The 112,221-nt window shown below is 73.6% G+C and carries 101 protein-coding genes and 1 other RNA gene (1 of these 102 only partly in view); 62 read left to right on the top strand and 40 right to left on the bottom strand.

Annotation, left to right across the window (positions count from 1 at the left end):
- The 4 genes from ACT3TZ_RS04725 to ACT3TZ_RS04710 form a co-directional block, all read right to left on the bottom strand.
- On the bottom strand, positions 1-665 hold the 5' portion of the coding sequence (locus tag ACT3TZ_RS04725) for a Maf family protein (protein WP_444582237.1). Its footprint begins 55 nt before the window's first position; 665 of the gene's 720 nt are visible here — the first part of the coding sequence; it begins with the start codon at positions 663-665; the stop codon falls past the left edge of the window.
- A 153-nt stretch (positions 666-818) separates the two neighbouring features.
- Complete coding sequence (locus ACT3TZ_RS04720) at positions 819-2,576, bottom strand: DUF885 domain-containing protein (protein WP_444582236.1); 1,758 nt, start codon at positions 2,574-2,576, stop codon at positions 819-821.
- 53 nt (positions 2,577-2,629) lie between these two features.
- Entirely contained in the window at positions 2,630-2,920 is a 291-nt protein-coding gene (locus ACT3TZ_RS04715) for an acyl-CoA carboxylase epsilon subunit (RefSeq protein WP_444582235.1), read from the bottom strand.
- Positions 2,917-4,506, bottom strand: coding sequence for an acyl-CoA carboxylase subunit beta (locus ACT3TZ_RS04710; RefSeq protein ID WP_444582234.1), 1,590 nt, complete (start codon positions 4,504-4,506; stop codon positions 2,917-2,919). The genes ACT3TZ_RS04715 and ACT3TZ_RS04710 overlap by 4 nt, the downstream gene beginning before the upstream one ends.
- Positions 4,507-4,621: 115 nt before the next feature.
- Between ACT3TZ_RS04710 and ACT3TZ_RS04705 the strand changes: the two genes are divergently transcribed.
- The 13 genes from ACT3TZ_RS04705 to ACT3TZ_RS04645 all read left to right on the top strand — a co-directional run bounded on the left by ACT3TZ_RS04705 (position 4,622) and on the right by ACT3TZ_RS04645 (position 20,526).
- Positions 4,622-5,455, top strand: coding sequence for a biotin--[acetyl-CoA-carboxylase] ligase (locus tag ACT3TZ_RS04705; protein WP_444582233.1), 834 nt, complete (start codon positions 4,622-4,624; stop codon positions 5,453-5,455).
- A complete protein-coding gene (locus tag ACT3TZ_RS04700; protein ID WP_444582232.1) occupies positions 5,452-6,702 on the top strand; it encodes an adenylate/guanylate cyclase domain-containing protein in 1,251 nt (416 codons plus the stop codon). Before ACT3TZ_RS04705 ends, ACT3TZ_RS04700 begins: the two co-directional genes overlap by 4 nt.
- 60 nt (positions 6,703-6,762) lie before the next feature.
- The gene (locus ACT3TZ_RS04695) at positions 6,763-7,467 is read left to right on the top strand and encodes a response regulator transcription factor (protein ID WP_444582231.1); all 705 of its coding nucleotides are present in this window, start codon (positions 6,763-6,765) and stop codon (positions 7,465-7,467) included.
- Positions 7,468-7,470: 3 nt separating this feature from the next.
- Entirely contained in the window at positions 7,471-8,886 is a 1,416-nt protein-coding gene (locus ACT3TZ_RS04690) for an ATP-binding protein (protein ID WP_444582230.1), read from the top strand.
- A gap of 56 nt (positions 8,887-8,942) precedes the next feature.
- Positions 8,943-10,085 (top strand): 5-(carboxyamino)imidazole ribonucleotide synthase, encoded by a 1,143-nt coding sequence (locus ACT3TZ_RS04685; RefSeq protein WP_444582290.1) that lies wholly within the window; start codon positions 8,943-8,945, stop codon positions 10,083-10,085.
- Positions 10,086-10,398: 313 nt separating this feature from the next.
- Entirely contained in the window at positions 10,399-10,878 is a 480-nt protein-coding gene (gene purE / locus ACT3TZ_RS04680) for a 5-(carboxyamino)imidazole ribonucleotide mutase (RefSeq protein ID WP_444582289.1), read from the top strand.
- Positions 10,879-10,907: 29 nt separating this feature from the next.
- Positions 10,908-11,648 (top strand): acyltransferase, encoded by a 741-nt coding sequence (locus tag ACT3TZ_RS04675; protein ID WP_444582229.1) that lies wholly within the window; start codon positions 10,908-10,910, stop codon positions 11,646-11,648.
- Positions 11,645-12,748: a DegT/DnrJ/EryC1/StrS family aminotransferase gene (locus ACT3TZ_RS04670; RefSeq protein ID WP_444582228.1), complete on the top strand. Its 1,104-nt coding sequence runs from the start codon at positions 11,645-11,647 to the stop codon at positions 12,746-12,748. The genes ACT3TZ_RS04675 and ACT3TZ_RS04670 overlap by 4 nt, the downstream gene beginning before the upstream one ends.
- The gene (locus ACT3TZ_RS04665) at positions 12,745-13,827 is read left to right on the top strand and encodes a Gfo/Idh/MocA family protein (protein WP_444582227.1); all 1,083 of its coding nucleotides are present in this window, start codon (positions 12,745-12,747) and stop codon (positions 13,825-13,827) included. The genes ACT3TZ_RS04670 and ACT3TZ_RS04665 overlap by 4 nt, the downstream gene beginning before the upstream one ends.
- Positions 13,824-15,320: a glycosyltransferase gene (locus ACT3TZ_RS04660; RefSeq protein ID WP_444582226.1), complete on the top strand. Its 1,497-nt coding sequence runs from the start codon at positions 13,824-13,826 to the stop codon at positions 15,318-15,320. The genes ACT3TZ_RS04665 and ACT3TZ_RS04660 overlap by 4 nt, the downstream gene beginning before the upstream one ends.
- Positions 15,321-15,339: 19 nt before the next feature.
- On the top strand, positions 15,340-17,364 hold the full coding sequence (locus tag ACT3TZ_RS04655; protein ID WP_444582225.1) for a DUF6541 family protein: 2,025 nt from the start codon (positions 15,340-15,342) through the stop codon (positions 17,362-17,364).
- A gap of 121 nt (positions 17,365-17,485) precedes the next feature.
- Positions 17,486-19,378, top strand: coding sequence for an ABC transporter ATP-binding protein (locus ACT3TZ_RS04650; protein ID WP_444582224.1), 1,893 nt, complete (start codon positions 17,486-17,488; stop codon positions 19,376-19,378).
- Entirely contained in the window at positions 19,375-20,526 is a 1,152-nt protein-coding gene (locus tag ACT3TZ_RS04645) for a glycosyltransferase family 1 protein (protein WP_444582223.1), read from the top strand. The genes ACT3TZ_RS04650 and ACT3TZ_RS04645 overlap by 4 nt, the downstream gene beginning before the upstream one ends.
- A 111-nt stretch (positions 20,527-20,637) precedes the next feature.
- Here the strand turns inward: ACT3TZ_RS04645 and ACT3TZ_RS04640 are convergent, their stop codons facing one another.
- Genes ACT3TZ_RS04640 through ACT3TZ_RS04630 form a run of 3 tightly spaced genes read right to left on the bottom strand, consistent with a single transcriptional unit; the run spans position 20,638 to position 24,301 of the window.
- The gene (locus tag ACT3TZ_RS04640; protein ID WP_444582222.1) at positions 20,638-21,783 is read right to left on the bottom strand and encodes a glycosyltransferase; all 1,146 of its coding nucleotides are present in this window, start codon (positions 21,781-21,783) and stop codon (positions 20,638-20,640) included.
- The gene (locus ACT3TZ_RS04635) at positions 21,780-22,886 is read right to left on the bottom strand and encodes a glycosyltransferase (protein ID WP_444582221.1); all 1,107 of its coding nucleotides are present in this window, start codon (positions 22,884-22,886) and stop codon (positions 21,780-21,782) included. Before ACT3TZ_RS04635 ends, ACT3TZ_RS04640 begins: the two co-directional genes overlap by 4 nt.
- On the bottom strand, positions 22,883-24,301 hold the full coding sequence (locus ACT3TZ_RS04630) for a glycosyltransferase (RefSeq protein WP_444582220.1): 1,419 nt from the start codon (positions 24,299-24,301) through the stop codon (positions 22,883-22,885). Before ACT3TZ_RS04630 ends, ACT3TZ_RS04635 begins: the two co-directional genes overlap by 4 nt.
- A 117-nt stretch (positions 24,302-24,418) precedes the next feature.
- Here ACT3TZ_RS04630 and wecB point away from each other — a divergent pair, with 117 nt between their 5' ends.
- Together wecB and ACT3TZ_RS04620 are read left to right on the top strand one after the other, a co-directional pair.
- Entirely contained in the window at positions 24,419-25,501 is a 1,083-nt protein-coding gene (wecB, locus tag ACT3TZ_RS04625; RefSeq protein WP_444582219.1) for a non-hydrolyzing UDP-N-acetylglucosamine 2-epimerase, read from the top strand.
- Positions 25,498-26,667 (top strand): glycosyltransferase, encoded by a 1,170-nt coding sequence (locus ACT3TZ_RS04620; RefSeq protein WP_444582218.1) that lies wholly within the window; start codon positions 25,498-25,500, stop codon positions 26,665-26,667. Before wecB ends, ACT3TZ_RS04620 begins: the two co-directional genes overlap by 4 nt.
- A gap of 37 nt (positions 26,668-26,704) precedes the next feature.
- Here the strand turns inward: ACT3TZ_RS04620 and ACT3TZ_RS04615 are convergent, their stop codons facing one another.
- The 3 genes from ACT3TZ_RS04615 to ACT3TZ_RS04605 are packed head-to-tail and all read right to left on the bottom strand — an operon-like array spanning position 26,705 to position 30,518.
- Positions 26,705-28,657 (bottom strand): DUF6541 family protein, encoded by a 1,953-nt coding sequence (locus ACT3TZ_RS04615; RefSeq protein ID WP_444582217.1) that lies wholly within the window; start codon positions 28,655-28,657, stop codon positions 26,705-26,707.
- Positions 28,654-29,190 carry a DUF2304 domain-containing protein gene (locus ACT3TZ_RS04610; protein ID WP_444582216.1) on the bottom strand — a complete coding sequence of 179 codons (537 nt, stop codon included), beginning with the start codon at positions 29,188-29,190 and terminating at the stop codon, positions 28,654-28,656. Before ACT3TZ_RS04610 ends, ACT3TZ_RS04615 begins: the two co-directional genes overlap by 4 nt.
- A gap of 5 nt (positions 29,191-29,195) precedes the next feature.
- Positions 29,196-30,518, bottom strand: a complete 1,323-nt coding sequence (locus ACT3TZ_RS04605; protein ID WP_444582215.1) for a nucleotide sugar dehydrogenase — start codon at positions 30,516-30,518, stop codon at positions 29,196-29,198.
- A 159-nt stretch (positions 30,519-30,677) separates the two neighbouring features.
- Here ACT3TZ_RS04605 and ACT3TZ_RS04600 point away from each other — a divergent pair, with 159 nt between their 5' ends.
- Positions 30,678-31,361, top strand: a complete 684-nt coding sequence (locus tag ACT3TZ_RS04600; protein ID WP_444582214.1) for a glycosyltransferase family 2 protein — start codon at positions 30,678-30,680, stop codon at positions 31,359-31,361.
- A 19-nt stretch (positions 31,362-31,380) separates the two neighbouring features.
- Here the strand turns inward: ACT3TZ_RS04600 and ACT3TZ_RS04595 are convergent, their stop codons facing one another.
- The gene (locus tag ACT3TZ_RS04595; RefSeq protein WP_444582213.1) at positions 31,381-32,478 is read right to left on the bottom strand and encodes an LCP family protein; all 1,098 of its coding nucleotides are present in this window, start codon (positions 32,476-32,478) and stop codon (positions 31,381-31,383) included.
- A 429-nt stretch (positions 32,479-32,907) separates the two neighbouring features.
- On the opposite strand from ACT3TZ_RS04595, the gene ACT3TZ_RS04590 reads away from it, so the two are divergent.
- The 6 genes from ACT3TZ_RS04590 (at position 32,908) to ACT3TZ_RS04565 (ending at position 39,896) form a co-directional block, all read left to right on the top strand.
- Entirely contained in the window at positions 32,908-33,906 is a 999-nt protein-coding gene (locus tag ACT3TZ_RS04590) for a glycosyltransferase (protein WP_444582212.1), read from the top strand.
- Entirely contained in the window at positions 33,903-34,787 is an 885-nt protein-coding gene (locus ACT3TZ_RS04585) for a glycosyltransferase (RefSeq protein WP_444582211.1), read from the top strand. Before ACT3TZ_RS04590 ends, ACT3TZ_RS04585 begins: the two co-directional genes overlap by 4 nt.
- A gap of 105 nt (positions 34,788-34,892) precedes the next feature.
- A complete protein-coding gene (gene glf / locus ACT3TZ_RS04580) occupies positions 34,893-36,050 on the top strand; it encodes a UDP-galactopyranose mutase (RefSeq protein WP_444582210.1) in 1,158 nt (385 codons plus the stop codon).
- Between the two features lie 8 nt (positions 36,051-36,058).
- Entirely contained in the window at positions 36,059-38,173 is a 2,115-nt protein-coding gene (locus ACT3TZ_RS04575) for a glycosyltransferase (protein ID WP_444582209.1), read from the top strand.
- Positions 38,170-39,123: an ABC transporter permease gene (locus tag ACT3TZ_RS04570; protein WP_444582208.1), complete on the top strand. Its 954-nt coding sequence runs from the start codon at positions 38,170-38,172 to the stop codon at positions 39,121-39,123. The genes ACT3TZ_RS04575 and ACT3TZ_RS04570 overlap by 4 nt, the downstream gene beginning before the upstream one ends.
- A 59-nt stretch (positions 39,124-39,182) precedes the next feature.
- Positions 39,183-39,896, top strand: a complete 714-nt coding sequence (locus ACT3TZ_RS04565; RefSeq protein ID WP_444582288.1) for an ABC transporter ATP-binding protein — start codon at positions 39,183-39,185, stop codon at positions 39,894-39,896.
- 114 nt (positions 39,897-40,010) lie between these two features.
- Here the strand turns inward: ACT3TZ_RS04565 and ACT3TZ_RS04560 are convergent, their stop codons facing one another.
- Both ACT3TZ_RS04560 and ACT3TZ_RS04555 read right to left on the bottom strand, forming a co-directional pair.
- Positions 40,011-40,688: a TIGR03089 family protein gene (locus ACT3TZ_RS04560; protein ID WP_444582207.1), complete on the bottom strand. Its 678-nt coding sequence runs from the start codon at positions 40,686-40,688 to the stop codon at positions 40,011-40,013.
- Positions 40,685-41,839: a coenzyme F420-0:L-glutamate ligase gene (locus ACT3TZ_RS04555; RefSeq protein WP_444582206.1), complete on the bottom strand. Its 1,155-nt coding sequence runs from the start codon at positions 41,837-41,839 to the stop codon at positions 40,685-40,687. Before ACT3TZ_RS04555 ends, ACT3TZ_RS04560 begins: the two co-directional genes overlap by 4 nt.
- A gap of 267 nt (positions 41,840-42,106) precedes the next feature.
- Here ACT3TZ_RS04555 and ACT3TZ_RS04550 point away from each other — a divergent pair, with 267 nt between their 5' ends.
- The 3 genes from ACT3TZ_RS04550 to ACT3TZ_RS04540 are packed head-to-tail and all read left to right on the top strand — an operon-like array spanning position 42,107 to position 47,347.
- A complete protein-coding gene (locus ACT3TZ_RS04550) occupies positions 42,107-42,409 on the top strand; it encodes a WhiB family transcriptional regulator (protein ID WP_444582205.1) in 303 nt (100 codons plus the stop codon).
- A gap of 31 nt (positions 42,410-42,440) precedes the next feature.
- Positions 42,441-45,782 (top strand): hypothetical protein, encoded by a 3,342-nt coding sequence (locus ACT3TZ_RS04545; RefSeq protein WP_444582204.1) that lies wholly within the window; start codon positions 42,441-42,443, stop codon positions 45,780-45,782.
- Positions 45,779-47,347 carry a DUF5719 family protein gene (locus ACT3TZ_RS04540; protein WP_444582203.1) on the top strand — a complete coding sequence of 523 codons (1,569 nt, stop codon included), beginning with the start codon at positions 45,779-45,781 and terminating at the stop codon, positions 47,345-47,347. Before ACT3TZ_RS04545 ends, ACT3TZ_RS04540 begins: the two co-directional genes overlap by 4 nt.
- 12 nt (positions 47,348-47,359) lie before the next feature.
- Here ACT3TZ_RS04540 and ACT3TZ_RS04535 read toward each other — a convergent pair whose 3' ends face one another.
- Complete coding sequence (locus ACT3TZ_RS04535) at positions 47,360-47,839, bottom strand: metallopeptidase family protein (RefSeq protein ID WP_444582202.1); 480 nt, start codon at positions 47,837-47,839, stop codon at positions 47,360-47,362.
- A gap of 42 nt (positions 47,840-47,881) precedes the next feature.
- Here ACT3TZ_RS04535 and ACT3TZ_RS04530 point away from each other — a divergent pair, with 42 nt between their 5' ends.
- Together ACT3TZ_RS04530 and ACT3TZ_RS04525 are read left to right on the top strand one after the other, a co-directional pair.
- Positions 47,882-48,277, top strand: coding sequence for a DUF3499 domain-containing protein (locus ACT3TZ_RS04530; RefSeq protein ID WP_444582201.1), 396 nt, complete (start codon positions 47,882-47,884; stop codon positions 48,275-48,277).
- The gene (locus ACT3TZ_RS04525) at positions 48,270-49,946 is read left to right on the top strand and encodes a Trm112 family protein (RefSeq protein WP_444582200.1); all 1,677 of its coding nucleotides are present in this window, start codon (positions 48,270-48,272) and stop codon (positions 49,944-49,946) included. Before ACT3TZ_RS04530 ends, ACT3TZ_RS04525 begins: the two co-directional genes overlap by 8 nt.
- A gap of 19 nt (positions 49,947-49,965) precedes the next feature.
- On the opposite strand, the gene ACT3TZ_RS04520 is transcribed toward ACT3TZ_RS04525, so the two are convergent.
- Complete coding sequence (locus tag ACT3TZ_RS04520; protein ID WP_444582199.1) at positions 49,966-50,808, bottom strand: RDD family protein; 843 nt, start codon at positions 50,806-50,808, stop codon at positions 49,966-49,968.
- Between the two features lie 120 nt (positions 50,809-50,928).
- Between ACT3TZ_RS04520 and ACT3TZ_RS04515 the strand changes: the two genes are divergently transcribed.
- Positions 50,929-51,924: a stage II sporulation protein M gene (locus ACT3TZ_RS04515; RefSeq protein WP_444582198.1), complete on the top strand. Its 996-nt coding sequence runs from the start codon at positions 50,929-50,931 to the stop codon at positions 51,922-51,924.
- A gap of 64 nt (positions 51,925-51,988) precedes the next feature.
- Here the strand turns inward: ACT3TZ_RS04515 and ACT3TZ_RS04510 are convergent, their stop codons facing one another.
- The 5 genes from ACT3TZ_RS04510 to ACT3TZ_RS04490 are packed head-to-tail and all read right to left on the bottom strand — an operon-like array spanning position 51,989 to position 57,379.
- Entirely contained in the window at positions 51,989-53,290 is a 1,302-nt protein-coding gene (locus tag ACT3TZ_RS04510; protein WP_444582197.1) for a DUF58 domain-containing protein, read from the bottom strand.
- An 8-nt stretch (positions 53,291-53,298) separates the two neighbouring features.
- The gene (locus ACT3TZ_RS04505; RefSeq protein ID WP_444582196.1) at positions 53,299-54,309 is read right to left on the bottom strand and encodes an AAA family ATPase; all 1,011 of its coding nucleotides are present in this window, start codon (positions 54,307-54,309) and stop codon (positions 53,299-53,301) included.
- The gene (locus ACT3TZ_RS04500) at positions 54,306-55,607 is read right to left on the bottom strand and encodes a DUF4350 domain-containing protein (protein WP_444582195.1); all 1,302 of its coding nucleotides are present in this window, start codon (positions 55,605-55,607) and stop codon (positions 54,306-54,308) included. The genes ACT3TZ_RS04505 and ACT3TZ_RS04500 overlap by 4 nt, the downstream gene beginning before the upstream one ends.
- Positions 55,604-56,233 (bottom strand): DUF4129 domain-containing protein, encoded by a 630-nt coding sequence (locus ACT3TZ_RS04495; protein ID WP_444582194.1) that lies wholly within the window; start codon positions 56,231-56,233, stop codon positions 55,604-55,606. The genes ACT3TZ_RS04500 and ACT3TZ_RS04495 overlap by 4 nt, the downstream gene beginning before the upstream one ends.
- 3 nt (positions 56,234-56,236) lie before the next feature.
- On the bottom strand, positions 56,237-57,379 hold the full coding sequence (locus ACT3TZ_RS04490; protein ID WP_444582193.1) for a glycerophosphoryl diester phosphodiesterase membrane domain-containing protein: 1,143 nt from the start codon (positions 57,377-57,379) through the stop codon (positions 56,237-56,239).
- A 155-nt stretch (positions 57,380-57,534) separates the two neighbouring features.
- Between ACT3TZ_RS04490 and mtrA the strand changes: the two genes are divergently transcribed.
- From mtrA to secA, 7 genes are all read left to right on the top strand, one after another.
- Complete coding sequence (gene mtrA / locus ACT3TZ_RS04485) at positions 57,535-58,221, top strand: MtrAB system response regulator MtrA (RefSeq protein WP_444582192.1); 687 nt, start codon at positions 57,535-57,537, stop codon at positions 58,219-58,221.
- Complete coding sequence (mtrB, locus tag ACT3TZ_RS04480) at positions 58,218-59,999, top strand: MtrAB system histidine kinase MtrB (protein WP_444582191.1); 1,782 nt, start codon at positions 58,218-58,220, stop codon at positions 59,997-59,999. Before mtrA ends, mtrB begins: the two co-directional genes overlap by 4 nt.
- Positions 59,980-61,689 (top strand): LpqB family beta-propeller domain-containing protein, encoded by a 1,710-nt coding sequence (locus tag ACT3TZ_RS04475; protein WP_444582190.1) that lies wholly within the window; start codon positions 59,980-59,982, stop codon positions 61,687-61,689. The genes mtrB and ACT3TZ_RS04475 overlap by 20 nt, the downstream gene beginning before the upstream one ends.
- 142 nt (positions 61,690-61,831) lie before the next feature.
- Complete coding sequence (locus ACT3TZ_RS04470) at positions 61,832-62,617, top strand: ComF family protein (protein ID WP_444582189.1); 786 nt, start codon at positions 61,832-61,834, stop codon at positions 62,615-62,617.
- A gap of 148 nt (positions 62,618-62,765) precedes the next feature.
- Positions 62,766-63,440, top strand: coding sequence for a ribosome hibernation-promoting factor, HPF/YfiA family (hpf, locus tag ACT3TZ_RS04465; RefSeq protein ID WP_444582188.1), 675 nt, complete (start codon positions 62,766-62,768; stop codon positions 63,438-63,440).
- Positions 63,441-63,621: 181 nt separating this feature from the next.
- Positions 63,622-64,917: a winged helix-turn-helix domain-containing protein gene (locus ACT3TZ_RS04460; RefSeq protein ID WP_444582187.1), complete on the top strand. Its 1,296-nt coding sequence runs from the start codon at positions 63,622-63,624 to the stop codon at positions 64,915-64,917.
- A 137-nt stretch (positions 64,918-65,054) separates the two neighbouring features.
- On the top strand, positions 65,055-67,907 hold the full coding sequence (gene secA / locus ACT3TZ_RS04455; protein ID WP_444582186.1) for a preprotein translocase subunit SecA: 2,853 nt from the start codon (positions 65,055-65,057) through the stop codon (positions 67,905-67,907).
- Positions 67,908-68,053: 146 nt separating this feature from the next.
- Here the strand turns inward: secA and ACT3TZ_RS04450 are convergent, their stop codons facing one another.
- Both ACT3TZ_RS04450 and ACT3TZ_RS04445 read right to left on the bottom strand, forming a co-directional pair.
- A complete protein-coding gene (locus ACT3TZ_RS04450) occupies positions 68,054-68,473 on the bottom strand; it encodes an Rv3235 family protein (protein ID WP_444582185.1) in 420 nt (139 codons plus the stop codon).
- Complete coding sequence (locus ACT3TZ_RS04445; protein WP_444582184.1) at positions 68,470-69,807, bottom strand: LysM peptidoglycan-binding domain-containing protein; 1,338 nt, start codon at positions 69,805-69,807, stop codon at positions 68,470-68,472. The genes ACT3TZ_RS04450 and ACT3TZ_RS04445 overlap by 4 nt, the downstream gene beginning before the upstream one ends.
- Positions 69,808-69,955: 148 nt before the next feature.
- Between ACT3TZ_RS04445 and ACT3TZ_RS04440 the strand changes: the two genes are divergently transcribed.
- Positions 69,956-70,513 carry a hypothetical protein gene (locus ACT3TZ_RS04440; protein ID WP_444582183.1) on the top strand — a complete coding sequence of 186 codons (558 nt, stop codon included), beginning with the start codon at positions 69,956-69,958 and terminating at the stop codon, positions 70,511-70,513.
- Positions 70,514-70,549: 36 nt separating this feature from the next.
- On the opposite strand, the gene ACT3TZ_RS04435 is transcribed toward ACT3TZ_RS04440, so the two are convergent.
- Positions 70,550-70,798 carry a helix-turn-helix domain-containing protein gene (locus tag ACT3TZ_RS04435; RefSeq protein ID WP_444582182.1) on the bottom strand — a complete coding sequence of 83 codons (249 nt, stop codon included), beginning with the start codon at positions 70,796-70,798 and terminating at the stop codon, positions 70,550-70,552.
- 221 nt (positions 70,799-71,019) lie between these two features.
- Between ACT3TZ_RS04435 and ACT3TZ_RS04430 the strand changes: the two genes are divergently transcribed.
- The 3 genes from ACT3TZ_RS04430 to ACT3TZ_RS04420 are packed head-to-tail and all read left to right on the top strand — an operon-like array spanning position 71,020 to position 73,407.
- On the top strand, positions 71,020-71,661 hold the full coding sequence (locus ACT3TZ_RS04430; RefSeq protein WP_444582181.1) for an SAF domain-containing protein: 642 nt from the start codon (positions 71,020-71,022) through the stop codon (positions 71,659-71,661).
- The gene (locus tag ACT3TZ_RS04425) at positions 71,658-72,872 is read left to right on the top strand and encodes an AAA family ATPase (RefSeq protein WP_444582180.1); all 1,215 of its coding nucleotides are present in this window, start codon (positions 71,658-71,660) and stop codon (positions 72,870-72,872) included. Before ACT3TZ_RS04430 ends, ACT3TZ_RS04425 begins: the two co-directional genes overlap by 4 nt.
- 46 nt (positions 72,873-72,918) lie before the next feature.
- Positions 72,919-73,407 carry a DUF6912 family protein gene (locus ACT3TZ_RS04420; protein WP_444582179.1) on the top strand — a complete coding sequence of 163 codons (489 nt, stop codon included), beginning with the start codon at positions 72,919-72,921 and terminating at the stop codon, positions 73,405-73,407.
- Here ACT3TZ_RS04420 and ACT3TZ_RS04415 read toward each other — a convergent pair.
- Positions 73,383-73,883: a DUF2505 domain-containing protein gene (locus ACT3TZ_RS04415; protein ID WP_444582178.1), complete on the bottom strand. Its 501-nt coding sequence runs from the start codon at positions 73,881-73,883 to the stop codon at positions 73,383-73,385. The two genes, ACT3TZ_RS04420 and ACT3TZ_RS04415, sit on opposite strands and share 25 nt — an antisense overlap.
- A 108-nt stretch (positions 73,884-73,991) precedes the next feature.
- On the opposite strand from ACT3TZ_RS04415, the gene ACT3TZ_RS04410 reads away from it, so the two are divergent.
- Positions 73,992-75,479, top strand: coding sequence for a sensor histidine kinase (locus ACT3TZ_RS04410; protein ID WP_444582177.1), 1,488 nt, complete (start codon positions 73,992-73,994; stop codon positions 75,477-75,479).
- Positions 75,480-75,576: 97 nt separating this feature from the next.
- Here ACT3TZ_RS04410 and ACT3TZ_RS04405 read toward each other — a convergent pair whose 3' ends face one another.
- Positions 75,577-75,825 (bottom strand): WhiB family transcriptional regulator, encoded by a 249-nt coding sequence (locus tag ACT3TZ_RS04405; protein WP_444582176.1) that lies wholly within the window; start codon positions 75,823-75,825, stop codon positions 75,577-75,579.
- Between the two features lie 326 nt (positions 75,826-76,151).
- Here ACT3TZ_RS04405 and ACT3TZ_RS04400 point away from each other — a divergent pair, with 326 nt between their 5' ends.
- The gene (locus tag ACT3TZ_RS04400) at positions 76,152-76,562 is read left to right on the top strand and encodes a hypothetical protein (protein WP_444582175.1); all 411 of its coding nucleotides are present in this window, start codon (positions 76,152-76,154) and stop codon (positions 76,560-76,562) included.
- A 54-nt stretch (positions 76,563-76,616) separates the two neighbouring features.
- Here ACT3TZ_RS04400 and ACT3TZ_RS04395 read toward each other — a convergent pair whose 3' ends face one another.
- The 6 genes from ACT3TZ_RS04395 to ACT3TZ_RS04370 all read right to left on the bottom strand — a co-directional run bounded on the left by ACT3TZ_RS04395 (position 76,617) and on the right by ACT3TZ_RS04370 (position 84,220).
- Positions 76,617-79,136 carry an FtsX-like permease family protein gene (locus ACT3TZ_RS04395; protein ID WP_444582174.1) on the bottom strand — a complete coding sequence of 840 codons (2,520 nt, stop codon included), beginning with the start codon at positions 79,134-79,136 and terminating at the stop codon, positions 76,617-76,619.
- The gene (locus ACT3TZ_RS04390) at positions 79,133-79,972 is read right to left on the bottom strand and encodes an ABC transporter ATP-binding protein (RefSeq protein WP_444582173.1); all 840 of its coding nucleotides are present in this window, start codon (positions 79,970-79,972) and stop codon (positions 79,133-79,135) included. Before ACT3TZ_RS04390 ends, ACT3TZ_RS04395 begins: the two co-directional genes overlap by 4 nt.
- A 199-nt stretch (positions 79,973-80,171) precedes the next feature.
- The gene (locus ACT3TZ_RS04385) at positions 80,172-80,870 is read right to left on the bottom strand and encodes a response regulator (RefSeq protein WP_444582172.1); all 699 of its coding nucleotides are present in this window, start codon (positions 80,868-80,870) and stop codon (positions 80,172-80,174) included.
- Positions 80,867-82,171 carry a sensor histidine kinase gene (locus tag ACT3TZ_RS04380; protein ID WP_444582171.1) on the bottom strand — a complete coding sequence of 435 codons (1,305 nt, stop codon included), beginning with the start codon at positions 82,169-82,171 and terminating at the stop codon, positions 80,867-80,869. Before ACT3TZ_RS04380 ends, ACT3TZ_RS04385 begins: the two co-directional genes overlap by 4 nt.
- Before the next feature lie 136 nt (positions 82,172-82,307).
- Positions 82,308-83,069 carry an SOS response-associated peptidase gene (locus tag ACT3TZ_RS04375; RefSeq protein ID WP_444582170.1) on the bottom strand — a complete coding sequence of 254 codons (762 nt, stop codon included), beginning with the start codon at positions 83,067-83,069 and terminating at the stop codon, positions 82,308-82,310.
- A gap of 5 nt (positions 83,070-83,074) precedes the next feature.
- Entirely contained in the window at positions 83,075-84,220 is a 1,146-nt protein-coding gene (locus tag ACT3TZ_RS04370) for a YihY/virulence factor BrkB family protein (protein WP_444582169.1), read from the bottom strand.
- Between the two features lie 242 nt (positions 84,221-84,462).
- Here ACT3TZ_RS04370 and ACT3TZ_RS04365 point away from each other — a divergent pair, with 242 nt between their 5' ends.
- On the top strand, positions 84,463-84,753 hold the full coding sequence (locus ACT3TZ_RS04365; protein ID WP_444582168.1) for a hypothetical protein: 291 nt from the start codon (positions 84,463-84,465) through the stop codon (positions 84,751-84,753).
- Positions 84,754-84,804: 51 nt separating this feature from the next.
- Here ACT3TZ_RS04365 and ACT3TZ_RS04360 read toward each other — a convergent pair whose 3' ends face one another.
- Positions 84,805-86,046: an amidohydrolase family protein gene (locus tag ACT3TZ_RS04360; protein WP_444582167.1), complete on the bottom strand. Its 1,242-nt coding sequence runs from the start codon at positions 86,044-86,046 to the stop codon at positions 84,805-84,807.
- 237 nt (positions 86,047-86,283) lie between these two features.
- On the opposite strand from ACT3TZ_RS04360, the gene ACT3TZ_RS04355 reads away from it, so the two are divergent.
- From ACT3TZ_RS04355 to ACT3TZ_RS04345, 3 genes are read left to right on the top strand one after another with little or no spacing between them, the layout of a single operon-like run.
- Positions 86,284-87,873, top strand: a complete 1,590-nt coding sequence (locus tag ACT3TZ_RS04355; RefSeq protein ID WP_444582166.1) for an MFS transporter — start codon at positions 86,284-86,286, stop codon at positions 87,871-87,873.
- Entirely contained in the window at positions 87,870-89,183 is a 1,314-nt protein-coding gene (locus ACT3TZ_RS04350; protein ID WP_444582165.1) for an FAD-dependent oxidoreductase, read from the top strand. Before ACT3TZ_RS04355 ends, ACT3TZ_RS04350 begins: the two co-directional genes overlap by 4 nt.
- Before the next feature lies 1 nt (position 89,184).
- Positions 89,185-89,937: an alpha/beta fold hydrolase gene (locus ACT3TZ_RS04345; RefSeq protein WP_444582164.1), complete on the top strand. Its 753-nt coding sequence runs from the start codon at positions 89,185-89,187 to the stop codon at positions 89,935-89,937.
- On the opposite strand, the gene ACT3TZ_RS04340 is transcribed toward ACT3TZ_RS04345, so the two are convergent.
- Positions 89,895-90,518 (bottom strand): TetR/AcrR family transcriptional regulator, encoded by a 624-nt coding sequence (locus tag ACT3TZ_RS04340; RefSeq protein ID WP_444582163.1) that lies wholly within the window; start codon positions 90,516-90,518, stop codon positions 89,895-89,897. The two genes, ACT3TZ_RS04345 and ACT3TZ_RS04340, sit on opposite strands and share 43 nt — an antisense overlap.
- A 221-nt stretch (positions 90,519-90,739) precedes the next feature.
- Here ACT3TZ_RS04340 and ACT3TZ_RS04335 point away from each other — a divergent pair, with 221 nt between their 5' ends.
- The 12 genes from ACT3TZ_RS04335 to smpB all read left to right on the top strand — a co-directional run bounded on the left by ACT3TZ_RS04335 (position 90,740) and on the right by smpB (position 101,474).
- Positions 90,740-91,963, top strand: coding sequence for a CpaF family protein (locus tag ACT3TZ_RS04335; RefSeq protein ID WP_444582162.1), 1,224 nt, complete (start codon positions 90,740-90,742; stop codon positions 91,961-91,963).
- Positions 91,960-92,832: a type II secretion system F family protein gene (locus ACT3TZ_RS04330; protein WP_444582161.1), complete on the top strand. Its 873-nt coding sequence runs from the start codon at positions 91,960-91,962 to the stop codon at positions 92,830-92,832. Before ACT3TZ_RS04335 ends, ACT3TZ_RS04330 begins: the two co-directional genes overlap by 4 nt.
- Positions 92,829-93,773, top strand: a complete 945-nt coding sequence (locus tag ACT3TZ_RS04325) for a type II secretion system F family protein (RefSeq protein ID WP_444582160.1) — start codon at positions 92,829-92,831, stop codon at positions 93,771-93,773. The genes ACT3TZ_RS04330 and ACT3TZ_RS04325 overlap by 4 nt, the downstream gene beginning before the upstream one ends.
- A 75-nt stretch (positions 93,774-93,848) precedes the next feature.
- Positions 93,849-94,094, top strand: a complete 246-nt coding sequence (locus ACT3TZ_RS04320; protein ID WP_444582159.1) for a hypothetical protein — start codon at positions 93,849-93,851, stop codon at positions 94,092-94,094.
- Positions 94,091-94,495: a TadE/TadG family type IV pilus assembly protein gene (locus ACT3TZ_RS04315; protein ID WP_444582158.1), complete on the top strand. Its 405-nt coding sequence runs from the start codon at positions 94,091-94,093 to the stop codon at positions 94,493-94,495. The genes ACT3TZ_RS04320 and ACT3TZ_RS04315 overlap by 4 nt, the downstream gene beginning before the upstream one ends.
- Entirely contained in the window at positions 94,492-95,019 is a 528-nt protein-coding gene (locus tag ACT3TZ_RS04310; protein WP_444582157.1) for a hypothetical protein, read from the top strand. The genes ACT3TZ_RS04315 and ACT3TZ_RS04310 overlap by 4 nt, the downstream gene beginning before the upstream one ends.
- The gene (locus ACT3TZ_RS04305; RefSeq protein WP_444582156.1) at positions 95,016-95,615 is read left to right on the top strand and encodes a pilus assembly protein TadG-related protein; all 600 of its coding nucleotides are present in this window, start codon (positions 95,016-95,018) and stop codon (positions 95,613-95,615) included. The genes ACT3TZ_RS04310 and ACT3TZ_RS04305 overlap by 4 nt, the downstream gene beginning before the upstream one ends.
- A 91-nt stretch (positions 95,616-95,706) precedes the next feature.
- Positions 95,707-96,828: a peptide chain release factor 2 gene (prfB, locus tag ACT3TZ_RS04300; RefSeq protein ID WP_444582155.1), complete on the top strand. Its 1,122-nt coding sequence runs from the start codon at positions 95,707-95,709 to the stop codon at positions 96,826-96,828.
- A 217-nt stretch (positions 96,829-97,045) separates the two neighbouring features.
- Positions 97,046-98,521, top strand: a complete 1,476-nt coding sequence (ftsE, locus tag ACT3TZ_RS04295) for a cell division ATP-binding protein FtsE (protein WP_444582154.1) — start codon at positions 97,046-97,048, stop codon at positions 98,519-98,521.
- Positions 98,518-99,435 (top strand): permease-like cell division protein FtsX, encoded by a 918-nt coding sequence (ftsX, locus tag ACT3TZ_RS04290; protein WP_444582153.1) that lies wholly within the window; start codon positions 98,518-98,520, stop codon positions 99,433-99,435. The genes ftsE and ftsX overlap by 4 nt, the downstream gene beginning before the upstream one ends.
- 3 nt (positions 99,436-99,438) lie before the next feature.
- Positions 99,439-100,803, top strand: coding sequence for a murein hydrolase activator EnvC family protein (locus ACT3TZ_RS04285; RefSeq protein ID WP_444582152.1), 1,365 nt, complete (start codon positions 99,439-99,441; stop codon positions 100,801-100,803).
- A gap of 161 nt (positions 100,804-100,964) precedes the next feature.
- On the top strand, positions 100,965-101,474 hold the full coding sequence (smpB, locus tag ACT3TZ_RS04280) for an SsrA-binding protein SmpB (RefSeq protein WP_444582151.1): 510 nt from the start codon (positions 100,965-100,967) through the stop codon (positions 101,472-101,474).
- A 27-nt stretch (positions 101,475-101,501) separates the two neighbouring features.
- Here smpB and ACT3TZ_RS04275 read toward each other — a convergent pair whose 3' ends face one another.
- The gene (locus tag ACT3TZ_RS04275) at positions 101,502-102,077 is read right to left on the bottom strand and encodes a hypothetical protein (RefSeq protein ID WP_444582150.1); all 576 of its coding nucleotides are present in this window, start codon (positions 102,075-102,077) and stop codon (positions 101,502-101,504) included.
- A gap of 303 nt (positions 102,078-102,380) precedes the next feature.
- Between ACT3TZ_RS04275 and ssrA the strand changes: the two genes are divergently transcribed.
- Positions 102,381-102,752: a transfer-messenger RNA gene (gene ssrA / locus ACT3TZ_RS04270) on the top strand.
- A gap of 24 nt (positions 102,753-102,776) precedes the next feature.
- Here ssrA and ACT3TZ_RS04265 read toward each other — a convergent pair.
- Both ACT3TZ_RS04265 and ACT3TZ_RS04260 read right to left on the bottom strand, forming a co-directional pair.
- A complete protein-coding gene (locus ACT3TZ_RS04265; RefSeq protein ID WP_444582149.1) occupies positions 102,777-102,974 on the bottom strand; it encodes a hypothetical protein in 198 nt (65 codons plus the stop codon).
- A complete protein-coding gene (locus tag ACT3TZ_RS04260) occupies positions 102,971-103,402 on the bottom strand; it encodes an Lrp/AsnC family transcriptional regulator (RefSeq protein WP_444582148.1) in 432 nt (143 codons plus the stop codon). Before ACT3TZ_RS04260 ends, ACT3TZ_RS04265 begins: the two co-directional genes overlap by 4 nt.
- A gap of 168 nt (positions 103,403-103,570) precedes the next feature.
- Here ACT3TZ_RS04260 and ACT3TZ_RS04255 point away from each other — a divergent pair, with 168 nt between their 5' ends.
- Positions 103,571-104,605 (top strand): ornithine cyclodeaminase, encoded by a 1,035-nt coding sequence (locus ACT3TZ_RS04255; protein WP_444582147.1) that lies wholly within the window; start codon positions 103,571-103,573, stop codon positions 104,603-104,605.
- Entirely contained in the window at positions 104,602-105,573 is a 972-nt protein-coding gene (ctlX, locus tag ACT3TZ_RS04250) for a citrulline utilization hydrolase CtlX (RefSeq protein WP_444582146.1), read from the top strand. Before ACT3TZ_RS04255 ends, ctlX begins: the two co-directional genes overlap by 4 nt.
- Positions 105,574-105,594: 21 nt before the next feature.
- On the opposite strand, the gene ACT3TZ_RS04245 is transcribed toward ctlX, so the two are convergent.
- Positions 105,595-106,443 (bottom strand): sugar phosphate isomerase/epimerase family protein, encoded by an 849-nt coding sequence (locus ACT3TZ_RS04245; protein ID WP_444582145.1) that lies wholly within the window; start codon positions 106,441-106,443, stop codon positions 105,595-105,597.
- Positions 106,444-106,656: 213 nt separating this feature from the next.
- Here ACT3TZ_RS04245 and ACT3TZ_RS04240 point away from each other — a divergent pair, with 213 nt between their 5' ends.
- On the top strand, positions 106,657-107,922 hold the full coding sequence (locus ACT3TZ_RS04240) for a Gfo/Idh/MocA family protein (protein ID WP_444582144.1): 1,266 nt from the start codon (positions 106,657-106,659) through the stop codon (positions 107,920-107,922).
- Between the two features lie 170 nt (positions 107,923-108,092).
- Positions 108,093-109,046, top strand: a complete 954-nt coding sequence (locus ACT3TZ_RS04235; RefSeq protein ID WP_444582143.1) for a phosphotransferase — start codon at positions 108,093-108,095, stop codon at positions 109,044-109,046.
- A 21-nt stretch (positions 109,047-109,067) separates the two neighbouring features.
- Here ACT3TZ_RS04235 and ACT3TZ_RS04230 read toward each other — a convergent pair whose 3' ends face one another.
- The 3 genes from ACT3TZ_RS04230 to ACT3TZ_RS04220 form a co-directional block, all read right to left on the bottom strand.
- Positions 109,068-110,270 (bottom strand): glycine C-acetyltransferase, encoded by a 1,203-nt coding sequence (locus tag ACT3TZ_RS04230; protein ID WP_444582142.1) that lies wholly within the window; start codon positions 110,268-110,270, stop codon positions 109,068-109,070.
- A 139-nt stretch (positions 110,271-110,409) separates the two neighbouring features.
- On the bottom strand, positions 110,410-111,471 hold the full coding sequence (tdh, locus tag ACT3TZ_RS04225; protein WP_444582287.1) for an L-threonine 3-dehydrogenase: 1,062 nt from the start codon (positions 111,469-111,471) through the stop codon (positions 110,410-110,412).
- A gap of 55 nt (positions 111,472-111,526) precedes the next feature.
- Positions 111,527-112,108 (bottom strand): antibiotic biosynthesis monooxygenase, encoded by a 582-nt coding sequence (locus ACT3TZ_RS04220; RefSeq protein ID WP_444582141.1) that lies wholly within the window; start codon positions 112,106-112,108, stop codon positions 111,527-111,529.
- Positions 112,109-112,221: the final 113 nt, after the last annotated feature.

Below are 112,221 nucleotides of genomic sequence, written 5' to 3'. Positions count from 1 at the left end.
CGCAGCAGCTCGCGCAGCAGGGGGAGGGAGAGGCCGACGACGGCGTGGGGGTCGCCCTCGACGGACGTGACGAACGGCCCGCCGAGGCCGTCGATCGTGAAGGCGCCCGCGACGCCGAGCGGCTCGCCCGTGGCGACGTACGCCTCGATCTCCTCGTCGTCGAGCTGGGCGAAGGTCACCGTCGCCGAGGCCGTCGCGCCGAAGGTGGCACCGGTGCCGCCGTCCTCCTCGTCGCGGTCGTCGACGATCCAGTGCCCCGTGTGCAGGACGGCGCGCGCCCCGCGCAGGGACCGCCAGCGCTCGACGGCCCGCTCGGTCGTCAGCGGCTTGCCCACGAGCTCGCCGTCGAGCTCGAGCATCGAGTCGCAGCCCAGCACGACGTAGCCGCCCTCGCTGGCGCGCGTCACGGCGTGCGCCTTCTCGCGGGCCAGCAGCAGCACCGCGTCGGAGGGGTCGAGCGGACCGGCGGCCTCGAGCAGGGCGGCCTCGTCGAGGTCCGCGGCGAGCGTCGCGTGGGCGATCCCGGCGCGGTCGAGGGTCGCGCGGCGCCCGGCGGACGCCGAGGCGAGCAGGAGCAGGGGATCCAGCTCCTCTCCCGGGGCGGCAGGGGGCTGGTCCTCGTCGGAGACGAGGAAGGGGGCGGTCGCGGTGGTCACGTCGTGCACGGGGTCTCCGTTCGTCGGGATGGTCCGGGTCTAGATTGTCCGGGGCGGGGCGGGGCGGGGCGGGGCGGGGGGGGGGACGGGGGTCGCGGATCGAGGCGCTTCGGCTCAGCGGCTCGGGGACTCAGCGGCTCGGTGTCTCATCGGCTCGGGGACTCAGCGGCTCGGTGTCTCAGCGGCTCGGGGCCCATCGGCTCGGGGGCTCAGCGCGCTCCGGAGGACCGACAACGGCAGGGACCCCAGATCGAGGGCCCGCCGATGGAAGTCCCGCACGCTCGCGTCGTCGCCGGGCGTGGTCCCGCCGGCCCGCAGCTCGTCCCAGACGCGCTGACCGAGCTTGTAGGACGGGGCCTGGCCGGGCCAGCCCAGGTACCGGTGCAGCTCGAAGCGGCGCTCGGCCTCGGCGACGCCCCAGTTGGGCGTCATGAACTCCCATGCCGACGCGTAGGTCCACGGGCCGCCCGCAGAGCCGACGACTCCCTCGGGCATCGCCAGGTCGTTGTGGAGTCCCACGTCGAGCACGACGCGACCGGCGCGCAGGCGCTGGGCATCCAGCATCCCCAGGCGGTCTCCGTCGTCCTCGAGGTAGCCGAGGTCGGCCATGAGGCGTTCGGCGTACAGGGCCCAGCCCTCGCCGTGGCCGGAGACCCAGCACAGCAGCGCCCGCCAGCGGTTGAGCTCGGCGGCGCGCATCGTCTGGATGCCGCACTGCAGGTGATGCCCGGGCACGCCCTCGTGGTAGACGGTGGTGGTCTCGGCCCAGGTATGGAACTCCTCGGTGCCCGGCGGGACGTCCCACCACATGCGGCCCGGGCGGGACAGGTCCTGGCTCGGCGGCGTGTAGTAGATGCCGCCGGATCCGGTCTCGGCGATCCGGCACTCGATCCGGTGCAGGGGCTCGGGGATGTCGAAATGAACGCCCGAGAGCTCGCGGAGGGCACGGTCGGCGGTCTCCTGCATCCAGCTGCGCAGGGCCTCGGTCCCGTGCAGCGTCCGCGCGGGATCCGCGTCGAGCGCGGCACGGGCGGCCTCGATGCTGTCGCCCGCTCCCGTGCGGTAGCGGTCGTTGAGGCGCCGCGCGACGACGCGCTGCTCGTCGATGATGCGACGCAGCTCCTCGATGCCCCACGCGTAGGTCTCGTCGACGTCGATCTCCTCGCCCAGGAACGTGCGGGCGTGCAGCGGGTAGGCCTCGCGGCCGCACGCGTCGGCGCTCGGCGCGGAGGGCGCCAGCTCGTCCAGGACGTCGGCGACCTCGCGGTACGCGGCCGAGGCGGCGGCGACGCCCTCGGCGACCGCGGCGCGCACGGCCTCGTCCTCGGGGGCACGGGCGGCGAGCTGGGCGAAGTAGCCGCCGTCGGGATCGGCATAGCCACGAGCCTGCTCGGCGCCGAGGACCAGCTGGCGGCGCGCGGACACGTGCCCGGACGCCGCGGCCTCCCGCAGGGTCTCGGTCCAGCCGCGCATCGCCGCGGGCAGGCGCCGCAGGCGGGTCGCGATGATCTGCCAGTCCTCGGGGGTCTCGTCGTCCATGAGGTCGAAGATCGCCTGGGTCTGCAGGCCGGAGGCGATGTTGTTGACCTGGGAGCGGGTGATCCAGGCCTCGTCGTGCTCGAGCTCCAGCCCGAGCCGTTCGGTGAGCGCGGCCCGGGTGACGGCGTCGACGTCGTCCTGGTCGGGGACCGTGGCGATGGACGCGAGCAGCGCGCGGGTGGCCGTGAGGCGGGCGTCGATGCCGGCGGGGGAGAGGTCGGTGACCTCGTCGTCGTGGCCCGGGACGCCCAGGCTCGTGGCCAGGAACGGGTCGATCGAGGTCAGGTGGTCGACGTACCCGTCGGCGAGGGCGTCCAGCGCACTGGGGCGGCGGGGAGCTCCGGCGTCGGCGACGGAGGGGGTGTCAGCGTCTGCGGCCATGGGCCGCAGTCTATCGACGGCCGGGGTGCCCACGGGCGCGGCGCCCGGGCGCGTCACCGGTGGGAGAACTGCCAGGCGCCGTCGGCCGCGAGCACCCGGGCGGCGTGCGTGCCCGGAAGGCGGTGCACGGCGTCGGTCCAGCCGTCGCCGCCGCCGGGTCCCTGGCCCTCGGCCAGCGCCCGTTCGGAGGCCTCGGCCCGGCTCGCGACGCTGAGCGCCGACAGGGCCACGGCCACGGCCGCGAGCTCCTCGTCGGACAGGCGACCGGCGACCAGGCGGACGTCCGGGCGCGGTCCGGCCTCCGTGCTCGCCCCGCCGCCGTCCGCGGCGTCGCCCGTGCTCACAGCGGGATGTTCCCGTGCTTCTTGGTGGGCAGCGTCTCGCGCTTGGTGCGCAGGGCGCGCAGGGCCCGGGAGACCTGCGCGCGGGTCTCGGAGGGGTGGATCACGCCGTCGATCCAGCCGCGCTCGGCCGCGGTGTACGGGGTCGCGAAGCGCTCCTCGTACTCGGCCTGGAGCCGGGCGCGCTCGGTCTCGACGTCGCCGCCGGACTCCGCGGTCTGGCGCAGCGTCTGGCGGTGCAGGATGTTCACGGCGCCCTGGGCGCCCATGACGGCGATCTGGGCTGTGGGCCAGGCGAGGTTGATGTCGGCGCCGAGGTCCTTGGAGCCCATCACGATGTACGCGCCGCCGTAGGCCTTGCGGGTGATGACGGTGACCAGCGGGACCGTGGCCTCGGCGTAGGCGTACAGCAGCTTGGCGCCGCGGCGGATGATGCCGCTGAACTCCTGGTCGGTCCCCGGCAGGAATCCCGGGGTGTCCACGAAGGTCAGGACCGGGACGTTGAACGCGTCGCACAGCCGCACGAACCGCGCGGCCTTCTCGGAGGCGTCGATGTCCAGGGTGCCCGCGAAGTGCGAGGGCTGGTTGGCGATGATCCCGACGCTGTGCCCCTCGACGCGGCCGAAGCCCACCACGATGTTCTGGGCGAACAGCGGCTGGACCTCGAGGAACTCCCCGTCGTCCAGCACCGCACGCAGCACCGTGAGCATGTCGTAGGGCTGGTTGGGGGAGTCCGGGATCAGGGTGTCGAGCGCGCGGTCCTCGGGCGTCGTCTCCTCGGCGCGCGGCGCCGGGTAGGTGGGCGCCGGGGTGAGGGTGTTGGCCGGGAGGTAGGACAGCACGTCCTTGACGTACTCGATGGCCTCGTCCTCGTCGGGGGCCATGTAGTGCGCCACGCCCGAGCGGGTCGAGTGGGCGCGCGCGCCGCCGAGCTCCTCGAAGCCCACGTCCTCGCCCGTGACCGTGCGGATCACGTCGGGACCGGTGATGAACATGTGCGAGGTCTTCTCGACCATGACGATGATGTCGGTCAGCGCGGGGGAGTACACGGCGCCGCCCGCGGCCGGGCCCATCACGAGCGAGATCTGCGGGATGACGCCCGAGGCGCGCGTGTTGCGGCGCATCATGCCGGCGAAGGCCGCGAGGGAGGCGACCCCCTCCTGGATGCGGGCGCCGCCGCCGTCGAGGATCCCGATGATCGGGACGCCGGTGGACAGCGCGAGGTCCTGGACCTTCTGGATCTTGCGGCCGTGGGCCTCGCCGAGCGAGCCGCCGAAGACCGTGAAGTCCTGGGAGTACACGCACACCTGGCGGCCGTCGATGGTGCCGTACCCGGTGACGATGCCGTCGCCCTCGGGGCGCTTGGCCTCGATGCCGAAGGCGTGGGACTGGTGCTGGACGAACCGGTCGGTCTCGACGAACGAGCCGTCGTCCAGGAGGTCGGCGATGCGCTCGCGGGCGGTCTTCTTGCCGCGGGCGTGCTGCTTGGCGATCGCGGTCTCTCCCGCTGCCGCGACGGCGCGCTGTTCGCGGTCCTGCAGATCCTGCAGGCGCTGCGCGGTCGTGACGGGCCTGGGGGCGTCGGTCACGTGCTCTCCATTCGTCTCCGGCCACGGTGGCCGCGACCCCGCGGTCCGGGGCTCGACCACGGGGATACTACGCTACCGGGGTCGCTCCGCCCGGGAGCCCCAGGAGGTCGCCGCCATGTCCGAGGACGCCCGTCAACCGGTGGTGGCGATGCATTGGCGGGAGGTCGCCGCGAGCACCCAGGACAGCGCCCGGGAGCTCCTGGCGGGCGGCGCCGAACCGCCGCTGGCCGTGGCCACCGACGATCAGCGCGGCGGCAGGGGACGTCTGGGGCGGGTGTGGGAGACGCCGCCGGGGGGCGGGCTGGCCCTGACCCTCGTGCATCGCCCCACGGCACCCGTCGATGCGCGCACCTGGTACCCGCCGGCCGTCGGGCTCGGCGTGCTCGCCGCGCTCGCACGATCCGCCGGTGTCGAGGCCGCGGTGCTCAAGTGGCCCAACGACGTGCAGGACGCGCGCGGGCGCAAGCTCGCCGGGATCCTCGTCGAGACCGCCGCCGACGGCTCCCTGCTCATCGGCGTGGGGCTGAACCTCCGCTCCCCGGTGCTCGGCGCCGATGGGGAGGAGGTGCCCGGGGCGGTGGCGCTGGACGCCCTCGCCGCAGCCGATGCTCCCGGCCAGGCCCCCTCGGCGCGGGTGCTCGCCGAGGATCTCGCCGCGGCGCTGCACGAGGAGCTCACGGCGCTGGATGCCGCGGGAGGGGACGGTGCGGCGAGCGGTGTCGCGGCCCGCTATCGTGAGAGCTGCATCACGCCCGGCCGTCCGGTCCGGGTCGAGCTGGTCGGCGACGCCGACGACTTCGTCGGGCGGGCGATCGGCATCGACGCGCTCGGACGGCTGCTCGTGCAGGCGGGCGGGGGACGGATCGTCCCCGTGGCCACGGGCGATGTGCATCACGTGCGGCCGCGAGGCCCGGAAGGAGACACCGTGGGCGACAGGCACGTCCCGTGACCCCGGGCGGATCCGACGGCGATCCCGGGAGCGGGGAGCATCCGGACGGGCGCGTGCAGGACCCGCGGGACGAACAGCACGGGCTGGACGAGCAGGACGGGGTGGACGAGCAGGACCACCAGGACCTGTCCGACCCGGACGTCTCCTCCGAGGAGCGCGCAGCGCTGGATGCCGAGAGCCGCGCCGCGCGCGACGCCCAGGAGCTCAACCGCCTGTTCTCCGAGGTGCGGCGCAGCGTCGGCGCCCTCGAGAAGGTGCTCCTCCAGGGGCACCGCCGCTACTCCCGGCGCGACCTCGCCGAGCAGCAGGGCGTCCCCGAGCGCCTGACCTCCGTGTACTGGCGGTCGATGGGCTTCAACACCGTCGACGAGGACACCGTGGTGTTCACCGACGACGACGCCGAGGCCATCGGCGACCTCGCCGCGCTCGTCGAGGACGACATGATGTCCGAGCGCACCTTCGCGGCGGTCTCCCGCGGCCTGGGCTACCACATGGGGCGCCTGGCGATGTGGCTGACCGAGGCGCTCGTGGACGAGTCCAAGTCCGCCGACGGCCTCCCCGACGGCCAGGCGCGCCAGGTGATGCTCGAGCGGATCCCGCAGTTCCTCGAGGTCTTCGAGGGGCAGGTCATGTACGCCTTCCGCCGCCAGCTGTCCTCCTTCGCCGCCCGTGCCGGCAGCGAGGTCCTCAGCGGGGTGGGCGCCGAGGAGCCCGACGAGCTGTTCCCCCTCCAGCGCGCCGTCGGCTTCGCGGACCTCGTGCAGTTCACGCGCCTGGCCCTGTCGCTCAGCGGCTCCGAGCTCGCGAGCGTCATCGGCCAGTTCGAGGCCCTGTGCCGTGACATCGTCTCCGTCGGCGGGGGCCGCGTGGTCAAGACCGTCGGCGACGAGGTGATGTTCCTGGCCGACACCCCCGAGGACGGCGCGCAGATCGCCCTCAGCCTCGCGGAGGAGATCGCGACCCACGCCGACCTCCCCGCCGTGCGGGTGGGCCTGTCCTGGGGGCCGATGTTCTCCCGCTACGGCGACGTGTTCGGACCCACCGTCAACCTCGCCGCCCGGCTCGAGGGCGTCGCCCGTCCCGGTGCGGTGCTCGTGGACGCCGCCACGGCCGACGCCGTCCGGGCCGCTCTGCCCGGCTCCTTCGAGGCGGGTGCCGAGGAGGTCCACGAGCTCCACGGGATCGGGGCGATCCGTGCCGTCCAGCTCCAGCGCGGGGACTCCTCGCGCCTCACGCTGGGCCTCTGAGACGCCCGGTGACGAGCCCGCACTCCTGCGTCCTGCGGCGCGGGACACCCGTCTCGTAGGATGGCCGACGTGACACGACTACTTCTCGTCGAGGACGACTCCGCGATCGCCGAACCGCTGTCCCGGGCCCTGGGACGCGACGGCTACGAGGTCTCCCGCGCCTCGCGCGGCATGGATGCGCTCTCGCTGGCCTCGACCGACGGGCCCATCGACTTCGTGATCCTCGATCTCGGGCTCCCGGACATCGACGGACTCGAGGTGTGCCGGCGCCTGCGCAAGGGCGGCCTCGAGGCCCCGGTCCTGATCCTCACGGCCCGCGCCGACGAGGTCGATGCGGTGGTCGGCCTCGACGCCGGCGCCGACGACTACGTGACCAAGCCCTTCCGGCTCGGGGAGCTCCAGGCCCGGATCCGCGCCCTGCTGCGGCGCAGCCAGAGCACCGAGGAGTCCGGGGACAGCTACGAGGCCAACGGCGTGCAGCTCGACGTGGCCGCCCGCCGCGCCTACGTCGACGGCGAGGAGCTGAGCCTGTCGGCCAAGGAGTACGACCTGCTGACGGTGCTGGTCCGCGAGGCCGGCAGCGTCGTGACGCGCGACGACCTCATGCGCGAGGTCTGGGGTGCCGAGTGGTGGGGTTCGACCAAGACGCTGGACATGCACATCTCCTGGCTGCGCCGCAAGCTCGGCGACGACGCCACGAGTCCGCGACGCATCACCACCGTGCGGGGGGTCGGGTTCCGGTTCGAGACCGGGGCCGGGGACTGATCCGTGCGGCAACGGATCCTGCAGGCCACGATGATCACGGTCCTGCTGGCCGTGCTCATGCTCGGCATCCCGCTGGCCTGGTCGTGGCTGACGATCACCAACGCCGAGCTCAACGCCCGCGCCGGGCTGATCGGCGAGGTGGCCCGCGAGCAGGTCGACGTCCGCATCCGCTCCGGGGAGCCCGTCGACGAGGCGCTCCTGCAGTCGATCGTCCGTGACCCCCGCTACCAGGACATCCGTTTCCACCTCGCCGTCGAGCTGCGCGAGGGCGACACCACGCGCACCCTGAGCGCGGGCGTCGCACCGGGCTCGGACCCCGTGCTCGTCTCCGGAACCGGCTCCCAGGGAGAGCGCGTCACCGTCGCGATCCCGCAGTCCGAGGTCCGCTCGCACACCGCGAGCGCCTGGGTCCTCATCATCGTCACCGGCATGGCCGCCCTGTCGATCGCCGTGTCGGTGGCGCTGTGGCAGGCCCAGCGGATCTCCGCGCCGCTGGCCCGCCTCACCCAGCGCGCCGAGGCCCTGGGCACCGGACGGGCCCGCGCCCCCTGGTCCCGCAGCGGGATCGCCGAGATCGACACCGTCGCCGAGCAGCTCGCGAACTCCGGCGCCCTGCTCAACGAGCGCCTCGAGGCCGAGAGCGCGCTCGCGGCCGACGCCTCCCACCAGCTGCGCACCCCGCTGACGGCGCTGTCGATGCGCCTCGACGAGATCCTCGCGACGAGCTCGGAGGAATGGGTGCGCGAGGAGGCGCGGGTCTCCCTCGAGCAGATCGACCGCCTGACCGCGGTGGTCCACGACCTCATCAACGCCCCCCGCTCCTCGCAGCGCCGCACCCCCGGCGTCGTCGAGCTGAGCACCGTCCTGACCCAGCAGAGCGAGGAGTGGTCCCCGGCCTTCCGCGCCGCCGAGCGCGAGCTGGCGATCCAGGTGCCCCGCTCGGCCGCGGTGTGGGGATCCGTGGGGCCGCTCACCCAGGTCGTCGCGACCCTCATCGAGAACTCCCTCGTGCACGGCGGCGGCCGCACCCAGGTCAAGGTCCGGCGCAACGACCGCTCGACCGTCATCGAGGTGTCCGACGAGGGCGAGGGCATCGACCCGGGCCTGGGCACCCGCGTGTTCGAGCGCTCCGTCTCCGGTGCGGCCTCGAAGGGCACCGGCGTGGGGCTCGCCCTCGCACGGACCTTGGTCGAGGACGACGGCGGACGCCTCGAGCTGCTCGCCGAGCGCCCCGCGACCTTCGGCGTGTTCCTCATCTCCGCACCGGGCGAGGAGTCGCCGGACCCTCCGTCGCGCGACACCCCCGAGACGATCGAGCAGGGCACCGTGGGTCCCCGGCGGCGCGGGCGCCACTCGCGGGGCCGACGCGTGGCCGAGGAGTCGCCCGACACGGGCTCCGGCGCATGGACCGTAGACTGACGGGCGTGCCTGAGACCTCTTCGACCGGCGTCATCGGTGCGGGCCAGCTCGCCCGGATGATGCTCCCCGCGGCCATCGAGCTGGACCTCCCGATCACCGTTCTGGCGACCGATCCCTCCGAGAGCGCGGCCCGCGTGGCCCACGACGTCCGGCTGGGACGTCACGACGACGCCGATGCCGTGCGCGCCCTCGCCGCGACGTGCGAGGTGCTGACCTTCGACCACGAGCACGTGCCCCCGGCGATCCTCGAGGGCATCGTCGCGGAGGGACTCGCCCACGTCCGCCCGGGCCCCCACGCCCTGGTCCACGCGCAGGACAAGCTCGTCATGCGCCGACGGCTGACGGCGCTGGGGCATCCCTGCCCCCGCTGGTCCGAGGCCGCGGACCCCGCGGCGCTGGCCACGGCTCTCGGCGAGCTCGGCGGACGCGCCGTCGTCAAGACGCCCCGCGGCGGCTACGACGGCCACGGCGTGCGCGTCGTCTCCGACGCGGCCGAGGTCGCCGACTGGTGGGGCACCGGCGGCCCGCTGCTCGTCGAGGAGCTCGTGCCCTTCACCCGGGAGCTGTCGGCCCAGGTGGCCCGCCGCCCCGGCGGCGAGGCCGTGGCGTACCCGGTCGTCCAGTCCGTCCAGCGCGACGGCGTCTGCTTCGAGGTGGTCGCCCCGGCGCCCGACCTCGAGCCCGGGCGCGCGCGGGCGATCCAGGAGCTCGCGCTCGCGATCGCCGCGGACCTCGACGTCGTGGGCATGCTCGCGGTCGAGCTGTTCGAGACCGCCGACGGCACGGTGCTCGTCAACGAGCTCGCCATGCGCCCCCACAACACGGGCCACTGGAGCATGGACGGCGCCGTCACCGGGCAGTTCGAGCAGCACCTCCGCGCCGTGCGGGACCTGCCGCTGGGCGACGTCACCCCGCTCGCGCCCTGGGCCGTGATGGTCAACCTCCTCGGGGGCACCCGCGAGGACCTCGCGGCCGGTGCCGCGGAGGCCATGGCCCTCGATCCCGGGATCACGGTCCACCTGTACGGCAAGGGCGTGCGTCCGGGACGGAAGGTGGGCCACGTGACCGTGATCGGGGCGGATCGTGAGGACCTGCTGCGCCGCGCGCACCGGGCCGAGCGCACGATCATCGAGGGCGGGATCCAGGACAGGAACGACGGTGTCGACGGGAGCGGGAGCGGCACCGACGGACGTGCCTGAGGGGAGACCGGGGATGTCCGGCCCCGACGCCTTCGTGCATCACGACCCGGTGCACGACGCCGTCGAGCACGATGCCGCCGAGCACGATGATCCCGAGCAGGACGACCCCGTGCACGACCACCCCGAGCATGGGGCGCACGACCATCAGCAGCGGCCCCGGCATGTGCCGGGCCAGGACCCAGGAGGATCCGTGGCACACGCACACCCCGCCGAGCAGGCAGCACAGGCATCGGGCTCGACGTCCGCTGCGGACCCCGGCCCCGCGTCGAGCGGCGCACCCGCTCCGGACGCCGCGCCGGTGGTCGGCATCGTGATGGGCTCGGACTCCGACCACCCCGTCATGGCGGCCGCCGCCGAGGTGCTCGCCGAGCTCGGGATCGCCGCGGAGGTCGACGTCGTCTCGGCCCACCGGATGCCCGAGGACATGATCGCCTGGGGCCGCGCGGCCGCGGACCGGGGGATCCGCGTGATCATCGCCGGTGCAGGCGGTGCCGCGCACCTGCCCGGGATGCTCGCCGCCGTGACACCCCTGCCCGTGATCGGGGTGCCGGTCCCGCTGCGCCACCTCGACGGCATGGACTCCCTGCTGTCGATCGTGCAGATGCCCGCAGGGGTGCCCGTGGCCACCGTGTCCATCGGCGGGGCCCGCAACGCCGGGCTCCTGGCCGCGCGGATCCTCGCCGCCGGCACGGATCCCGCCGCGCTCGCGCTGCGCGCACGCATGGTCGACTTCCAGAGCGCCCTGCGCGAGACGGCGCTGGCCAAGGGTGAGTCCCTGCGCGCGTCCCTGTGACGTCGGACCGAACGGATAGGCTCGCAGGCATGCACGACGAGAATCCGCAGACCGTTCCGACCTCGTCCGACCGCGGGTACCGCGTCGCCGACGGCGCCGACATCGCCGCCTCGGCCCGCATCGGGGAGGGCAGCGCCGTGTGGCACCTCGCCCAGATCCGTGAGGACGCGGTCCTGGGGCGCGACTGCGTGATCGGCCGCGGCGCGTACATCGGCTCCGGGGTGCGGATGGGGGAGGGCTGCAAGGTCCAGAACCTCGCCCTCGTCTACGAGCCCGCGGTGCTGGCCGACGGGGTCTTCGTGGGGCCCGCCGTCGTCTTCACCAACGACCACTTCCCGCGCGCCGTGAATCCCGACCTCACTCCCAAGAGCGCCCACGACTGGACCCCCGTGGGCGTGACCTGCGACGAGGGCGCCTCGATCGGCGCCCGCGCCGTGTGCGTGGCCCCCGTCCGGATCGGCGCCTGGGCGATGGTCGCCGCCGGCGCCACCGTGACCCGCGACGTCGTCCCGCACGCGCTCGTCGCGGGCGTGCCCGCCCGGCGCATCGGCTGGGTGGGGCGCTCCGGGGAGAAGCTGCACCCCGCCTCCGACGGCACGGACGCCTGGGTCTGCCCGAGCACCGGGGAGTGGTACGTGCCCGACGAGACGAGCGGCGGCCTGCGCCGCGCCGAGGACGCGACCCGTGCCTCGACCGCCCCGCCCGGCTCCGTGCGCGGCACGACGACGACCCCCGAGACCGACGACCCGAAAGCTGGACAGCACGCATGAACGAGCTCATGATCCCCGCGGCCAAGCCCCTCATCGGCGATGAGGAGCGGGCGGCCGTCGACCGCGTCCTGCGCTCGGGCATGATCGCCCAGGGACCCGAGGTCGCGGCGTTCGAGCGGGAGTTCTCCGCCGCGCTCGCCGGCTCCCGGGAATGCGTCGCCGTGAACTCCGGCACCTCGGGCCAGCACCTCGGGATGCTCGCCCTCGGCCTCGGCGCCGGGGACGAGGTGATCGTCCCGTCGTTCACCTTCGCGGCGACCGCGAACGCGGTGGCCGTCACCGGCGCGACCCCGGTCTTCGTCGACGTGGACCCCGACACCTTCACGCTGGACCCCGCCGCCGTCGAGGCCGCGATCACCGAGCGCACCGTGGGCATCCAGCCCGTGCACCTCTACGGCCACCCCGCCGACCTCGCCGCGATCGGCGCGATCGCCGCCCGGCACGGACTGTGGGTCGCCGAGGACGCCGCGCAGGCGCACGGGGCGACCTGGGACGGCCGCCAGGTGGGCACCTTCGGCGCCTTCGGCATGTTCTCGCTCTACCCGACCAAGAACATGACCTCCGGCGAGGGCGGCATGGTGGCGTGCGAGTCCGCGAGCATCGCCCGCCAGGTGCGCCTGCTGCGCAACCAGGGCATGGAGGTCCAGTACGCCAACGAGATCGCCGGCTTCAACAACCGCATGACCGACATCCACGCCGCGATCGGCCGCGTGCAGCTGACCCGCCTCGCGGGCTGGACCCGCACCCGCCAGGCCAACGCCGCGTACCTCGACGCGCACCTGACCGGAGTGCGCACCCCGTACGTCGCCCCGCAGGCCACCCACGTCTACCACCAGTACACGGTGCGGATCGAGGGGGCCACCGCCGTCGAGCGCGACGCCTTCGCCACCGCGCTGCGCGAGGAGCACCACGTGGGCTGCGGCGTCTACTACCCCACGCCCGTGCACCGCCTGCCCTCCTACGGCCTCGAGCTGGACCTCCCCGTCACCGACACCCTGGCCCGGGAGGTCCTGTCCCTGCCCGTCCACCCGAGCCTGTCCGAGGCGGACCTCGAGCGGATCGTCACCGCCGTCAACACCCTCGCGGGGGCCGGCGCATGAGCGCCGCGACCACCGGGCGCCCGCTGCGGGCCGGGCTGATCGGCCTGGGCATGATGGGACGCCACCACGCCCGCAACCTCCAGGCCCTGGACGGCGTGGAGCTCGTGGCCGTCGCCGATGCCTACGGCGACCCGCACGGCGCGGCCCCCGGCTACGAGATCCTGGCCGACGCCGAGGCGCTCGTGGCCGCGGGCATCGACTACGCGGTGATCGCCGTGCCCACCGCCTTCCACCGCGACGTGGCGCTCACCTTCGCCGAGGCCGGGATCCACTGCCTGGTGGAGAAGCCGCTGGCCTTCGACATCACCGAGGCCGAGGAGATCACCGCGGCTTTCGAGGCCGCAGGGCTCGTCGGCGCCGTCGGGTACATCGAGCGCTACAACCCGGCCCTGCAGGAGATGCGGCGGCGCCTGGCGGACGGCCAGCTGGGCGAGCTCTACCAGATCACCACCCGTCGCCAGGGCGCCTTCCCGGCGCGGATCGCCGACGTCGGCGTCGTCAAGGACCTCGCGACCCACGACCTCGACCTCGCCGCCTGGGTCGCCCACAGCCCCTTCGAGGAGGTCGCGGCGTTCTCCACGCGCCGCTCCGGCCGCGAGGACGAGGACATGGTCTCCGTCAGCGGACGCCTGGCCAGCGGCACCATCACCAACCACCTCGTGAACTGGCTCTCGCCCTTCAAGGAGCGCGTGACCGTCGTGACCGGGGAGAAGGGCGCCCTCGTGGGGGACACCGTCTCCGCGGACCTCACGTTCTACGCCAACGGCGCCGCCCCCACCAACGTCTGGGAGTCGATGGCCTCCTTCCGCGGGGTCAGCGAGGGCGACATGGTGCGCTACGCGCTGACCCGCACCGAGCCGCTGGCCACCGAGCACCAGGCATTCCGCGAGGCCGTGAACGGGGACCCGTCCAACATCGTGACGATGCGGGAGGGGCTGGCGACCGTGCGCGCGGTCGAGGCCGTGCTGACCTCGGCTCGCGAGGGCCGCGTCGTGCGCCCCGACGCCGTCGTGGTCGATCCGTCCGCCTCCGGCGATGCACGGACGGCTCCGACCACCGCCGGCACGGGAGCCCCGTGACGAGCCCGGCGGGCTGGGCGCACGTGCTCGCACGCAGGGCGATCCGTGCGGGCTACCGGGCCGGGCGTGTGCTGCCCGGCGCGGTCGGGGCGCGCGCCCGCTACCTCGATCTCGTGGCCCGCATGGACGATGGGATCGTGCCCCAGGCATGGCAGCCCGAGATGCGCGCCGAGCTCGCCCGCGCCGATGCCCTGCTGGCGCAGGGACACCTCGACGACGCCCTGCTGTGGTTCGACAAGGCCCTGCGCCTGACCTACCACGCGACCCTGCACTACGGCCTGGCGACCTCGCCCCTCATCACGGACCCCGAGGGCTTCCTGGCGCCGCTGCGCGCGAGCGCCGTGGGCCGTCTGCTGCTGGCCCATCCCGACCTCGACCAGGGACCCCGGCGGCCTGCACCACGGACGCTGACCGACGGCGCACCCGTGCGTCTGCTCGTCGTGGCCCAGCGCAACTGGACGTTCGTGGATCCGGTGATCCGGGCCCTGCAGCACGTGGGCTTCGAGGTGCGGCGCTTCGAGGTCGACGAGCTCCCGCCCGCCGAGCGTCCGAGCCGCGACCGGGTGCTCCGGGCTCGCCTGGACCTCGCGCTGACCGGCACCAGGCTGCCCACCCCCGCAGCGCTGGCCACGGAGTTCGAGTGGGCCGACGTCGTGCTCGTCGAATGGGGGCATCACGTCCTCACCTGGGTCTCCCTGCTCGAGCTCATGCCGCGGCGCACCACGGCGCGCTTCCACCGCTTCGAGGCGTACACCCCGTTCCCGCTGCTCACGGTGTTCGACGTGATCGACCGTGTCCTGTTCGTGTCCCCGCACGTGCGCACCCTCCTGGACCACCTCACCCCGAACCTGGACCACGCCGGCGAGGTGATCCAGGTCGACAACTTCCTGGCCTACGGTCTGGGCCCGGACCCGGGCACGGGACGCGATCCGTACCTGCTGGCGCAGGTGGGATGGCTGCGTCCCGTCAAGGACGTGCTGTTCACCCTCGACCTCCTGGCGCGGCTGCGGGAGAGGGACCCGCGCCATCGCCTCCTCCTCGTGGGTCCGGGGCTGCCCGCATCCCCGGCCGACGACACGACGTTCCAGCATCGGGTACGAGCCCGGATCGCCCAGTTCCCGCCCGGTGTCGTCGAGGTGCTGGGCCAGCGCTCGGACGTGCCGGAGATCCTGTCCCAGGTGGGCTGGATCGTCTCCTCGTCCTTGCACGAGGGCGTGCACGAGGCCGTCATGGAGGGGCTCGCCGCAGGCTGTGCCCCGCTCATCCGGAACTGGCCCGACGCCCGCCCGTACGGCGGCGCGAGCGTCATCTACCCCGAGCAGTGGGTGGTCGAGGGGCTCGACGAGGCCGTCGAGCGGGTCCGCCAGGTCGAGACCGCCGGGACCATCGAGGAGCTGTCGGCGGAGGCCCGTGCCTGGGTGGTCGCGCGCCGCACCCCCGGGACCGTCGCGCAGCTGTACGTCGAGGCGCTGCACCCCGACCACACCCCATGACCTGCCGGATCGGCATCTGATGCTCGACGTGCTCGGGCCCACCGTGCTGGCCTGGCTCCTCCTGTGCGGGCCCGGGGCGCTCGTGCTGCGCGCCGGAGGCGCCCGCCTCGGATGGATCTGGGGCGCCGCTCCCGCGGTGACGGTGGTGCTCGCCGTGGCCCTCGGTGCCGTCGGGAGGGCGCTGGGCATCCCGTGGACGCCGCTCGGCGCCGGAGTGCAGCTGGCGGTCGTGGTGCTCGTCGTCGCGGGCGGGCGGTGGGTCCGGCGGCGCCTCCGGTCGCGGCGCGGGGACGACGGCTCCGGACGGACCGACCTCACCGGTGATGCTGCAGAACTCGGTGGCTCCGACGGCGTGGCGGGATCCGCGGGGGCCGCCGCGCGATCGCCGCGACAGCGCGTGCTCGACGGGCTTCCCGCCGTGGTCGGCGCCGGGATCGGCCTGGCGATGGCGATGTCGGCCGCCCGGGGGATGGGGGGCATCGACACCCTCAACGGGAGCTACGACGCGTACTTCCACATCGCGGCGATCGAGTACATCCGCGCCGATCGGGACGGATTCCTGCCCACGGCGCTGGAGGGGATCTACCACGCGCCCACGTTCTACCCCGCCGGCTGGGACATCATCACCGCCCTGCTTCCGTGGGACACGGTGACCTCCGCCAACGCGATGGTCCTGGCGATGATCGCGGCTCTGCCCGGATCCCTCGGGGCGATGATCGCCCTCGTGCTGGGACGCCGCGCCCCGGCGGCCGAGCGCAGGGTGCTGCCGGCCCTGGCGGCCGCATGCGCCCCGCTGTCGCTGTCGGTGCCGGTCATCGCCCTCGTGCTGGGGCTGTGGCCCTTCGTGCTCGGAGCCCTGTGCCTGCCGGTGGCCCTCGGAGCGGTGTGGGCCCTCGTGCACGACCTGCGCTCCGGCGTGCGACGCCCCGCGGCGCTGTGGCCGTACCCGGTGATCCTCACGGGCATGGTGCTGGCCCACCCCTCGACCCTGTTCTCGCTCGCCGTCGCCGTGCTCGCAGGAATGATCGCCCAGGGCGTGCTGGACGTGCTCCGCCCTGCCACGCGACGGCGAGGCGCCCTGCTCCTCGCGGGGATCCTCCTGGCGCTCGGCGCCTATGCGGTGGGCTCCCGGGTGCTGCTGGCCTCGATGGACCTCACCACCGCCGCACCGTGGCCCTGGGTCGAGTTCCTGGCCTCGGTGGTCCTCGAACGCCCCCGGATCGCCTCCTTGGGCGTCGAGGTGTGGGCCGTCGCCGCGCTGTGGGCGCTGGCCGTCGTGGGGGCCGTCGCGACCGTCCGCACGCGGGGCCGCCTCGGGGCCTCGGCGATCGTGCTGCTGGGGCTCGCCCTCGCCCTGACCGTCCTGACGAACCTGACCTCGCCGCTCGCGCGCACCTGGGTCAACCCCTGGTACGGGGCACGGGAGCGGATCGCCCCGCTGCTCGTGTGCGCGCTCGTCGTGCTCGCAGTGCTGGGTGTGCGGGCCCTGTGGCGGCGCGGACGGGAGGGCCGGGCCCGGCGCGTCGCCGCCGCGGCGCTGGTGCTCGTGCTCGCGGGCACCTCCGTCACGGCAATCCTCGTGCCCACCCGGCTGCCGTTCGTGGGGTCCCTCGCGTACACCGCGTACGGGGTGCAGCTGGCGCCCTATGTGACCCCCGCGGAGCGGGAGTTCATCCAGCGCAGCGCGGCGCGCCTCCCCGCCGATGCCGTCGTGATCGGCAACCCGCGGGACGGCACCGCCCTGTACTGGTCCCTCGGCGGCGTCGAGACCGTCTTCCCGACGCTCTCGGAGCCCCAGACCCTCGATTCCCGACGCGTGGCGCGCTACGCCCACAAGGCCGGGTACGACCCACGCGTGTGCGCGTCGCTCCGAGCCGTCGCCCCGACGCACCTGTACGTGGACCGCTCCGCGCGGTCCGGCGCGGCGATCGCCCCGGAGGCGGCGATCCTCTACGAGGGCCTCGCGCTGATCCCCGCGGACCGTCTCGTGCTGGTCGACGAGGACGGACCGTACGCGCTGTACCGGATCGAGCCGCTGTGCTAGCGGGGACCGCTGTGCCGATCGACACCACGGCGCCGTGCACGGCCTCGCTCGACGGCGTGCACGGTAGCGTGATCGCACCATGCGCGGGCCCTGCCCGTGGACCTCGAGAGGGAAGGCGCCCGTGAAGCGCACGCTCCAGACCGTCCTGCGCACGATGTCCGTGCTCCCGGCGGAGTCCCGCCGGTTCCTGTGGACCTTCGGGATCGTCATGAGCCTGCTGGCGCTGCTGGACGTCGCCGCGCTCGGTGCGGTCGCGATCGCGCTGCCGGGGATCACCGGCGGGGCCGAGGCCGTCACCGTTCCGGTGGTCGGCTGGCAGATCCGCGGGTTCCTGCCCATCTCCGGGCTGCTGGGCGTCTTCGTGGTCCTGACGATCATCAAGAGCGTGCTGAACCTCCTGGCGATCCGCATCGCCACCCGGCGTTTCGCACGCCACGAGGTCGCGATCGGCCAGATGCTGTTCCGCTCCTACATGTCCGCGCCCTGGGTCGACCGCACCCGCAAGTCCAGCCCGGAGATCATCCGCATGGTCGACTCGGGCGTCGCGGCCGTCGTCACCAACGTGCTCATGCCGTCGATGACCGTGATCAGCGAGTTCGCGACGATCGCCGTCATCACCGTCGGCCTGTTCATCATGGACTGGCGGATCGCGCTGGCGACCCTGATCTACCTCGGGCTGGTGGCCCTGGTCCTCTCGCGCGTCATCTCCCCGCTCGCGGTGCGCAACGGGGCCGTCAACCGCGACAACTCGATCCGGGTGGTGCAGCTGCTCGGCGAGGTGATCGGCTCGCTCAAGGAGATCACCCTCAAGGGCAACGAGAAGGAGGTCGAGCGGATCGTCGCCGAGCGCCGCCGCACGGCCGCCGACACCCGCGCCTTCGCCCAGTACTACAACCAGATGCCGCGCTTCGTGCTCGAGGCCGGCATGGTCGGCGGCTTCGTCGTCGTGGGCGTGGTCGGCTACCTCGCGGGCGGCCCCGAGAACGCGCTGTCCTCGGTCGCGCTGTTCGCGGTCGCCGGCTTCCGCCTGGTGCCGTCCCTGACGCGATTCCAGTCCACCCAGAACCGCATCCTCACCAACGCCGCCTTCTCGGAGTACATCGTCGGGGACATCGAGGACGCCCGCGAGGCCGTCTCCCGCACCGAGCGCCCCGACTCCGCCCAGCTCGGGTCCGGTGCACGGGACATCGTGCTCGACGAGGTGGCCTTCACCTATCCCGGTCGTGAGGAGCCCGCCGTGCGCGACGTGTCCCTGCGGATCCCCGCCGGGTCCGCGGTGGCCTTCGTGGGGTCCTCCGGCGCGGGCAAGTCGACCATGGTCGACCTCCTGCTGGGCCTGCTGACCCCGAGCGACGGCCGGATCCTCGTGGGTGGCCAGGACATCACCACGGTCCTGCGCCAGTGGCGCTCCGAGGTGGGCTACGTGCCCCAGGAGGTCGCGCTGTTCGACGTGTCCGTCGGCGAGAACATCGCCCTGACCTGGGACCCGGCCGACGTCGACCGGGAACGTGTCGAGGTGGCGCTCGAACGCGCGCAGCTGCTGACCACGATCCAGGACCGCCCCGGCGGGATCGACGGGACCGTGGGGGAGCGCGGCACGACGCTCTCCGGCGGCCAGCGGCAGCGGCTCGGGATCGCCCGCGGCCTGTACGGCGACCCCCAGGTGCTCGTGCTCGACGAGGCCACGAGCGCCCTGGACACCAAGACCGAGTCCGCCGTCACCGCGGCGATCCGCGGGCTCGGCGACGCGGTCACCACCATCACCATCGCGCACCGCCTGGCCACCATCCAGCACTGCGACATCGTGTTCTTCATGGAGGAGGGGCAGGTGATCGCCCAGGGCACCTTCGATGAGGTCGTGGCCGCCGTGCCCGCCTTCGCCGAGCAGGCCGCGCTCGCCGGTCTCGCGCGGGCGCCCCGACCGGACGGGGCCCGGGTCGACGTGGTCGAGGTGATCGACGCGGACGGCGCACCGCCACGGGGCGCCGTCGAGCAGACGGAGGGCCCCGCATGACCCGGCTGATGATCGTCTCGTTCTCGCGGCTCGTGAGCGACCCGCGCGTGCAGCGCCAGATCGCCCTGTTCGCGGACCGGTACGCCGTCACGACGGTCGGCTTCGGGCCCCGCCCCCACCCCGGGGTCGAGCACGTCGAGCTTCCCGACGGGGCCCGCGCCTGGCCCGACTCCAAGGAGCATCTGCTCACCCGCCGGTACCGCGGCGCCTACTGGGCCATGAGCGCGGTCCGTGCGGCACGCGAGCAGCTCGCGGACCGGGTGGGGACGATGGACGTGGTGCTCGCCAACGACACCAACACCCTCCCGCTCGCGCTCTGGCTCGCGCCGCGCCGCGGGGTCCATGCCGATCTCCACGAGTACGCGCCTCGCGAGAAGGAGCACCAGCGCACCTGGCGCTGGTTCGTGGCGCCCTATCAGCGCTGGCTGTGCCGCACGTGCCTGCCCTCGATGCGCTCGATCACGACCGTCTCCCCGGGGCTCGCCCGCGAGTACGCGGCGCAGTTCGGGGTGGAGGTCGAGGTGGTCACGAACGCCGCGGCGCATCGGGACCTGCCCGTGCGACCCACCACGGCCCCGATCCGGCTGCTGCACACGGGCGTCGCACGGCGCAACCGCCACCTCGAGGCGATGATCGAGGCGATCCGGGGTCTCGAGGGCCACGCGGTGCTGGACCTCATGCTCATGCCGAGCGAGCCCGGGTACATCGAGCACCTCGGCGCCCTGGCCGCCGAGGTGCCCGGCGTCGCCCTGCGCGACCCCGTGCCCTACGACCGCCTCGTGGACACGGTCGCCGAGTACGACGTGTCCCTCGTCGTCTTCCCCCACTCCACCTTCAACCTCGAGCACTCCCTGCCCAACAAGCTCTACGAGGCCGTCCAGGGGCGCACCGGGGTGATCGTCGGGCCGTCCCCGGACATGGCCGAGGTCGTGACCGAGCACGGGATCGGGGCGGTGCTGCCCGCGGCCGACGCGGCCGCGATGCACGCCGAGCTCGCGGCGCTCACGCCCGAGCGCGTCGACGCGTGGAAGCGCGCGGCCGATGCGGCGTCCGGTGCGCTGAGCGCCGAGCACCAGGTGCGCACGTGGGAACGTGCGATCGCGGCGATCGCGGAGGACGGCGGTCCGGGAGGGCTCTCGGCCGCCTGATCGTCCGTCCCGGGCGGACGGCCGCCGCAGGGTCGGTCACGGCAGGGCCGGCCGCCGCAGGTTCGATCACCGCTGGGTCGGCAACCGCAGGGGCAGTGACCGCAGGGTCGGTCACCGCAGCGCCCTGGTCAGCAGTGCCTTGGACCGCAGTGCCTTCGACCGCAGTGCCTTCGACCGCAGTGCCGGCAGACGCTGGACGGCCAGCGACGCCGCCATGAAGCGCAGCGGGGCCTCGCGGTCCAGCGCGCGGGTGAGGTCGCGGGGCAGGAGCGTCGCGGGGCGGCCGTGGCGGCGGCGTGCGCGGGCGGCGGCCATGAGCTCGCCAGCCGGCACCGCCGGGTCCAGGCAGGCGTCCAGGAGCCGGCGATCCGCGCGCGAGAGCGGGAGCTCACAGCCCGGGGCGCGGCGCAGGACGCCCGCGGTGATGTCCGCGAGCGCGGCACGTTCGTCCGGCGTCCAGACGGCCTCGTCCTGGCGGTAGAACACCGCGCCGAAGACGTGGATGCGCAGCAGCTTCGTCGCCACGGCACGACGGGCCGTGGCGGGCAGGCGCGCGGACCAGGGGGCGTCGAGCACGTCCGGGAAGAAGCCCAGCTGCTCGGACAGCGGCCGGATCACGTAGGTGACGCGGTCCCCGGCGTCCTCTCCGATCACGTATGGCGGGCCGAACCGGTCGTAGGCGGTGGGGACCGTCGCCATGAGTTCGGTGACCATGCCGACGTCGCCGCCCACCGTCGCGCCCTCGACCAGCCGCGCGCCCGTGCGCGCGAGCATCGATCGGTCCAGGAGCCCCAGGGGGGCCGAGCGGTAGGCGAGACGGTCGCGCGTGAGGTCCGCGAGCCCCGTGCGCAGCATCCGCGCGGCCGGCGTGGGCACGCCGTGCGCCGCGTCGCCGAGCGCGAGACGGGTCACGACGAACTCGGCGCCGGTCGCGCGGCGGACCTCGAGCCACGAGGCGACGGCCCCCGGCGCCAGGGTGTCATCGGATCCCATGATCGCGACGAAGGGAGCGGTGGCCGCGTCCATGCCCGCGTTGAAGGGCCCGGAGGCCGAGCGGTACGCGTCCCGGTGCTCGAGGATCCGGACCCGATCCCGGTGCTCCGGGCGCAGCGCGTCGCGGATCTCCTCGGCGGCGCGGTTGTGGGCGACGACGAGCACCTCGGCGTGCTCGGCATTGCCCTCCAGGATCGAGGCGACCGCCCGGCCGACGGGCCGCTCGGGGGTGTGGCACGCGATGACCACCTGCACGGGCTTCATGCGCGGCTCGCCTCCTGCCGCACGAGCCGGTACTGCGCGGCGTACTCGGCGCCCACGACGGGGGTCGAGAAGCGGTCCCCGATGGTCGCCGCGATCTCCGCGCTCGTCACGTCCCGGGTGCGGGCGTCGAGGTCCGCGACCGCGGCGGCGTAGCGCTGCGGATCCTGGGCGTCCACGAGGGTGCCGACGGCATCCCGGACGTACTCGCCCTGGCCTCCGGTGGCGCCCAGGACCACGGGCCGGCCCGCCACGAGGGCCTCCGCCGCCGAGACGAAGAAGTTGTCGGCGCGCGTGGGTCCGAGGAACAGGTCGGCGCGCCCGAGGGCCGCCCGCACCTCGCCCGCGCTCGCGCTGCCCGGCAGGGCCACGCGGTCCGCGACGCCCAGCTGGGCCGCCAGGTCCAGCGTCTCCGCGCGCAGGGGACCCTCGCCGAGCCACGTGAGGTGGACGTCCCGGCCGCGGGCGACGAGCGCGGCGACCGTGCGCACGGCCACCAGCGGATCCTTGCGGTCGATGAGGCCGCCGGTCGAGACGAGCCGCAGCGTGCCGTCGGTGCGCTCCCGGCGGGGCACGAGCGGCGTCGGGTCCACGATGCACGGGACGACGGCCGTGGGCCGGGCACCGCGCACCGCGCGCAGCGGCGCGGCCAGGTACTCGCACACGGCCGTGGCCCGATCGGGTCGCGCGAGCAGGCGGGAGAGCACGGGCAGGGCGGCGCGCGCCGGGGCCGGGAGCGTCTGCGGGGTGGTCAGCGCCGACCAGTGCTCGGTGTGCAGCCACGGGGCCCGGGGCCGGCGCAGGGCCAGCGGGAGGAGCGTCGAGAACGCCATCGAGTGGACGACCTCGGCGCCCTCCAGCGCCGCCGACAGCCGTCGTGCGGCGCGCAGCACTCGATCGGGACGCCGGGGATCCATCGGGATCCGCAGCACGTCGATGCCCTCGTGGCGCGTGCGGCGGGTGCCGTCGTCATCGGCCGGAGGCACCAGATGGATCAGACGCACGTCCGCGTGACGGGCGATCGCGAGCGCGTCCCGCACGACGAAGGAGCCGCGCGAGGGTGCGACGGCGGTCGGGAACCAGGTGGTGACCAGCGTGGCCCTCATGCGGCAACGTCCTTCCCGACGTCCTTCCGGATGCGCTCGTAGACCGCGAGCAGGTGGGCGGCCTCGGCCTCCCAGGTCAGGTGCTCGGCGGCCTCGCGCGCCCGCCGCCGGTACGGCTCCGGGGCCGCGAGGATCTCGGCGAGGGCCCGTGCGAGACCCTCGGGATCCGCCCCGGCGAACACCTCGCCCACCCCGAGCTCCTCGACGACGGCGCGCATGTCCGGGAGGTCGGCGGCCGCGATCGGGAGCCCGGCGCGGATCGACTCGAAGAGCTTGTTGGGCAGCGCGAAGCGGTAGGACAGGCACACCGGCTGGACGTGGACCACCGCGACGTCGCCATCGGCCAGCGCCGCCGTGACGGCGTCCGGGGCGACGGCCCCGACGAGATGGACCCGATCGGCGACGTGGGCGTCCCGAGCCGCATCACGGACGGTGGCGAGGTAGTCCTCCTCGCCGTAGCCCAGCAGCACGAAGTGGACGTCGGCGGGCAGATGGGGCAGTGCGGCGATGGTCTGCTCGATGCCGCGGGCCGTCGTGATCCTGCCCCCGTAGGCGATCACCCGGTCCGTCGGCGCGAGGTGCGCGCGGGTGTGCAGGACGCCCGCGGACCGGTCGGGGAACGGACCTGCCACCGGGACGTTGCGCACGAGCTCCGGGGTGCGGTCCAGGCGGTAGGTGCGACGCAGCCAGTCGGCGATCGACCCGGAGACCGTGATGACGGCGTCGGCGCGGGGGACGCCGACGTGCTCGGTGACCGCCTCGAGGAGCGGGGCCAGGACGCGGCGCTCGCCGACGTTGCGGTGACGCCACAGCTCGTGGGCGTCGTAGACGATCCGCACCCGGCGTCCGTCGCGACGGGCCAGCGCCTGCACGGCCAGGGCGGGGACGAGGGTGTTGGTGTCGCTGGCGTGGACGATGTCCGGGTCGAAGGCGCGGGCGGCCGCAGCGGTGCGCCACCAGAACACGCCGAGCTCGACGGTGCGGTAGGCGCGGCGGGCGAGGTCGGCGGCGAGGCGGCGGGGCAGGGGTGCGCGGGGCGCGGGCTGTGCGGAGGATCCGGAGGTGGCCGTCGACGGCTCGGCCGCATCGGACGTCCTCGGGCCGGGAGCGGGCGGGGCCCCGGGGACGGACGGCGCGGGCGCCGTGTCGGGGCCGGAGGTGCGTCGACGGGTCAGCCTCGTCAGGGCCGGGGCGATCCGTTCCAGGGCGAACTCGGGGACGCGCTGCAGGTCCAGGCCGTCGGCCAGGGTCGTGAGCCCCGCGGCGCGACCCCGCAGGCGGCGCTCGACGGCGATGATGCGGACCCGGTACCCCGCGCCGCGCAGGCTCGCGGACTCCTTGAGCACGCGGGCGTCGTTGGCGGCGTCGTTGTGCACGAGGACCGCGACGCGCCCGGGGGTGACTGACTCGGCCATGGCGCTCCTGGGACGAATATCGTGGGCCGGGCACACTGTACCGGTGACCTGCTGGACCCGTGGTGCAGCGACCGCCCGTCCGTCCCGACCGCCGAGTCCTCCCGGAGGAGACGCCCCATGAAGATCCTGTCCGTCGTGGGTGCGCGCCCGCAGTTCGTCAAGCTCGCCGCGATCGCCGATGCCGCGGCCCGGAGGGACGACGTCGAGCACGTCATCGTCCACACCGGGCAGCACTACGACGCGGTGATGAGCGACGCCTTCTTCGCGGACCTGCGCATCCCCGCCCCCGACGTGAACCTGGCGGTGGGGTCGGGCAGCCACGGCCGGCAGACGGGCGCGATGCTCGCCGCCATGGACGCCGTGCTCGAGGAGCAGGATCCCGACTGGGTGCTCGTCTACGGCGACACCAACTCCACGCTCGCCGGGACGCTCTCGGCGGTCAAGCTGCACCTGCGGGTGGCACACCTCGAGGCGGGTCTGCGCTCCTTCAACCGGCGCATGCCCGAGGAGCACAACCGCGTCCTCACCGACCACGCCTCCGACCTGCTGCTGGCGCCGACCGAGGTCGCGCGCGGGCATCTCGTGGCCGAGGGCCTCGGGGACCGCACCGTCGTCGTCGGCGACGTCATGACGGACGTGTGCCTGCGGGTCGCGGCCGCCGTCCGGCAGGAGGCGCCGCGTCTGCCGGAGGGCATCGACGCGGATGCGCCGGAGGGCTTCGCCGTCGCGACGCTCCACCGTCCCGACAACACCGACGACCCGGTGCGGCTGCGGGCGATCCTCGCGGCGCTCCAGGACCTCCCGCTGCCCGTCGCGCTCCTGGCGCACCCGCGCCTCGTGGCCCGTGCCGCCGAGGCCGGCGTGCCGCTCGCGGGCGGCGCGGTGCGCGTGTCCCCGCCCCTGGCCTATCCCGAGCTCGTGGGCGCCGTGTCGCGGGCGCGCGCCGTGGTCACAGACTCCGGGGGCCTCCAGAAGGAGGCGTACCTGCTGGGTGTCCCGTGCACCACCGTGCGCACCGAGACCGAGTGGGTCGAGACGCTCGACGACGGCTGGAACGCGCTCGTGCCGGACCCGGCCGGTCTCGCGGCCGCGGTCACGCGGCGCCGTCCTGCGGGCGAGCGCCCCGAGCACTACGGCGACGGCCACGCCGCCGAGCGCGTCATCGCCGAGCTCGTCGCGCGCGCCGGGACCCTGCGATGAGCGCGAGGCGTCGCCCCCGCGTCGTCGTCGCGACGCGGGTGTTCACGCCCGAGCCCGCTGCGGCGGCCTTCCGCGAGGAGGCCCTGGTGCTGGCTCTGGAGGCCGCCGGCTGCGAGGTCACGGTCCTGACGACACGGCCGCCCCGTCGGGTGACCGGCGCGGACCGGGCGCGGCACGTGTCGCGCTTCCCGGTCAAGCGGGACCATCAGGGCCAGGTGCGCGGCTACGCCTCGTACATGAGCTTCGACGTGCCCCTGGCGCTGCGCCTGCTGCTGCGGCGGCGTCCCGACGTGATCGTCGCCGAGCCGCCGCCCACCACGGGGCTGGTCGCCACGGTCCTCGGGGTGCTGCGGGGCGTGCCCACCGTGTTCTACGCCGCCGACGTGTGGTCCGATGCCACCGCGAGCGTCGAGGGCGTGCCGGGACCCGTGCAGGCCGCCGTGCGGCTCATGGAGACGCTGACCTGGCGGCGGGCCTCGCGGGTGCTCACCATCTCCGCCGGGGTCGACGACCGCGTCGCGGCCCTCATCGGGCGGCGCCCGTCGCTGACGATGGTGGGCAACGGCATCGACACCGAGGCGTTCACCACCGAGGGCCCGGCCTCCCCGGAGCCCGGACGGTACTTCGTGTACGCGGGCACGGTCTCGGAGTGGCAGGGGGCCGATGTGTTCGTCGATGCCTTCGCGGCCGTCCGCGCCCGGCACCCGGACGTGCGGCTGCTGTTCTTCAGCGAGGGGACCGGCAAGGAGGAGCTCGCCCGCCGGGTCGCCGAGCGCGGCATCGAGGGCGTCGAGTTCCGCGGGCGCCTCGCGCCGCGGGACGTGTCGCGGGTGCTGCGCGGGGCCGTCGCGGGGCTGAGCTCCATCACCCCCGGGCAGGGGTACGAGTTCGCGCTCCCCACCAAGATCTACGCGGCGACCGCCTCGGGCACCCCGATCCTCCACGCGGGGACCGGCGCCGCGGCGGACCTCGTGGACGGTGCCGGGCTGGGCTGGGCCACCGCCTACGATGCTCCGGCGGTGAGCTCGGCGATGCTCGCGGCCCTGGACGCGGCCGCCCGGCCCGACGGCGCGCACCTGCGCCGCTGGACTCTGGACCATGCCTCGCTGCAGACCGCGGCCCAGCGTGCCGCGCGGGCGGTCATCGAGGCCGGGCGCGGGCGCTGAGGCGCACCCCTGGCCCCGGCGCGAGGGCCGGTGCTGTTCAGGAGGTCCCGGTGCACTCGATCTTCAGGAGCTTCGAATGGGAGGTCTCGAAGACGACCGTGCCCAGGCGCGGGTCGATGCGGTCGATCTGGTCGAAGGTCGAGGACCAGGAGTAGTCCCGGCGATCGACGTACACGTAGCCGATGTCCTGCGCGTGGAGCAGGTCGCACTGCTGCGCCAGCGGCACCTCGCCGTTGGAGCCCGAGAGGGAGTAGATGAGATGGCGGTCCGCGGTGGTCAGGCCCATGCCGGCGACCGGGAACCGCACCTTCTGGTCATGGATCGCCCCCAGGTGCGCCGCGCCCGAGAACGGGCTCGCGAGGATCACGGCATCGGGGTCCATCGTGGGGGCGGCCTCGTCCCACGCCTGGATCTCGTCCCTCTGGAGGAACCGCGGGCGGCCCACCTGGTCGATGTCGGCGTTCAGCCGCGCCTGCTCGAGCCGCGGGGCGACGGTGCTGCCGGCCGCGACGAGCGCCGCGACGGTCAGCACGGCGGCCATGGCCCGGGGGGCGCTCGCACGCCACCGCGACAGCGCCGAGGACCACAGCGCGATCCCCGGCACCACCAGCAGGCACGACAGCATCGTCAGCGGCATGGCGATGCGGTCCTGGCCGCGGTAGAACAGGACCGAGAGGTTCAGCGAGGAGTCCACGGCGGCGTCGAGGTACAGGATCACGACGACGATCCACGCGGGCACGAGCCACCGCGCCGGGCCGCGCCACGCGCCCACCAGTCCCGGCCACCACAGCGCCGCGAGGACCACGCCGATGGCCATCGGCCAGATCGTCAGCAGGCCCAGTCCCACCTCTCCCACGGCGGTCCACCAGGGCACGACGAGTCCGCCCACGAAACCGGTGACCATCGAGGCCAGCGGCGAGAAGGTGATCACGAGCACGGGGAGCACGCACAGCACGGGGACGATCGTGAGCGCGGGATGCGCCCGCATCCGGCGTGCCCCGGTCACGGCGGTCATCACCGCCAGCAGCAGCAGCGCCATGACCGCGACGTTGGGCTGCAGCAGCGCGAGCCCGAGCCCCCCGGCGGCGAGCACGAGGACCGCCGCGAGCGCGGCCCGCACGGGGAAGCGGGCCGTGTCCTCCCAGCGCTCCAGGAGGCGCTGCCACAGCAGGAGCGCGGCGGCCAGGAGCCCGGGCAGCATCGCGAAGCCCACGAGGTTGGGGATCGCCGAGAGGTGGATCCATTCGTCGACCGGCGTCGCGGGGGCCAGCAGCGCCGCGATCCCCGCCGCCAGCGGCGCCCAGCGGCGCTCGGGCCACAGCACGCGTGCCAGGATCCCGATCCCGAGTACCCAGGGGACCACAGCCAGGACCGTCGCCGCGGCGTTGAGCAGCACCGCGATGGGCGCCGCCGGGACGAGCGTGGCGAGGTCGTGGAAGGCCGCCGGGTACGCCACGGCCTTGCCCTCGGTGTTGGAGATGGTGCCCAGGTGCAGGGTCGAGCCGTCGCCGGTGTCCCGGATGAAGCGAAGGGCGCTGAGGTGGTACAGGGTGTCCCAGCGCTCCAGCACGGCGTCCGGGCGGCCGAGGGCGATCGCCAGCGGGACGAGCGCGACGGCGGCCGCGAGACCGAGCCACGCGCGGGCGCCGGGGACCCCCTGGATGAGCGGGCCGTGCTCGGGGTGCTCGGGGTCCGCGGGGGAGGCGCGGCCCGGCAGGCGCACGCCGAGGGCGCGCAGACCGGCCGCGAGGGCCACGAGGGCCAGCATGCAGGCCGCGAACGGCAGCAGCGACCAGCGCACGCCGATCACCGCGGCGAGGATCGCGGCGACCCCCGCCCCGGCCGCACCCACGGCGGGCGCCAGCGCCGCCGCCAGCAGCCGACCGGCGCCGAGGACCCGCAGGGCCAGCGCCGAGGGGACGTACACGCAGACGAGGACCAGGGACCCGCTGGCGAGCAGCCACGCGAGCCCGGGGAGGGGAGCGATCATGCGACGGGGCCCGCCTGGGGTCGACGCGGCGGGGTCAGCGGGGAGGGAGCCGGGGGCGTGGTGAGCGGGGGCGTCGCGGCCTCGTGCGTCGTGACGGGAGCGATCGGGTCCGCGCCCGCGGTGCCGGCCAGCACCCGCTCCCGGAAGTGCACCGGGGTCTCGGCCTCGTCGAGGGCCAGGCGCCGGGCGAGGTGCGTCGTGCGCTTCTCCTCGCCCTTGGCTCGCGCCTCCTGGAGCGCCAGGAAGCCCAGCAGCACGACGATCGTCGCGTACAGCAGCAGGTCCGTGCCGCGCCCGACGCCCAGCAGGTGCGCGGCCCGGGTCACGAGCGAGGGCACCATGACCGCGACCACCGCGAACAGCGCGAAGGCGATGACGAGCAGGCGACGGACGGCGAGCTGGCGGGCGCCGCGACGCACCGAGAGCCACACCGCGATCCCCACGATGAGCGCGATGAGGACGATCTGGATGATGAGCGTGCGGCTCGCGGGCAGCCCCGGGCCGACCGCGAGGAGCTCGCCGAGGCCGCCCACGGGGATCAGGCCCCCGTCCCGGGGGTGTCGGTCGCCGCGCCGTCGCCGAGGACGATCCGAGGCACGCCCCGCCACCGCGCGGCAGCAGTGATGTTGCGGCCGTCCACGAGCAGGCGGAGGCCTGGGACGTCGGCGGCCGACAGCTCCCGGTACTCCGGGTGGTCGGTCTGGACGATCACGAGGTCCGCCTCCTGACCGGGGTGCCAGGCCGCGAAGTCGAGGGCTGCGAGCTCCTCGTCGGAGTACAGCGGGTCGTGCACGAACACCTGGGCGCCGCGGCGGCGCAGGGCCTCGACGGTCGGGAAGACGCCGGAGAAGGCGGTCTCCTTGACGCCGGAGCGGTACGCGGCGCCGAGGACCACCGCGCGCAGCCCCTCGAGCCCGCCCAGGAGGGCGTCGGCGCGCTCGACGAGGCGCTCGGGCACCGAGGCGTTCAGCGTGCGGGCCGCGCGCACGGTCTCGGCATGCGGGTCGGTCGAGAGGTACAGCCGCGGGTACACGGGGATGCAGTGGCCGCCCACGGCGATCCCCGGGCGGTGGATGTGGCTGTAGGGCTGGGAGTTCGAGGCCTCGATGACCCGATAGATGTCGATCCCGTGGTCCTGCGCGAAGAGCGCGAACTCGTTGGCCAGCGCGATGTTGACGTCCCGGTAGGTGGTCTCGGCGAGCTTGGCCAGCTCCGCGGCCTCGGGGATCCCCAGGTCCCAGACGCCGTTGGGACGGGGGAGGTCCGGGCGCTCGTCGAACTGCAGGGCGCTCTCGTAGAAGGCGCGGGCGCGCTCGGTGCCCGCGGGGGTGAAGGCGCCGATGAGCTTGGGGTACTTGCGCAGGTCCGCGAAGACACGACCGGTGAGCACGCGCTCGGGGGAGTAGGCCACGAAGAAGTCCTCGGACTCCGTGAGGCCCGAGATCTCCTCGAGCATCGGCACGTAGCGGGTGCGGGTGGTCCCCACCGGGAGGGTCGTCTCGTAGATCACCACGGTGCCTGCCGTCAGGTTCTCGGCGATGCTGCGGGTCGCGGAGTCCATGAAGCGGAAGTCCGGCTCCCAGGTCGCGTCGTCCACGAACACGGGCGCGACGACGACGATCGCCTCGGCGCCGGGCACGGCGTCGGCGAAGTCCGTGGTGGCGCGCAGGCGCCCGGCGGGGACGAGCTCGGCCAGGCGCTCGGCGAGCTCCGCCTCGCCCGGGAAGGGCTCCCGGGCGGCGTTGATCGCCTCGACCTGGCGCTCGTTGACGTCGACGCCGACGACGTCGTGCCCGCTCGAGGCGAACTGGACGGCCAGCGGCAGGCCGATCTTTCCGAGAGCGACGACGGTGGTCTTCACGCACTGCACCTTTCGTGTCCGCGGGATCGCGGGCGGGGTTCGGGGTGGCGGCCGCAGGGCCGCACGCATGCCGACAGGCTATCCTTCCGGTCCGGGAACGCGCCGGACGTCGGTCCGGTCCGCGACCCGATCACCCGCCCCACCACGCGAGGAGCACGCATGAGCGACGCCCCGGGCGCCGACAGCACCTGGTTCGTCGTCCCCCTCTTCGACGAGGGGGTCGTGATCGGCGACGTGATCCGTGCCCTGCGCGAGCGGTACCCGCTGGTGGTGTGCGTCGACGACGGCTCCTCCGACGCCTCGGCGCAGATCGCCGCGGAGGCCGGCGCCGTCGTCGTGCGCCACCCGTACAACATGGGCCAGGGCGCCGCCCTGAAGACCGGCATCGACTACGCGCTGCGGGATCCGCGGATGCGCCAGGTGGTGACGTTCGACGCCGACGGCCAGCACCAGGTCGACGACGCGTCCGCGATGATCACGCTGCGCGAGGAGACCGGGGTGGACGTCGTGCTCGGCTCCCGCTTCCTCGACGGGCGCACCAGGCCCGGCCTGCTCAAGCGGATCGTCCTGCGGGGGGCCGTCTGGTACACGAACCTCACCACGGGCGTGAAGCTCACCGACGCCCACAACGGGCTGCGGGTCCTGGGACGTCACGCGTGCGAGGTGATCACCGTCGAGCAGAACCGGATGGCGCACGCCTCGGAGCTGGTCCAGGAGATCGGGCACCATCGCCTGAGCGTCCGGGAGCACCCCGTGCACATCCTCTACACGGACTACTCGCGCTCCAAGGGGCAGTCGCTGCTGAACTCGGTGAACATCGTCATCGACATGCTGTTCCGCTGACGGGTCGCCGCGGCCCTTCTCAGCCGGTCTTGGCGGGCGGCTCGGCCGAGCCGTCGCCGATGGATCCGAAGAACGTCGCGATCTGCTGGTCGTCCGTGAGGATCGCGACGCCGGAGCGCTTGGTCTTGTAGTCGGGGTCCTTGATCGGCATCTCCATCGTGGTGCCGTCCTTCATCACCGCGCGCATCGCCAGCGCCATCTGCCCCAGGTCGACGATCCCGGTCGAGGAGTCGGTGCGCAGCGCCCCCGTGCCGGCCCCGGCGAGCTTGACCTGCGCGACGGGGTTCAGCAGCACACCGGGCGTCATGACCTTCTTCATGAGCGCGGAGACGAACTGCTGCTGGCGCTTCTGGCGGCCGAGGTCCGCGGTGGGGTCGAAGTAGCGGGCCCGCACGAAGGCGAGCGCCTGCTCGCCGCCTGTGTCGTGGCAGCCGCTCGTCCATTTCAGCCCCGACTTGGGGTCGTCGACGTCCTGGTCCAGGCACAGGTTCACGGTGCCCACCGCGTCCACGAGCTGCTCGACGCCGTCGAAGCCGATCTCGACGAAGTGGTCGATCTTGAGCCCCGTGAACCCCTCGACGGTCGCGACCAGGAGCTGGGGGCCGCCCAGAGCGTAGGCGGCGTTGAGCTTGTGGGTGCCCTTGTCGGGGATGTCCACGAGCGTGTCGCGGGGGAGGGAGACGAGATAGGTGCGGCCGTTGGGCGCCTTGTGCATGAGCATCAGCGTGTCGGCGCGCTCACCCGTGGTGCCGTCGTCGGCGACCGCGCCGCCCCGGCGGTCCGAGCCGGCGATCAGGTAGGTGACGCCGGGCGTGTCGGCCTTGTCCGACAGGGCGTCGACGTGCTCGATGCGGCCGTTGGCCCACACGGCCAGCCCCGTGAACCACGCGGTCGTCACCAGCAGCACGAGCACGAGGGCCGCCGCGCCGAGCCGCAGCGGGCGCGGGATCCTCGAGAGGGTGCGGCTGGTGGGGGTGGAGCGTCGGGCGCGTCCGCGCGCGGTCCGCGCTCCACCGGCGGAGGCGGGGGCGTCCTCGTCGACGGGACGGAGGTCCACGCGGGTCGCGACGGGGTCCGGGCGGCCGGTGCCGGCCGGGGGCGTGGCGCGGTGGCGCACCCCGCGAGGGCGCTCGTCCGCGGCGCCCGGGGCGCCGGACCGCGGGCCCGAGGTGCCGGACGGCGGAACCGCCCGGGCCGAGCCGCCCTCCCGGGCGCGACTGCGTGCGGGAGTCCGCGAGGGCCGTCGAGGGGCTCCGGGGCGCGGGCGCGGTGCCCCCGGGGCGCGGGCGTCGTCGCCCCCTGCAGAGTCCCTGCGGCCTTCGTCCACTGCGGTCGCCCTCCGTCGATCGTGCGCGGGCACACCCCGCCGAGCACGGGACACGCTACCCCGGCGCCTCCACGTCCCCGCGCCTCCGGCGCGGATCGTCACAGACCCCTCGCATGCGGTGGGGCCGACGGTCCCGGACGGGGCTCCCCGCGTTCCGTAGACTGCGGCGGGTCGCCCCGGCGACCCCGCTGCCACCCGACGAAGGAGACGAGAGCGCCGATGACCCGTCAGGACAACACCGTCGTGGCCGAGGGCCCGCACGAGGACGCCCGGGCGGACCGCGTCGTCGCGGTCGTCGTCACGTACAACCGGGAGCAGCTCCTGGCGGCGTGCCTCGACGCCCTGGCGGCCCAGGACCGTCGCCCCGACGCGGTGGTCGTCGTGGACAACGCCTCGACGGACCTCTCGGGAACCGTCGCCGACTCCCATCCGATCGGCGCGGACGTGGTCCACCTGCACCGCAACGTCGGCGGCGCGGGAGGCTTCGCCGCCGGGATCGCCCGGGCCGTCGCCGTGAGCGGGGCGGACTGGGTCTGGGTGATGGACGACGACACGATCCCGCGCCCGGGCGCCCTGGCCGCGCTCCTGGAGTCCCTCGCGGATTCCCCGGTGCGCCTGTCGGTGCTGTCCTCGCGTGCCGTGTGGACCGACGGGACGGACCACCCCATGAACCGGGCCCGCACCCGGCTCGGCGCCTCGCGCGCCGAGCGGGCCGATGCCGCCGCCGCCCACGGCCGGCCGATCCGCACCGCGAGCTACGTCTCGGCGCTCCTGAACGCCGACGACGTGCGCCGCCTGGGCCTGCCCTTCGCCGACTACTTCATCTGGTCCGACGACTTCGAGCACACCGCCCGCCTGCTGCGCGCGGGCCGGGGGATCCACGTGCCCGGGAGCATCGTCGAGCACCGCACGGCCGTGGCCTCGACCGCGCAGGCCTCTCCCGGCGGACGCTTCTACTACGACGTGCGCAACCGCCTCTGGGCGCTGACGCGGACCCGGTCCTTCACGGCCCTGGAGCGGGTGCTGTACGGCGGACGGACAGTGCTGGGCTGGCTCACGATGCTCGCCCGCACCCGGGACGACTCGCTCCTGCGGGTGGGGCTGCGCGGGCTCGTGGACGCCCTGCGCCACGGGCCGAGGCCCTCGGCGACCGTGCTGGCGGCCGATCCCGAGAGCGCAGGGGTGATCCGCAGGCTCGAGCGCGCGGCGGCCCGATGACTCGCGCGGCGTCCTCGGACGCGCCCGCGGGGCCGGACGCGCAGGCGGGATCGGACGCGGCGTTCAGCGTGATCGTCCCGCTGTGGAGCGGGGATCGCGCCGACCGGGCGCGAGCCGCCCTGGCCTCGGCGACCCTCGAGCAGCACCTGCGCCCGTCCACGCTCGTCCTGGCCGTGGACGGCCCGCTCCCCGCGCCGCTCGAGGAGGTGGTCCACGAGGTCGGGGCCGGAGTGTTCGGCCCCGCGCTGGTGCAGCGGCACGAGGCACATCGGGGTCTGGCCCCCGTGCTCCAGGACGCGCTCGTCGCGGCGCCGGACGCGATCGTGGCCCGGGCCGACGCCGACGACCTCTGCCGGCCCGAACGCTTCGCCCTCCAGCTGCCCGAGGTCGCCTCGGGGCGTGCGGACCTCCTGGGGGCGACCCTGCAGGAGTTCTCCGACGAGGTCCCACCGGGCACCGGGCCCCTGCGCCACAGGCCGCTGACCCACGAGGAGATCGTCGCGTACCTGCCCACGCACAGCCCCTTCCACCATCCCGCGGTGATGATGCGGCGCGAGGTCGCGCTCGCCGCAGGGGGATACCGCGAGCTCGACCACCTCGAGGACTACTGGCTGTGGGAGCGGATGATCCTCGCGGGCGCCCGCTGCGCCAACCGCCCCGAGGTGCTCGTGGACTACCGGGTCGACGAGGCGCTGTTCGCCCGCCGCGGCGGCTGGCGGATGCTCGCGAGCGACGTGCGCCTGCAGCGGATCTTCCACGCCGACCGCGTGACGACCAGGCGCGAGATGCTGCGCAACCTCGCCCGGCGCACCGCCTACCGGCTCGTGCCCGGGACCGTCCGGCGCTTGGCCTACCGACTCCTCGTGGAGCGCCGCGGGTGACCTCCACCCCACGCCCGGGGGCACCCGCGAGGCGCTGGACGCCGCCGACGAGGTGCTGGGCTAGGGTTGTCGCGTTCTCGACCACCTCTCGAAAGGGACATCGCCGTGGCGACTCCTGACCTCCTCATCGTGGGCTCCGGCCTGTTCGGCCTCACGATCGCCGAGCGCGCCGTGGCCGAGCACGGCGCGAAGGTGACGATCATCGATCGTCGCGACCACATCGGCGGGAACGCCTACTCCGAGGCGGATCCGGAGACGGGCATCGAGATCCACAAGTACGGGGCGCACCTCTTCCACACGTCCAACAAGCACGTGTGGGACTACGTGAACCGCTTCACGACGTTCACGAACTACGTCCACAAGGTGTACACGAACCACCAGGGCGTCGTGTTCCCCATGCCCATCAACCTGGGCACCATCAACCAGTTCTTCTCCTCGGCGCACTCGCCCGACGAGGCGCGGGCGCTCATCGCGGAGCAGGCCGGCGAGCTCGCGGGGACGGACCCGGAGAACCTCAACGACAAGGGCATCTCGCTCATCGGGCGCCCCCTGTACGAGGCCTTCATCAAGCACTACACGGGCAAGCAGTGGCAGACGGACCCCAAGGACCTGCCCGCCTCGATCATCTCGCGGCTCCCGGTGCGCTACACCTACGACAACCGGTATTTCAACGACACCTACGAGGGCCTGCCCACCCAGGGCTACACCGCCTGGCTCGAGCGCATGGCCGATCACCCGGACATCGAGGTCCGCCTGTCGACCGACTTCTTCGACCCCGATCAGCCCTACAACAAGGACGCCGTGCGCGGGCAGCTGCCCGTCATCTACACGGGCCCCATCGACCGCTACTTCGACTACGCCCACGGCGACCTCAAGTGGCGCACGATCGACCTGGAGACCGAGCACGTGGCCACCGGGGACTTCCAGGGCACCTCCGTCATGAACTACGCCGACGAGTCCGTCCCCTTCACCCGGATCATCGAGCCGCGCCACTTCCACCCCGAGCGCGACTATCCCGGCGACCGCACGGTCATCCAGCGCGAGTTCTCGCGCTTCGCGCGCCGCGAGGACGAGCCGTACTACCCGGTCAACAACTCCACCGACCGCGACACCCTGCTGGCCTACCGCGAGCTCGCCGAGGCCGAGCCCCGCACGATCTTCGGCGGTCGCCTGGGCACCTACAAGTATCTCGACATGCACATGGCCATCGGCTCGGCGCTGTCCGTCGCCGACAACAAGCTGGCCGACCTTCTGCGAGCCTGAGGAGAACCATGAGCACCGCCCCTGAGACGCCCGTCGTCCCCGACACCGCCGACACCACCGCCGAGCCGGATCCCTCGCGGCGCCTGCTGCACCGCCTGATCCTGCCGCTCGAGGCGACCCCGGACATCGTGCCGCTGTACATCGAGCAGACGAGCGCCCGCTCAGGCGCGAACACCGCGAGCTTCGGCCTGGGGGGCGACGACGCGGCTCCCGAGACCCCGAGCCGCAGCGAGCACGCCGGCGCCAGCACCGCGCAGGTGGATGTGTCCGAGCTCTCCGAGCGGCACAGCGTGCGCGTGCCCGCGCACCAGATGCGCTCCTTCGGGACGTACTTCAACGCGTTCCCCGCGAGCTACTGGCGTCGCTGGACGCCGGTGCGCGCGGTGCGCCTGTCGATCGTCACCTCGGGCCGCGGCCAGATCGTGGTCTACCGCTCCAGCGCGCGCGGCTCGATCCAGCGTCAGGAGTTCGCGCAGGTCTCGGGCACCACCCGCACCGAGTTCGATCTGCCGCTGACCGCCTTCGGCGACGGCGGCTGGTACTGGTTCGACGTCTACGCGGGCTCGCGCGCCTTCACGGTCGCCTCGGCCGAGTGGACCGCCGACGCGGCGCTCGCCCGCACCACCGGCAGCATCTCGATCGCCATGACCACCATGAACAAGGTGGAGTACTGCCTCGAGAACATCCGCACGATCGAGCAGAACCCGGCGCTGCGCGAGGTGCTGGACACGATGTACGTCGTGGACCAGGGCTCGGACCGCCTGAACGACCACGCCGAGGAGCTCGCGCCGCTGCAGGAGTCCCTCGGGGACCAGCTGACCATCATCGAGCAGGGCAACATCGGCGGCAGCGGCGGCTTCTCGCGCGGCATGTACGAGGCCACCCAGGCCGAGCGCTCGACGTACGTCGTCAACTGCGACGACGACATCGTCATCGAGCCCGAGTCGCTGCTGCGCCTGGTGACGTTCGCCGATTACGCGACCCGGCCCACCATCGTCGGCGCCCACATGTTCGACCTCAACAACCGCTCGGTGCTGCACACCTTCGGCGAGGTCGTGGACCCCTGGCGCATCCAGCCCGCGCTGCCCCACGGCGAGGGCGCGCTCGGCCACGACTTCGGCCTGCGTCCGCTGCGCTCGACCCCGTGGCTGCATCGCCGTGCGGATGTTGACTACAACGGCTGGTGGATGTGCCTGATCCCCACCGAGGCCGTGCGCGAGATCGGTCTGTCGCTGCCCGTGTTCATCAAGTGGGACGACGCCGAGTACGGGCTGCGCGCCAAGAAGGCCGGGTACCCGACGGTGAGCTTGCCCGGCGCGGGCGTCTGGCACGTCAGCTGGGCCGACAAGGACGATCTCGTGGGCTGGCAGGCCTACTTCCACGAGCGCAACCGCATCATCACCGCGCTGCTGCACTCGCAGTACCCCCGCGGTGGTCGCGTGGTGCGCGAGTCGCAGTTCATGGACGTCAAGCACCTCATCTCGATGCAGTACTACACCGAGGCCGGGCGCCTCCTGGCCCAGCGGGACGCCCTGCGCGGCCCCGGGTCCCTGCACGAGGAGATCGGCACGAAGCTGCCCGAGATCCGCGGGCTCGCCCGGGACTTCGACGACTCGACGGCCAAGAAGGATGCCGAGGACTTCCCGGAGATCCACGTCGACAGGCCCCCGCACCGCGGCCGCCCGTACTACGAGCCCCAGCGCAGCACCCTCCCGGTGTGGACCGTCAAGACGCTCGTCAAGCAGCTCGCCAAGCCCGTCACGGAGCGCTCGGAGCGCAACCCCCAGGCGACGATCCCCCATCAGGACGCCCGCTGGTGGCGTCTGGCCAAGTACGACAGCGCCCTCGTCTCCAACGCCGAGGGCACCCAGGTCGCCTGGTACAAGCGCGACCCGCGCCGCGTGCGGGAGATGCTCGGCCAGGCCGTCTCGACCCACGTCGAGCTGCACCGCCGCTGGCCCGAGCTGCGCCAGCAGTTCCGCGATGCCGCCTCCGAGCTCACGAGCTTCGAGGCGTGGGAGAAGACCTTCCGCGACAACCCCGCGCCGGTCCGGCCCGGGAAGGACGACGCGACGTCCGCGGGCGCCGCCGGCACCGACACGAAGGGGAGCCCGTCCGCGTGAGCGAGGTCGACGTGCGGCCGTCGGCGACGCGGCCCTCGCGGGCCGAGCGCGCCGAGGGGTGGAAGACGCCGGGGCAGGACGCCGGATGGCTGAACCCGGTCAGGGAACGCTTCCTGCTGCGGCTCCTGGTGAAGAAGGAGCTGCGGGTCCGCTACCGCGGCAGCGCGCTGGGGATGCTGTGGAGCTACGTCAAGCCCGCGGTGCAGTTCATCGTCTTCTACATCGCGCTGGGCGTGTTCCTGCAGATGTCCAAGGGCACGCCGGCCTACGCCGTGTACCTGTTCAGCGGGATCGTCGTCGTGAACCTCTTCGGCGAGGTGTTCGGCAACGCGACCCGCTCGATCAGCGGCAACGGCGCGCTCGTGGCCAAGATCTACCTGCCCAGCCAGCTGTTCCCGTGGTCCTCGATGATCGTGGCGCTCATCCACTTCGTGCCGCAGATGCTGGTGCTCATCGTGGGTGCGCTCATCGCGGGCTGGCTGCCCTCCTTCACGGCGCTCGTGGCGTTCGTGCTGGGCATGGCGATCCTGCTGATCTTCACGATGGGCCTCGGGATGCTCGCGGCGGCGTTGAACGCCGCCTACCGCGACGTCGAGAACTTCGTGGACCTCATCGTCATGGTGGCCACCTGGCTCTCGCCGGTGCTCTACCGGATCACCATGGTCAAGGCGGAGATCGAGGGCACGATCTGGTGGACCCTGTACCAGCTGAACCCGATCACGATCGTCGTCGAGCTGTTCCACGTGGCGTTCTGGCGTTACACACCGGCCGTCGTGGATCGGATCGAGGTGGGCGACCCCGCGCAGGGTCTGCCCCCGGACCCGGGGCTCATGGCCCCCGGTGAGCCCTACGGCCTGTGGTGGGCGGGTCTGCTCATCGCGGTCGCGACCTTCGTGATCGGCACCGTCGTCTTCGAGCGCTCCAAGCGGCGCTTCGCCCAGGAGCTGTGATGACCCCGACCGCCGTGACCCCGCAGGGGCAGACGCCCGCACCCGTCTCCGATCGCGAGATGGTGCGCGTCGAGCACATCACCAAGACCTTCAGCCTGCGCCACGACCACTCCCTCAAGGAGCTCGTGTTCTCGGCCCTGCAGCGCAAGAAGCTGCGGGACACCTTCACGGCCCTCGACGACATCGACCTCACCGTCCGCGCGGGGGAGACCGTGGGCCTCATCGGCTTCAACGGCTCGGGCAAGTCGACGCTGCTCAAGACCATCTCGGGCGTCCTGTTCCCCGATGCGGGCCGCGTGCTGCTGCGCGGCAAGGTCGCGGGCCTCATCGAGGTCGGCGCGGGCTTCCACCCGGATCTCTCGGGACGCGAGAACGTGTACCTCAACGGGGCGATCCTCGGCATGACCAAGGCCCAGATCGACGAGAAGTTCGACGAGATCGTCGCGTTCAGCGAGATCGAGGAGTTCATCGACACCGACGTGAAGTACTACTCCTCGGGCATGTTCCTGCGCCTGGCGTTCTCCGTCGCGGTGCACACCGAGCCCGACATCTTCCTCGTCGACGAGATCCTGTCGGTCGGCGACGAGCCGTTCCAGAAGAAATGCCTCGCGCGGATCCGGGAGCTCCAGCACGCCGGGCGCACGATGGTGGTCGTCTCGCACGAGCTCGACATGCTCGAGAAGCTCTGCACGCGGATCGTCGTGCTGCGGCGCGGCGTCGTGATCTTCGACGGGGACCCGACCGAGGCCGTCGCGACGCTGCGCGCCAGCTGAGGCGGACTCCCGGGAGCCGGAGGCAGGCATGTCCGGCCTCTCGTGACCCGGCCTCTCGCGACCCGGCCCCGCGGGCCGGGTGCGGCACGGCACCTGCTGCGCGGGCCGCGCGGCTCAGGCGTCCGGCACGCCCTCGGACCGTGCCGTCGCCGCATCCAGCGCCGCGGACGGGCCGACGGCCCGGGATCCCGCGAGCCAGGCCCCCAGCGCGGCGGGGGCATCGGAGCCGGTGCCGTCGGCCGTGAGCAGCACCGCCGTGCCCGGCGCCGCAGGGACCGGGGCGGGGCCGCTCCAGGCGGCCGTCGGCACCTGCAGCACGTCGGGGCTCGCGCGCACCTCCTGGACCCAGTCCCGCTGCAGGGCCGCGAGCGGCTCGGGGAAGCGCAGCGACAGCGAGAGGGCGGCCAGGGCCAGCACCTCGTCGGCCTGGCCCGCCCGGGCGGAGCCCGAGTGGTCGGTCGCCAGGATCCGGGGGGCGCCCGGCGCGCCGGCGGCGCCCTCGTCCAGGATGCTCACGCGCAGCCCGAGGGACCATCCGGCGAGGGCGAGCACGAGGCGCTTCCAGTGCGCCGGGAGGTCCAGCACCAGGTCCTCGCCCGGGGCGGGATCGATCTCGTCGGCGAGGTGGCCGATGGCCTTGATCACCCAGTTGGCCAGGACATGCCCGGACAGCTCGGTGCGCCCGTCCGGGCCGTACCAGATCAGGGCGGGCCGGGGACCGAGGTCCTCGAGCGCCGCGAGCAGGGGGGCGGGCAGGGCGGCGTCGGGACGCGCGGGCGAGGGGCCGGTCATCTCCGGGGTCCTCCGGGTTCGGTGAGCTGGACGGTCGGGGAGCAGGGGGTCAGGGGTGCCGCGATCTCCTCGGCGCGCAGGGCCGTGCGGATCCGCTCGGCGAGGGCGCCGGCCGCGGCCCAGGCGGCGGGGGAGCTCCCGGCGGGGGTCACCGTGATCGCGTCGTCGGGTCCCCGATGGGCACGGGCGGAGGTGGGCACGGCCCTCGCGATCTCGAGGGCCCGCGCGATCCGGACCTCGTCGTCCTCGACGTCCATCGCGGCCACGGGCTCGTCCTCCGCGGCGACGCCGAGCGCCTGCCACACGGATTCGAGGCTGGGCCGACGGAACCAGTCCGAGGGGCCTGTCCGGTTCAGGGCGCGGGCGCCCGGGTCCGCGACCTCCGCCGGGTCCGTGTGCCCGGAGGGGGCCGCGTGCCGAGGCGGGGCCGCGGACCCGACGAGCGCGCCGGGGACGCCGCGGACGATCGCGGCGGGGGAGCGGGTGGCCTTGCCCTTGGCGAGGTCGGCGGCGGACGCGAGCTCGTCGGCCAGGTCCCGCACGGTGATCCCGAGCTGCCGTCCGGTGTCGTCGAGCTCTCCGCGCAGGTCCTGCAGGACCCGGACGCCCGCGGCGCCGAGCGCGATGTCGCCCACGCCCACCCGCCAGATCCGCGAGGAGGTGTCGGTCAGCACGATCCCCAGATGCACCCCCAGGGCACCGCCCAGCGCCGCGTGCAGCGCCGCGGCCTCCGCGTCGGGGTCCGGGGGCAGGAGCAGGATCCCGTCGGGGGAGTTGGAGGCGTCGATCCCCGCCGCGGCGAGCACGGGACCCGACACGGTCTCGACGATGCTCGTGACGACGCTCCCGTGCCGCCGCCGTGCGACGCGACGGACCGTGGCCGCCTCGAGGTGCTGGGCCTTGGATGCCGGATCGGCCACGAGGCCGCGCGCCTTCGAGACGATCTTGGAGGAGACGCACAGGACGTCGCCGTCGCGCAGGGGCGTGGGAGCCTCCGGGCCCAGGGCCGTCGCGAGGAGCGCGGCGAGGTCGGTGCCGGTGCGCACCTCCGGCAGTCCCGTCACGGGGATGATCTGGACCGTCGTCGCCGTCGTGACAGGGCTCGCGGGGTCGGGGTGCGCCGTGGGGTCGATGCGCGCGATGGGGTCCACCAGTGCCCTTCCGGGTCGGGTCGATCGGGCGGCCGCGCCCCGGGAGGACACTCGCGCCCGGCGTGTCCGGTTCGTCGCGATCGGCGACCCGGGCCGCTGCGCGGAGGTCGTCACAGCGGCGTCCGCAGAGCCCCCTCCCGCTTGACGGCAGGGAGTTACACGGGTGTACTTTACTGCGAACCCCGCCCGCGGGAGGTGCCCGTCAGGGCCGCTCGCGCGTCGGGACCGAACGTCCAGCAGTCACCGTCATGCAGGAGGCCGTCCATCATGGACCAGAACCGTCCGGATGACACCGACCGGCGAGAGCTGCCCCTCCTCGGCCTCACCGGGATCGGCGGGGCCGACGACGTCGCCGAGCCCTCGTGGCAGGAGCGCGCCCTGTGCGCGCAGACGGACCCGGAGGCCTTCTTCCCCGAGAAGGGCGGCTCCACGCGCGACGCGAAGAAGGTCTGCGTCTCGTGCGACGTCCGCGCCGAGTGCCTCGAGTACGCCCTCGAGCACGACGAGCGCTTCGGGATCTGGGGCGGGCTCTCCGAGCGCGAGCGCCGCAAGCTCAAGCGCCGGGCGTGACCGTGGTCCCGGCCTCGTTCGCGAACGCCCGGTGACCTCCCGGATCGTCACCGCACTCGTCCTCGTCCGCGAGGGCGACCACGACGACACCCTCGTGCGGACCCTGCGGGCGCTCGGGGAGCAGGAGCGTCGCGCCGATCGCGTGCTGGTGCTCCGCTGGCCCCGCGCCACCCCCTCCGTCGACCCGGCGGACCGGGACCGCGCCCTCGGGGACCGCGAGGGCATCGACGAGGTCCTCGACGTCGCCACCTCGACATCCCTCTCCGGTGCCGTGCGCACCGCCCTGCGCGCCCTGCCCGAGCTCGGCCTCGACCCCGACGAGCCCGAGCAGTCCTGGCTGTGGTTCGTGCCGGCCGACAGCGCCCCTGGGCCCCGCGCGCTCGCCCTCGAGCTCGACGCGGCGGCCTCCGACGAGCTGGTGGCCGTCGTCGGCGCCGCGCAGCGCTGGGAGCGCGAGGCGCCGTCCTCGGCGGAGGACCCCGTGCCGGAGCCGGCGGTGCGCACCGCCGACGACGCCGACGGGCTCGTCGACGTCGGGCTGACCCTGACCCACGGTGCCCGCATCGTCACCGGCATCGAGGTCGGGGAGATCGACCAGGGCCAGCTCGACTGGCGCGCCGACGTCCTGGCCGTGCCGCTGGCCGGGATGCTGGTCCGGGAGGAGCTGTACCGCGCGGCCGGTGGGCTGGACCCCGCGCTCACCGCGCCGTGGGCCGAGATCGTGCTGTGCCACCGGGTCTGGCGGCGCGGCGCCCGGGTCGCGGTCGTCCCGGCGGCGCACGTGCTGGGTCCCTCCCGGGATCCCGACCTCATCGGGGACCCGCGCACGCATCGGTGCGGCCAGATCCTCACCCGCCTCGCCATCTCCGCCTGGCCGCTCGTGGTGCTCCACGTGCTCCTGCTGCCGCTGGAGACCCTCGCGCGGATGGTCGGTGCCGTCGTCACGCATCATCCTCGCGGGCTCCTGGACGAGCCGATCGCCTGGGCCGGTGCGATGCGGCGCGCCCCTGCTCTCCTGCGCCGCACCGTCCGGGCGGCCCGCCGCGCCCGGACGTCCCGCAGGCGCCTGGCGCCGCTGTTCGTCTCGCGCCGCGAAGCGGTGCGGCGCCGCCTCGAGGCGGCCTGGACGGCGACCTTCGCCGACGACGAGCGCTCCCGGCGCATCCGCCGGACCACGTGGGGGATCGCCGGCACCACGCATGGCATGAAGGACGCGGACTACGGCCGCCACGGGACCTGGACCCTGGCCGTCGCCCTCGTGAGCATCGCCCTCACGGCTCTGTCGCTGCGCCGTCTGATCGGGGGCGGGGACCTCGTGGGCCCGGCCCTCGTGCCCCTGCCGGACGACTGGCGCACCGGGTGGCAGGCCGCGTGGACCGACTGGGTCCCCACCGGTCTCGGGGCCCGCGGGGCGGCCGACCCGCTGGTGCGGCTGCTGGGGCACCTGCCGCTGTCCGGCGCGGCGCCCACCGACGTGATCCTGCTGGGCGCCATCCCGCTCTCGGCGCTGGCCGCGTGGTGGGCCGCCGGGGCGCTGACCCGCGCCGTGGGCGCTCGTCTGGTGCTCGCGGTGGCGTGGGCCCTGGCCCCGGCGCTCCTGGCCTCGCTCTCGGAGGGGCGCTGGTCGGTGCTCGTGGGCCATGTGCTGCTGCCCGTCCTCGCGCTGGCGATCGGCCGCGCCGTGGGCCTGCCCCACAAGGTCTCCCAGGCGAGCATCTCCGCCGCGGCCGCAGGCGGCCTCGTGCTGCTCGTGATCGGCGCCGTCCAGCCCGTGCTCGTGCTCCTCGTGGCCCTCGCGCTGGCCCTCGTGGCGATCGTCGTGCCCGGCCGCCGACTGCGCCTGCTGTGGGTGCTGGTGCCCTCGCTGGCCCTCCACGCCCCGTACCTCCCGACCTATCTCGACGCCCCGCGCACGCTCCTGGCGATGAGCACCCAGTCCGGGGTCGCCGTCGCACGGCCCACGGCGACCGCGCTGTGGGGGCTGTGGCCGGCGGGCGCCCCCGCCTGGTCGGTGGCGGCACCGTGGGTCGGCGCGGACGTCGCGGCCCTGCTGCCCGTCCTGGTGCTCGCCCCGGTCGTCCTCGGTGCCCTGGTCGCGCCGTTCCTGGCCGGGGCCGCAGGCACCGCCGGCCGGATCGCGCTCGTGCTCGCGGGCGTGTGCCTGGCCCTGGCGGTGCTGTGCGCTCACGTGGCCGTCGGGGTCCGCGGCGACACGGTCCTCACCGCCCCGACCCACCTGCTCCAGTCCGCGGCGCTCCTGGCGGTGCTGCTGGGCGCCGGGTGCACCTTCGACGCCCTGGCGCGGCGCGACGGGACCATGGGGCGCACGCGCCGCGTGCTGACGACGGTCGCCGCCGCCGTCGTCGCCGCGGCGACCGCCGTGACCGTGATCGGCTGGACGCTCGCCCTGCCCGGCGCCCTCGAGCTCACGCGCGGGCAGACCCCGCAGATCCCCGCCGCGGCGGCGGACCAGGGCAGGTCGGACGCGCGCCTGCGGACCCTCGTGCTGACCCAGGACCAGCCGGACGGCGATGGATCCGTCGTCGCCTCCCTCGTGGTCGACGGCGGCGACTCCACGGTCCAGCACGCGGCCGTGGTCGCCGCCCGCCAGGCCGAGGACTCCGAGCGCTCCTCCCTCGACGCGGATCCCGGCAGCCGTGCCCTGCTGGCCGGCACCTCGCAGCTCGTCGCAGGCTCCGAGGACGCCTCCGAGGCGCTCGGCACGCTCGCAGTGGGGTACGTGGTGGTGCCCGGCGCCGCCGCCGACCATCCCGAGCTCGTCGCCGCGCTGGACCGCTCGCCGCTGCTGGAGAAGGTCACCCAGAACGCCGAGGGCGGCCTCTGGCGGGTCATCGCCCCCCGTGCCCGTGCCGCCGCGGACGGCGGCGGGGACGACAGCACCCTCCTGCCCAGCGACCTGATCCTGGCCTCGGGCCACCTCGACCCGTCCTCGACGACGCGCACGATCGTGCTCTCCGAGCGCCGCGAGGCGGGATGGACGGCGACCGTGGGCGGACACCGGCTCGAGAGGACCCTCGTCGACGGCTGGGCACAGGGATTCGTCGTGCCGGCCGGGGTCTCCGGCGACGTCGTGATCGACCGGGATCCGTGGTGGACCCCCGGTGCGCAGGCGGCGCTGGCCGTGGCGGTGCTCATCACGCTGCTCCTGGCCGTCCCGTGGCGCGGACGCACGCTGCGCACCGGCACGCGACCCCGGACGGCGGATGCGACGACGCCGGAGAGCTCGACGGCGGACGCAACGACGTCGGACGGTTCGACGCAGGACGGCGCAGCGCAGACCGCACCGACGCCGGGCGCCGCCACGCAGCGCGCAGCGACGTCGCCGACGGGCCCGGCCGGAGGAGGATCATGACCGCACGTGTCCGGGGGATCCTCGCGGTCCTCAGCCTGCTGCCCGTGGCCGGGGCGGCGACCGCCGTCGCCCTCGTCCCCGCCCCCGGCGCCACCATCGCCGAGCGCGGCACCGCCGAGGCGACCCCCGTGGCATCCGGCGTGATCTGCCCCGGGCCGCTCACGATCCCCGAGGAGCTCCTGGAGACCGGGGGCGACAGCGCCCTCGCCCTCGTCCCGCCCAACCCGGCCGTCTCCCTGCGATCGGTCGCGCTCCAGGGCGACTCCGCGCTCCTGTTCGGGCGCACCGCCGCCAGCTCGACGGCGATCGCCGCCGACGGGACCCCCATCGTCCCGACCATCTCCGCGACCGACCCCGACGGCACGGCGCTCGGCGCCGAGCCGGCCACGGGCACGCTCGGGGACGCGGTGCTCACCGCCGACGGCACCCGTGCGGCCGCCTCCGTGACCGTCGAGGGCGCGGAGGTCGTCGCCGACACGGTGCAGTCCTCCACCACGGCCCAGGGCGACTACCGCTCGCTCACCCTCGCGCGCTGCACGACCCCTGCGGTCTCGGCGACGTTCCTCGGGGCGAGCACGACCACCGGCGCGAGCTCGGCGCTCGTCCTGACCAACCCCGGCACCCGACCGGCGACCGCGAGCATCCGGGCGTGGGGTGCCGACGGCCCCGTCGACCTCGCCGGCGGCAGCCGGGTGGTCGTGCCCCCGGGGACCACGCAGACCGTCCTGCTGGAGTCCCTCGTCCCGGGGGAGTCCGAGCTCGGAGTGCAGGTCGACTCGACCGGGGCGCCGCTGGCCATGCACCTGCAGACCACGGCGCGCGAGGGCCTGACCCCCCAGGGCGCGGAGATCCTGACCCCCCAGCCCACGGCCGCGACCGACCCGGTCCTGCCGGGCGTACGGGTCGCCGCCGGCCGGGACGCCGTCGCGCTCCTGCTGAACCCCGGATCCCGCGACGCCGTCGCGGACCTCGCCGTGGAGGGCGCGGCCGGTCCGATCGCCGTCGCGGCGCAGACCGGTGTCGAGATCCCCGCCGGGACGCTGGTGGCGGTGCCCCTGACCGGAACCACGCCCGGCGACGTCACCCTGCGGGTCTCCGCGGACACCGAGCTGATCACCGCCGTGCGCTCCTCGGTCGCGGGACAGGACCTCCCCGGGGACACCGTGGGCGCCCCCGTGGACACGGCGATCGCCGTGCCGGCGGCGCCCCTGACCGACGGCTCGCTGCTGGCCCTGCCCGGGGAGGGCCCCACGGGCGCCCTCGCGCTGACCGCCGACAGCGACACGGGGGTCACCGTGATCCCCGTGGGCGCGGACGGCTCGGCGGGCACCCCGGTGCGGATCGAGCTGACGGCGGACCGGACCGCCACGGTGGACTCGAGCGGGCTCACGGCGGCCTCCGGCCGTCCGGCGGCGCTGACCATCGTCCCCGACGATCCGGGCGTCGTGCGCGGCGCCTGGATCCAGCAGCCCGCCGATGCCGACGGCAGCGGCCCGCTCCTCGCGACCCTCCCGGTGCCGGGATCCGGCGACGACGGCTCGGCGCTGAGCGTCCGCGCCGGCTGATCGCGCTGGAGCTCAGGCGCCCCAGGCGCCGGGGTCCACGTCCTCGGGGTCCATCGACAGCATCGCCCCCACCTGCTCGGCCAGCACCTGGCGCACCAGCAGCTCGAGCTCCTCCTCCCCGCCGCAGCGGGTCACCAGCGGTCGGCGGTACAGCACGATCCGCGGCGGGTGGTCCCGGTCCGGGGCGATGTACCGGCCCAGCGGCACGGCCTGGGTCTCCCACGGGGCGGGGTCCGTCGGCGGGACCTCCTCGACCAGCAGCACCACGTGCTCGAGCCGGCGTCCGAAACGCGCCAGGAGGGGCTCGGCGGCGTCCATCACGGCGTCGTCGAAGGTCTCGCGCCGCGTGCGGTGCCCCGGGACGTGCGGGGGCAGGACCATCCCGCGGAAGCCGCGTCCGTGTCGGTCCCTGCGCCGGGTCGCACCCGCGGGTCCTCCGGGTCGCCCGGTGCCGCGCACCGCGCCGCCGCGCCCTGTCCGGTCTCGTGCCATGCCTCCGACTGTACCCACCGCGAGGCGGCTAGACTCGCCCCCGTGCCTGCTCGCGAATGCTCCCGGACGGCGTGCTCGGAACCTGCCGTCAGCACGCTCACCTACGTCTATGCGGACTCCACGGCCGTGCTGGGTCCCCTCGCGCGCTCGAGCGAGCCGCACACCTACGACCTGTGCGCCGAGCACTCGGCGGGCCTGACGGTGCCGCGCGGCTGGACGGCGATCCGCATCCCCGGCGCCTCCCAGGAGGTCGACGACCTCGTGGCCCTCGCGGCGGCCCTGTCCACCCGGCCCGAGGACCCGCGTCGCGGCGATGCGGGCGACCGCCGCGGCTCGGCGGCGCGCTCCGAGCAGCGCCCCGCGTCCCACCGGGCCCCGGAGCCGGGCACCCGGGACGGCGCCCGCCACCTCCACGTGATCCGGGGCGGACATGAGTGAGGCCCGCACCGCGGGGCCCGTGACCGATCTCGGAGGCCTCGTCAAGGCGTACGACGTCCGGGGTGTCGCCGACGTCGACCTCACCGAGGACGTCGCCCGGGCTCTCGGAGCGGCCTTCGCCGATCACGTCGACGCCGGACGGATCGTCGTCGCCCACGACATGCGCGTCTCCTCCCCGCGGCTGTCCGCGGCCTTCGCCGAGGGCGCCGTGCAGCGCGGGGGACCCGTCGAGTTCGCAGGTCTCAGCTCGACCGACCAGCTCTACTGCGCGTCCGGGCTGCTCGACGCCGCCGGCGCCATGTTCACCGCCTCCCACAACCCGGCCCCGGACAACGGGATCAAGCTGTGCCTGTCCGGCGCGCGCCCCATCAGCCGCGACACGGGTCTGACGAGCATCCGCACACGCGCGGAGGCCTACCTGCGGGCGGGCACCATCGCCCGCAGGCCCGGGGGATCCCGCACCGATGTCGACACCCTGCCCGGATACGTCGAGACCGTGCTGCGCCTGGCGCCGGTGCCGGACCGTCGCCCCCTGCGCGTCGTGGTCGACGCCGCCGACGCGATGGCGAGCCTCACGGTCCCCGCCGTCGCGGAGCACCTGCCCTCGATCACCGTCGTCCCGGTGCACTTCGGCCTGGACGGCACCTTCCCCCACCACGAGGCCAATCCGCTGGACCCCAAGAACCTCCGCGACCTCCAGGACGCGGTGCGCGCCGAGGGCGCGGACCTGGGGCTGGCCTTCGACGGCGACGCCGACCGCTGCGTGGTGGTCGACGAGCAGGGACGCATCGTGCCGCCCTCGGCGGTCACCGCGCTCATCGCGACCCGCGAGATCGCCCGGGCGCGCGCCGCGGGCGAGGAGACGCCGGTCGTCATCGCGAACCTCGTCTCCTCCCGGCACGTCCAGGAGGCGATCGAGGCGGCCGGGGGTCGCCGGGTGCGCTCGCGCGTGGGCCACTCGCTCATCAAGGCCCTCATGGCCCAGGACGATGCGGTCTTCGGCGGAGAGCACTCCGCGCACTACTACTTCCGGGACTTCTTCTCCGCCGATTCGGGGATGCTCGCGGCCCTGCACGTGCTCGCCGCGCTCGCCGAGACCGACGGCACGCTGTCCGCGCTCGTCGCCGAGCACGATCCGTACGCCGCCAGCGGCGAGCTGAACCGGACCGTCGCCGACGCCGCCGCCGCGACGGCCGCCGTGCGCGCGCACCTGGACACCCTGGACGGGGTCGTCACCGACGACCTCGACGGCCTGACGGCCGTGCACTGGGACGAGGAGGCGCCGGCCGGGGACCGCTGGTGGCTGTCCCTGCGCTCCTCGAACACCGAGCCGCTCCTGCGGCTGAACGTCGAGGCCGCCGAGGAGGGGACCATGCACGCGATCCGGGACCGGGTGCTCGCCCTCGTCGGCGGCAGCGGATCGACGCCGGCCGAGCAGACGCCCGCCGGCCCGGCCGCACGTGCGGGGACCCCGACGGACTCGGACGTGGTCACCGTCGCGAGCGGGGCGGACGTGCCCGGCTGGGTGCGTGCCGCGCTGCGCTGCCCCGTCTGCCGGCACGAGCTCCGCGACGCCGAGGCAGCGCTGCGGTGCACGGGCTGCGATCGGCTGTACCCCGTCGAGAACGGGATCCCCGTGCTGATCGCCGAGCGCGCCCTCGAGGGCTGACGGGGTCAGTCCGCGTCCCTCAGGACGTGAAGGGGAGGACCCGCACCTGCGCGGTGAGCTGCTCCTCGCGCCGCAGGCCCGCCCGCAGGCGCTCCTCGTCGCGACGGGACCGCTCGGCGAGCACCGCCCGCAGGAACAGCTCGGGATCCGTGCCCGGCGGCGGGGGCGGCGCGACCCCGGGGACGATCCGCTGGACCAGGTCCAGGGCCAGCTCACGGCGCGAGGTCGGGTGCAGGGACGCCGCGCGGGGCAGGAAGCGCCGCACGTCGCGCAGGACGATGGGGTCCAGGCCGCTGACATCGGCGGCCCCGGACCAGTCGGCGAGCTCGGCGGGCGCCACGGCCCGCAGCGGGGCCCGCGTGCGCATCCGCTCCTGCACCACGAAGGTCCCGGCCAGGAGGTCGCCGAGGCGCCGCGAGCGGTGGTCCACGAGCGAGGACACGAGGGCGATCCCGCCGCTGGTGCCCCAGATCTCGAACATCGCCATCACGGCCCGCAGCACGCTCTGGCGCACGTGCACGGGACCGCCGTCGTCCCGGACCACGCGGGTGCCGGTCACGAGGCGCCCGAGCGAGCGCCCGCCCAGCAGCAGCTCGCTGAGCACCGGGTAGAGCACGAAGGCCGAGACGGAGGCCAGCAGGACGATCGCCGCGACGAACCCGTCGTCGATGCGGAGTCCCCGAGCGGCCCAGGCGGCCCCCACCAGCAGGCCCGTGAGCAGCCCGAGCTGCACCAGGCCGTCGATCACGAAGCTGAGGATCCGCGTCGCGAACGAGGCGGGTCGCAGATCCAGGACGACGGCCTCCCCGGTCACGAGCGCATCGCGGGCACGGCGCTCGGCGGCGGTGGGTTCTGCGGTCATCACCGGGTCAGTCTCGCAGGATCCGGGATGTGCGCACAGCTCCATGCGTCGCGGGAACGTCGCCGCAGCGGTCGACTTTCGTCGGGGGAGCGCGGCGTCGCGCGCCCCTAGGCTGGCGCGGTGGACATCGACGCCTTCATCGCCGTGCACGCGGACAGCTGGGACCGCCTCGAACAGCTCGTGCGGATCCGTCGGCCCGACGCCGACGAGATCGACGAGCTCATCGCGCTGTACCAGCGGACGGCCACGCATCTGTCGATCGTCCGCTCGACCTCCCCGGATCCCGCGCTCACGGCCCGGCTCTCGATGATCCTGGCGCGCGCCCGTGCCCGGATCATCGGCACCCGCAGCACCACCTGGACGCGGCTGCGCACGGTGGTGCTCGACGAGTTCCCCGCCGCGGTGTGGTCGGCCCGGCAGGGGATCCTCGTCGCGGCGGGGATCCTCGTGGTCTCGGCACTCGTCGTCGCGATCCCGCTCGTCCTCGACGACGGCCTGCGCGCCGCCGTCATCCCCGAGTCCGCCCAGCGGCAGCTGGCCTCCGGCGAGTTCACGGAGTACTACTCCCAGGGGCAGGCCACCGGGTTCGCCGCCAACGTGTGGACCAACAACGCCTGGATCGCGGTGCAGGCCGTCGTGCTCGGCGTGACGGGCTTCTGGCCGGCCTGGATGCTCGTCATGAACGGCGCGAACCTCGGCGCGGTCGGGGCGGTCATGGTCTCCCAGGGGCATGCGGAGACCCTCGCGGTGTACCTGCTGCCGCACGGGCTGCTCGAGCTCACCTGCATCGTCGTGGGGGCGGGTGCGGGCCTGCGGCTGTTCTGGTCCTGGGTGCGCCCGGGACCGCTGCCCCGGCTCTGGGCGCTGACCCGCAGTGCGCGGGCGCTGGTGACCGTCGCGCTCGGACTCGTGCCGATCCTCCTGCTCAGCGGCGTGCTCGAGGCCTTCGTGACGCCGTCGGGGCTCCCGGCCGGGGTGCGGATCGCGATCGGCGCGCTCGTGTGGGCGGTGCTCGTGGCGGTCGTGCTCGTGCGCGGGCGCCGAGCCGTCCGCCGCGGGATCAGCGGCGACCTCTCCGAGGAGATCGTGGGCGACAGCGTCGCGGTCGCCGCGTGAGGGCGGCGTCCCCGCGCTGGACGCCCCCGGGTCCGCTCCTGAGGATCCCTTCCCCCATGGGGGATCAGAGCTGGCCGGACGCCTTGAGGGCCAGGTACCGGTCGGCGAGGGAGCGCGGCAGCAGCTCCGGCTCGTCGTCGACCACGTGCACGCCCGTGCGCGACAGGGCCGCGGCCACCTGATCGCGCTCGGCGCGAGTCTGCTCGGCGGCCGCGGCACGGTACACGGAGCGGGCGTCCCCGCGCCCGCGTGCGAGCTCGCCGAGGGCCGGATCGGCCACCGAGGCGACGACGACGAGGTGCTCGCCGGCCAGGCGTGCCGCGACGGGCAGCAGGCCCAGCTGCACCGCGGCGGGCTCGACGGGCGTCAGCAGCACCACGAGGCCGCCCCGGCGCGAGCGCTCGCGGATCCGGGCGGCGGCCAGCTCCCAGTCGGTCTCCACGAGCGCGGGATGGACGGGGGCGGTCGCCGTGACCACGTCGTGCAGCACGGTGCGGGCGCTCGACCCGGTCACCGAGACGTGGGGGATCCGGTCGATGCACAGCAGGTCGACGCGGTCCCCGGCCTCGGCCGCGAGCGCCGTCAGCAGCAGCGCGGCGTCGAAGGCGGCGTCCAGCCGCGGCGCGTCCCCGACCCGGGCCGCGGCGGTGCGCGAGGTGTCCACGACGATCAGCACGTGGCGGTCGCGCTCGGGACGCCAGGTGCGCACGACCACGCTGCGACGTCGTGCGGTGGCCCGCCAGTCGATGGAGCGCACGTCGTCGCCGTCCACGAAGTCGCGCAGGGCGTCGAACTCGGTGCCCTGTCCGCGCTGGTGCACGGCGGCGAGTCCCTCGATCTCCCGCAGCCGGCGCACCCGGGAGGGCAGATGGCGTCGTGAGCCGAAGGCGTGCAGGGCCACGAGGCCGCCCGGCACCTGCCGCGTCGCCACCCGCTCGGCGATGCCGAGCGGGCCCCGGCTGGCGAGGACGACGGCCCGGGAGGCGTGCTCCCCGCGCCGGGTGGGGGTGAAGGTCTGGCTGAACGCGCGGCGCTCGCCGGGCCCGATCACCAGGCGGGCGCGCTGGTCGTCCCCGAGACCCGCGGTGGGGTCCCAGGCGTCCCGCACCCGGAGGACGGCCCGCCGGCGGCCGGGGTTGGTGACCAGGATCCGTCCGCTCGCGGAGGTGCCCAGACGGACCTGACCGGGGGCCTCGCGGCGCACGGTCAGGCGGGTCGGCGGCGCTGCCGCGAGCGCTTCGCCGATCACGAGCAGCACGAGCACCGCGGCGGTGGCCAGGACGGTCGTGCCCGAGGGCCACAGCACGATCGGCAGGAGCCCGACGAGGGCGAGCACCGCGGCGCGGGGGGTGGGACGCCAGCGCATCGTGGACCTCAGCGCGGGACGGGCACGGAGGCCAGCGTCGCGGCCAGCACCGACTCGACCTGGCTGCCCTCGAGATCGGCCTCGGTGGTCAGGCGCACGCGGTGGGCCAGGGTCGCCGGGGCCATCGTCTTGACGTCGTCGGGCGTCACGAAGTCCCGGCCCGCGAGGTAGGCCCAGGCCCGTGCCGTCCGCAGCAGGGCGATCGCCCCGCGGGGGGACACCCCGAGCTGCAGGCTCGGCGAGCGCCGGGTCGCCCGCGCGACATCGACGATGTACTGGAGGACGGGGTCCTCGGCGCGCACAGCCGCGACCTCCCCCTGGGCCACCCGCAGCGCGGCGGGATCGGCGACCGCCCGCAGGCCCGCGGCCGCGAGGTCGGTGGTGTCGAAGCCCCCGGCGTGACGGCGCAGCACGTCGATCTCGGTGGACCGCTCGGGCAGCGGCATGACGGCCTTGAGCAGGAAGCGGTCCAGCTGCGCCTCGGGCAGGGCGTAGGTGCCGTCGAACTCGATCGGGTTCTGGGTGGCGACGACGAGGAACGGGTCCGGCAGGGCGCGGGCGCGCCCGTCGACGGTCACCTGGCGCTCCTCCATCGCCTCCAGCAGCGCGGACTGCGTCTTGGGTGGGGTGCGGTTGATCTCGTCGGCCAGCAGCAGGTTGGTGAACACGGGGCCCTCGCGGAAGACGAGGTCGCTGCTGCGGGCGTCGTAGATGAGGGAGCCGGTGACGTCGCCCGGCATCATGTCGGGGGTGAACTGGACGCGGCGCATCTGCACGTCCAGCGAGGCGGCCAGCGCCCGCACCAGCAGAGTCTTGGCGACGCCGGGGACGCCCTCGAGCAGCACGTGGCCGCGGCACAGCAGCGCCACCACGAGACTCGTGACGGCTGCGTCCTGGCCGTCGACGGCCTTGTGGATCTCCGTGCCGAGGGCGACGAGGCGGTCCCGGGCGGTCTCCGGGGTCGGCGCATCGGCCGGCGGGGGCACGGACCGGGAGGGGTCGGGGGCGGCGTGGGTCATCGGTCGATCTCCTTCTCGAGGGCGTCGAGGTCGTGGGCGAGGCGCACGAGGTCCTCGTCGGTGGGGACGGGGATGGGACCCAGCAGCGCGTGGAGCTGCTCGGCGGTCCGGTCGGTGTGCGGTCCGAGCGCCGCCAGGAGGGCGGCGAGCGGCTCCTGGCGGCGCACGCCCAGCTTCTCGGCCAGGCGCATCGCGGCGGCCGAGCGCAGAGCACGTGCCGCGCGGTCCCGGGCTCCGGACCGTTCGAGCAGGTGGGCCCGCCCGACGACGAGCTCCTGGGCGCGGACCGTCACCGGCAGCGGCTCCACCACGACCGGCCCGAGGCGCCGGCTCACGGCGAGCAGCCAGACCAGCAGGCAGACCAGGAGCCAGGCCACGGTCGGCAGGAGCCACGCCGGCAGCATCGCGAGGGGGCCCGCCGAGCGCGGCGCCATGGGATCCGTGGCCGAGGGCAGGTACCAGGTCAGCCCCGCGGAGCCGCCCAGCGCGTTCAGCGCGACGGCGCTGTTGTCGGCCCGGGAGACGTGGCCATTGGTGAGGTAGGCCGCCGACCCGAGCACCGTCACGCGGTCGGTGCGGACGATGCTCGCGCCGCCCGCGTCCGCGAAGCAGCTGCGGGCGTCCTCGGGCCCCTGGTACAGGATGCTCGGGGCCGTGGTGGTCGTGCCGCCGGCGGCACGGTCCTCGCCGAGGGTGATCGGACCGGCGTCGACGGTCCGTGCGCGGAAGGAGGCGTCGCCGCAGCGGGGATCGGCCGCCAAGGTGCCTGCGCCCTCGGCCACGGTGCCGCTGGGACGCACGCCCGGGGCGAGCACGGACAGGGAGCCGAAGTCCGGCGCGAGCAGCACGAGGTGCCCGGTGCCGTCGTCCAGGGCGTCCGAGAGGGCCTCGAGCTGCGGGCGGGACAGGCCCGAGGGGTCGGTCACCAGCACGGTCCGTCCCGCGCGCAGCGCGTCCGCGGCGTCCGCGGTGCGCCGTGCCTCGCGGACGTCCGCACCGTCCTCGCGCAGGACGGCGGCCACGGCGGCCGAGCCGTCCGGCCGGGGGGAGGACGGCTCGTAGGGGGCATCGCGGAAGGAGCCGCGCGCGATCGCGGCGGCCACGGCGGCCAGCACCGCGAGGATCACGACCGCCGCGATGATGCGTCGGGTGCGGCGGTCCAGGTCCGTGCGCGGGGAGGTCGGGGTGCGTGGCGGCGCGGTGCCGCCCGCGAGCTCCGGGGGCACCAGCTCCGGGGAGACCGTGATGGCGGCGGTGTGGGTGGCCGGGCTGCTCGGGGGCGTCAGCGGGGTCGTCATCGGGCGGCCTCCGCGTCCTCGGGGGTCCGCCCGTGCTGGGGGGTGCTCTGGGCCAGGAACTCGGCCAGGAGCACCGCGGCCTCGGCCTGGCGCTGGGTGACGGGTCGCCGGGAGTACGCCGCGGTGTCGAAGGCGTCGGCCGTGCGCAGCAGGCGTCCGCGCAGATCCGGAAAGGGCTCGGCGGCCCCGAGGGCGGCCTCGTGGGCCGTCATCCCGGCGGTGAGGTCCAGCAGGGTGCGGTCGTGCAGGTCGCGCACGAGCGAGCGCACGGCGAGCACGACGGCGTCGTCCTGACGGCCGGACTCCAGGGCGCGGCGCGCACGCACCCGCAGCTCGTCGGCGCTCAGCTGGGGGTCGGCGTCCAGGCGTGCGTCCCCGGCGTACGGGGTGCTGCGGCGCAGGCGCCCCGTGCGCCGCAGCACGAGCACCGCGATGGCCAGCACCAGCAGGACGACGACGACCGCGACCGTCGTCCCGATCACCGGGTCGCCGGAGGCGCCGTCGACGAGGTGGCCCAGCCAGTCCTGGAGGGTCCCCAGGAGCCATTGAACGAAGCTGCCCTCGCGGCGGTACTTCCCCTTGGCGAGCTCCTCGAGGATGCGACGGCGCGCCTCGTCCGGGTCCATCGCTCACATGCTCCCGTGCGCGGTCGCCGCGGCGCGGTGCTCGCGGGCGGCGCGGTCCAGCTCGATGTCCCAGGCCTCGTGGCGCATGCGCTCGTCGGCGTAGAGGGTGGTGACGCCGGCCGCGCTGAACGGCTGGATCAGCACGGTCGCGAGGTAGCCCGCGATCATCGAGCTGATGAGCAGGATCGCCATCGCGAGCGTGAGCTGGGTGAAGTTCGAGGTGACGAGCACGGCGAAGTACGCGACCATCCCGACGGTCGAGAGGGTCCCGGAGACCACTTGGGCGACGCCGCCCGCGATGAGCCCCAGCAGCAGCCAGATCCCCAGCACGCGCCAGACGCGACGTCCCCGCGTCAGGGCGAGCGAGCGTCCGATCGCGCGCAGCGGGCCGAGGTCCTCGACGGCCAGCGCCGGGGTCGTCAGCGCCGCCCGGGCCCGGACGTAGAGCAGGAGGAGGAGCGCGGCGAGCGCCCCGAGCACGATCGGGACGATGGTCCACCAGTGCGCCTCCTGGACCAGCAGCACCGGCAGCAGGCCGAGGCCCACGAGGATCAGCGCCGCGATCCCGGACACGAGGGAGACGACGATCTCGGCGACCACGGCGCGCAGGCCGCGACGGACCATGATCCGCCAGACCGCGCCGTCGGACACGCGCGCCCCGGTGGCCTCGCCGATCGAGATCACCGCGAGGGCGGTGACGACCAGCTGGGTCGCCACGAGGGTGATGGACGCGCTCGCGAACGAGGTCAGGAACGTCATCAGGATCTCGCCGTCGCCGAGCCCGGCCGAGCTCGAGACGGCCGTGGGGTCGTCGATCATGGTCTGCATCGAGCTCAGCGTGGGCATCAGGGCCGCCCCCGCCAGGACCGTGCTCAGCAGGTAGGCGATGCCGAAGACGATCGCCGAGATCGCGAGCACGGTGCGGGTCCGCAGCCGGTAGATGCGGGTCGCGGCACCGAGGATCTCCCCGACGCCGAGCGGGCGCAGGGGGAACAGGGGGGTGCGCTCGACGAGCTCGCGCCGCAGGGCCGCCCGCTGACCCTGGTCGTGCGCGTCGAGGCCCGCGTCGGCGGGGGCCGACGGTCCCTGGGGGCCGGACGGCTGCGTGCCGCCGGTCGATCCCGGTGCGATCCATCCCTGGCTCATCGCGTGTCCCTCCTCGGCGCGTGCACGGCGGCGCGTGTCCCGGGAGGATCCGGGTGCGCCTCGACGCCTGCCACCGTACGGTCCGCGGACCCTCGCGGTGACCCGACCAAGGTCGATGATGCAGGTCCGACCCGCGCCGATGGCACACTAGGGCCATGACGACTCCAGGACGGATCCTCGTGGTCGACGACGACATCGCGATCGCGGAGATGATCGGGATCGTGCTGCGCGGGCAGGGCTTCGAGGTCGTGACGGCACCGGACGGCGCCTCCGCGCTCGACGCCTTCGACCGGATGCGCCCGGACGTGGTGCTGCTGGACCTCATGCTCCCCGGCATGGACGGCATCGAGGTGTGCCGCGAGCTGCGCCGGCGCTCCGGCGTGCCGATCATCATGCTCACCGCGCGCACCGACACCGCCGACGTGGTCGAGGGGCTCGAGGCGGGCGCCGACGACTACCTCACCAAACCCTTCGAGCCCGACGAGCTGGTGGCCCGGATCAAGGCCCGCGTGCGCCGCAGCGAGGCCCCGAGCACCGAGCAGCTGAAGATCGCCGACCTCGACATCGACGTCGAGGGCCACGAGGTGCGGCGCGGCGTCGACATCATCCCGCTGACGCCGCTCGAGTTCGACCTGCTCGTCCAGCTGGCACGCAAGCCCTGGCAGGTGTTCACCCGCGAGGTGCTGCTGCGCGAGGTGTGGGGATACCGCCACAGCGCGGACACCCGGCTCGTCAACGTCCACGTCCAGCGCCTGCGGTCCAAGATCGAGAGCGACGTCGATCACCCGCGGATCGTCGTGACGGTGCGCGGGGTGGGCTACCGCGCCGGAACGGACGCGTGAGCGAGACCCCCCGCGACCCCTGGGCCGAGGGCTCTGGCCACGCCCCGCCCTTCGCCGTCCCGCGGCACCTGGATCCCCGGACGTGGTCGCTGACACTGCGCGTCGTCAGCGTCACCGTCCTGCTGTCGCTGCTGGCGATCCTCGCGGTCGGCAGCTACCTCTCGACCGTGATCGCCGACGGGCTCTTCGAGCAGCGCCGCGAACGGGTCCTCGACGAGGCGATGTCCACGCGGACCGACCTCGTGGGCACCCTGCAGGGGCTCAGCGGCGCCACCGCCACCCAGCAGCAGGACGAGGCCACGCGCTTCGTGCAGTCGGTGCGGGCCTCGGGCGGCGCCGTGGATCGCCGCGAGGCGGCACTCGTGCCCGTCGGCGCCATCGGGGGCGTCGCGGTGATCAGCAGCGACCGCTCCCTGACGCCGATGATCGACCAGTCCTTCGCGGACGCCGTGCGGGAGGCCCCGGACTCCCTGACCTGGCGCAGCGTCCCCATCGAGCAGGGCGACGGCACGAGCGTGCCGGGTCTCCTGGTGGGGACCCGCGTCGCCGTCGCCGGCGCCGGCGGCTACGACCTCTACATCCTGTACTCCCTCCAGCAGGAGCAGCAGACCCTCACCTTCGTCCAGCGGGTCCTGGGCGGCGGGGGCCTGGTGCTGCTGGCGCTCGTGGTGGGCATCGCGATCGTCATCGCCCGGATGGTCACCTCCCCGCTGCGGAGCGCCGCCCACGCCGCGGAGCGGATCGCGGCGGGTGATCCCGGGGTGCGGATCGCCGTGACCGGCGCCGACGAGCTGGCGCGGGTGGGGGAGTCCTTCAACGACATGGCCGACAACCTCGAGCAGAAGGTCGCCGACCTCACCGAGCTCTCGCGCGTCCAGCAGCGGTTCGTGGCCGACGTCTCGCACGAGCTGCGGACCCCGCTGACGACGATCCGGATGGCCGCCGCAGTGCTCGACGGCGCCCGGCGCGGGTTCCCGCCAGAGATCGACCGGACCGTGCAGCTGCTGTCCTCGGAGGTCACCCGGTTCGAGGCGCTGCTGACGGACCTGCTGGAGATCTCCCGATTCGACGCCGGGGCCGCGGAGCTCGAGGCGCAGCGGCACGACATGGGCGAGCTCGTGCGCCATGCCGTCGACGCCCTCGCGGTGCTCGCCGCGGACCGCGGCTGCGATGTGCGGGTCCACGTGCGCCCGGGGAACCTCGCGGCCGTCGTCGATCCGCGTCGGATCGATCGGATCCTGCGCAACCTGCTGTCCAACGCCCTCGAGCACGGAGCGCACCATCCCGTGCGGGTGGACGTCGCCGGCGACGAGACGGCCGTCGCGGTCACCGTCCAGGACTTCGGCCGGGGCATGACGCCCGAGGCCGCCGCCCACGTCTTCGACCGCTTCTGGCGGGCCGACCCCTCGCGTGCCCGGACCATCGGCGGCACCGGCCTGGGGCTGTCGATCTCCGTCGAGGACGCCCACCTGCACGGCGGCTGGCTCCAGGCCTGGGGGCAGGCCGGGCAGGGCGCCGTGTTCCGCCTGACCCTCCCGCGCCGCGCCGGGGGATCCCTGGCGGCCTCGCCCCTGCGCCTGCACCGCGCCTTCGATGCCGTGGCGCTGTCCTTCCCGACCGGTGCCATCGAGCTCAGCACCCGCACCGGCGAGCTGGACCTGCGTGGCACCCCGGGCCTGTCCACCGCACGCCCGGCCGACCTGCCGACGCTGTCCGCCGGCGGCTCGGCACCGACCCCCCTGGAGGAGGACGAGGACGATGACCAGCACCGGCCCTGAGCGCCGCCCCGGTCGCCGCGCCGTCCTGCACGCGGGCGCCGCCGGGACCCTCCTGCTCGCCGCCTCGGCGTGCGCCCGCATCCCGGACCGTTCCGGCATCACGTCGACGCCCGTCGACGGCGCCGCCGATCCCGGGTCGCCCTACGTCCAGCCCCGGCCCCCCGCCGACGGCGCGAGCCCGGCGGACATCGTCACGGGCTTCGTCCAGGCCGGCGTCGGTGGCGACGGGGACTACGAGGTGGCACGTCAGTACCTCACCGAGGACGCACGGGCCGCCTGGGACCCCTCCGCCTCGGTGACCGTGTACTCCGGGGACCGCGAGTTCAGCACCACGGCCGAGGGCGACAGCGTGCGACTGGCGCTGCAGGCCGTCGCGCAGGTCGATCACGCGGGGATCCGCACCGCCCTGTCGAGCCCGGCGGCGCGCGAGGTCGACGTGCTGGTCGAGAAGGTCGACGGACAGTGGCGGATCTCCCGGCCCCCGGCCGGGATCTTCCTGTCCGAGGCGGCCTTCGAGATCCTCTTCGCCCCGGGGCGCCTGTACTTCCTCGACCAGGGCCAGCAGCTCCTGGTGCCGGACCTGCGCTGGGTCACCACCCAGGACTCCGGGACCGCGCTGCTGCGGCTGCTCGCCGCCGGCCCCGCGCCGTTCCTCATCGGCGCCGTCGAGTCCGCCGTGACGAAGGACTCCGGGCTCGGGGACACCGAGATCGCCTCGGGGGCCGGCGGCGCCGCCCGGGTCCAGCTGCCCGCCGGGATCGCGGAGCTGCCCGCCTCCCGCCGCGCCCTCGTCGTCTCCCAGGTCCTGACGACCCTGCAGTCCCTGCCCTTCGTCGGCGACGTCCGGATGATCACGGGCGACCTGACGCTCACCAGCAACGACGCCTCGTCCGCGCGGCGCGACCTCCCGGGGCGCCGCTGGTGCGCCGCGGGCCCGCTCGGCATCGTCCGGGTGCCGGACGCCGGGAGCCGGACCACCCAGCTGGTCCCGGAGCTCTCCGGCCAGCTGGTCTCGGACCCGACGATCGCGCGCACGGCCCCCTTCGCGACGGCGCGCCGCCCCGACGCGAGCGCGATCCTCATCGCCTCGACCGACGGCTCCGTGCCGCTGCGGGAGATCCCGGGCAGCGGCCTGCTCCCGCCCCGGGTCGACGACGCCGGCTGGGTGTGGACCGCCGAGCAGGACGACGAGGGCGCGGTGCTGCTGCTGGCGATCGCCGGCGTCCAGGGGGACCGCAGGCTCCCCGTGCCGTGGCTCGCCGGGAGGACCCTGCGATGGATCGACCTGGCCCCGGACAGGACCCGGCTGCTGATCGTCTCGGCGTCCGGGGACACCGCGCGGCTGGACCTGTGCGCGACGGTCCGCGATGACCGGGGCATGCCGACCGGGCTCACCGAGCCCGTGCAGATCCCGCTGCCGCTGGTCGACGTCGTCCAGGCCACCTGGTACGACGAGATGGCCGCGATCGTGCTGGGCTCCGACGCGCAGGGGGCGCCGGCGGGCGTGGTGGTCGATGCCGCGACCGGCACGGAGCGTCTTCCGGCGCCTCCGGCCGGGACCCTCCGCCTCGCGGGCACCAAGGAGTCGGGCACCGTGTGCGCCTCCTCGGCGGACTCGGCCCTGCTGCGCAGCGACGGCTCCCAGTGGCGGCCGATGGAGGCCGCCGGGCGGGACCCGAGCTTCTACTGAGCGCCTCCTGATCTCCTGGGTGGGCCGCTCACGGGCCTCGCGTCGGCCGCTCGTGAAGCTCTCGTCCCCTCCCCACGAGGGTGCGATCCACAGCGGGCGCCGGGTGCTCCCGGCGGGGCGTCGGGTCGGCTGGGATGGATGCATGTCCTTCACACATGCTGGTCCCCGCGGGCGGGCGGCCGCCCTGCTGGACGGCCTCGTGGACGCGGCCGTGCAGGCAGGATCCCTGGTCGTGCCCCGCCAGTGCCCGTGCGGAGGCCCCGGAGCGGTCCCGTGCGAGGACTGCGCCCGCCTGCTCGAGAACCCTCCCGTGCGCGTGGATGCCGCCTGTCCCTCGCTCGAGCTCGTCGTCGACGCGGATGCCCGCACCGGCCGCCTGAGCACGGCGTCGCGTCTGCCGGTGCTCGCCCTGGGGCGCCACCTCGGGCCGCTGCGCGCCCTCGTCCTGGCCTACAAGGACGGCGGCGAGCTCTCGCTCGCGACCCCGTTCGCCGAGGCGATGCGCCCGGGACTGGAGCACCTGGACCTGACGCGGGAGCCCGCGCTGGTGCCCGTGCCCTCGACCCTCGCGCATCGGGTGCGCCGCGGCGAGGACCACACACGCCTGCTCGCCCGCCGGATCGCGCGGGGCACCGGCCTGGACGTCCATCCGGGACTGGGGCTGCGCGGACCGGGTCAGGCGGGCCGCGACCGTCGTGCCCGGCGGGCTCGTGCCGCCCCGTCCCGGATCCGGGTCCCGCGGCCCCGGGACCTGCCGCGCACGGCGATCCTCGTCGACGACGTCGCGACCACCGGAGCCACCCTCCGCGCCGTCGCCGACGCCCTCGACGCCAGCGGCTGCGAGACCGTGGGAGCCCTGGTCATCGCTGCCGCACGGCTCCCGGACGGACGGAACGGGACACCTCGGCCCATTCCCCGGGATCTGTGAGACCCACGCCACAGGACATGGCAGACTGGCCCGACCCCGGGGCCCTCACGAGGTCCGGACCCGCATGCGGAAGGAGGCCCGTCTCGACAGTGCCGCCGAGCGGCCGGGCGGATCCGCGGCCGCGTCCCACACCCCTGGAGGAATCGCCATGGAGATCAATGTCGTCGGACGCCGCATGGACGTCCCCGACCGCTTCCGTCGTCACCTGACCGAGAAGCTCGACAAGGTCACCCAGCTCGCACCCGCCGCACTGCGCGTGGACGTCGAGATCTCGCACGAGAACAATCCCCGCCAGAGCGAGCAGTGCGACCGCGTGGAGCTCACCGTCCACGACAGCGGCGCCGTCATCCGCTCCGAGGCCCGGGCCGACGACCTCTACGCGGCGCTGGACGTCGCCTACGGTCGGCTCCTCGAGCGGCTCCGCCGGGCGCGCGACCGCCGCAAGGGGCAGCGCCGGGGCCGCGAGCGCGCCTACGGCTCGGCCGCGAGCGTGCGCACGATGACCCCGGCCCAGGGGATCGAGGTCGCGCCCATCGGCGAGGCCGCCCCGGACGCCGCCGCGGCACCCCCGGAGCCCGAGAGCGCACCCGACTCCGGTGAGGACATCGCCTCCCAGGGCGAGAGCCCCGTGGTCATCCGCGCCAAGCGTCACTCCGCCGCGCCCATGTCGATCGATGACGCGCTCTACCGCATGGAGCTCGTCGGCCATGACTTCTTCCTGTTCGTCGACGCCGACTCCGGCAACCCCAAGGTCGTCTACCGCCGCAAGGGCTGGGACTACGGCGTGATCGAGCTGGACACCGCGGGGGCCCGCGAGGGCTGAGCCGACGGGCCGGTCGCTCGCGCGGGACGCCCCACGGCATCCACGGCGGGCGGACCGGCAGGAACCCGGCGGGCAGGACGAGGCGATCGTCCTGCCCGCCGGTTACCGTTGCTCCGGGTGGCCGCACCGCCCTCCGAGCACCCCCGAGCACAGGAGCGCGCACCGCCGTGGACATCGACGCATGACCGCCGACCGCCTCACCTGGGCCCAGGCCCGGCGGATCGCCCTGCGCAGCCAGGGGATCGGCGCCCGCCGCGCGGGCACGGCCCTGTCTGGTCGCGCCAGCCGCGAGGCCCTGCGGCGCACGGTGGCCCGCACCCACCTCCTCCAGATCGACTCGGTCTCCGTGTTCGCGCGCGCCCATCACCTGCCGGTCTTCACGCGGTCCGGTCCCTGGGATCCGGGCGTCCTCGCGCGGGCCTCGGCTCCCGGGCCCGCGCGCCTGCTCACGGAGTCCTTCGCCCACGAGGCCACCCTCGTGGAGCCCGAGGTCCACGAGCTCCTGCGGTTCCGCCGGGCCCGCGTGGCCCGGGCCGACTGGGGCGCCGTGCGGCGAGCCGCCGTCGCGGACCCCGCCCTCCTGCGCACCGTCGAGGAGCTCGTCGCGCGGGAGGGCCCTCTCACGGCACCGGCGATCTCGCGGCGGCTCGGGGACTCCCGGCGCCCCGAGACCGGCTGGGGATGGCGGCGCACCGACACCCAGTGGGTCGTCGAGTACCTCTTCCGCAGCGGCCGCCTGGACGGCGTGGGACGCACCGCGCAGTTCGAACGGCTCTACGGGCCGCTCGATGCGGCGCACGCCCCGGGCGCGGTGGGAAAGGACGACGGCGAGGAGCGGCGCGCCCTGCTCGAGCTGACCCGGCTCGCGAGCACCGCGCTGGGCATCGCCACCCCCGCGAGCATCGCGGACTACTTCCGGCTGCCGCGCGGCGACGTCGCCCCGGCGATCGACGCCCTGCAGGCCGCCGGCGAGCTGCGCCCGGTGACGGTCGCCCGCCCCGACGGCGACGTGCCGATGCTCCTGCGCGAGGACGCCCCGGCGCCCACGCCCCTGCGTGGCGGTGCCCTCATGAGCCCCTTCGATCCCGTGGCCTTCCATCGGCCGCGCCTGGAGTCGCTCTTCGACGTCGTCTACCGGATCGGCATCTACACCCCGCGCGAGAAGCGCACCCACGGCTACTACGCGCTGCCGTTCCTGCTCGGGGACCGCTTCGAGGCCCGCGTGGACCTCCGCGCCGACCGCGCCCGCGGCGTCCTGGAGGTGTGCGAGGTGCACGGCGAGCCGCTGCCCGCCCTCTCGCGCACGGTGCGGCGCCCGCCGTCCGAGGCGGTCGCGGCCGAGCTCGCCGCGGAGCTCGAGCGGGCCGCGCGCTGGCAGGGGCTCGACGCCGTCGAGGTCCTGGACCGCGGGGATCTCGCCGTCCCGCTCGCACGTGCCGTCCGGGACCTGGCAGGCGGCGCGCCGCCGGTCGCATGACGCGACGGTCGTCACGCCGTCCCCGTCCACGCCCGGGCGCACCGTAAGATGTGGTCGGCCCATCCACGACCAGCCGGACGTCCGCGTCCGGCCCGACGATCCGGCGACGGTCACCCCGTCCCGGAAGGGGAGCACGAGTGGCAAACCTCTTCGACACCATCCTGCGCGCCGGCGAAGGACGCGAGCTCCGACGGCTCGAGTCGTTCGCCAAGCGCGTCGGCGACAGCGAGGACGCCTTCACGGAGCTGTCCGACGAGGAGCTGCGCGAGGAGACCGACCGCTTCAAGGAGCGGCTCGAGGACGGCGAGACCCTCGACGACATCGCGGTCGAGGCCTTCGCCGCGGTCCGCGAGGCCGCCAGCCGCACCCTGGGCCAGCGCCCCTACGACGTCCAGGTGATGGGCGGCTACGCGCTGCACCGCGGGAAGATCGCCGAGATGCGCACCGGCGAGGGCAAGACCCTCGTGGCCACGCTCCCGGCCTATCTCAATGCGCTCGCCGGCAAGGGCGTCCACATCGTCACCGTCAACGACTACCTCGCCACCTACCAGAGCGACATCATGGGCCGCGTCTTCCGCGCCCTGGGGCTCACGACCGGCGTCATCACCAGCGGCCTGACCCCGCCGGAGCGCCGCGAGCAGTACGCCGCCGACATCACCTACGGCACGAACAACGAGTTCGGCTTCGACTACCTGCGTGACAACATGGCGCTCACCTCTGACGACCGCGTCCAGCGCGGCCACTTCTTCGCGATCGTCGACGAGGTGGACTCGATCCTCATCGACGAGGCCCGGACGCCGCTGATCATCTCCGGACCCGCCTCGGGCGACGCCAACAAGTGGTACGCGGAGTTCGCCAAGGTGGTCAAGCTCCTGCGGCGCGACCGCGACTACGAGGTCGACGAGAAGAAGCGCACCGTGGGCGTGCTCGAGTCCGGGATCGACAAGGTCGAGGACCACCTGGGCATCGACAACCTCTACGAGTCCCTGAACACCCCCCTCATCGGCTTCCTCAACAACGCCATCAAGGCCAAGGAGCTGTTCAAGCGGGACAAGGACTACGTCGTCCTCAACGGCGAGGTCATGATCGTCGACGAGCACACCGGCCGCATCCTCGGCGGGCGCCGCTACAACGAGGGCATGCATCAGGCGATCGAGGCCAAGGAGGGCGTCGCGATCAAGGCCGAGAACCAGACGCTGGCCACGATCACCCTGCAGAACTACTTCAAGCTCTACGACAAGCTCGCGGGCATGACCGGTACGGCCGACACCGAGGCCGCCGAGTTCATGAACACCTACAAGCTGGGCGTCGTCCCGATCCCCACCAACAAGGAGATGGTCCGCAAGGACCGTGTCGACAAGGTCTTCCGCACCGAGAAGGCGAAGTTCGAGGCCGTCGTCGAGGACATCGTGACGCGCCACGACCGCGGCCAGCCGGTGCTCGTGGGCACCACCAGCGTCGAGAAGTCCGAGTACCTCTCGACCCTGCTGTCCAAGCGCGGCGTGCCCCACGAGGTCCTCAACGCCAAGAACCACGCCCGAGAGGCCGGGATCATCGCGATGGCCGGCGCCAAGGGCGCCGTCACGGTCGCCACGAACATGGCCGGTCGCGGCACCGACATCATGCTCGGGGGCAACGTCGAGTTCATGGCCCACGCCGATCTCGCCGAGCGCGGCCTGGACGCCGAGACCGACCCCGAGGGCTACGAGAAGGCCTGGGACGAGGCGCTCGAGAAGGCCGAGGAGGCCGTCGGCACCCAGCACGACGAGGTCGTCGACCGCGGCGGCCTGTACGTCCTGGGCACCGAGCGCCACGAGTCGCGGCGCATCGACAACCAGCTGCGCGGCCGTTCGGGACGCCAGGGAGACCCGGGGGAGTCCCGCTTCTACCTGTCCCTACAGGACGACCTGATGCGCCTGTTCAACTCCGGGGCGGCCGAGACCCTCCTGGCGCGCGGCGGCGTGGACGAGTCGATCCCGCTGACCGGGCGCATGGTCTCCGGCGCGATCCAGCGCGCGCAGACCTCGATCGAGTCCCGCAACTTCGAGATCCGCAAGAACGTCCTGAAGTACGACGACGTGCTCACCAAGCAGCGCCGCACCATCTACACCGAGCGCAACACCATCCTGGACGGCGAGGACCTCGAGCCCCACGTCGAGCGCTTCCTGGACGACGTGATCGGCGGGTCCGTCGATGCCGCCACCGCCCGCACCAACCCCGAGGACGTCGAGCTCGAGGAGCTGTGGGGCAAGCTGCGCGCCGTCTACCCGATCTCGATCACGCCCGAGGAGCTCGTCGAGGAGGTCGACGGCAAGGAGAACCTCGAGGCCGATCGCCTGCGCACCGAGATCCTCGACGACGCCCACCTGGCGTACGAGAAGCGCGAGGAGGAGCTCGGCGAGGGCGCCATGCGCCAGCTCGAGCGCAGGGTCCTGCTCAACGTCATCGATCGCCGCTGGCGCGAGCACCTCTACGAGATGGATTACCTCAAGGAGGGCATCGGGCTGCGCGCCATGGCCCAGCGCGATCCGCTCGTGGAGTACGAGCGCGAGGGCCACTTGATGTTCGACGAGATGATCGGCGGCATCAAGGAGGACGCGGTCGGCTACCTCTACAACCTCGAGGTGCAGGTCTCCCAGCCGACCTCCGTCGTGCCCAGCGCCGTCAGCGACCTCGTCAAGGGGGTCGCCGCCGCCGGCGCCGCCGGAGTGTCGACCGCGCCCGCCCGGACGCCGGACGACGACTCCTCGGCCGAGGCCGATCAGGACGACGAGCACGGCGACGAGACCTCGGACGATGCCGCCGACTCCCCGAGGACGTCCATCTCCGCCGCCGAGGAGGCGGCCGTGATCACCGCCCGCGGACTCGGCGACGAGGTGCGTGCACGGGATCTCCAGTACTCCGGCTCCTCGGTCCAGGAGCGTCCGGCGGCCTCGAGGGCCGAGCGTCGCCGACGTGAACGCGCGGATCGCCGCAACAAGCGGGGCTGACGCCCGCGATCGGCCGGTCGCGCGATCCAGGTGATCGTCCGCGTCGGCCGGTCGCGCGACTCGGTGGTCATGCCCGTCGGCCGATCGTCCTGTCCTGGCGGTCCTGGCGGTCCTGGCTGTCCTGGGAGGTCCGACGGTTCCGCCGGTCAGCCGATCTCGAGGACGGTGACGCGCCACCCGCGGTGGCGCAGCTCCCAGCGCATCGCGACGAAGCGGGCACGACCGCCCTCGTGGAGCACGGCGCTGGCCTCCACCGCCGTGTCACTGACGACACAGGTGCGCACAGCGCGCAGCACCACCCGGCTGGGCAGCCTGTCCGCCGCACCGGGGCCCGCGGTGCCGTGCAGCCGGCGGGTCAGGGCCGCACGCCGTTCGAGCATCGCGGCGATCTCGGGCGTCACCATCCGGGAGAGCGTCGCGACCGGGCGCACCCCGCGGATGATCTCGACCGCGAACCGGGCGACGGTCTCGACCAGGCGGGCGGCGGTCGTCGGGTCCCCGAGGGCGAGCTGCGGGCCCGGTGTCGGCGTGGGGGCCGCGGCGGGGCGCTGGTCGGTGGCGGTCATGACGGCTCCTGGGTGTGATCGGTGGGATGCGGGGAGGTCGACGGGCCGGCGGCCGTGGTGAGGGATTCGGGCACGATCAGCCTCTGACCGGTCTCGATGTGGTCCGGGTCGGCACCGATCGTGTCGCGGTTCGCGGCATACAGCTCGGGCCAGGCGCGGGCGATCGCGGCGTCGTCGGCCGTCGGGCCCAGCTGCTCCTGGGTGATCCGCCAGAGGCTGTCGCCCCGCTCGACCACGACGTGCCGCTCAGCGGGCGGCACGGGCGCCGGTGCAGAGGTGGCCGCAGGTCCGGCGGGCGCCGGTGATGCGGCCTCGGGTGCGGGAGACCCGGCGTCCTCGGGGGCGGTGGCGGGAGCGGAAGGCTGTTCGCCCCACCCCAGCGGCGGCGGTGTGCTGTCGGGCGATGGGGAGCCCGAAGGGTCGGGATCCTCGACAGGGGCCGATGCGGCAGGGGCTCCCGAGGGGTCGGTACCGGACGCGGGATCGGCGCCGGGCGAAGGATCCGCGTCCGCGGTGGGGTCCGGGGTCGCGGGGTCCGTCTCGCCCTCGGAGGGGAGCGTCATCGGAGCCGGGCCGTCGCGGCGGCCGTCGGCGGTCGAGGACCCGGGACCCTCGTCGGAGGACCCGGAGGACCCGGAGGACCCGGAGGACCCGGACGACCCGGTGGGCGGGGTGGGCTCGGATACGTCGGTGGTCGCGCACGTGTCCGCCGTGGTCGGGGACGTGCCCGGCCGCGGCGCCGACGCGGCGGCGTACGTGCTCTCCGCCGGGCTCCCGGTTCGGACCGATGTCGCGCACGTGTCCTCGAACGCGTCCTGGGCCTGGGCCGGGCCGAGCGCGAGGCCGGACATCGCCGCCGCGAGAACCGTGGTGGCGGCCACGCGACGCGCCAGCCCCGGCGCCAGGACCCGGAGCGCCGCGTGCAGGAAGCGCCCGGACGTCCCGGCCGCGCCGACGGTGCCCGTGAGCAGGAGGACGGCCGACGCGAGCAGCCAGGTGAGCGCGAGGTAGCCGCACAGCACCGCGCCGACGCCGGCCACGAGCACGGCGATCGTCTGCAGCAGGGCGTCCTCCCCGGCCAGCCCCGGCAGGGCGGTCGCGAGGTCATCGGCCAAGGACCAGAGCACGAGAGCGGCCGCGGCGCCTCCGGTTGAGAGCATCGCGTAGCCGAGACCCGTCCGGCGTGCGCCCGTGCTCGCGGTCCCGGACTCCGAGGTCCCCGCGGGTGCGGTCCCGGCGTCCGGGGCCGCCGCGGCTGCGGTCCCGGTCGGCGCCTCGCGTGCCTCCAGTGCACCGGGCACCGTGCGCCCGGTGGTCGCCTGCAGCTGTTCCACGGCCTGTCCTCCTCCGCTCGGTGATCCGTCCCACCCCGCGTCCGACGCCGATGATGACGTTTGATGCAGTTTGGTGCGATTGGGTGTGATGTGAACCGTAGGGGCTTCGGTGGCCGCGCGCAAGAGGTCGCGTGATTACAGTGAGCGCATGTCCCTGGAGCGGATGTTCGAGGATCTCGAGGGGCGGCTGGCCCACCTCGAGGCACAGCAGATGCGCGCGACCGCCGAGGATCTGGCGCGCGGGGAGCGCGCCCAGGTCCCGCTCGTGGACCGGCTGCGCGGGGCGATGGGCGCCCGGCTCGTCGTGCACGGAGAGCCCGGTGTCGTGGTCGACGGCAGGCTCGCGGACGTCGGCGACGGCTGGATCGGCCTCGTCGAGAACGCGACGGCCGCGCGGAACCTCGTGCCCCTGGGCGCCATCACCCACATCGAGGGTCTCGCGGCCCGCGTGCGTCCCGAGGACCCCGCGCCCCTCGGGCGCCAGAACCTGCGTCAGGTGCTGCGGGACATCTCGCGTGACCGCTCGGTCGTCCGGGTCGCGACCCGCGCGGCGGTGATCACCGGGCGCATCGCCGGGGTGGGTGGCGATGCCATCGATCTCAGCCGGAGCCCGACGGGGGAGCGCGGCGCGACGGGCCGATCGGCCGCGATCGCGGACGTCACCGTGCCTCTGGGGGCGATCCTGCTGGTCACCGTGTCGGTCTGATCGCGCCGACGGGACCGCTGCGCGGAACGAGGGGGGTCAGTGCCCCGCGGCGGGAGTGCGGGACCGGTCCTCGTCCCGGCTGCGCTCCTCGACGAGCTCGCGCTCCGTCGCGTCGTACTGACGCTGGATGTAAGCCTCGAGCTCGGTGATCTCGACCCGCCATTGGCCGCGTCCGCCCACCTTGATCGCCCGCAGCTCACCGGAGCGCACCAGCGCATAGGCCTGGGAGGCGGAGATCGTCAGCATCTCGGCCACGACGGACAGCGGGACGAAGCGGGCGGGCATCCGGACTCCTCTGCTAGCACTCGTGCGAGCACTCGACGGTGCGATGACACATTCTCGCACCGGGAGGGCCCCGGCACGGCCGTGTCGAGGCCGCTGTGGACGACTCCTGTCGCGGTTGTGCACACGGGCCGTCCGGGCTATCGCTTTTGTCCGCCCCGGTGCCCTAGGGTGCAGGCCTGGACGTCGGCGCACGAGGTCGCCGGCGGCGGGACGGAGGCATCGTGACCGGAGCTGCGGGCGCCCTGAGGCTGCGCCGACCCCGCTGGCGGGATCCCAGGCTGATCATCGGCGTCGTGCTCGTGCTCGTGAGCGTCCTCGCGGGGATGCTGGTGATCTCGCGGCTCGCGGCCACCACCACGGTGCTCGTGGCACGCGAGGACATCGTGATCGGGGACGTCCTGGGCGCGGAGGCCTTCACGACCGCCGAGCTGCGCCTCGGGGAGCAGACCTCGCACTACGCACGATCGCTCGAGGAGATCCCCACGGGCGCGGTCGCCACGCAGACGGTGCGCGCGGGCGAGCTGCTGCCGGTGGCCGCGATCGGTCAGGGCGAGGGGGTGCAGCTGCGTCCTGTCGTCGTGGACGTCGACGGCGCGGTCGCGGGCTCCCTCGGCCCGGGGACCCGGGTCGAGCTGTGGAGCACCCCGGACGCCCCAGGCACCGCCGAGCGGGCCGTCGCGACCCGGATCATCGAATCCGGGGTCGTGCGCACCGTCGACGAGGGCAGCTCGCTGGGGATGCGGTCGATGACCGTCGAGGTGCTGGTGCCCGTGGAGCAGGTGCCGCTGGTCCTGGAGGCCCTCGCGGCTGGGGACCGGGTCGACGTCATCGCGATCCCCGGGGCACGGGGCGGGACCCCGTGATCGACGTCGTGCTGTGCGCCTCGGGCAGCGACGAGGTGCGGATCGTCCACGGCGTCGCCCGCGACCATGCGGGGGAGCTGCGGGTGGTACGCCGCTGTGCCGACCTCGCCGAGACCCTGGCGGTCGTCAGCGCCGGCGTGGGGGACGTCGTCCTCATCGACCTCGAGGTCCGCGGCATGGACCGCGAGGCCCTCAGCGACATGCTCCGGACGGCGGGCGCCGTCGTGGGGCTCGTGCACCGCGCCGAGGGCGTCCCGACCTCGACCACGCTCGGCCTGCGGCACGTCGTGGACGCCACCGCGCCGGTCGCCGAGGTCGCCGCCGTCCTGCAGTCCGCAGCATCCCCTGATGCCCGGGCCATCGAGGACTGGGTGCAGACGCGACCCGATCCCCATGCTCCGCGGGGGCGGCTGCTCGCCGTCTGGGGTGCCGCCGGCGCTCCGGGCCGGTCGACCCTCGCGGCGAACATCGCCCACGAGGCCGCCCTGGCGGGGGTCGACACGATCCTCGTGGACGCCGACACGTACGGTCCGGCGCTGGCCCAGATCCTCGGCGTGGTCGACGACGCCCCGGGACTCGTCGCGGCGTGCCGCGCCAGCGCGCGCGACACCCTCGATGTCGGCACCGTCGCCTCGATCGTCCCCGTCCTGCACCCGGGCCTGCGCTTCCTGAGCGGGATCGGGGTCCCGGCCCGATGGCCGGAGGTGCGCCCGAGCTCGCTCGACGGGGTCTGGGAGGTGCTGCGGCGCTCCGCGGCCCTGGTGGTGGTGGACGCCGGCTCATGCCTCGAGGAGGACGAGGAGCTCAGCTACGACACGATGGCCCCGCGGCGCAACGCCGCCAGCACCTCCGCGGTCGCCGCGGCGGACACCGTCCTCGCCGTGACCACCGCGGATCCGGTCGCGATCACCCGACTGCTCCGGGAGGACGAACGGCTGCGGGAGCTGGAGGTCACCGACCTGCGGGTCGTCGTCAACCGTGTCGCGCCGCCCACCCCCGCCGACCGGATCCGCTCCCTGGTCCTCGAGCGCATGGACGTCCGGGCGATCTCGACCGTCCCCGATGACCCCGCGACCCTGCGCCGCGCCTGCTGGGACGGGACGCTGCTGTCCGAGGCAGGACCCCGGACGCCCGTGCGCCGGGCCGTCCGGGACCTCGCCCTGTCGTTGCTGCCGGAGCCCGTCGCCGTGGCCGGAGCACCCGCCGGCTGATCCGCCGCGACGACGGACTGCGCCCCTGACGTGCCAGGATGGCGGCATGAGGATCTATCTGCCCCTGAGCGCCGAGCTGCGCGCGAGCCTGGAGACCGCCGCCGGGACCGCCACGCCGAGGATCCCGCTCGACGCGGGGACCCGTGGCTGGGCGGTCTCCGGGTGGGCGCAGGCCGGTCGTCCGGACGAGGACGCCGAGGACCTCGAGTACGACGCCCTGCAGGACGCGGTGTACGTCGCCCTGGGCGAGCCCGATGCCCAGGACCCCGCGACGGCGACCGCCGATCCCCGGGGCGCGCGGGTCGCGGTCCTCGCGGGGGACGTGCCCGATGCCGTCGTCATCGACGCCTCGCAGGACGGCGGCGCCTTCGGGGTGGCGATCCAGGGATCCGCGACCATCGAGGTCGCGAGCGTGCACGTCACCGAGCTGGGCGCTCGCGCCGTCCGCGAGAGCGACACGGACCCGGCCCTGCTGTGGTTCGACCGGTCGGAGGTCGCGGCGGCCCTGGACTACTCCGACGCGCGGTCCGCGTAGGCGGCGGCGCTGGCCTGCTCCTTGGCGAGGACCTTCGTGACGTAGGGCACCGCCGCCTGCTCGATCTTCTTGCCCAGCAGCGGCACCTTGGCGGTCAGCTCGCCGTCGATCGTGACGGTCGTGGCGTTCTTCCCGTCGGCGGCCAGGCGGAGGTCCCCGGTCATCGACGCCGGCGTGCCGTCGACGTCCAGGCGGATGGTTCCCGTGCGCGAGCCGTCGGCCGCGGGCGCCGACCAGTCCTGAACCTCGCGCACGGTCACCGTCTCGCCGACGACCTTGCGGACCAGGTCGGGGATTCCGGTCGTGGGCAGGCGCAGGGTCGAGCTGACCGAGAACGCGTCATCGGCAGAACCCGTGACGGAGGCCGAGACGTCGTGCGCACGCAGCGCCGAGGCACGCAGCGGCGGGTACTGGGGATCGACGTACATCCGCGCCACGGCGTCGGGCGACAGGGGCAGATGGAGGGTCTCGTTCACGCGCACAGGGGTCTCCTCGTCAGACGATGATCGGTGGATGGGGAATCGCTCGGAAACGGACATTCGTCCGCGTCGCGGGCCCCCGAGCGAGCACCCTATCCTGGTCGTATGCCGAGCCTCGCCAAGTTCCTCTCCGATGCACCCGGGCACGACGAACGGGCCTCCGAATGGCTGCAGCAGCTCGTGGGGGACTGGAACGTCATCTCCGATCTCATGCGGTCCGACCTGGTCCTGTGGATCGGTCGCGAGGGTCGCGCGGCGGCGGTCGCCCACTGCCGGCCCTCGACGGGTCCCACCGTCTACTACGAGGACCCGGTGGGCACCTCGGCCGGTCCCGAGGAGCAGCCGGACCTCCTCGCGCTGCTCGACGTGAAGGGCGAGGCGGCGCGTCCGCCCACCCGTCCCGAGGGCACCGGCATGCCCCTGCTGCGGGTGCCGATCCGCACGGGCGGACGCACCGTCGGGGTCATCGACGTCGAGATGGGGGACCGCGAGCCCGCCACGGAGAGCGAGCGACGGATGCAGTCCCTCGGCGAGCGGATGCTCGCGATGGTCGCGACCGGGGCCTTCCCGATCGCCGGCGCTCCGATCCCGCCCCGCCGCGGCGCCCCGCGGGTGGTCGACGGGATCGTCGAGCTCGACGCGGGCGGCGTCGTCCAGTGGGCGTCCCCCAACGCCCTGTCCGCCTTCCACCGCTTCGGCGTCTCCGGAGGCATGACAGGGGACACCCTCGCCGAGCTCAGCACCGAGGTGCTGCAGTCCCGCGCCCCCGTCGACGAGTCGCTGCCCCTCGTGCTCATGGGCCGTGCCGCGTGGCGCTCGGACATGCAGGCCCGCGGGGGGACGCTCTCGCTGCGGGCCCTGCCGCTGACGGAGAAGGGCGAGCGCACCGGGGCGATCGTTCTGGTGCGGGACGTCACCGAGCTGCGACGCCGCGAGCGGGAGCTCATGACGAAGGACGCGACGATCCGGGAGGTCCACCATCGGGTCAAGAACAACCTGCAGACGGTGGCGGCCCTGCTGCGCCTGCAGTCACGCCGCATGACGTCCGAGGAGGCGCGCAGCGCACTGACCGAGGCGATGCGACGGGTCTCCACGATCGCGCTCGTGCACGAGTCGCTGCTCCAGGGCAGCGAGGAGGCGGTGTACTTCGACGAGGTCATCGACCGGTGCCTGCGCCTGGCGGTGGACGCCGCGAGCGCCTCGGTGCGCCGGGCGGACTCCGAGCCCGTCGCGGGCGCCGGGCAGGTCGAGGTGCACACGACGAAGGTGGGCCGCGCCGGCTCCGTGCGTGCCGAGGAGGCGACCCCGCTCGCGCTGGTGGTGACCGAGCTGGTCACCAACGCCGTCGAGCACGGGCTGTCCGAGACCGGCGGTCACCTGGTCGTGCGCAGCGAGCGGACGGGATCTCATCTCGTCATCCGCATCGAGGACGACGGCAAGGGCATGGGGACGACGACGCCGACGGGCCTGGGCACCTCGATCGCCGAGACCCTCGTGCAGGGGGAGCTCGGCGGGACGCTCACCTGGGAGGGGCGCCCCGAGGGCGGGACGATCGCGACGGTGGACGTGTACCTGGATCCGGTCGGGATCTGAGGTGCTCGGTGCGCGCCGGTCACGTCGCTCGGGCACCCGGACAGCGCGAGGGCCGGCCCCCAGGGTGGGAGCCGGCCCTCGACAGGGTGCTGAGTGCTCAGCCGGCGCGGCGGGCGCGGGCGTTGCGGCGCTTGAGCGAGCGGCGCTCGTCCTCGGACAGGCCCCCCCAGACGCCCGAGTCCTGACCGGTCTCGAGGGCGAACTTGAGGCATGTGTTCATGACGTCGCAGCGCTGGCAGACGGCCTTGGCCTCCTGGATCTGCGTGATCGCCGGTCCGGTGTTCCCGATCGGGAAGAACAGCTCAGGGTCCTGCGTGAGGCACTCTGCGCGGTGGCGCCAGTCCATCGTCACTCTCTCTTTCCTGGGCGTCCTGCGACACCTCGCGGTGCGGCGGGACGTGGTTCACCCCGTGGGGCGCGTGGGTTCGTCCGGGCCCGGTCTGCGTCGGGAGGGGCGCTCCCGGCGCGATCGCGGGAGGCGTCTCGGACCTCGCCGCATCGGGCTGGAATCCATTCTCGCGAGGGTGCTGCGGACCGACAAGGGATAGCGCCGGGCAGTTCGGTGGCACTTCCCACACCGCGGCGTCCTTGCGTCCGGAGGCGGGCGCCCGCGGCCCCGAGGTCGGATGGCACTCGATACAGTGCGGGCATGGCGAGCCAGCGGAGCATCCGATGACCCCGACCCCTGAGCGGATCCGCGCGTCGGACCCCGCCCCGCGCCGGCGCCGGGTCGCCGCGGTGCTCATGGCCCTTGAGGGCCTGGTGCTGCTGGGCGCCGCGTCAATCGCGGTGCTCGATGCCGGTCAGCCCGGCGTTCCCCGCGGCTTCGCCCTGGGGCTGGCCCTCTTCCTGGGGATCTTCGCCGTCGCGATCCTCCTGGCCGCCGTGTCGCTGATCCGCCGGCGACGGTTCGGGGTGGGCTACGGGATCACCTGGCAGCTGTTCCAGGCGCTCGTCGCGGCCTCGCTGCTGAGCTCCGGGTTCCTGCTGATCGGCGTAACGTTCCTCGCCGTGGCGATCGCCGCGTTCCTCCTGCTGCTGGGCATCGCCCGGACGACGGCGATGCCGCTGCGGGAGGACTGACCACCCGGGCGGCATCGCCGTCGATCGCCGGGACGAGCTGTCCGGCGGACCCGCCTACTCCGCAGAGGCGAGCGCCTGGGCGGGGGAGGTGCGGGCGGCAGCACGGCCCGGCAGCACCGAGGCACCCCATCCCGCCGCGATCGCGAGCACGAGGACCGCGGCGATCTCGACCCAGGGGATCGTCACCGTGACCGGGAAGTTCCCGCCCAGGATGCTCATGACGCCCAGCACCCCGTAGACGACGCCCAGGACGATGCCGAGGACGGCGCCGATCACGGCGAGCAGGACGCCCTCCCAGCCGAGCATCGCCCGCATCTGGCCGCGGGTGGTGCCCAGTGCCCTCAGCAGCGCGTTCTCGCCGGTGCGCTCGACGACCCCGAGGCTCAGGGTGTTGGCGACCCCGACCAGCGCGACGACGACCGCGACCCCGAGCAGCGCCAGGGTGATGCCCAGCAGGACGTCGAGCACCTGGCCGAAGGCCTCCTTCTCCACGACCCCGTAGGAGGCCTCGCTCTCCTGCAGACCCTGGGCGGTGAGCTGGGTGCGGATCCCGTCGACGACGGTCATCGCGTCCTGGTCCCCGCGATCGCCCGTGCCGCGCGGCTCGAGCTTGGCGAGCACGGCCGTGCCGGACCCCGTCTCCGCGCCGCCTGCCGGGGCGATCCGCGCGAGGGTCCCGGGCGTCGTGATCGACATGTTGAGATCGCCGTTGACGACGACGGTGAGCTCGACCGTCCCGCCGTCGGTCCCGGGCACGCTCAGGTGCTGGCCGTCGGTGAGTCCGAAGTCCTTGGCCCGCTGCTCGCCGGTGACGAGGGTGCCGTCGCGGATGACGGGTGCCAGGTCCGTGCGGTTGACCACGTCGGCCAGGTGGGCGGGATCGATCCCGTAGACCGTCATCGGCTGGGAGGCGTGGACGTCGACATCGGTGGTCGGGACCGCCTGGGCGGCACCGACCCCGCGCACCGCGGCGATGTCCGTCGCGACGGCATCGGTGAGCCCCGCGCCCGTCACGACCACGTCGATCGGTCGGCGGGAGTCGAGCTGCTCGGTGAGGGTGGATTCCGCGGTCCGCGCACCCACCGCCATCATGGTCATCAGCGTGGTGCCGATGAGCAGGGCGCCGATCGTCGCGGCGCTGCGGCCCGGGTGCCGGGTGGTGTTGGAGGCCGCGATGCGTGCGGGGAGCCCGCCCAGGCGGGACACGAGGGCTCCGACGCCGCGGGCCAGCGGGCGGGTCACCGAGACGAGCCCGACCAGGATGCCCAGGAAGCTCACGGTCCCGCCGCCCAGGGCCAGCAGGATCCCGACGGCGGGCTGCCCTGCCTGCGAGGCCACGACGCCGCCGGCCAGCGCCGCGGCGCCCACCAGCACGGCGATCAGGCACAGCATGCCGCGCACGCCGAAGCGCGCCTGCTGGGTCGGCACCGCCGGGCGCAGGGCCTCCAGCGGGGCGACCGCGGTGGCACGACGGACGGGCAGGATGCCGGCCGCGAGGGTCACCAGCAGCCCCACCACGACGGGCACGAGGATCGAGAGGATCGAGACGGGCACGGGGACGAAGCCGCCGATCCAGCCGGCCCCCTGGGCCACCAGCAGGGCGGCCTGGATGATCACGTGGCCGGCGAGCGCGCCGATCAGGGCACCGATCAGCCCCACCCCGAGGGATTCGCGCAGCACCACCGCGGCGACCTGACGGCGGGTCGCGCCGAGGGTCCGCAGGAGCGCGAGGGAGCGGGTGCGCTGAGCCAGGGTGACGGTGAAGGTGTTGGAGATGACGACGGCGGTGGTCAGCAGCGCGATCGCCACGAACACCAGCAGCACCAGGCCCAGCACCGCGAAGCCGCCGAGGCTCTGTCGGGTCGCGGCGTCGGCCGCCTCTTGGCCGGTGACCACCGGGACGGCGTCCGTCGAGGCGGCGCGCGCGACCTCGGCGGGATCCGTCCCCTCCGGGACGGTGCCGAACCACTCGGAGGCGTACGCGCCGGGGTCGTCCCCGAAGAAGACGGCGGCATCGGCCGGGTTCACGTGCACCTGGTCGAAGCCGAAGCTCAGCGCGTCATCGGTCGAGACCTGTGCGATCCCGCTGACCTTCAGCGAGACCGGTCCGCTGCTGCCCTCGGGCGTGTCGATGTCCGGGACGGTCACGGAGTCACCCACCTTCACGTCCAGAGCCTCGGCCGTGGAGCCGCCCAGCACGACCTCGTCGGGGCCGCTCGCGGCTCTCCCCGCGGACAGCGCGACCGCTCGGTGCGGCGGATCCTGGGTGATCTCGGCGAAGGTGCGGGTGCCCGCGGCGTTCTCGAAGTAGGCGTAGGTGGTGGCGGCGGGCCACACGTCCTCGGCGCCCTCGATGGTCACAGGCGTCCCCGACGTGGGGTCCAGGGGCGTGGCCACGAGGTCGACGCCGCGGTAGGTGCTCTGGCTGCCGGCCCCGATGACCTGCGTGATGAGGTTGCCCGCCAGGACCATGACGGTCACGAAGGCGGTCGAGACGGCGATCGTGATGATGGCGGCGAGGTGGCGGCGGCGCGGGGTCAGGCGCACCATCCGGGTGCGGGCGCGGGTGCTCATCGGCCGTCCGTCCCGTGCTCGGTCGCCGTGGTGGCAGCGGGCGTCGTGCCGGTGGAGGACGTCGAGGTGCGCGCGGGCGCCGTCGGGGCGGCGGGGCGCCGGGTGAGACGCTCGTCGGCCGCGATCCGGCCGTCGGACAGGGTGATGATGCGGTCGGCGCGCTCGGCGGCCTCGCGCTCATGGGTGACCATGACGACGCTCTGGCCGAAGGTCTCCACGCTCATGCGGAGGAAGTCGAGCACCTCGTCGGTGGTCGCGGAGTCGAGGTTTCCGGTGGGTTCGTCGGCGAAGACGACCGCGGGCGAGGTGACGAGGGCGCGCGCGATCGCGACCCGCTGGATCTGGCCGCCGGAGAGCTGGGAGGGCAGGTGGTCCAGCCGGTCGCGGAGCCCGAGGGCTTCGACGATCGTGTCGAACCAGGCGGTGTCGGGGCGCGTGCCGGACAGGTCCAGCGGCAGCAGGATGTTCTGCTGGGCGGTGAGCATCGGCAGCAGGTTGAAGCTCTGGAAGACGAAGCCGATCCGCTCGCGCCGCAGCAGCGTCAGCGCGGTGTCCGAGAGCTGCGTGAGGTCGGTGCCGTCGAGGAGGATCGAGCCGGCGTCCACGGCGTCCAGGCCGGCGATGGTGTGCAGCAGGGTCGACTTCCCGGAGCCGGACGGGCCCATGATCGCGGTGAACTCGCCGCGGCCGATCTCGAGGTCCACGCCGTCGAGGGCCCGGACCTGGGATTCGCCGCTGCCGTAGGTGCGGCGCAGGCCGCGGGCCCGCAGGACGGGACCCTCCGGGGTGGGCGCCGCGGCGGGGACGGTGGCGCTGTGCGTGGCTGAGGGGGACATGTCGCTCCTGGGGTTCGGGGCACCGGTGGCGGTGAGGATGCCTCCACGATCCGTCCTCGCGCGGTGCGGGCGCATCGGACGGTGGTCGGGTGCTTCCCCGGAGAGTGCGTCGTCGGTCGGAGGCCGGATCCTCCTGCGGGGGGACGCGGGAGCCGATGCCGCCGCTGCGTTCGCGGCGCAGGGTCGCGACCTCGGAGGGTCACTCCCCGGGGGTCACCAGGCCCGTCTCGAAGGCGATGATGACTGCCTGGACGCGGTCGCGGGCGTGCAGCTTGGCCAGCACCCGGCCGACATGGGTCTTGACGGTGGCCTCGGCGACGAACAGCTCGGTGCCGATCTCGGTGTTGGACAGGCCCCGGGCCATGAGCGTGAGGACCTCGCGCTCGCGGTCGGTGAGGGTCTCGAGCGCCGTCGTGTCCGGCTCGGCGGCAGGGGCCGCCGAGACCATCTGGGACAGCAGGCGCCGGGTCGCCGACGGGGCGATCACGGCGTCCCCGCGGTGCACGGTGCGGATCGCCGCGAGGAGCTCCTCGGGCTGCGCGTCCTTGAGGAGGAAGCCGCTGGCACCGGCGCGGATGGCGGCCACGACGTAGTCGTCGAGGTCGAAGGTCGTCAGCACGATGATCCGGGGGGCGCGGTCGGCGGGGGTGTTCTCGAGGATCCGGCGGGTCGCCTCGATGCCGTCCAGGCGGGGCATGCGCACGTCCATGAGCACGACGTCGACCGTGCGGCTGCGCAGCTTCTCGACGGCATCGGCGCCGTCGGCGGACTCGAGCACCACCTGCAGGTCGCTCTGGGAGTTGATGACCATCGCGAAGCCCGCGCGGACCAGCGGCTGGTCGTCGACGAGGGCGATCCGCAGCGGGGCGTCGGCGGGGCGGGCGAGGGGATCGGTCATGGGGTGGTCCTCCGGGACGGCTGGGGCGCGAGGGTGCGCGGGGTGGCGGGGTCGATGACGGGTGGGCGGGAGGGGGTGCCCGCGAGCGGGATCCGGGCGCTGACCCGGAAGCCGCCGCCGGGCAGGGGGCCCGCGGCCAGGGTCCCGCCGTGCAGCGCGACGCGCTCGCGCATGCCGGTCAGCCCCTGGCCCTGGCCGTCCGAGGCGGGGTCGTGGCCGCGGCCGTCGTCGAGCACGTCGATCGCGAGCTCGGTGGGGGAGCGGCGCACGCGCACCGAGGCGGACGCCCCGGGGCCCGCGTGCTTGAGCACGTTGGTCAGGGCCTCCTGGACCAGGCGGAACATCGACAGGCCGAGCGAGGGCGGGAGGTCGCCGAGCGGGCCGGTGATCTCGTCGTGGACGCCGAGTCCGGTCGCGCGCACCCGGTCCAGAAGGTCCGGCAGCGCGCCGAGATCGGGCTGGGGGCCGAAGCTCGACTCCTCGTCGTGGCGCAGCACGCCCAGCAGGGACCGCATGTCCGCGAGGGCCGCGCGCCCGGTGGTGCCGATGGTCTCGAGCACCCGCACGGCCTGGGCCGGATCCTGGGTCGCGACGAAGCGCCCGCCGTCGGCCTGGGCGATGATCACCGACAGCGAGTGGGCGACGACGTCGTGCATCTCGCGGGCGATCCGGGCGCGCTCGTCGGCGACGGCGAGGGCGGCGCGCTGCTCGCGGTCGCGCTCGGCCTGGACGGCTCGTTCGCGGGCCAGTCGGAGCTGGTCGACCCGGGCATGCTGGTACCGCCCCATGGCCCAGACGCCCAGGACCAGGATGCAGCCGCCGAAGGACAGGACGCCGAAGAGCAGCAGCCAGGCGTCGAATCCTCGGGAGACGTCGGTGAGCCCGGTGGCGGCGGCCTGCAGGAAGGCGCCGAGGATCGCGGCGGACAGGGCGAGGCGGCCGGTCCGCACCGTGCCGTGGGCGGTCGCGCAGAACAGCGCGTAGAAGATCATGATGTCGCCGAAGACCCAGGTGGTCTCGAAACCGATCCCGAGCACCCCGAGGATCAGGTGCAGCACGGCGAGGGAGCCGATGATCAGCGCGGAGATCCCCGGTCGCACGCGTCCGATCGCACCGGCGGCGAGCATGAGGGCGCTGATCAGCCAGCTGCCGGTCCAGGTGCCGCTCGCGAGCCCGATGAGGACCGTGAGGACGGCCGCCCCGGAGAAGATGACGGAGTCCACGGTCGCGGGGTGCTCGACGATCCAGCGGAACGGGTCGAAGCGCACCCGGGCAGGGGGGGTCGGAGCGCCGGTCGTCATCCGTCGAGCGTACGTCGGGCGGGGTGGGGCGGGCATCCGACCCCGGTCGGAGGGGCGGTCATCCCGGGGGGGGGCGACGCCCCGGACGGTCGGAGGTCGTCGCGGGGCGGAGTGAGGGCGAGGGCGGAGTCGCGGGTCAGTCCAGGTGCACGTCGGGGCCGGTGGCCTCGAGCAGCTCCGGGCCGTCGTGGTGCACGGAGCCGACGGCGGCGTCGACGGGGCGCAGGGTGAGCTCGGTGTCGGGCAGCAGGTGCTCGTCGTCGCGGATCCAGGCGGCCGCAGCGGCCCCGTCGTCCAGCTGGGGGTCCAGCCAGGCGTCCACCTGCTCGCGGGACAGCATGCACGGGGTGCGGTCGTGGAGGTCGGCGAGGACCTCGTGGGTGGATGCACGGGTGAGGATCGTGGCCGTCAGCAGCCAGCGACCGTCCTCGCTCGCGGCGGGACCCTCGTGCCCGCCCGGCCCCTTCCACCAGGAGACGAGGGCCGCCATGTACAGCGGCGAGCCGTCCGATCGCGCGACGAAGTAGGGCTGCTTGGGTCCCTTTCCCATCGCGGGCTTCTTCCACTCGTAGTAGCCGTCCATCGGGACGATCGCTCGGTGGCGGGCCAGCGCACCCCGGAAGGACGGCTTCTCCTCGACGGTCTCGCGGCGCGCGTTGAAGGTCCGCGCGGAGAAGGCGAGATCCTGGGCGAACGGGGGCAGGATGCCCCAGCGGGCGATCCGCAGGGCACGCAGCACCTCCCCGGAGTCCTTGTCGACCGATTCCGTGACGACGTGGATCGGAGCCGTGGGCGGCACGTTCCAGCGCGCGCGCAGGTGCGGATCGGCGAGATCGACGGCCGAGAGATCGTCCAGCAGAGGATCGATCTCCTGGTAGAAGGCGAAGCGTCCGCACATGGTGATCAGTCCTTCGTGTCGGCGTCCGTCGTGGCTCTGTCCGTCTCTGCCGCGCGTGACCGGGCGTTGGGACCGGTATACGTGTCGGCGTCGCGGTGGAGGTTCATCAGGCGGATGTCGCGGCCCTCGTCGACGACCTTCTCGTACTTCTCGTCCTTCTTCTCGGCGCCCTTGGCGGCACGCAGCGGGAGGTCCAGGGAGTCCTCGGCGGGCTTGCCGGCCTCGAGCTCCTTGGCCCGCTCGAACTCGGCGTCGACCTCGGCTCCGAGGATCACGACGATGTTCATGATCCACAGGGCGAACAGGATCGCCATGATCGCGCCGATGGCGCCGTAGCTCGAGTACCCGGCGAGCGTGGACATGTAGATCGACACGGCGACGGCGGCGACCCCGATCCCGAGCACGGCCACGACGCCGCCGGGGGAGATCAGGCGGAACGGCTTCTTGATGTTGGGGGCGGCCCAGTACAGCAGCGAGACCACCACGAACAGCAGGAACACCACCACGGGCCACTTCACCCAGGCCCAGACGGGCAGGAAGGTGTCGGTGAGGAAGTCCAGCACCCCGGTCGCGCCGATGCCCGAGGCGAGCGGGCCGAGCAGGGCGTCGACGATCCCCTGGGACAGCAGCAGGGAGATCATGATGACGAGCAGGCTCACGACGATCCCGGCGGTCACGGCGAGCATCGTGCCGTTGAGCCGGATCGCGTTGCGCCCCTCGGGCACGTCGTAGATGCCGTTGGAGACACGGGAGAAGGCCTTGACGTACGCCGAGGCGGACCAGAGCGCCGTGCCGATGCCGATGATCAGGGCGATGGTGCCCCCGGTCGCCGAGCCCAGGAGCTTCTCGACGGTGCTGCTGACGGCCGTCTCGACGCCCTCGCCCTGACTCGCGATCCCCGAGCTCGCGATCGCCTGGGTCAGCAGCTGGGCGATCTGGTCCTTGATGCCGGCCAGCACCAGGGTCGCCAGGGAGAACAGGGCCAGCAGGGTCGGGGCGATCGACAGCACCAGGAAGTAGGTGAGCTTCGCCGCCTGGTCGGTGCCGCCGTCGCGGGTGAACTCCGTCAGGACGCGCTTGGCGAGGTACTTCCAGGTGGTCCCGGTCAGACGCGGTGCCTTGTCGGGGGCGTCGGTCGCGGTGTCGGCCATGGGATCTCCTGGGGAGCGGAAAGATGGGGAGGGTCGAGGTGATCCTCCCACGGAACGTGCGGTCACAGGCCTGGTGCGCCCGGTGGCCGACCTCGTGGTGACCTCGGTCGAGGGCGCGACGTGTCATCCGATGGGTGCAGGCGCCGTCATGCCGCGGACGGACGACGCGTCGACCTGGCGTGCATACCGTGGATCCGACGGCTCGGAGCACGGGCAGCGCACATCTCGAAGGAGCACACGACATGACCCTCTCCGCACGGACGACGACCACAGGCACGGGAAAGGGGACCGCGAGCCTCATCCTGGGAGTCTGCTCCCTCCTCGCCGGGTGGATCGCCGTCGCACCCCTGGTGGGGCTGGTGCTGGGCATCATGTCGCGTCGATCCGAGCCGATGGCCCGGGGACGCGCGGGCTGGGGGATCGCGCTGAACCTCGTGGCGCTGCTGGGATGGATCGTGTTCCTGATCGTGGTCTTCGGCGGAGTCTTCGGGGCATCGCTGCTCGAGACCTCGGGGGTGGCGACGCTGCGCTGATAGGTGGGTGCGAGGGGGACGGCGTACGACCGCCCGTCGTTCCCGACGCCCTCAGGCAGCAGGCGTGGCGACGACCTCGCCGGCCTTGATGACGGCACGCAGGCGCGACGTCGGATCCGTCAGGACGGAGATGTCCGTCAGGGGGTTCCCGTCCACGAGCAGGAGGTCAGCCCAGGCCCCCGTGCGGAGCGTCCCGGCGCGGCCCTCCCAGCCCAGCAGCCGTGCCGCCTCGCTGGTGGCCTCGCGCAGCACCTGAGCGGCCGGTGCGACCTGGGCGCGGAGCGTGAACTCCTGCAGCTGGGCCACCTCCATCTCCGCGAGCAGGTCCGTGCCGAAGGCCATCGGGATGCCCGCGCGCGCGGCGAGCGCGTAGGCGCGCAGACCGCTGTCGCGGACGTCGGACACCTTGGCGATCGACTCCGCACCGAGGCCCGCCTCCGCCCCGCGCGTCGCGAGCAGCTCGTAGGTGATGAGCGTCGGAACCAGCCAGGTGCCGCGATCGGCCATGAGCGCGGCCGTCTCCTCGTCCAGGAGATTGCCGTGCTCGACGCAGCGCACTCCCGCCTCGACGGCCTGGCGGATGGCTCGCGGGTGGTAGGCATGGACGGTGACGTAGGAGTTGGCGTTGTCCGCCTCGACCACGGCGGCGCGGATCTCCTCGGGCGTGTACTGGACCGCCGAGACGTCGTCGTGCGGGGAGGCGACGCCCCCGGAGGCGGCGAGCTTGACGAGCGAGGCCCCCTGGCGCAGGTGCTCGCGGGCCGCCGCACGCACCTGGTCGGCGCCGTCGGCGATCACGGCGATCCCCGTCTCCTCGCAGCGGCACGACAGGGAGGACTCCTCGAGGGAGCGCATGTCGCCGTGCCCGCCGGTCTGGGAGATCATGCGGCCCGCGAACTGGATCCGGGGACCGGCGACGAGACCTTCCTCGACGGCGCGCGCGAGGCCGCGGTCGGCCCCGCCCACGTCGCGCACGGAGGTGAAGCCGCGATGCAGCATCCGCTCGGCGGCCCTCAGCGCCCGGATGGTCGTGTAGCCGGGCGTCCACTGGGCGATCTCGTCCATCCGCAGCGACGTCACCATCAGGTGCACGTGGGCGTCGATGAGGCCCGGCAGGGCGGTCGCTCCACCGCCCGGGAGGCGGGTGGCCTCCTCGGCGCCGAGGTCCGGTGGTGCGCCGCGGCCGCGATCGGCGATCACCCCGTCGCGCAGCAGGAGCCAGCCCGGCACCTCCTCGCGGTGGCCGTCCTCGGGATCGAGCAGATGGACATCGGTGATGAGCAGCGTGGTCATGGTGTCCATGGTGCCTTCTCGAGCATGCGCGGGTCATGGGTGCGTCCCCGCTCCGCCCCGCCCTGCACTGCATCGTCGGATCGGTACGCTCTGCACCGCACCGTCGACGGCCTCGAACGCCCTGGATGACGCCGCGCGACGCTCGATGTTGATCGCCTTCTATCCTGACACACGTCAGAAGTATTGTCCTCTTCGCCGGGTATGTGGTCATATGGTGCGAGGGAAACGGGGTGGGCGATGGCATCGGTGCGATCGGACGGGGGCGCGCGCCCCGGGGGCACCGCAGGCCTCGGCGTCGGACTGCTCGTGGCCGTGCTGTCGCTGCAGTTCGTCCAGGGGGTCCTCGGGGCGTTCCACACCCCGCTGCTCGCGCCCATGGCCCGCACGGTGGGCATGCGCGATGCGGACTGGAACCTCTTCGACTCCGGGACCGCCGCCGTCTCGGCCCTGGCCCTGCCGGTGCTGACGTGGCTCGGGGATCGCTGGGGGCATCGTCGCCTCGTCGTGGTCACGGTCGTGCTGGTGGCCGCGGCGGCGTGGCTCTCGGTCGCGGCGACCAGCGTGTGGACGCTGTTCCTGGCCTTCGCGGTCCTGGGGGTGGCGACCGTGTGGGTGCCGTTCGCCCTGGCGATCGCCCGGGGCCGGCTGTCCGGGGACGTCGGGGCGGGCCTGGCACGGCTGTCCTCGGCCATGGTCACCGTCTTCATGGTGGGCTCGGTGCTCGCGACCGCGGCGGGCGGGCAGCTGCTGACCCGCTCGGGAGCCTGGTCCGCACTGCAGGAGGGACTCGCGGCGGGGAACCCGCCGTCGCAGATCCCCGTGTTCCGGGAAGGTCTCGTCCTCGTCCTCGCGATCCCCGCGGCCCTGACGACGCTCGCGATCCCGTGTGCGCTGCTCCTGCCCCGGCCGACGCCTCAACCGTCGAGGGCCCCGGGCGCCCTCCGTCCGCGCTCGGGCCAGTTCCTGGGGACCTTCACGCTGGGCCTGATCGTGCTCGGCATCGTCGGCGGATTCGCGCTGCTCAAGCTGGAGGGCTCCGCCGCCGCGATCGGATGGATCCTCATCGTGGTCGGCGGCTGCGCCGCGATCCTGCACGCCCGCTGGCAGACCCGCACGACCTCCCCCGCGATCGACGTCGCGGCCCTGCGCGATCTGCGCTGCGGGCCGTACGTCCTGGCCCTCGGGCTCTTCGCCATCTGCCACACCGCGGCGAGCGTCCCCCTCGTCACCTTCGTGGCCACCGACCGCGAGCGCACCGGGTACGGGCTGTCGGCCACGCCCGCCGACGTCAGCCTCATCATGCTCACGATGATCCTCGTGATCATCGGCGTGGCCGCGATCCTCGCGCGGGTCCGGACGGCGCGCACGCGCCTGCTGCTCATCCGTCAGGCGCCCGTGCTGATCGCCGCGGAGTACACCTGGTTCCTCCTGCATCACGACGTCCTGTGGCATGCCCTCGTCGCGGCGGTCCTCGGCGGCCTCGGCGCCGGTGTGCTCTCCGTGGGGCTGACCGCGATGATCGCCGCGGGAGCACCCCCGGGTCGCACCGCCCAGCAGGTGGGACTGGCGGGCGTCGTGTCGATCACCGGGGGCACGATCGGCTCGGCCGTGTTCGCCATCGTCCTGCACGACGGAGCCGGCGGGGACGCGACCGCGGCGCCGTACGCCGGGTACGTGATCGTGTGGATCCTCGCCCTCGTCTGCGCCCTGGCCACCGCCGTCGTGCTGTGGTTCGCCCGGGATCCCACCCGGGACCCGTCGCTGGGGCACCTGACCTCGACCTCGTCGGCCCCCGCGCCCCTCACCCCGGAGGAACGTCCCTCATGAGCAGGCCCACCACGCAGCACCGCATCCTCGTGATCGGCGGCGGGATCGCCGGGGCCTCGTCCGCGCGGAGGCTCCGCGAGCACTTCGGGGACGCGGCGGAGATCCTGGTCCTCGACGCCGCGGGACGCCTGGGGGGACGACTCCGTCGCGTCCCGTTCGCCGGGACGTCGATCGAGGTCGGCGGGACCCTCGTGCACTCCGGGAACCGGCTCGTCGTGGACGCCGCGCGGGACCTCGGGGTCGAGCTCGTCGACACCCGGGTCGACCACGTCGAGGGGGTCGTGGGCGGCGTCTCGATCTGGACGGGGGAGCGCTTCGTGCTCCGTGCCATGGGCGAGGGCGGACCGGTCTGGACCGCCATGGCCTATCAGTACGGCCGGGAGGGGCTCGCCGCCCTCCACGGGCTGGCGCGGACGGCGCTGGACGGCTTCACCGCGCTCTACGACCGGATCGAGGCCCGCGAGCACTTCGCCGATCCCGCGGCGCTGATCGCCGCCGCAGGCCTCGGCGGGCTCACGACCGCGACGTTCGGCGAGGTCGCGCTGCAGGCCGGCGCGTCGCCGGTGATCGTGGACGAGCTGTGCGCGGGCGTCGTCCGCAGCCTGTACAACCAGGAGCCGGACCTGCTGGCCCTTCCCGGGTGCGTGGCCCTGGTCGGCGTCGGCCTCGCGGGCGGGCGGGCGCAGCGGGTGCGGGAGGGCAACGCGACGCTCGTGCGGGCCATGCTGGCCAGCGCCCGCGCGGAGGGCCGCACCGGGTCGAGGGTGATCGGCGTCGATGCCGACCGCTCGGTGCGCCTGGAGGACGGGCGGGTGCTCCCCGCCGACGCCGTGGTGATCGCGGCCCCCCTGGCCACCAGCGGCATCGAGCTGGAGGAGGGGGTCGCGCCCTCGCCGGTCCCGTATCGCCGGGTGCACGTGACCCTCGTCGAGGGGATCCCTTCGCCCCAGCACTTCGGGCCGGAACCCGCGACCGCGACGATCCTCTCGACCGGCACCTGCGCCGAGTTCTCCTCGGTGGGCCTGGTCGGGTGCTCCCCGGGGACGGGTCTGCCGATCCTCAAGATCTTCAGCACCACACGGGTCCCGGATGCGACGGTGCGCCGCATGGTCGCCGATCCCGTCGCCGTGCGTCGTCTGGTGTGGGAGGCCTATCCCGTCGCGAGACCCGACCCGGAGTCCGTCCCGTTCGAGCTCGCCGACGGGATCTTCCACCCCACCGTTCTCGAGCCCTTCGTCTCGACCATCGAGACCGAGGCGATCGCCGGTCAGGTGGTCGCGGATCTCGTGGCCGCCCGGGCGGGGGTCTGAGGTGCGGATCCTGCTGCCGGGCCTGGCGCTCGCCCCCGATGACTACGCCGCCCTGGTCCGCCTGCTCCCCGGTCCCACGCGGGTCCTGGACACCCTCGCGGTGCCCGTGACGTCCGCGATCGAGCGCATCCGGCCGGCCCTCGGCGCCCAACGGGGCCACCACGAGCTGATCGGGCACTCCATCGGTGCGCTCACCGCGCTGCGCTGGGCGTTCGCGCACCCCGGCCAGGTGTCGCGGGTGATCCTCCTGGATCCCACGGATCCCCGCTCCGACCCGGTGCCGACGTTGCTGGGGGGCATCGGCGGGACCGCCCTGCAGGGGCTGGTCGGCACCCTCGGTGCGCTGCCGGCCCCGGCGCGCACGGCGGGACGGCGGGGACGACGGGCGCTGCTGGGCATGTCCGGCGTCACCGATGACCACCTGTCGCCCGCGCGCATCGACGAGCTGTACGGGACCCGGGCCGCGCTCTCGGCGATCGCCCGGCAGATCACCGACGTCCCGGCGCGGGTGCGGGAGACCCGGGCGCTCCTGGATTGCTCCCCCGGGTGGCCGGGTCCGCCGATCCACGTCGTCGCCGCGACCGGGGACGCGGGATCGGCCGATCCCGCGATCGTCCGGCTCGCCGCCACCCTGGGGGCGGACCTGCGGACCATCGACGCCGGGCACCTGTTCCCGCTGACCGATCCCTCGACCGCGGCGGCGCTCATCGTTCAGGCGGAGAACGGGGGCTTGGGCCACCACCAGGGCATCTGATCGCGGATGCCGCGTGCCCAGACGTCGGCCTGGTCCGCCCCGTGCTCGGACATCGCCCACGCCTCGATCGCCCGGACGATCCCTCCGGTGGCGAAGGGCACGGCGATCTCGAGGTCCACCTCGCCGGTGCGGCCGTAGTGCTGCCAGAGGTCGATGATGTTGACGACCCGCACGCCGATCGCCTTGCCGAGGGTCTGGCGCAGGACCCCGGAGGCCCGGGAGCTCAGCACCGAGCGGTAGAGCGCGCGCTCGCGGGCCACGAGTTTCAGGGCGTCGGCGAGGTTGTCCACGACCATCGCTTCCGCGGTCTCGAAGGGGAAGCGGATGACGTCCGCGACCGGCAGCAGCTCGTCGAAGTCCGCGGTGAGGAGCTCTGCCGCGAGCACCGGCACCGACTCGAAGTGCGTGTAGAAGCTCTGGCGCTTGATGCCCGCCCGGTCGCACAGGGCCGTCACGCTGATCGCGTCGAGGGAGGTCTCCGAGAGCAGGGCGCGCAGGGCGTCCTCGATCGCGGCGACGGTGCGCACCGTGCGACGGTCCGCGGCGCGCGGGAATGCTGGGGCCATGCGGGCGGGCGCCATGGGTCCATGGTCGCCGATCGCGGCGTCGGGTGCGAGTCGATCGCGGGTGTTGCGGGACGGCGGTCCGTCCTCGGGGGGCCGGGCGAGCGGCTCGCGATCCTGCGGCGTTGTCCACAGGGTCGATGGGGATCTCGCGGTGATGTGGGTGGTATGTCTATTGTGTGCCTCAGCTGGAGACGTGGGTCACACGGGCCGTTCTCCTCGGGCAGGGGGTGGCGGGCGTGGATGCACAGGGCATAGTCGAGGCGGAGTCGCGCGAGCTGATCCGCCGCCGCGGCCTGGACACCAGGGTCGATCAGCTCGAGCCGCTGATCCGCGAGGTCATCGCGGACTACGAGCACCGGGCCGCCTCGGGGACGGTGCCGCCCCTGCACGACGAGGACGCGACGGTCGCGGTCGTCGGGGCCCGGATCGGCGGGTTCGGGCCGTTGCAGGAGTACCTGGATGATCCGGGGGTCGAGGAGGTGTGGATCAACGGCCCCAGCGAGGTTTTCGTGGCGCGCCTGGGTCGCAGCGAGCTGACGCCGCTGGTCCTGGACGACGAGCAGGTGGCCGGGATCGTCGAGCGGATGCTCGTGAGCTCGGGCCGGCGCCTGGACATGTCCAGTCCCTTCGTCGACGCCCTGCTGCCCGACGGCAGCCGCCTGCACGTCGTGATCCCCTCGGTCACCCGACGCCACTGGGCGGTCAACATCCGCAAGTTCGTGGCCCGCGCGCACTCGCTGCGCGACCTGGTGGCGCTCGGCTCGCTCACGGGGCCGGCCGCCGCATTCCTGGACGCCGCCGTGCTCTCCGGGCTCAACGTGATAGTCAGCGGCGCCACCGGAGCCGGCAAGACGACTTTCCTGAACTGCCTCGCCAGCTCGATCGGGACCCGGGAACGCGTGGTGACCATCGAGGAGGTGTTCGAGCTGGACCTGCGGGCCCGCGACGTCGTGGGCATGCAGACCCGCCAGGCCAACCTCGAGGGCACCGGCGAGATCACGATGCGGCGCCTGGTGCGGGAGTCCCTGCGCATGCGTCCCAGCCGAATCATCGTCGGCGAGGTCCGGGAGGCCGAGAGCCTGGACATGCTGATCTCGCTCAACAGCGGTCTCCCCGGCATGGCATCCATCCATGCGAACTCGGCGCGGGACGCGGTGACCAAGCTGTGCACCCTGCCTCTGCTGGCCGGGGAGAACGTGTCCAGCCGCTTCGTGGTCCCGACCGTCGCCTCCTGCATCGACCTCGTGGTCCACCTCGACATCCTGCCCAGCGGCGCCCGGCGCGTGCGGGAGATCGTCGCGCTGCCCGGACGCGTCGAGGAGGGCATCGTCGAGGTCGCGGACCTGTTCCACCTGCGGGGCGAACGCCTGGTCCGTGGGGACGGCTTCCCCCCGCACCCCGAGCGGTTCGAACGGGCCGGCCAAGATCTCGCGGAGCTGCTCTCGCGCGGTGCGGCATGAGGGCCGGGGCGGCGATCGGCCTGGTCCTGGGCCTGGGACTCCTCGCGATCTGGGTCAGCGCCTGGGAGGGGCCGGACCCCGCCGTGCGCCGCCGGCGGTCCGCGGCACCCCTCGAACGGATCCGTGACGACCTCGTCCGGGTGGGCCTGCCCACCGTGTCCCCGATCGCCGTGCCCCTGGTCAGCGCGGGCCTGGGCCTGGTGGCGGCGGCCGTGGTCCTCTCGATCTCCCAGGCGCTCGTCCCGGCGGTCGCCCTCGGTCTGATCGGCGCGATGCTCCCGGTGATGCTCCTGCGCTCGGTGGCCCTGCGACGGCGCACCCAGTTGCGCGAGGTCTGGCCCGAGGCCGTGGACCACATCAACTCGGCCGTCCGGGCCGGTCTATCGCTGCCCGAGGCGCTCGTCCAGCTCGGCACCACGGGACCCGAGGCGCTCCGGGAGCCGTTCGTGGAATTCGCTCGCGACTACCGCGCCAGCGGGGACTTCGCCGCGAGTCTGACCAGGGTCAAGGCACGTCTCGCCGACCCCGTGGGGGACCGCATCGTCGAGGCGCTCCGGATCACGCGGGAGGTCGGCGGCACGGACCTCGGGGTGCTGCTGCGGACCCTGTCCTCGTTCCTCCGCGAAGACATGCGCACCCGGGCCGAGCTCGAGGCACGGCAGTCCTGGACCGTCAACGCCTCACGCCTCGCGCTCGCCGCCCCATGGATCGTCCTGGCGCTGATGATCACCAGGCCCCAGGCGGCGCATGCCTACGACTCCGCGGCGGGGCTGCTGGTGATCCTCGTCGGCGCGGGGGTGTCCGTCGTCGCCTACCGGGTGATGCTGGTCGTGGCGCGCCTTCCCCAGGACGAGCGGGTGCTGCGATGACGACCGATGCACCACTTTTGACGGGCGCGCTGCTGGGCCTCTGCCTCGGACTGGGCCTGGCGCTGGTGATCCTGCAGAACCCGTGGACCCGGCCCCGCGACCTCGGTGCGCGCGTGGACCCGTACCTCCGCCGCGGTCGCGGCAGCGACCTGCTCGCGGGAAGCCTGCCGCCCGGACGCGTCCAGGCGGTGCTGCGGGCGCTGGTCGGCCCGGTCCTGGCCCGCGTGATCGGCCTGCTCGAGCGGCTCACCGGGAACGCGACGCAGCTGAGGCGGCGCCTGCGGCTGGCCGGGCGACGCACCGGAGTCGAGGCCTTCCGGGTCGAGCAGGTCGTGTGGGGGGCAGGCGGCGCGGCGCTCGGCGTGGCCGTGGCGATCGCGGCGGTGACGATGCGCGGGGCCTCCCCGGTGCTCGGCGTCGTGCTCGTCGTGATCGGACTGGTCTGCGGGGTCATCGCGCGGGACTGGCTGCTGACCCGTGCCGTGCGGAACCGTGCCGCGCGCATGGCCCGCGAGTTCCCGACCGTCGCGGACCTGCTGGCACTCGCGGTCGCCGCCGGAGAGGGACCCGTCGCCGCCATGGAGCGCGTGGCACGCACCAGCCAGGGAGCCCTGCCCGAGGAGTTCGCCGCCACCGTCGCCGAGATCCGGGCCGGATCGACCGTGACCCAGGCGCTCCTGAGCCTGGGCGAACGCACCCCTCTGGAGTCGCTCGGGCGCTTCGGGGAGGGGATCGCGATCGCGATCGAGCGGGGCACCCCCTTGGCCGATGTGCTGCGCGCCCAGGCCCAGGACGCCCGGGAGGCCGCCCAGCGCGAGCTCATGGAGATCGCCGGCCGTCGGGAGATCGCGATGCTCGTCCCCGTCGTGTTCTTCATCCTGCCGCTGGTCATCGTGTTCGCCGTCTTCCCCGGCCTCTCCGTCCTGGACATCTCCCTCTGAGCATGTCCCTCCGACCACGTCCCTCCGCTCACGCCGCCTCGACACCATCCCGCCATTCCCTCGAAGGAGCATCCGATGTCCGTCCACCGCCACACCTTCACCTCCACCCGACGACGTCCCGCCGCCGGCCCCCGGCATCTGCGCGCCGCGCCTCTCCTGCGAGCACGGCTCGCCGAGGAGCGGGGGGACGTCCCCGGATGGGTGCTGATCACGCTCATGACCGCCGGGATCGTCGTGGCGCTGTGGGCGGTCGCCTCCGACCAGATCGTCGCGATCTTCCAGAACGCGATGGCGCCGTTCCTCGACGGATCGATGGGATGAGCGGGTCGCGGCGAGGGCCGCGAGCACCTCGCCTCCAGGACGACCGCGGATCTGCCGTCGTCGAATTCCCGCTGGTCGCTGTGCTCCTGGTCGCGATCGCCGTGACGATCATCCAGGCCGCCGTGATCGTCCACACCCGCAACACCCTCACGGATGCTGCCGTGCAGGGGGCGCACGAGGCCGCCGTGCTCGACCACGACCCCGAGGACGGGGCGCGCCGCGCCGAGGAGCTCGTGGCCCAGCGATTGGGCAGCGGTTACGACGTCACCGCCGAGGCATCGGAGGACACCTCTGGACGGATCGTCGTGCGGATCTCGGCGACCCTGCCGCTGGTGGGACTGCTCGGTCCCTCCGGGACGCTCGTCGTGGACGGGCACGCGATCGCCGAGGAGTCCCTGTGACCGGAGGACGTGACGACTCGGCCGGCCCTGTTCGCCGGCCGCAGGGGATCGCCGCACGCCTCCGGAGGCGCCTGCGCTCCGAGCGAGGGAACACCGTCGTCGAGTTCGTCGTGCTGTCGGTCGTGCTGCTCATCCCGTGCCTCTACCTCGTGCTGACGCTGGGGCGGGTCCAGGCCGCGGTCTTCGCGGCCGACGTCATCGCGCGCGACGTCGCGCGGATCCATGCCACGGAACCGGACGCGGCCCGCGCCGATGCCCGCAGCGAGGCCCTCGTCGCCCTGGTCCTCGCCGACCATGGGCTCCAGGCGGACCCGGCCGAGGTGGCGACCCTGAGCTGCACCGCGACGCCGTGCGCGAGCCCGGGCGGCGACGTCCGTGCCCAGGTGCGGATCCCCGTGGGCATCCCCGGCCTCGGTCCGCTCTGGGGCGAGCAGGGGCCGATCCGGGTGGGTGCCGAGCACCTCGCCCACGCCGACGAGTACCGCGACGTGCGTCTGACGGGGGACGAGGATCCGGAGCGATGACGACAAGGGAGGGTACGGCGCGGGTGCAGAGCCATGCCGCGACCGCGTCGGAGGAGTCGGCGCAGATGGAGGACGCGCGGCCGTGCGACGTGCTCGATGCCCGGGTCGGCGAGGTGAGCGGACCCGGGGCGGACGCGGCCCCGGTGTCCGCCCGTCTCCGCCGCGACCACGGCACCATGACCATCCTCACCACGGGTGTGCTGGTGGTGATCCTCATGGTGATCGCCCTGGGCGTCGCGATCACCGGGGTCCAGCTCGAGCGCAACGAGCTGCAGTCCGCGGCCGACGGCGCCGCGCTCGCCGCCTCGCAGGGGTTCGGCCAGGCGCAGGTCTACGCCCCGGGCGCGGGTCCCGGGAGCGCACCGGTGCCCACCTCGGACGAGGCCGAACGGGCGGCGGTGGCGTACCTCCGGGACTACCCGCTGGACTCGCAGCGGACCTCGGACCTGCAGATCGTCTCCGTGGACGTGCGGCAGGACGGTGCGGTGCGAGTCGTGCTGTCCGCTCGGACGGATCCGCCGCTGGTCGGCTGGTTCACGCGGGGGAGAGGCACCTCGGTGACGCTGCAGGCCGCAGGGGAGGCGCGGGCCCGGTGACGGGCCGCGAGCAGCGGGGTCGTCCTCCGCGCTGCGCCGTCGGGATCGTCCCGCGCCGTGCCGCCACGTCCCTCCCGTAGAATCACCCCTCGTGGCTGCCATCGACTTCGCTGAAGAGATCTCTCACCTCCGGACGACCCTGACGTCGATCGAGAAGGTGACGGACCTTGACTCCCTGCGCACCAAGATCGCCGACCTCGAGAAGCAGGCGAGCGACCCCAACCTCTGGGACGACGTCGACAACGCCCAGAAGGTCTCCTCGGCACTGTCCCACGCCCAGGCGGATCTCCGCCGCGTCTCGGACCTGGGGCGCCGCATCGACGACCTCGAGATCCTGCTCGAGCTCGCCGCCGAGGAGGACGACGCGGACACCCAGCACGAGGCCGAGAAGGAGTTCCGCGCGATCCGCAAGGCCCTCGACGAGCTCGAGGTGCGCACCCTGCTGGCCGGCGAGTACGACCAGCGCAGCGCGGTGGTCACGATCCGCGCCGGGGCCGGCGGCGTGGACGCCGCCGACTTCGCCGAGATGCTGCTGCGCATGTACCTGCGCTGGGCCGAGCGCCACGACTACCCGACCAAGATCATGGACACCTCCTACGCCGAGGAGGCGGGGCTGAAGTCGGTCACCTTCGAGGTCGACATCCCCTACGCCTACGGCACCCTCTCGGTCGAGGGCGGCACGCACCGCCTGGTGCGGATCAGCCCCTTCGACAACCAGGGGCGCCGTCAGACGTCGTTCGCCGCGGTCGAGGTGATCCCTCTCATCGAGTCCACCGACTCCGTCGAGATCCCCGAGAACGAGCTCAAGATCGACGTGTTCCGCTCCTCGGGCCCCGGCGGGCAGAGCGTCAACACCACCGACTCCGCGGTGCGCATGACCCACATCCCCACCGGGATCGTCGTGTCGATGCAGGACGAGAAGTCCCAGATCCAGAACCGTGCCGCCGCTCTGCGCGTCATGCAGTCCCGCCTGCTGCTCGTCAAGAAGCAGGAGGAGGACGCCAAGCGCAAGGAGCTCGCCGGCGACGTCAAGGCGTCCTGGGGCGACCAGATGCGCTCCTACGTGCTCAACCCGTACCAGATGGTCAAGGACCTCCGCACGGAGCACCAGGAGGGCAACACCCAGGCGGTGTTCGACGGGGAGATCGACGAGCTCATCGAGGCCGGGATCCGGTGGCGCGTGGGCCAGCAGCGTGAGGACGCCGACGCCTGAGCCGGCGCTCCGCACCGGCGTGGGGCACGACGCGCTCGCGGCCACCGCGGCCACCGCGGCGCGAGGAGGCAGAGCGGGCCCCGCATTTCGGACATCGTCCGCGTCCGCGAGCGGCTTGACCAAGGTTTGACCGGACGCGCCGCGACGGGTCCCGCCGCGCGCCGGGCGCGGGTGCCACGCTGATGCGGACACTTCCCGCTCACCTGGCAGGACCCCCGTGATCCGTTTCGACGACGTCTCCAAGACGTACCTCCGAGGCACCCACCCCGCGCTGAAGAATCTCGACATCGAGTTCGCCCGTGGGGAGTTCGTGTTCCTCGTGGGCGCCTCCGGCAGCGGCAAGTCCACCCTGATGCGTCTCGTGCTCAAGGAGACGTCACCCACCACCGGCACCGTGTACGTCGCGGGCAAGGACCTCTCGCGGATTCCCGCCTGGAAGGTCCCGGCCCTGCGCCGCGAGATCGGCATGGTGTTCCAGGACTTCCGCCTGCTCCCCACCAAGACCGCCGCCCAGAACATCGAGTTCGCGTTGCAGGTCATCGGCACCCCGCGCAAGCAGGTGCGCCGCCTCGTCCCCGAGATGCTCGAGCTGGTGGGCCTCGAGGACAAGGGCCGTCGCCTGCCCCATGAGCTCTCCGGCGGCGAGCAGCAGCGTGTCGCGATCGCCCGCGCCTACGTCAACCGCCCCACGATCCTGCTGGCCGACGAGCCCACGGGCAACCTCGACCCCGCCACCGGCGAGGGGATCCTCGAGCTCCTCTCGGAGATCAACGAGCGCGGCACCACCGTGGTCATGGCCACGCACGATCAGAACGCCGTGGACCGCATGCGCCGTCGCGTCGTCGAGCTGGCCGGCGGCGTCGTGATCCGCGACGACGAGAACGGCACCTACGAGTCGGACGATCCGGCGAGCACGATCACGGTGCATGACCAGCGCGAGGACAACGAGCGCGCGACCCCGACCGGTGCGAGGGACACGGGAGCGACCGCGGCCGCCGTTGCCGCGAAGTCTGCGGACGCTGCGACGTCCGAGGACGCCGCGGAGGATGCAGACGCGACGAGGTCTGCGGACCACCCGACGGATGCCGCTGCCGCGGAGGAAGCGGACGCGACGACGTCTGCGGATCACGTGAACGATGCAGCTGCCACGAAGGCTGGGGACGCCTCGGAGGATGCGGTTGCCGCGACCTCGGCGGCCGATCCTGACGGTGTGAGCGGCGCGGCGGCCCGTGCCGAGGACCCGACGCGCAGGCTCTCTCGGCGCCGTCCCCGGAGGACCTCGCGCAGGCCCGCGAAGGCCGCACCCCGGGGTCACGACGACGTCGTCACCCCCTCGGAGGACCGTCGGGACGACGATCCGGCGCGCTCGCCCCGGGACCCCGCGGACCTCGATCCGGACGCGCATGCCGTCGACGCAGGTGCATCGGAGCTCGCGCCGCACGATGCGGGCGACGTCGACGACGTGCCCGCGCGCGACGATCGCGGCACCGACGCGCCCGACGGCGTCGGTCGCGCCTCCGACATCCCGGCCGCCGACATCCCCGCCACCGACGTCCTGGACGAGGAGCTCGTGGACGACTCCGACAGCGCCCCCGATCTCGTCGAGGAGGCCTTCGAGGAGGACCCCGTCGAGGAGGCGCGCACGGACCGCGACGTCGCCGACTCTCTGCTGGCCCGCAAGGAGGACCGATGAGACTGCGCTACCTGCTGAGCGAGATCTTCCGGGGTCTCGGCCGCAACATCACGATGGTCATCTCGGTGGTCATCGTCACCGCCGTGTCGCTGACCTTCGTCGGCGCCGGCGCCGTGATGCAGAAGGAGATCAACGACCTCAAGCAGACCCTCGTCGAGGAGTCGCAGGTGTCGATCTTCCTGTGCTCCCCGCACGCGACGGCGGCGTCATGCGCGGGGGGAGCAGCCACCGAGGCGCAGATCGAGGAGGTCCGGGAGGCGCTGGAGGGTCCTGACCTCGAGCCCTATGTCGCGTCTGTCCACGAGCGCGACCAGGCCGAGGCGCTGAGGATCTACCAGCAGCAGTTCGCCGGGGAGAGCTTCGTCGCCGACCTCACCGCGGAGGACATGCCGGTCTCCTTCCACGTGACGCTCAAGGACGCCGACCGCTCGGCGGCGGTCGTCCAGTTCTTCCAGGGACGCGACGGCGTCGACGAGGTCACGGACCTGCTCTCGGTCTATGCCCCGGTCATCCAGGCCCTCAACCAGTCCACGGCCCTCGCGGTGGGCCTGGCGGTGCTCATGCTGGTCGCCGCCGTGCTGCTCGTCTCGACGACGATCCGCATGTCCGTCTCCAACCGGCGCCGGGAGATCGCGATCATGCGGCTCGTGGGCGCCTCCAACGTCTTCATCCGCCTGCCGTTCCTGCTCGAGGGAGCCGTCGCCGCCGTGATCGGTGCCCTCGTCGCCTCCGGGCTGCTGTGGGTCGCCATGAAGTACCTCGTCGAGGGGTGGATGCTCCCCCTCTTCGGGCCCGAGGTCGTCCAGGTCTCCACCGCCGACGTCCTGTGGGTGGGGCCGGTGCTCGTCGTCCTCGGGGCCGTGCTCGCGATCGTCGCGAGCATCGTCTCCCTCAACCGCTACCTGAAGGTCTGAGACATGATCGCGCGCACCGTCCACGCCGCCGCATCCTCGTCCGTCGCCGCCTCGACCCGGACCGCGGGGCAGAGCTGGCGCCGTCGGGCCGTCCTGCTCGTGGCCACCGCCCTGCTGCTCGGGCAGGGTCTGGTCGCGATCGCTCCCGCCCCGGCGCACGCGGACGACAAGGACGACAAGGTGCGCCGCAAGCAGATCGTCGACCAGAAGATCGAGGACCTGCGCATCCAGCTCGACGACGTCGACGGCGAGCTCTCGGACACGTATCTCGCGCTGGCCCGCACCGAGCTGGAGATCCCCGACGCGCAGAAGGCACTCGACGACGCGCGCACCGAGCTCAAGAACGCCCAGGACGAGGACGCGGCGACCGGAAAGCGCCTCGAGGACGCCCAGACCGAGGAGCAGCAGCTCACCGGGAAGGCCGATGAGGGGCAGGCCGAGGTCGACCGCTCCGACGAGGAGATCACGCGTCTGTCGCTGGACGCCTACAAGGGCGGCGGCATCCCCAACCCCGCGAGCGTGTACCTCGGCGGTGCGGACCCCCAGCAGGCCGTGGACCGGTCGATGAACTACCGCCTGACCCTGGAGACCCAGGGGACCCGGCTCGACGAGCTGCGGACGAACCAGTCCGTCACCGCCAACGCCGGGGACCGCCTGGTCGCCGTGCGCCAGGAGATCACCACCTTGAAGGACCGGGCCGAGCAGACCCTGGCCCGCACCCAGAAGGCCGAGAAGGACGCGAACGACGCCAAGGTCGCCCTGGACACGCTGTATTCCCAGCAGGTCCAGCAGAAGGCGGACCTCGAGGCGAAGAAGACCCAGTTCTCCGATCAGCAGGGCGACCTGCAGGACGAGTCCAACACCCTGGACACCGAGATCGACGCCCTGACCAAGAAGGAGCAGGAGGCCGCCAAGAAGGGCGCCCCCATCTCGACCGTCCCCGCGAACGCGAACACGGGCGGCTCCTCGAACCCGAGCGGCTTCATCAAGCCGGTCAACGCGTCCATGAACTCCAACTTCGGCTGGCGGGTCCACCCGATCTTCCACACCCGCAAGCTCCACGCCGGCGTCGACTTCCCGGTCGCCTGCGGCACGCCCGTCAAGGCCGCGCAGGACGGGACGGTCCTGGCGACCGAGTACAAGTCGCTGGCCGGCAACAAGCTCACGATCAGCCACGGCGCGCGGGGGACGACGATCATCTCGACCACCTACCACCACCTCCAGGGCTTCGCGGTCTCGACCGGGCAGAAGGTCTCCCGCGGCCAGGTGATCGGGTTCGTGGGCACCACCGGCAGCTCGACGGGCTGCCACCTCCACTTCGAGGTGCACGAGAACGGCACGCCCGTCGACCCCGCCGGCTACCTCTGAGCGCACGGCGGGGCACCCGCGTCCGCTCCGGGGATAATCGCTGGTCCGGGGATGCGAACGCCGCGTAGGATGGGCGATCGCTCGCCGAGGGACGTCTCCGGTCGTCCCGATCAGCAGGCGCACACGTCACGCCGAGCACTGCCCCGAGGAGGGAGACCGCGATGTCCGCAGCGAACAAGGGCGCCAAGAAGGCCAAGCCCTCCGAGGACGGCCCGAAGCGGACGCTCATCGCGTCCAACAAGAAGGCCCGGCACGACTACCACATCGACGACACCTACGAGGCGGGCATCGTCCTGACCGGCACCGAGGTCAAGTCCCTCCGGGACCGCGGCGCGTCCCTCGTGGACGGCTACTGCTACATCGAGGGCGGGCAGATGTGGATGGATGCCGTGCACATCGCCCCGTACGTCCAGGGCACCTGGACCAACCACGCCGCACGTCGCAAGCGCAAGCTGCTCCTGCACCGCGCCGAGATCGACAAGCTCGCCGGGAAGACTCGCGAGAAGGGGTACACGCTGGTCCCGCTGGAGATGTACTTCCTGGGCTCGCACGCCAAGGTCGTCGTGGCCCTGGCCCGCGGCAAGAAGGAATGGGACAAGCGCCAGAACCTGCGGGAGAAGCAGGATCTGCGCGAGGCCCAGCGGGCCATGCGTCGTCGCGAGCTCGTCTGAGGCCGTCCCCCCGAGGAGCCGGGCGGCTCAGCCGCGCGGTGCGTCCGAGGCGGCGCTGATGCGTGCCAGGGTCTGCCGCGTCGAGGCGAGCTCGGTGGGTCCCGCGCCCAGGCGCTCCCGCATCGACAGGGCCAGCCGGGCATCCCCGAGAGCGGCGGCCAGGAGCTCTGCCGAGCGCACCGGGGAGGTCTCCCGGACCGCGAGGGCGTGCGCGAACCGGGCCTTCGCCCGATGCTGGAACACCGCCGCGAGGACCAGCAGGCCCGACCTGCTCGTGGGGTCCCCGAGCCCGGTCTCCTCCGCGGCGAGGTCGAACTGCTCCTCCGCCTCCTCGTAGCGCTCCTGGAACTGGAGCACGTGGGCGTATCGCGCCCGACGCACGGCCCGGGTCAGCGGGTCCACCGACGTATCCGAGAGGAAGCGCAGACCCGCCGTCTCGGCCTCGTCGAGCCGACCCAGGGTCCGCAGGTGCGAGACGACGTGCGGATCCTCCGGGTGCGCATCGCACCAGTGCGCCACGGCCTCGGGATCCAGCGGCACGTCCCGCAGCGAGTCGGGATCCAGGAGGATCCGCTGGCCGTCGACCTCGAGCACGATCGGCACGCTCGGGTCCACGGACGCTCGAGCAGGACCAGGGGAGGAGTCGGAGGTGGAGCCGCCGCACGGCTGCCGGTGATCGGGTCGCATCGTGGAATCGTCCCGCTCCCGGCGCGAGGCCGACAAGAGATCGGGCGTCCGCTGTGGGCTGATCGATAACCCCTTGGGCGCACCCGGTCGGTCGCGGTAGGCTGGTCGTCACGTGGACGGGCTCCGGCCCGGATTGACAATCGAACATCGAGTGCGCGGTGCACACCGCAGGTCCCTCGGGGCCTGGTGCGCCGCTCGTGCTTCTGTTTTTCCACCCTCGGGGACGATCGGTTTCGACGGTAGTTGTCCAGGGAGGGGAAGCGGGCCGAGAATCCCAGGTCATCTCGTAACCGTTCCTGGGAACCCTATAAGTGCCGAATCCAAGCGCACTGACTTCGCTCTCGCTGCCTGATCAGCGTTAGCAGTCTGGAACCCCGGGCTTGCTCCTGACCCGGATCGTTCCATCATCCAAGGAGCCACTGCTGCTGTTCCTCGTCATCGGGAGCAGATGAACACCTCAGAGTGACTGAGTCCGTCGACGACGCGTCCGTGTGAACGTCGGGACTGAGAACACGCCTTTCGCGGACTGCGCCCGGAGAAGCCCTCGCTCAGCACTATCGGACGCGGGTTCGATTCCCGCCGTCTCCACTCGATGTGTACCACCACAAGGCCCCCTCACCTGCGCTGATGCGCGGGGGAGGGGGCCTTCGTCATCCCTGTCGCGACCTCGGCCGCCTCGATCACGGGTCGGCGCCGGAGGTCCTCGAGGCGCGAGTGCGGATCCCGCGCGCGGATCACGGAGCCGAGGAGCGCGAGCACGGAACCGACCACGAGGTCGACGAGCGACGGGGCGCGCCCGGGCGCTTCCGTCACCGCACCACCGAGCTCAGCAGCAGACTGGTCTCGCTGCCCACGACCCCCGGCGTCCCGCGCAGGCGCCGCAGCAGCGCGTCGAAGGAGACGAGGTCCGAGCAGGACACCTCGGCGATGAGATCCCAGCGTCCGTTCGTCGCGTGCAACGACTGGATCTCCGGGAAGCCGCGCAGCTCGCGGATCATCTGGTCCGTCGTGCGGCCGGCGACGGCGATGCAGGAGATCGCCCGCACGCGGTCGACCTCCTCGCCGTCGCGCACCCGCACGGTGTAGCCGACGATGACGCCCTGGGCGGCGAGGGACTCCATGCGCCGGGTGACGGTGGCGCGCGAGACCCCCAGCCGCTCCGCGAGGACGCTGACCGGCTCGCGGCCGTCCGCGCGGAGCGCCGAAAGGAGACGTCGGTCGAGATCGGACAGATCAGCCATGCGCGGAACGCTACATGACGTCGCACAAAATGCATCAGAGACGATCAGAACGTGATCATCTCGCGTCTTCCGGGAGCACGATGTCCGGAGTAGCGTTCGCGGCACCATAGGGGCGCCGTCGACCGACCCGCCCCGGGACCACGGTCCCCGACCTCGGGAGATGACGACATGACCCAGTTCCTGGACGTCGCGAGCACCGCGCGCTGGATCCGCCGCGACGGCATCCCGGCGATCCTCGCGCGCATGACCCAGCACCTCGACGCCGACCTGCGCCGGTGGCCGAGCTTCGACCTCGTGCCCCGGATCGCGACCCACTCCGCCGTGGGGGTGATCGAGCTGATGCCCACCTCCGACGGCGAGCAGTACGCGTTCAAGTACGTCAACGGGCACCCTGGCAACCCGGCGCGCGGTCTGCAGACCGTCACCGCCTTCGGCGTGCTCGCCGACGTCGACACCGGCTACCCGGTGCTGCTGGCCGAGATGACCCTGCTGACGGCGCTGCGCACCGCGGCGATGTCGGCCCTCGCCGCCCGCGCCCTCGCGCGGCCCGATGCGCGGGTGATGGCCATGATCGGAGCCGGCTCCCAGTCCGAGTTCCAGGCCCTCGGGTTCCGCGGCGCGCTGGGGATCCGGGAGCTGCGGGTGTTCGACACCGACCCGGGTGCGATCCGCAAGCTGCGGCGCAACCTCGAACCGCTCGACTTCGAGGTCACCGAGTGCGGCTCCGCGTCCGAGGCGGCCCTCGGCGCCGACGTCATCACCACCTGCACCGCCGACAAGGCCAGGAACCACGTCCTGCGGGATGCCGACGTGCGACCCGGCATGCACGTCAACGCCGTCGGCGGCGACTGCCCGGGCAAGACCGAGCTCGACCCGCTGATCCTGGACCGCGCGCGCGTGATCGTCGAGCACCCGCCCCAGACGCGCGTCGAGGGCGAGATCCAGCAGCGTCCTGCCGACTTCGAGATCGAGGAGCTATGGCGGATCGTCGCCGGTCAGGAGCCCGGGCGGCGCGGCGCGGAGGAGATCACCGTGTTCGACTCGGTGGGCTTCGCGATCGCGGACTTCTCGGCCCTGCGCTGTGCCCGGGAGGCGACCGCGGGCACCGACCTCTGCCAGGAGATCGACCTCGTCGCCGAGCCCGAGGATCCGCGCGACCTGTTCTCCCTCGTTGCGAGCCGGCGACCGGTCCCGGCACGATGAGCGACCTGACCCCCGGACGCGTCCTCATGGTGCGCCCGCACGCCTTTGCGCCCAATCCCGTGACGGCGGAGGACAACGCCTTCCAGTCGCGCCCGGCGCTCGGCGCCCGTGAGGTCGCGCGGCGGGCGCGCGACGAGGTGAGCCGTCTGGCCGAGGCTCTCCAGGAGCGGGGGATCGACGTGACGCTGCACGAGGACCACGGGGCGCTGACCCCCGACAGCGTGTTCCCCAACAACTGGCTGTCGATGCACGCCGACGGGACGCTCGTGCTGTACCCGATGTGCGCGGAGAACCGCCGGGCCGAGCGGCGATGCGACATCATCGAGGACCTGCAGACACGGTTCTGGGTGCGCCGCGTGCTCGACCACTCCCTCGAGGAGCGGGACGGGGACTACCTCGAGGGCACCGGGGCGATGGTCCTGGACCACCGGCGCCGGATCGCCTTCGGCTGCCGCTCGCGGCGGCTCTCGGCGCGCGTGCTGGCCGAGGTGTGCGCCGAGATCGGCTACACGCCCACGGTGTTCGACGCCGTCGACGCGACGGGCGTCCCGATCTACCACACGAACGTGCTGATGTCCGTGGGGGCGACCACGGCCCTCGTCGGCAGCCCGATGATCCGCGACGTGCAGGTGCGGGCCCACGTGCTCGATGCGCTGCGCGCTCCCGGACGCACGGTGGTCGAGCTCGACGAGGCCCAGGTGCACGCCTTCGCGGGCAACTGCCTCGAGCTGCACGGCACCGGGGGACCCGTGCTCGCGATGTCGGCGACCGCCCGGGCCGCGCTGCGTCCCGAGCAGGTCCGCGACCTCCAGCGCTCCGTGCACCTGCTGGTGGCCGAGGTGCCCACGATCGAATCGGCCGGGGGCTCCGTCCGGTGCATGCTCGCGGCCAACCCCCTGCCGCCCCGCCGTCCGGCGGAGACCCTCGCGCACCGCATCCGGGTCGGCGACCTCTCGGCCGTCGCGTGACCGGGCGCGGCACCGGCCCGCTCAGGCCTCGATGAGGTCGCGGTAGCCGAGTTCGACGAGGTGTTCCCGGCTGATCGCGAGGGAGTCGTAGATGTCCCGGCCGTAGGTGCGGTCCTGCTCGATGAGCAGGTCCGAGGCGCCGGAGGCGATGCCCTGCTCGATGACCGGCCTCCAGTCGAGGTTGCCCTGGCCGACCTCCGCGAACTGGACGATCGAGCGCTCCCAGAACTCCAGGAGGTCCTCGGTGCCGTCCAGGACCCCGAGCGGCACCGGGGCGATCCGGAAGTCCTTGAGGTGCACGAGGTCCAGGACCCCGTCGAAGGCCTTGAGGGTCCGCTCCGCGTCGTACCCGCCCCGGGTCACCCAGTGGCAGTCGATCTCGAAGCGCAGGTGCGGGGCCTGCTCGCGGATCCGGTCGAGGATCGTGGTGCCGTCGACCTTGGCGAACTCGATGTGGTGATTGTGGTAGCTCAGCGAGATGCCCTGATCGGCCGCGCGCCGCGCGAGGTCGTCGACCTCGCGGGTGAAGGCACGGAAGGACTCCTCGTCGCGCAGGGCCGACAGCGGCATGATCCCGATGCGGATCTTGTCCGTGCCCAGGCGCCGGGCGTGGGCGATGTGCTCGTCGAGGTCCTCGCGCAGCCCGTAGGCGCTCGAGGTGCGGGCGATGCTGCCCGAGATCGCCGCGTACCGGATGCCCAGGTCCTCGCGCGCCCGCTCGAGGCTCACGACGTTGTCCTCGGTCATGGGGATCTGCGAGACCTCCACCGTGTGGAAGCCCAGGTCGCGAACCCGGGTCAGCACTGGCGTCACCCCCTGCTCGGCGACGTGATCCTTGAGCATCATGAGCTGGATGCCGATGCGGGCCATGGGGGTCCTCCAGGAGATGGTCCTCGACGCGCGGACGCGTCCGGGGGAGCCACGCTAGTCGGCCGCCGCCTGCGAGGACGCCGGTTGCCGTGGCTTGCGCCCGCGTGGCAATCCCCGGCAAGGCCGCTCGCGCCGTCCGCAGCTGAGGGGAGCATCGAGGGGTCCCGGTGCCCCGTGGGGGACACCTCCGCGACCCAGGGAGCGATCACGCCGATGTCCACCTCCGAGCGCCCGACCGACACCTCCGCGACACCTGCTCCCGAGGGGGCTCAGGAGGCCGCGACCGGCGACGGCCGCACCGTCGCCCTGGGCATCGTGGGCTTCGGCAACCAGGGCTCCGCGTACGCCCGCATCATCGCCGGCGGCAAGGCCCCCCATCTGCGCATCGGGGCGATCTGCGACACCGATCCCGCCGCGCTCGACCGCGCCCGCGAGGCGTACCCGGGGATCCCGCTGCACGCGGACCTCGACGCGCTCCTGGACTCCGGGGACGCCGACGCCGTGGTCACCTGCGTCCCGCACTACGACCATCCGGCGGTCGCGATCGCCGCGATCGAGCGCGGCGTGCCCACCCTCGTCGAGAAGCCCGCCGCGGTGCACACCGCCCAGGTCGAGCACCTCAACGCGGTCGCGCTGGCCCATCCCGAGGTCCCCTTCGCCATCATGTTCAACCAGCGCAACAACCCCCTGTTCCGCCGCATCCACGAGCTCGTGACCGGTGGGGAGATCGGTGAGGTGCTGCGCTCGACCTGGATCATCACCACCTGGTGGCGCCCCCAGGGCTACTACGACCAGTCCGCCTGGCGGGCCACCTGGGGCGGCGAGGGCGGCGGCGTGCTCGTGAACCAGGCACCCCATCAGCTGGACCTGTGGCAGTGGATCTGCGGCGTGCCGCGGTCCGTGTTCGCCAAGGCTGGCTTCGGATCGCGGCGCGACATCGCGGTCGAGGACGACGTCACCGCACTCGCGGACTACGGCGACGGCCGCACCGGCGTGCTCGTGACCGCCACCCACGACCTCGTGGGCACCGACCGCCTCGAGATCCAGGGGACGCGCGGCAAGATCGTCGTCGAGAAGTCCGCGACGGCCACGCTGCACCGCTACGACGACGACGAGAAGGCGATCAGCGACTCCTACGACGTCGAGGGCGCGCGCCGGCTCATGCAGGGCGAGGCCGGGAGTCTCCAGGATCACGTCACCACCGAACAGGTCGAGGTGGGCCCCGCCCCGGCGTGGGGCGGACAGCACGCCGGCGTGCTCGAGAACTTCGCGCTGAACATCCTCGACGGCACGCCGCTGCTGGCACCGGGCACCGACGGCATCCAGGGCGTGCGTCTGGCCAACGCGATCCACCTCTCCGCGTGGACGGGCCGCGAGGTGCCGCTCGATTTCGACCAGGACGAGTACCTGCGCGAGCTCAACGCCCGCATCGAGGCCGAGGGCGACTACCCCCTGCAGGTCGATCCGCGCGAGCGCTGAGATCGACGGGTCCCGGTGTGGGCCCCGTCTCCCCGCCCCGCGGACCGACCATCCGGACGGATGCGAGATACCTGACACTCAGGCCCCCTGACCTGCGGGATCGTCGTGCCGGACACGGTGTGCCACGGCGAGGTCTCGGCAGGGGCGCAGGGCCCGGTTAGCGTGACGGTGTGACCGCCGAGACCCGCACGACCGTACCCGTGGCGCTCCCCGTGGCCGACCGCGACGTCGACGCCGACGAGGTCGAGCGGCTCCGCATGACGCTCCTGCCCGAGCCGGGCGTGACCCTCGCGCACGTCGCATGGTCCCCCTCCCCGATGCTGATCGGCGAGGGATGGGACAACACCATCTGGGACGTCGGGTCGCTGGCCGACGGCACGGCGCTCGCACTCCGGGTGGCGCGCCGGACGAGCGCGATCGAGCTGCTGGACCGCGAGGTGCACGTCCTCCGCGCGCTCGCGGCCGCCCCGGACGAGCTGCCGATGCGCGTGCCGACGATCCTGGCCTCACGCCGCGCGGCGGTGCTGCAGCCCTGGTTCCCCGGCCGGATGGCCGCGCTCGGCGGCCCCGCAGAGCTTCAGCGGATCGCCCCGTACCTGGCGCGGATGCTCGCCCGCCTGCATCGTCCCGCACCCGAGGGCCTCACCCGCAGCGCGCTGCGCGGCGTGCATCTGGCCCGGATCGATGCCCGTGTCCGGGCGGACGTCGAGCGGATCGAGCTGCCGCGCCGGCTCGAGGAGCGCGTGCTGGCGGTCTGGGACGAGGGCCTCGCGGCGCCGCTCTGGAACGGGCCCGCCGTGCTCCTGCACGGAGATCCGCACCCGGGCAACGTGGTGCTGGCCGACGACCGCGGCCTGCCCGCCCTCATCGACTTCGGCGACACGACCGCGGGGGATCCCGCGGGGGACATCGGCGGCCTGCTGCTGTACCGCGGCGGGGACGAGGTGCTCGAGGAGTACTTCGGACGATGCTGCTGGGACGGCCACGACGACCCGGCCGTCCGCCGTGCGACGGTCGCGCGGGGCCGCGCCTGGTCGGTCCGCTATGCGATCGCGCTGCTGACCGCATACCCCCTCGGATCGCCCTACGGCGACATCGCGGACGCGCACCTGCGCTTCCTCTGAGGGCCCGGCCCTCCACCCGGCTCAGGAGCTCGCGGCCACGCTCTCGCGGGCCGCGACGAAGGCGCCGACCGCCGCCTCGACGTCCTCGGCCGAATGCGCCGCGGAGAGCTGCACCCTGATCCGCGCCCGCCCCTCGGGCACGACCGGGTAGGAGAACGCCGTGACGTATACGCCCTCCTCGAGCATCGCATCGGCCACACGTCCGGCCAGCGCCGCGTCGCCGAACATCACCGGGACGATGGCGTGCTCACCGGGCAGCAGCTCGAAGCTCTCCTCGGTCATGCGGCGACGGAACAGCTCGGCGTTGCGGAACAGCGTCGCGCGCAGCTCGGCGCTGTCGGCGACCAGTCGCAGCGCCGTGAGGGTCGCGGCGACGATCGACGGTGCCAGGGAGTTGGAGAACAGGTAGGGCCGTGCCCGCTGGCGCAGCAGGTCCACGATCTCGCGGCGGCCCGAGACGTAGCCGCCGCTCGCCCCGCCGAGCGCCTTGCCGAAGGTCCCCGTGTAGAGGTCGATGCGGTCCGCGACCCCGAAGTGCTCCGGGGTCCCGGCTCCCGTGGCGCCCATGAACCCGACCGCGTGCGAGTCGTCCACCAGCACCAGGGCACCGTACTCGTCGGCGAGGTCGCAGATGCCCGGCAGCGGCGCCAGGTAGCCGTCCATCGAGAAGACGCCGTCGGTGACGATCACGGTGCGTCGTGCGCCGGAGGCCGCCTCCAGCTGCGTGCGCAGATCCGAGAGGTCGCCATTGGCGTAGCGGTAGCGGGCGGCCTTGCACAGCCGGATCCCGTCGATGAGCGAGGCGTGGTTCAACGCGTCCGAGACGATCGCGTCCTCGCGCCCCAGGAGCGACTCGAACACGCCGCCATTGGCGTCGAAGCACGAGGAGAACAGGATCGTGGCCTCGGTGCCCAGGAAGGAGCTCACCGCGTCCTCGAGGGCCAGGTGCAGATCCTGCGTTCCGCAGATGAACCGGACGCTGGCCATCCCGAAGCCCCGCTCGTCCAGCGCCCGGTGCGCAGCGGCGATGATCTCGGGGTGGTCGGCCAGGCCCAGGTAGTTGTTGGCGCAGAAGTTCAGGACCTCGGTGGGCGCCGCGGAGCCCAGCGCCGCGCGGACGTGCGCGGACTGCGGGGTGGAGATGGTGCGTTCGGCCTTGAAGGTGCCGGCCGCGCGGATCGCGTCGAGCTCGGCCGCCAGCTCCTGGCGGAGGGTCGTGTCCATGGTGATGCTGCTCCTCGGGTGCGGGTGCGGGTGCGGGTGCGGGTGCGGGTGCGGGAACGGAAACCGGATCGGGCTCGGAACGGTGCCGCGCGGTGGGGCGGGTACGACGGATCGGGGCGGACGATGGGCTCCGCGTGCGTCAGACGGTGCTCCAGTCCAGCACGACCTTGCCTCCGCTGCCCGATCGGGCGATCTCGAACCCCTGGGCCCAGGAGGTCGCGGGCAGCACGTCGGTCACCGTCGCCAGCACCGTCTCGCGCAGCTGAGCGCTGGTGGTCATGAGCGCGCTCATGGCGTTCCACGTCTCGTACATCTCGCGTCCGTAGATGCCCTGCAGGGTCAGCATGTGCGTGATGACCGTGGTCCAGTCGATGTCGAAGCGCCGGGAGGGGAGCCCGAGCAGGGCGATCCGACCTCCGTGGTTCATGTTCTCGATCATCTCCTGCAGGGCGCTGGCCTGTCCGGAGATCTCGAGGCCCACGTCGAAGCCCTCGCGCATGCCAAGTTCGGCCTGGGCCGTGCGCAGGTCGGTGCGGGTCACGTCGACGGCCAGGTCCGCGCCGGCCGCCACGGCCATCTGCAGACGATGCGGTGCGATGTCGGTGACGGCGATGAACCGGGCCCCGGCGTGCCGGGCCACGGCCGTGGCCATGAGCCCGATGGGGCCGGCCCCGGTGACCACGACGTCCTCCCCGACGAGCGGGAAGCGCAGCGCCGTGTGGACGGCGTTGCCCAGCGGGTCGAAGACGGCGCCGAGCTCGGGGGAGATCACGTCGGTGCGCCCCTGGCTCTCGTGCACCCAGGCGTTGACGTGGGGGATCACGACGTGCTCCGCGAAGGCGCCGTCGCGCTGCACCCCCACGCTGCGCGAGCGGATGCACATCTGGCGGCGGCCCGCACGGCAGTTGCGACACGTCCCGCACACGACGTGGCCCTCCCCGGAGACCCGGTCGCCGATCCGCACCTCGGGCACGTCCGAGCCCACCGCGTCGACCTCGCCGTAGAACTCGTGGCCCGGGGTGAAGGGCACGGTGTCGCACATGGCCCGCGCCGAGTCATCCCATGTCTGGATGTGCAGGTCGGTGCCGCAGATGCCGGTGCGCAGCACCCGGATGCGGACGTCGAGAGGTCCAGGCTCGGGGACCGGGAGGTGCACGAGCTCCAGTCCGGGCCCCGGGGCCGTCTTGCGCAGTGCGAGCATGCTGCCGGTCATCCGGTCCTCGGTCCCTCGTCGATGAGATGTGGCGGAGTCGATCCTATGTGTCGGAGGTCTCTCCGCGGGGTGCGCGCGGGCGACCCGTGAGGAACGGGGAGCAGAGCGCGGTCACGGCCGGCAGCACGAGGTAGACCATGAGCGGCATCACCAGGACGGTCACGAGCAGCACGCGGGCGATGATCGGCCAGTGGGGCACGAGGTGGGAGACGACGACGTTGCCCAGCAGGCTCATCGGGAAGAAGCCCGTGAAGATGACGATCATCTGCTTCCACCGTGCGGGCGCCGGGTCGTCGGCCGCGGCCTGTTCGAAGGCGGGGGTGTCGAACCAGCCCTCGATCCCCGTGCGTCGCTCGGACCGCACCAGCTGGACGTGGTCGGCGAAGGACTCCAGCCAGGTCCGTCGCGCCTCGGAGGTCTCCCAGCGCTCGAGCTGCTCCGCATCGGCGAAGCGGTACAGCACCAGCCAGAGGGTCGAGGTGGGGTCGTTGCGCACCCAGCCGGACCCGAGGTAGCCGTCGTGCATCGAGGCCAGGCGCTGGCCGTCGGCCACCCAGGCCTCCATCTCGTCGATCGCCTCGGGATCCACGGTGCGGGAGATCTGCACGGTGACGGGCTCGCTCATGGCCCCCAGTATGCGCCGGGGCAGAGCGCGGGAAGAGAGCATTGCGGGCACGGGGCCCGCGGCGGGGCCTCGGCGCGGACCGCGGGCCGGGAATCGGATCGTCGCGACAGGGA

This window comes from Brachybacterium sp. AOP25-B2-12, from assembly GCF_052378625.1.
Lineage (GTDB): Bacteria > Actinomycetota > Actinomycetes > Actinomycetales > Dermabacteraceae > Brachybacterium.
Note: the sequence above shows the minus strand (reverse complement) of the source record. Positions and strands in the feature narration are given on the sequence as shown.

Bases quoted from the DNA above. Each gene is read 5' to 3' on its own strand.
- ACT3TZ_RS04230 (WP_444582142.1), bottom strand. From the start codon at position 110,270: ATGGACACGACCCTCCGCCAGGAGCTGGCGGCCGAGCTCGACGCGATC.
- ACT3TZ_RS04340 (WP_444582163.1), bottom strand. From the start codon at position 90,518: ATGGCGCCCGCCCGCATGGCCCCAGCATTCCCGCGCGCCGCGGACCGT.
- ACT3TZ_RS04615 (WP_444582217.1), bottom strand. From the start codon at position 28,657: ATGATCGCTCCCCTCCCCGGGCTCGCGTGGCTGCTCGCCAGCGGGTCC.
- ACT3TZ_RS04655 (WP_444582225.1), top strand. From the start codon at position 15,340: ATGCTCGACGTGCTCGGGCCCACCGTGCTGGCCTGGCTCCTCCTGTGC.
- ACT3TZ_RS04240 (WP_444582144.1), top strand. From the start codon at position 106,657: ATGTCCACCTCCGAGCGCCCGACCGACACCTCCGCGACACCTGCTCCC.
- ACT3TZ_RS04405 (WP_444582176.1), bottom strand. From the start codon at position 75,825: ATGGACTGGCGCCACCGCGCAGAGTGCCTCACGCAGGACCCTGAGCTG.
- ACT3TZ_RS04305 (WP_444582156.1), top strand. From the start codon at position 95,016: ATGACGACAAGGGAGGGTACGGCGCGGGTGCAGAGCCATGCCGCGACC.
- ACT3TZ_RS04520 (WP_444582199.1), bottom strand. From the start codon at position 50,808: ATGACCGCAGAACCCACCGCCGCCGAGCGCCGTGCCCGCGATGCGCTC.
- ACT3TZ_RS04550 (WP_444582205.1), top strand. From the start codon at position 42,107: ATGGACCAGAACCGTCCGGATGACACCGACCGGCGAGAGCTGCCCCTC.
- ACT3TZ_RS04585 (WP_444582211.1), top strand. From the start codon at position 33,903: ATGACTCGCGCGGCGTCCTCGGACGCGCCCGCGGGGCCGGACGCGCAG.
- ACT3TZ_RS04645 (WP_444582223.1), top strand. From the start codon at position 19,375: ATGACCCGGCTGATGATCGTCTCGTTCTCGCGGCTCGTGAGCGACCCG.
- ACT3TZ_RS04505 (WP_444582196.1), bottom strand. From the start codon at position 54,309: ATGACCCACGCCGCCCCCGACCCCTCCCGGTCCGTGCCCCCGCCGGCC.
- ACT3TZ_RS04355 (WP_444582166.1), top strand. From the start codon at position 86,284: ATGGCATCGGTGCGATCGGACGGGGGCGCGCGCCCCGGGGGCACCGCA.
- ACT3TZ_RS04600 (WP_444582214.1), top strand. From the start codon at position 30,678: ATGAGCGACGCCCCGGGCGCCGACAGCACCTGGTTCGTCGTCCCCCTC.
- ACT3TZ_RS04695 (WP_444582231.1), top strand. From the start codon at position 6,763: ATGGCCGACGTGACACGACTACTTCTCGTCGAGGACGACTCCGCGATC.
- ctlX (WP_444582146.1), top strand. From the start codon at position 104,602: ATGAGCGACCTGACCCCCGGACGCGTCCTCATGGTGCGCCCGCACGCC.
- ACT3TZ_RS04720 (WP_444582236.1), bottom strand. From the start codon at position 2,576: ATGGCCGCAGACGCTGACACCCCCTCCGTCGCCGACGCCGGAGCTCCC.
- ACT3TZ_RS04560 (WP_444582207.1), bottom strand. From the start codon at position 40,688: ATGACCGGCCCCTCGCCCGCGCGTCCCGACGCCGCCCTGCCCGCCCCC.
- ACT3TZ_RS04220 (WP_444582141.1), bottom strand. From the start codon at position 112,108: ATGAGCGAGCCCGTCACCGTGCAGATCTCCCGCACCGTGGATCCCGAG.
- ACT3TZ_RS04325 (WP_444582160.1), top strand. From the start codon at position 92,829: ATGACGACCGATGCACCACTTTTGACGGGCGCGCTGCTGGGCCTCTGC.
- ACT3TZ_RS04255 (WP_444582147.1), top strand. From the start codon at position 103,571: ATGACCCAGTTCCTGGACGTCGCGAGCACCGCGCGCTGGATCCGCCGC.
- ACT3TZ_RS04380 (WP_444582171.1), bottom strand. From the start codon at position 82,171: ATGACGACCGGCGCTCCGACCCCCCCTGCCCGGGTGCGCTTCGACCCG.
- ACT3TZ_RS04510 (WP_444582197.1), bottom strand. From the start codon at position 53,290: ATGCGCTGGCGTCCCACCCCCCGCGCCGCGGTGCTCGCCCTCGTCGGG.
- wecB (WP_444582219.1), top strand. From the start codon at position 24,419: ATGAAGATCCTGTCCGTCGTGGGTGCGCGCCCGCAGTTCGTCAAGCTC.
- ACT3TZ_RS04440 (WP_444582183.1), top strand. From the start codon at position 69,956: ATGTCCCTGGAGCGGATGTTCGAGGATCTCGAGGGGCGGCTGGCCCAC.
- ACT3TZ_RS04370 (WP_444582169.1), bottom strand. From the start codon at position 84,220: ATGGCCGACACCGCGACCGACGCCCCCGACAAGGCACCGCGTCTGACC.
- tdh (WP_444582287.1), bottom strand. From the start codon at position 111,471: ATGCTCGCACTGCGCAAGACGGCCCCGGGGCCCGGACTGGAGCTCGTG.
- ACT3TZ_RS04540 (WP_444582203.1), top strand. From the start codon at position 45,779: ATGACCGCACGTGTCCGGGGGATCCTCGCGGTCCTCAGCCTGCTGCCC.
- smpB (WP_444582151.1), top strand. From the start codon at position 100,965: ATGTCCGCAGCGAACAAGGGCGCCAAGAAGGCCAAGCCCTCCGAGGAC.
- ACT3TZ_RS04470 (WP_444582189.1), top strand. From the start codon at position 61,832: ATGTCCTTCACACATGCTGGTCCCCGCGGGCGGGCGGCCGCCCTGCTG.
- ACT3TZ_RS04525 (WP_444582200.1), top strand. From the start codon at position 48,270: ATGAGTGAGGCCCGCACCGCGGGGCCCGTGACCGATCTCGGAGGCCTC.
- ACT3TZ_RS04390 (WP_444582173.1), bottom strand. From the start codon at position 79,972: ATGTCCCCCTCAGCCACGCACAGCGCCACCGTCCCCGCCGCGGCGCCC.
- ACT3TZ_RS04320 (WP_444582159.1), top strand. From the start codon at position 93,849: ATGTCCGTCCACCGCCACACCTTCACCTCCACCCGACGACGTCCCGCC.
- ACT3TZ_RS04685 (WP_444582290.1), top strand. From the start codon at position 8,943: ATGATGCTCCCCGCGGCCATCGAGCTGGACCTCCCGATCACCGTTCTG.
- ACT3TZ_RS04395 (WP_444582174.1), bottom strand. From the start codon at position 79,136: ATGAGCACCCGCGCCCGCACCCGGATGGTGCGCCTGACCCCGCGCCGC.
- ACT3TZ_RS04490 (WP_444582193.1), bottom strand. From the start codon at position 57,379: ATGAGCCAGGGATGGATCGCACCGGGATCGACCGGCGGCACGCAGCCG.
- ACT3TZ_RS04410 (WP_444582177.1), top strand. From the start codon at position 73,992: ATGCCGAGCCTCGCCAAGTTCCTCTCCGATGCACCCGGGCACGACGAA.
- ACT3TZ_RS04705 (WP_444582233.1), top strand. From the start codon at position 4,622: ATGTCCGAGGACGCCCGTCAACCGGTGGTGGCGATGCATTGGCGGGAG.
- ACT3TZ_RS04635 (WP_444582221.1), bottom strand. From the start codon at position 22,886: ATGAGGGCCACGCTGGTCACCACCTGGTTCCCGACCGCCGTCGCACCC.
- ACT3TZ_RS04500 (WP_444582195.1), bottom strand. From the start codon at position 55,607: ATGACGACCCCGCTGACGCCCCCGAGCAGCCCGGCCACCCACACCGCC.
- ACT3TZ_RS04620 (WP_444582218.1), top strand. From the start codon at position 25,498: ATGAGCGCGAGGCGTCGCCCCCGCGTCGTCGTCGCGACGCGGGTGTTC.
- ACT3TZ_RS04495 (WP_444582194.1), bottom strand. From the start codon at position 56,233: ATGGACCCGGACGAGGCGCGCCGTCGCATCCTCGAGGAGCTCGCCAAG.
- ACT3TZ_RS04330 (WP_444582161.1), top strand. From the start codon at position 91,960: ATGAGGGCCGGGGCGGCGATCGGCCTGGTCCTGGGCCTGGGACTCCTC.
- purE (WP_444582289.1), top strand. From the start codon at position 10,399: ATGGGCTCGGACTCCGACCACCCCGTCATGGCGGCCGCCGCCGAGGTG.
- ACT3TZ_RS04535 (WP_444582202.1), bottom strand. From the start codon at position 47,839: ATGGCACGAGACCGGACAGGGCGCGGCGGCGCGGTGCGCGGCACCGGG.
- ACT3TZ_RS04460 (WP_444582187.1), top strand. From the start codon at position 63,622: ATGACCGCCGACCGCCTCACCTGGGCCCAGGCCCGGCGGATCGCCCTG.
- ACT3TZ_RS04350 (WP_444582165.1), top strand. From the start codon at position 87,870: ATGAGCAGGCCCACCACGCAGCACCGCATCCTCGTGATCGGCGGCGGG.
- ACT3TZ_RS04675 (WP_444582229.1), top strand. From the start codon at position 10,908: ATGCACGACGAGAATCCGCAGACCGTTCCGACCTCGTCCGACCGCGGG.
- ACT3TZ_RS04565 (WP_444582288.1), top strand. From the start codon at position 39,183: ATGGTGCGCGTCGAGCACATCACCAAGACCTTCAGCCTGCGCCACGAC.
- ACT3TZ_RS04315 (WP_444582158.1), top strand. From the start codon at position 94,091: ATGAGCGGGTCGCGGCGAGGGCCGCGAGCACCTCGCCTCCAGGACGAC.
- ACT3TZ_RS04260 (WP_444582148.1), bottom strand. From the start codon at position 103,402: ATGGCTGATCTGTCCGATCTCGACCGACGTCTCCTTTCGGCGCTCCGC.
- ACT3TZ_RS04365 (WP_444582168.1), top strand. From the start codon at position 84,463: ATGACCCTCTCCGCACGGACGACGACCACAGGCACGGGAAAGGGGACC.
- ACT3TZ_RS04385 (WP_444582172.1), bottom strand. From the start codon at position 80,870: ATGACCGATCCCCTCGCCCGCCCCGCCGACGCCCCGCTGCGGATCGCC.
- ACT3TZ_RS04400 (WP_444582175.1), top strand. From the start codon at position 76,152: ATGACCCCGACCCCTGAGCGGATCCGCGCGTCGGACCCCGCCCCGCGC.
- ftsX (WP_444582153.1), top strand. From the start codon at position 98,518: ATGAGACTGCGCTACCTGCTGAGCGAGATCTTCCGGGGTCTCGGCCGC.
- ACT3TZ_RS04575 (WP_444582209.1), top strand. From the start codon at position 36,059: ATGAGCACCGCCCCTGAGACGCCCGTCGTCCCCGACACCGCCGACACC.
- ACT3TZ_RS04590 (WP_444582212.1), top strand. From the start codon at position 32,908: ATGACCCGTCAGGACAACACCGTCGTGGCCGAGGGCCCGCACGAGGAC.
- ACT3TZ_RS04360 (WP_444582167.1), bottom strand. From the start codon at position 86,046: ATGACCACGCTGCTCATCACCGATGTCCATCTGCTCGATCCCGAGGAC.
- ACT3TZ_RS04450 (WP_444582185.1), bottom strand. From the start codon at position 68,473: ATGACCGCCACCGACCAGCGCCCCGCCGCGGCCCCCACGCCGACACCG.
- ACT3TZ_RS04475 (WP_444582190.1), top strand. From the start codon at position 59,980: ATGACCAGCACCGGCCCTGAGCGCCGCCCCGGTCGCCGCGCCGTCCTG.
- hpf (WP_444582188.1), top strand. From the start codon at position 62,766: ATGGAGATCAATGTCGTCGGACGCCGCATGGACGTCCCCGACCGCTTC.
- ACT3TZ_RS04630 (WP_444582220.1), bottom strand. From the start codon at position 24,301: ATGGCCGAGTCAGTCACCCCCGGGCGCGTCGCGGTCCTCGTGCACAAC.
- ACT3TZ_RS04665 (WP_444582227.1), top strand. From the start codon at position 12,745: ATGAGCGCCGCGACCACCGGGCGCCCGCTGCGGGCCGGGCTGATCGGC.
- ACT3TZ_RS04640 (WP_444582222.1), bottom strand. From the start codon at position 21,783: ATGAAGCCCGTGCAGGTGGTCATCGCGTGCCACACCCCCGAGCGGCCC.
- ACT3TZ_RS04285 (WP_444582152.1), top strand. From the start codon at position 99,439: ATGATCGCGCGCACCGTCCACGCCGCCGCATCCTCGTCCGTCGCCGCC.
- ACT3TZ_RS04375 (WP_444582170.1), bottom strand. From the start codon at position 83,069: ATGTGCGGACGCTTCGCCTTCTACCAGGAGATCGATCCTCTGCTGGAC.
- ACT3TZ_RS04420 (WP_444582179.1), top strand. From the start codon at position 72,919: ATGAGGATCTATCTGCCCCTGAGCGCCGAGCTGCGCGCGAGCCTGGAG.
- ACT3TZ_RS04245 (WP_444582145.1), bottom strand. From the start codon at position 106,443: ATGGCCCGCATCGGCATCCAGCTCATGATGCTCAAGGATCACGTCGCC.
- mtrA (WP_444582192.1), top strand. From the start codon at position 57,535: ATGACGACTCCAGGACGGATCCTCGTGGTCGACGACGACATCGCGATC.
- ACT3TZ_RS04670 (WP_444582228.1), top strand. From the start codon at position 11,645: ATGAACGAGCTCATGATCCCCGCGGCCAAGCCCCTCATCGGCGATGAG.
- ACT3TZ_RS04435 (WP_444582182.1), bottom strand. From the start codon at position 70,798: ATGCCCGCCCGCTTCGTCCCGCTGTCCGTCGTGGCCGAGATGCTGACG.